The following is a 113,025-nucleotide window of genomic DNA, read 5'->3' as shown; positions in this document are numbered from 1 at the left end:
TTGCGCATGCGGCGGCCAAGGCGGGCAAGCCGATTGCGGCGGTGAATCTCGGACGCACGCGCGCCGATCCGCTGCTCAGCTTGAAAGTGGAGCAGCCGTGCGCGGAGGCGCTGGGCTTTTTGCTTGAAGCCTGAGGTACTGCGCTCCTCACCGTCATTCCGGCCTGCGCCGGAATGACGGTGAGGAGGTTTTGAAGATCAGGGCTGGCGTTGCCGGTTCGATTGGGTAAAAACCCATCTGCCGTTCAAACCTAGCGGCGAGCGCGGAAGAACTCGCGCAACAGCGCGGACGAATCGTCCGCCAGCAAGCCACCCTGCACTTCGATACGGTGGTTGTGCTTGTCGGAGATCAGCGTGTCGAACACGCTGCCGGCAGCGCCCGTCTTCGGATCCGTAGCGGCATACACCACACGCCCGATGCGCGCGTGCACCAAAGCCATCGCACACATGGCGCAGGGCTCCAGCGTCACATACAGCGTGGCGCCGACGATGCGGTAGTTGGCCAGTTTTTCTCCGGCGGCGCGCACGGCCATGATTTCCGCATGCGCGGTGGGATCATGCAGCGTGATATTGCGATTCCAGCCCAGTCCCACGATCTGCCCGTCCTGCACCAGCACCGCGCCCACCGGCACTTCGTTTTCCGCATCGCGGGCGTGCGCCGCCAATTGCAGCGCGCGGCGCATATAGGCCTCGTCCTCGGCGCTGAAGGTGGGCAGGTTCGGGATGCTGTTTGCTTCGTCAGCCATGTCGACAATCAAAGGTATTGCTGGGACAGGCGGAATTTTAGCGGCAATTCGTCGATGGAAGCGCCCTAGCCCGGGCTGCCCCGTTCACGCCCATGCGGCTTGCGCAAGCAAGCCGATGCCTGCCCCCATCGCCGCAATACCGATAAGCCATGCGACCGGCCTGGCCGCCGGCGCCAGGCGTTCGGCGGTAATCGCAGCCGTGACCAGGGCCATCGCGCGCAGGTCCATCACGCCAGCCACCAGCAAGATCGCCGTAAGCCCCGCGCAGCAATGACAGCAGCGAATGCCGTGCTGCACGCCATAGCGCCAGACCGCAGCGGTGTTCGCCCGCAAGCGCTGGCAACAGTCCGGCAGCGCGCGGCAGCCAGCGAGATGATGTGCTTTCCAACGCGTAAACTGCAGCGCGCCTGCGCCAAGCACGATCATGCCGGCCGCCAGGGGAGCGATGCGTGCAAGCATCGGCCAGCGCATCGCGACAGTGGCCAGCGCGATGCCCATGCCATAGATCAACGCACCAAGCACGGCCCAGACCAAGAAATATCCTGCCGCCATCAGCAGGGTTCGCGCACCGGCATGCCGTGCGTCGCCGTGCTGGATCTGCCGGTGATAACGCCGCAACACCGGCAGCAGCGATGGCAGCATCATCGCCGCCATCATCACCAGCCACATGCTCAGGAAAGATGCCGCCGCGCCCGGCCACGTCTGCGTCGGCATGCGCATCCAGATCATCGACATGTGCCATCCGCCGGGCATCGGCATGCTGCCCATCGACGACATGCCGATGCATTCGGCGATCGCCGCCGCCGTACAAGCAGCAACGGCCAGTGCCGAAGCAGCCAGAAAGCATAACCGCGACGTGCGCCCGGACATCAACGGCCACCTCGCTCAGCGCTTGCCGTAGTCGTCATGGTGGCGCCACCACAAGCCTGCTTCCTCGTTGCGTCCCTTGGGCGCGCGATCGAGCCATTGGTACGAGCCCCACAACACGTCCAGTCCGCGCGCATAGGTGGAATAGCTGTGGTACACGGCCCCGTGCTCCTGCACGAAGGCGCTCATGCCCGGACGATCGCGCACATAGGTGGCGCGGTCGGTGCCGCACATGGCGGCAAAGCTGGCCACCGGTCCTTCATCGCTGCTTGCGGCATGCTCGCAACTGCGGGCGGGCTCGTGCCGGTAGTTGTATTCCACGCGGCCGGCGCGCTCTTCTTCCGCGCTGAACCACACGCTGAAATCGGCATTGAAGTCGCTTGCGTTCGATGAAGCCCACGGAAAGCTCCAGCCCATGCGCTGCTTGAACGCCTGCAATGTGGGCAACGGCGCGCGCGAAATCGCCCACAGCATCACATCGTGCTGGGCCAGGTGCGCGGCAAAGCCATTGAAGCCGTCGGCGATCATCGAACAGGACGGGCAGCCGGCCTCGAAATCCGGCCCGAACATGAAGTGGTAAACCAGCAGCTGCGAACGGCCGCGAAACAGCTCCGCCAGCGTGGCACTGCCTTCGTCAGTATCGAAACGGTAAGGCTTGTCGATCCTTACCCATGGCAGTTGCTGCCGCTGCCGGGCCAGCTCGTCGCTGCGCCGGGTCAGGTCCTTTTCGGCCTGCAGCAGGTCCAGCCTGGCGGCCAGCCATTCCTTGCGTGTTCCAACGGTGTGCTTGGTCATCGCTCAGTCCTCTGATGAAAACGACGCTCGGGCGGTTCCCGATTCGACATGAGCTAGATTAGGCAGCCGTTGCCTGGGGCTGGGAGTGACAAGTGTGGCGGGATTCCGATGGATTCGCTGATCACGGCCGCCGCCCGCGCACTGGCCAAGGGTGATCCGCTCGGCGCGCTGAACCGGGTGGCGTTGCGCGAAGATCTGCCGGCCCTGGCACTGCGCGGCATCGCCATGGCGCAGCTCGGCGATCTGCCCCGAGCGCGAGAACTGATCCGTGCCGCAGCGCGTGCCTTCGGCCCCAACGAAGCGCTGGCGCGCGCACGCTGCATCGTCGCCGAAGCGGAAATTGCCTTTGTTTCGCGCGATCTGGGCTGGGCGCCGAAAGCCCTCGATGCCGCGCGCGAAACGCTGCAGGCGCACGGCGACAGCTCCAATGCGGCGCATGCACGCTATCTGGAAGTGCGGCGCCTGCTACTGATCGGCCGGCTCGACGATGCCGAACGCATCCTTGCCGCGCTCGACCCGGCGCCCCTGCCGCCCACGTTGAGAACCACGCATGAGCTGGTCAGCGCCGGCATCGCCATGCGCCGGCTGCACACCAAGGCCGCGGACGAGGCGCTTGCCCGCGCCCGGCGCGCAGCGCGCGAGGCCGGCATTCCGGCCCTCAGCGCCGAAGTGGAAAGCGCTTCCCAATTGCTGCAGACACCCGTCGCACGGCTGATCGCGGCAGGCCAGGTGAGCCCGCAACGACTCGCCGATCTCGAAGCCCTGCAGACCTCGAAAGCGCTGATCGTGGACGCCTGCCGCCATGCCGTGCGCCACGCCCAGGCAAGCGTCTCGCTGGCCAGGCGGCCGGTGCTGTTTTCGCTGGCGCGTGCACTGGCCGAAGCATGGCCGGATGACGTCCCGCGCGATGCGCTGATCAGGTCGGCATTCCGCGCCAGGCAGCTCGATGAAACACACCGCGCCCGCTTGCGCGTGGAAATCGGCCGCCTACGTATTGCCCTGCGCGGATTGGCTGGCGTGCATGCCACCAGCCGAGGTTTCACCATCGCGCCCAGGCATGCGCACGAGGTGATGGTGCTGGCGCGTCCCGTGGAGGAAGCGCACGCCGCCGTGCTGGCGTTTCTGGCCGACGGCGAAACATGGTCCAGCTCCGCCCTGGCCCTGGCGCTCGGCACCAGCCAGCGCTCCGTGCAGCGCGCGCTCGATGCACTGGCCGGCGCCGGCAAGGTGCAATCGTTCGGCCATGGCCGCGCACGCCGCTGGATGACACCGCCCATGCCCGGATTCGCGACGGCCTTGTTACTCACTGCTCCATGGCCGGACGACTAGCATCACGCCGTCCAATCGAGGATCACACCATGAAACGCTCCACCGCTGACATCGTGCAGGAATACGGCCCGTTCCCCGGCATCGACCATATCCACGGCGTCAGCTTCGATGGCCGCCATGTCTGGTTCGCCACCGGCGACTCGCTGCAGCAACTGGACCCCTCCAGTGGTAAAACGGTGCGCGCGATCGATGTCTTCGCCCATGCCGGCACCGCTTTCGACGGCCGGCACCTGTACCAACTCGCCGAAACGCGCATCCAGAAGATCGACCCCGCAACCGGCCAGGTGCTGGCCACCATTCCATCTCCCGGCGGCGGTGCCGATTCGGGCCTGGCCTGGGCCGAAGGTTCGCTATGGGTGGGGCAATACCGGGAGCGCAAGATCCACCAGATCGATCCCGACACCGGCGCGATCCTGCGCACCATCCCATGCAGCCGCTTCGTCACCGGCGTCACCTGGGTCGACGGCGAGCTGTGGCATGGCAGCTGGGAGGGGGACGAAAGCGATTTGCGGCGGGTGGATCCGGAAACCGGAGAAGTGCTGGAACAGCTCGACCTGCCGGCGGGCACCTTCGTGTCCGGCCTGGAGTCCGATGGCGGCGACCGGTTCTTCTGCGGCGGGGGCAGCAGCGGCAAGCTTCGCGCCGTGCGGCGCCCTCGCTGAGAACGGTTCTTTTTATTTCAGTGACTTAGCGCTACTTTCTAAGAAAACTTATCATGTGCTTGGCGCAGCTCATGCGCCAAGCACATGATTTGCTCATTCCCACTCAATCGTGGCCGGCGGCTTGCCACTGATGTCATAGACCACACGAGAAACACCGCGCAACTCATTGATAATACGATTGGAAACCGTGCCAAGGAAATCGTACGGCAGGTGCGCCCAATGGGCGGTCATGAAGTCGATGGTCTCAACGGCGCGCAGGGCGATCACCCACTCATAGGCCCGGGCATCGCCGACCACGCCTACCGACTTCACCGGCAGGAACACGGCGAAGGCTTGGCTGACGCTGTCGTACAGATCGGCTTTGCGCAGCTCCTCGATAAAGATCGCGTCGGCGCGCGCCAGCAGCTCGGCGTATTCGGCCTTCACTTCGCCCAGGATGCGCACGCCCAGGCCGGGGCCGGGGAACGGATGGCGATAGACCATCTCGCGCGGCAGGCCCAGTTCCACGCCGATGCGGCGCACTTCGTCCTTGAACAGCTCGCGCAGCGGCTCGACCAGCTTGAGCTTCATGTGTTCCGGCAGGCCGCCCACGTTGTGGTGGCTTTTGATCACATGCGCCTTGCCGGTCTTGCTGCCGGCCGATTCGATTACGTCCGGATAGATGGTGCCCTGCGCCAGCCACTTCACATGGCCGTTGCCGGCGGCGGTGACCTTGGTCGATTCCTCGTCGAAGATTTCCACGAACAGGCGACCGATGATCTTGCGCTTGGCTTCCGGATCGGCCACGCCTTCGAGCGCCTTGAAATAGCGCTCGGCAGCGTTGACGCGGATCACCTTCACGCCCATGTGCTCGGCCATGGTGGCCATGACCTGGTCGCCTTCCTGCCAGCGCAGCAGGCCGGTGTCGACGAAGACGCAGGTGAGCTGCTTGCCGATCGCACGATGCAGCAGTGCAGCGACCACCGACGAATCCACGCCGCCGGAAAGGCCCAGCAGCACGTGATCCTGGCCGACCTGTTCGCGCACGCGGGCGATCTGGTCGTCGATGATGTGCGCGGCAGTCCACAACGTCTGGCAGCCGCAGATCTCGGCGATGAAGCGCTTGAGCAAGGCATTGCCCTGCTTGGTATGCGTCACTTCCGGATGAAACTGCACGCCGTACCAGCGCTTGGCTTCGTTGGACATGGCGGCCACCGGAATGCGCTCGGTGACGGCGGTGACGGTGAAGCCTGGCGGCGCCTTGGCAACGTGGTCGCCATGACTCATCCAGACATCCAGCGCGTGGCTGGAGGGGTGGTCGCTGAGCCCGGCGAACAGCTTGTCCGATGCGATCACATCGACCTTTGCATGTCCGAACTCGCGTGCATCGGCCGCTTCGGTGGCGCCGCCCAGCTGCGCGGCCAGGGTCTGCATGCCGTAGCAGATGCCCAGGATCGGCAAGCCTGCGTCGAACACTTCCTGCGGTGCCTTGGGCGCGCCGTGCACGGTGGTCGATTCCGGACCGCCGGACAGGATGATGCCCTTGGCGCCAAACGCGGCGATCTCCGCCGGGTTGTGGTCCCAGGCCCAGATTTCGCAGTACACGCCGATCTCGCGGATGCGCCGCGCAATCAACTGGGTGTACTGCGCGCCGAAGTCGAGGATGAGGATCTTGTCGCTATGGATGTTGGTCATGGCGGCCGGGCAAGGAAGAAACGGAAATCGTGGATGGCATCACGCGGAAACGAAGCAGCGGCAGCGTGGCAACGAGAGCGTCGTTGCAACGTGCCGCTGCCGCTTGCGCACGCACCGATCAGGAATTGAGCCGGTAATTCGGCGCTTCCTTGGTGATCTGGATATCGTGCGGATGTGCTTCGGTCACGCCGGCCGAGGTCACCTTCACGAACTGCGCCTTGTTGCGCACGTCGTCGATGGTGGCCGCGCCCAGGTAGCCCATCGAGGCGCGCAGGCCGCCGATCAGCTGATGGATGATGTTGCGCAGCGGACCGCGGTACGGCACGCGGCCTTCGATGCCTTCGGGCACCAGCTTGTCGGCGTCGGCTTCGTCCTGGAAGTAGCGGTCCTTGGAACCCAGCGCCATCGCGCCGATCGAACCCATGCCGCGATAGCTCTTGTAGGAGCGCCCCTGGAACAGCTCCACTTCGCCCGGCGATTCTTCGGTGCCGGCGAACATCGAGCCGAGCATCACGGTGGAAGCACCGGCTGCCAGTGCCTTCGGGATATCGCCCGAATAGCGGATGCCGCCGTCGGCGATCAACGGGATTTCGTCCTTCAGCGCCGTGGCGACCAGGTCGATGGCGGTGATCTGCGGCACGCCGACACCGGCGACGACGCGCGTGGTGCAGATCGAGCCGGGGCCTACGCCCACCTTCACCGCATCGACGCCGGCATGGAGCAAGGCGCGTGCGGCTTCGCCGGTCACGATGTTGCCGGCGATCACCTGCACCTGCGGATAGTGCTTCTTCACCCAGCCGGCGCGTTCGATCACGCCTTGCGAATGGCCGTGCGCGGTATCGACCACGATCACGTCCACGCCCGCATCGACCAGGGCCTGCACGCGGTGTTCGGTATCGCCGCCGACGCCGACGGCCGCGCCGACCAGCAGGCGCTCGTGCGCGTCCTTGGCGGCGTTGGGATTGTCGCGGGCTTTCTGGATGTCCTTGACGGTGATCAGGCCGCGCAGCTGGTACGCGTCGTTCACCACCAGCACTTTTTCGATGCGGTGCTTGTGCAGCAGCTGCAGCACTTCATCCTGGCTGGCGCCTTCGCGCACGGTAACCAGCTTCTCCTGGCGCGTCATGATGTTGCGCACCGGATCGTCGTGCTTGCGCTCGAAGCGCAGGTCGCGGCTGGTGACGATGCCGACCAGCTGCTCGCCTTCCACCACCGGCACGCCGGAGATGTTGTGCGCACTGGTGAGCTTGAGCACGTCGCGGATCGAGGTATGCGGACCGACGGTGATCGGGCTGCGAATCACGCCGGCTTCGAATTTCTTCACCAGGCGCACTTCGGCGGCCTGCTGATCGGCGGTCATGTTCTTGTGGATGATGCCGATGCCGCCGTTCTGCGCCATGGTGATGGCCAAACGTGCTTCGGTAACGGTGTCCATGGCGGCGGACACGATCGGGATATTCAGTCGAAGATTGCGCGTGAGTCGTGTGGATGTATCCACATCGCGCGGCAGAACCTGGGAATGGGCCGGGACGAGGTAGACGTCGTCGTAGGTGAGGGCCTCGGCGAGGATACGCATGCGAAAAGTCTCGCTCCAAAGATGAGATTATACGCGGGAGCGGTCCTTAAGGCGACTGCCGATGATGAATGTCAGGCTGTCCCGCGCGAAGACAACCGGCCAGATACCGGGCGAGCGGGCAAGATGCGGCTTCGCGCCGCACTATCCAAGGGCGGATCAGGCGCGCGCTTCGGCGGCTTCCAAGGTGTTTTCCATCAGCGTGGCCACGGTCATCGGACCCACGCCACCCGGCACCGGCGTAATCCAGCTCGCCTGCTGCGAGGCCACGTCGAAATCCACATCGCCGACCAGTCGCCCGTCGTCCAGACGATTGATGCCTACATCCACCACCACCGCGCCGCGCTTGATCCATTCGCCCTTGACTAGTCCGGGCTTGCCTACTGCAACCACCAGGATATCGGCCTGCCGCACATAGCTTTCCAGGTCGCGGGTAAAACGATGGCAGCACGTGACAGTGCAGCCGGCAATCAGCAATTCCAGCGCCAGCGGCCGGCCCACATGATTGGAAACACCCACTACCACCGCATGCTGGCCGCGCACTGGGCGATCGGTATGGCCAAGCAAGGTCATCACGCCCTTCGGCGTGCACGGACGCAGTCCGAAGCGGCGCAAGGCCAAGCGCCCCACGTTGACGGCCTGGAAGCCGTCCACGTCCTTGTTGGGATCGATGCGGTCGACCAGGGCGTCTTCATTGATATGGTCGGGCAGCGGCGACTGCACCAGGATGCCGTGCACGGCCGGATCGGCATTGAGCCGGTCGATCAGCGCGAACAGTTCGTCCTGGCTGGTGCTGGTGGGCAAGTCGTAATCGAAGGAACGGAAACCCACCTGATGGCAGGCTTTGCGCTTGTTGCGCACATAGACCGACGAGGCCGCATCGTCGCCCACCAGCACTACCGCCAGACCCGGCTCGACCTTGCCCTGCGCCCGGCGCTCGCTGACGCGCTTACCGATCCGCTCCAACAATTCCTGGGCGATGCGTTTACCGTCGAGGATGCGTGCGCTCATGGTGTTTTCCCGTCCCGCGAAGCGCGACATTATCCTGACTCCCTACCGGCCGCACAAACCTTGCAAACATGTCCGTTCAGTACCGCCCCGCGCCATTGACGCTCGACACCCCTCCGCTATCGCTGCGCCCCTGGGCGGCAAGTCATGCGCCCGCGCTGCATCAGGCCGTGCAGGAGTCCGTCGCCGGCGTGGGCCGCTGGCTGCCGTGGTGCCATGCCGGCTACGACCTGCAGGAATCGCTGCAGTGGATCGCCATCTGCCAGCAGGCCTGGCACGAAGGCGAGCACTACGACTTCGCCATCTTCGACACACAAGACCGGCTGCTCGGCGGTGTGGGCCTGAATCAGCTGGATGGACGCGACCTGCGCGCCAATCTCGGCTACTGGCTGCGCACCTCGGCCGTAGGCCAGGGCTACGCAACGCAAGCCGGGCGCACCGCCGCCATGTTCGGTTTCGAAGCATTGGCGTTGCGGCGGGTGGAAATCGTTGCCGCCGTAGGCAACCTCGCCAGCCAGCGCTGCGCCGAACGCATCGGCGCACAGCGCGAGGGCATCGCGCGACAACGCATTCTTTTACACGGCCAGTCGGAAGATGCCGTGGTCTACGGGCTGCTTCCCGGCGATCTCACCTAACCCGCGGCGGCGCACCAGCGCGCGATGTCCTCGTAGCCGTTGAACACGGCCTGCGGCCCGCAGCCGGGGCAACCCGGATCGCGCGGCAGCCGCGTTTCACGGAAATGCATGCCCAGCGCATCGAACGACAGCAAGCGGCCGATCAGCGGTTCGCCGATCCCCAGCACCAGCTTCAGAGCTTCCGTGGCTTGCAGCAAACCTACGATACCCGGCAATACGCCGAGCACTCCGGCTTCGCTGCAATTGGGCGCGTCCGCGGCGTCGGGCGGCTCGGGAAACAGGCAGCGATAGCAGGGAGATTCTTCACGGCGCGGATCGAACAGGCTGACCTGTCCGCTAAACCGTTCGACAGCACCATAAACCATCGGCATACCCAGCCGACGGCTGGCCGCCGCAAGCAGATAGCGGGCCGGAAAATTGTCGGCACCGTCGATCACCAGATCGTGCCCGCGCAACAACTGTTCCACGTTGTCCGCGCGCAGACGCTCGTTGCGCAGCTCCACCTGGATGCGCGGATTGAGCGCAGCCAGCGTCATACGTGCCGACTCGGTCTTGGCCATGCCGACCCGGGCATCGGCATGAATCACTTGCCGGTGCAGATTGGAGCGCTCGACGCGATCGTCATCGATCAGCGTGAGCTGCCCGACGCCGGCCGCAGCAAGATACAAGGCTGCCGGAGCGCCGAGACCGCCGGCACCGAGCAAGACTATCTTTGCGTGACCAAGCTTCAGCTGCCCCGCTTCACCAACCTGCGGCAGGCGCAGTTGGCGTGCGTAGCGTTCGGCGGCATCTGTATCCAGGGCACCGGCAGTGATCGGCAGGCCTTCGCTTTTCCAGCGCTGATAGCCGCCGGCGACGGAGGCAACATGGCGATATCCCATGCGCTGCAGCGCTTCGGCAGCGAGCAGCGAGCGTCGGCCGCTGGCGCAGATGGCCAGGACCGGGCGATCGCGGTCGGGCTCGCTGTCTTCGATACGCAGCTCCAGAAAGCCGCGCGACAAGCCAAGCGCACCGGCAGGCATGCCCCCGGCACGTTCGTTTTCTTCGCGTACGTCGACCAGCAACGCGCCTTGCGCTTGCTGGGCGAAAGCGTCGGCGGGGGAAATTTCAGCCACCTGCTCGCGCAGGGCGGCCAGCCAGGAATCGCGGTCGATGGGGCTGCTCATGCAGGTAGTCTAGCTCGCCGAAAGCGGGCTCTCGAGCAATGCCGTGATGCGTGCCTATGCCCAACGTCATCCCGGCGTAGCCAGGATTCCATCGCGAGTGCGAAGCATGGATCCCGGCCTACGCCGGGATGACCGTGGATGCGAATTAAGGCAGCGAGAGGTTGCTCAGCGCTTGCGGCGCTTCATCTCGCGAATCATGCGCTGGCGCTTGCGCTGCTGCCCTTCGGTCAGCACGTTCTTCTTGCCAGCGTAGGGATTTTCGCCTTCGCGGAACACGATGCGGACCGGCGTGCCTTCCAGCTTGTAGCGCTTGCGGAAGAAGTTTTCCAGATAACGCTGGTAGGCCGGCGCGATGTGCTTGGTACGGCTGCCGTGGATCACGATGGTCGGCGGATTGGTGCCGCCAGGATGCGCAAAACGCAGCTTCGGCGCATGCCCGCGCACCAGCGGCGGCTGATAGCTTTCGTAAGCCTGTTCGAGCGTGCGGGTAAGGTCGGAGGTACCCAGCTCGTGCGTGGCCGCCGTATGCGCACGCACGATGGCGCGCATCAGTTCGCGCAAGCCCGAACCGTGCAGGGCGGAAATAAATACCTGCTTCGCCCAGTCAACAAAAACCAGTCTGCGCTCGAGGGCGCGCTGGCATTGTTCGCGCTGGTACGCATCCATGCCGTCCCACTTGTTGACGGCAATCACCAGCGCCCTGCCCTCGTCGATCGCATGACCGATCAAGGTGAGATCCTGGTCGGCGAGGTTTTCGCGCGCATCAATCATCACCACGACCACCTGGGCCGCGGCCATCGATTGCAGCGTCTTGATCACGCTGAATTTCTCGACGCCCTCTTCGACGCGCGCCTTGCGGCGTACACCGGCGGTGTCGATCAGGGTGTAGCGCTTGCCGTCGCGTTCGAGCGGCACGCGGATCGGGTCGCGCGTGGTGCCTGCCACATCGGAAACGATCAGGCGATCCTCGCCCAGCAGGCGATTGATCAGGGTGGACTTGCCGGCATTCGGGCGACCGACGATGGCGACGCGGATGCTGCCGTCTTCTGCCGGCGCCAGCTCTTCGTGCACATCTTCCGGCAGCAGCGGCAAGGCCGCGGCGATCAGTTCTTCCGTGCCGCGATTGTGTGCCGCCGAAAGCGGCAAGGTGCGGGAAATGCCGAAGGCGGCAAACTCGGCCAGCGCATCCTGCGCGTCCAGGCCGTCGGTCTTGTTGACCGCGGCGATGATCGGCTTGCCGCTGCGGCGCAGCTCGGCAAGGATGCTGCGATCCTGCGGCAGCAGGCCATCGCGTGCATCGAGCACGAACACCAGCGCCTGCGCTTCCTCGATGGCCAGCCGCACCTGCTGCGCGGTGAGTGCGTCGAGACCTTCGTCGACACCGGACAAGCCGCCGGTATCGACTACTACGAAAGGCCGTGCGCCAGTACGGCAGACACCGTAGTGGCGATCACGGGTGACGCCCGGCATGTCAGCCACCAGGGCGTCGCGGCTACGCGTCAGCGCATTGAAAAGGGTCGATTTACCGACGTTGGGACGACCGACCAGGGCGATGACGGGCAGCACGAATCATAGTTCCCGGAATTACTTGGCGCCGAGGCGGTAAGCCGCGATGTGACCCATCACATCTTCGACATACACCAGGTCGCCATCGACCACCGGCTGCGCGCGAATGGCCTTCTTGGAAAGACGCTCACGCCCGGCCAGCGCACCGTCGGCCGCCTGCAGCCAGTGCACATAGCCTTCGATGTCGCCGACCACCACGTAGTTGCCCTGCACGGCCGGCGCGGTCACCCAGCGATACTTCAGGTTGTCGTTCTTCCACATGTCGGCGCCGCTGCTCTTGTCGAACGCCCAGACTTGCGAGTCGGTGTTCGCGCCGAACAGGCTGTTGCCGCTGAGCGCCAGCGAGGTGTAGGTGGAGAACGGACGCGCCCACATCGGACGTCCGCTCGGACCGTCGACGGCGGTGAGGCTGCCGTGATACGCCGCGGCGTACAGCGTGCTGCCATCGAGCAGCACGCCGCCATCGGCGTCGTTCATGCGTTCGATATCGGTGCGGCCTTCACCGCTGGACAGTTTCTGCTCCCACAGCTTGTCGCCGTTATCCAGGCGCAGCGCGGTGAGCTTGCCGTCGTCGCTGCCGAAAAACACCACGCCATTGGCGACCAGCAGCGAGCCATTGCCGCGCAGGCTAAGCAGGGGCACGTTGCCCTGATCGTTCACCCAACGGCGCTCGCCGGTGCTGCTGTCCAGGCCGTACACGCGGCCGTCCTGGGTGCGCACGATGGTGAGCTGGCTGGCAATCGTCGGCGAATCGATCACTTCGGAAGGCAGTGCGCTTACCCAGCGCTGGCTGCCGTCCTTCACGTTCAAACCGTATACGTGGCCATCCAGCGTGCCGATCACCAGCAGGTCGCCAGCCACCGCCGGGCCGCCGGAGTAGAGGGCGTCCTTGCGGTTTTTGTCACCCCAGCCGAGCCCGAACCAGCTCTTGGTGCGCGATTTGTTTTCCCAGATGGTCTTGCCGCTGGCCGCGTCGTACGCGCCGATCGCACCATCGGTGCTGGCCGCATAGAGCACGCCGCCGACCACCGTCGGCTGCATGCGCACGCCGCTCATGCCGGCACCATGGCCGACGCGGGTCTTCCACACCTCGGTCACTTGCACCGTGGGTTTGAAATTCTTGTCCAGCGGCGTCGGCGGCTGGATGTTTTCTTTCTTGAAGGAATGACAGCCCGCGATGGCTACCAGCGAAGCGGTCAATACGATCAGCCCAAAACGTTTCATGCACCCTGCTTCCCGGCCACGGCCAGATCGTCGATTTTCAATTGCACTTCATTGCCCGCCTGCGCGTGCGGCCCCATGGCTTTCACGGCAGCCTCGTAGGCCTTGCGGGCATCGTCGCGCCGACCTAGCTTGACCAGCGCATCTCCGCGTAGTTCCTCGCCATCGATGGCATAGCTGTCGGCCGGCATGCGATCCAGCGCCGCGAGTGCGTTCTGGGCATCGCCCTTGGCCAGTTGCACGTGCGCGATGCGCAGTTCCACCAGCGCCTTCAATTCCGGGCTCGGTGCGTGCTGTTCAGCCCAGGAGAGCGACTCCAGCGCCTTGTCGAATTGCTTGGCCTCGACTTGGCGGCGGGCGCGGTCGCTGACCGCGAACATGGCATAAGGCGTTTCGGCGTAATCGTTCATCAGCTGCTGAATGAACAGATCCGAGGCGGTGGTGTTGCCCGTATCAATCACCGACTGCAGCTGCTGATACAGCGCTGCGGCGGCGAGTTCGTGACCGGCGCGGTGATTGCGCCACTGCTGGTAAGCGAAGATGGCAATCAAACCGATGACGACACCCACGACGATCGACAGGCCGTTCTGCCGCAGCCATTTTTGTACGCGTTCGCTCTGTTCGTAGTCGTCGTATGCATCAAATGCCATGCAATCACCGTATCGCAAGCGACGCCGGAAGGCGCCAAAAGGGTGTTCTTCGAGCCGCCGCAATCCGGCGGCAGCCAGCGCTGCCCGTCCGCGGGACGGACAATGCGCAAGCATAACCGATCAAGGATGAGCGAGGGGACTCGCCGACCGCCCCGTCCCCCGCGCTTCAGGCACCCGTGGGGGCAGCCTTGCCGTCCTGAATATCGACGCGGAAATGCGCCACATTGGAGTGCCGGTAGGGATCCAGCCCCAGCGGTTGGCCGTCGACGTTTACCTGCGCGCCGGTGGCATTGCCAATGCGTACTTCGAGCGGCTGGTCGCTGCGGTAGGTCTTGGACGTGCCGGCCGGCAGCAGGCCATATTCCAGGCGCGAACCATCCTTGCCGATGACTTCCACCCAGCTGCTGTTGGGCAGGCTGAGCGTCAGGCTGTGACTGCCGCTGCCGATCGTGCCCGCATTGGTGGCGCTGGCAGCTGGCGTGATGCTGGTGTCGCTATCCAGGCTCGGCACCGGCACCATCGAGGCAAGCAACGGCTGCTGTTCGAGCACGCGCGGCGCAGAAGCAGCCGGCGCCGGCGTCGACGCCTGGGCCAGCGCGGCAGTGTTGGCCGCCGGTATTTTCACGATGCTGCTGGAACTGGCCGATGCCGGCGGCGGCGCATCCTGTTGCGCTACCGGTGCCGCGTCCAGCGGAGCCAGGTGGCTCATGTCGTGCGTCAGCGTGCCGCGCATGCCCAGCCATACGGTGGGTACGGCGATCACCAGGGTCAGGATTACGTAGGTAGCTGCGGTGGCGTAGCGATCCAGCAGATAGCGCGAATGCGAGACGCCGCCGGTTGCCACCAGCGGCGGCTGGCTCGGCGTGAGGCGGCCGACGGCAGCCTCGGTTTCCGCGTCGTCGATATCGAGATAGCGCGCGTACTTGCGGATGTAACCGCCGAGGTAGACCTGATAATCGATGGCCTGGAACTCGCTGTTCTCGAGTTGGCGCAGCACGCGCACCGGCAGGCGCAGCGCGTGGCCGCAGGCTTCGATGTCCAGGCCGCGGGCCTCACGTACGGCGCGCAGGCGCGAACCGAAACCGGGCGCCTCGTTGAAACGGAATTCGGCAGTGTTCTCTTCCATGTTCACTGCGGTCTTGACGGGTGTGGCGGAGGTTGCTTCCTCCTGCCCGTCCGGATTGGACTGCTCGGAAATCATGGGCGTGCGTTTTGATTGAGGGCCTGCGCCTGTTCCGAATCCGGGAACTGGCTGACTAGCCGTTTGACATAGTTTTGGGCGGAGTCCGTGTTGCCCATGTGCGATTCGATTTCATAGCCAAGCTTCAGCGATTCGGGACTCGCCTGCCCCAGCGCATCGAAGCGCTGCATGAAGGCACTGGCATGGAAGTAGTCGTGATTGAGGTACAGCGCGTTGGTCAGCTGCAACAGGGCCGTGGCGTTGCCCGGATTGCGCTGCGTCGCCTGGCGGAAGCTGCCCAGCGCACTCGCGCGATCGCCCATCTGCAGCTGGCAGATGCCCTGGTTGGTGAGCGCGACGTCCGGCGTCTGGTAGAACGGGTCGGCCACGGCCTTGGCGAAATAGCCCAGCGACTCCTGCGCCTTGCCTTCGTGGCACAGGAACTGGCCCAGGTTGTTGTTGGTATCGCCCTTGTCCGGCTGCAGTTCGACCGCCTTGCGGTAATGGATTTCCGCATTCGGCAGGTCGTTGATGCGCTCGTAGATATAGGCCATCACCGTCTGCGCCGGAACGTAGGTCGGATCCTCGTTGACGGCGAGCTTCACCTTCTCCAGTGCGCCCTGGAGATTGTTGATGTCGATGTAGTGCTGCGCGAGGCGCGTATGCACGTCCGCCGCACTCTGCGCCTTCTGCGCCTTGGTTTCCTGCGGCAGCTTGGGATCGGCCGGTGGCGGCGGAATCACCGGCCCGCGATGGCAGCCGGCAATCAGCAACATCGCGCAAAGGCCCGGCAGGAAACGATCACGCCGCATGTGCTGCATCCTCGGCCAGGCGTTTCTGGAATTCGGCCTGACGACGCGTGCGATCGAGCACCTGGCCTTTCAACTGGCCGCAGGCAGCATCGATATCGTCGCCGCGGGTGCGGCGCAGCATGGTCAGGATGTTGGCGTTGAGCAATTGCGTCTGGAAGGCGCGGATCACATCCGGCTCCGAACGCTCGAAGCGCGTACCCGGGAACGGGTTGAACGGAATCAGATTGACCTTGCAGGTGGGCAGCCGGCGCATGAACTTGATCAGCTGGCGCGCATGTTCGGGCTGGTCGTTCACGCCCTTCATCAGCGTGTACTCGAAGGTGATCGAGGTGCGCGGCTTGCGCGCGATCCAGCGCTGGCAGGCGGCCACCAGTTCGGCGATCGGATAACGCTTGTTGAGCGGCACCAGTTCGGTGCGCAGCTCGTCGTTGGCCGCATGCAGCGACACGGCCAGCGATACGTCGATGGTTTCGGAAAGCTTGTCGATCATCGGCACCAGGCCGGCGGTCGACAGCGTGACGCGCTTGGAGGCGAGGCCGAAACCCAGATCGTCGCGCATCAGGCTCATCGCCTTGACGACGTTGTCGAAATTCAGCAGCGGCTCGCCCATGCCCATCATCACCACGTTGGTGATGCGGCGGTTCTGGTGCGTGATGTTGCCCAGGTATTTGGCGGCAACCCACATCTGGCCGATGATTTCGGAGGTGGCCAGGTTGCGGTTGAAACCCTGCGTGGCGGTGGAGCAGAACTGGCAGTTCAGACCGCAACCCACCTGCGAGGACACGCATAGCGTGCCGCGGGTGGGCTCCGGGATGTAGACCGCTTCGACGGCGTTGCCGCCGTCCATGCCGAGCAGCCACTTATGCGTGCCGTCGGCGGCGCCCTTGTCGAACATCGTCTTGGGCGCACCGACGTAGCACGAGGCCTCGAGCTTGGCGCGCAGCGCCTTGCCCACATCGGTCATGTTTTCGAAGTTGTCTTCCAGATGGTGGTAGATCCACTTCATCACCTGCTCGGCGCGGTACGGCTTCTCGCCGAGCTGCGCGAAAAACTCGCGCAGCCCCTGGCGATCGAAATCGAGCAGATTGACTTTTTCCACCTGGCTCACGGCATCACATCTCAGCGCGGAAACACTTCGGTCGCGGCGAAGAAATAGGCGATTTCGACTGCGGCCGTTTCGGCGGCATCGGAACCGTGCACGGCGTTTGCATCGATCGAATCGGCAAAGTCGGCGCGGATCGTGCCCGGCGCGGCATCCTTCGGATTGGTCGCGCCCATCAGCTCGCGATTCTTCAGGATCGCGTTTTCGCCCTGCAGCGCCTGGATCATGACCGGACCGGAAATCATGAATTCAACCAGCGCGTTGAAGAACGGACGCTCGCTGTGCACCGCGTAAAAGCCTTCCGCTTCTTTGCGCGAAAGATGCTTCATCTTGGCGGCCACGACCTTCAGTCCGGCCTTCTCGAAGCGGGCATAGATTTCACCGACCACGTTCTTGGCGACGGCATCGGGTTTGATGATGGAAAGGGTGCGCTCCAGCGCCATACGGTCTGCTCCGGGTATGCGGATTATTTTTAGTGGGCGGCCCTGGCATGGACGCCAGTGGAATGTAGAACTAAATACGCCGCGAAATGCGGATTTAGCGCACGAAAGTTTGACAGATTCTAGCCCATAAGCAACCCCGCCTGACGGCTTGGCAGCGCCGTTCGCCCCACCTGGACCCCCACCCCCGGCAGGCCGGACAAAACGATCGTTTGACTCGTCCCGATCGCCCCGCGTATGCTCAAACGATCGTTTGATTCGATGGGATGGGCGATACCGTGAACAGCTCCGCATCCACCAAGGAACGCATCCTCACCGCCGCCGAGGCACTGTTCGCCCAGCGCGGTTTCGAAGGTGCCTCGCTGCGCCAGCTGACCGCCGCCGCCGGGGTGAACCTGGCCGCGGTGAACTACCACTTCGGCTCCAAGGACAACCTGGTCGAAGAGGTATTCAAGCGCCGCCTGGACCAGCTCAACGCGCGCCGGCTGGCCGCGCTGAAGCAGGCGTCCGGACAGGCCGAGACGGACCTGGAAGCCGTGCTGGACGCCTTTATCCGCCCCGCCCTGGAGCTCTCCCACGAAGGCGGCGCCGGCCTGTTCATGCGGGTGCTGGCCCGCGCCTTCGCCGAGCATGACGACAGCCTGCGCAAGTTCCTTTCGGACAATTACGGCCATGTGATGCGCCAGTTCACCGCCGAATTCGCCCGCCTGCTGCCCCAGCTCAGCAAAGAGGAGCTGTACTGGCGGATCGACCTGGTCACCGGCGCCCTCACCCACGCCATGTCCGGCTTCGGCATCATCCAGCGCAAGAGCGACGTCAGCGAGACCATCCATCGCGAGCAGACCATTGCCCATCTGGTCCGCTTTTCCGCCGCCGGCCTGCGCGCACCCTGATTTCCTGTCATGGGGCGGCCATGGCCGCCCCTCATCTTTTGTTCCCCCCCTGTTTGCATTCGTACCCACGGAGAAGCCAATGACCGCTCCATCTTCATCGAAGCCAGCGCTACGCATCCGCAAAGCCGCGGTGCTGGGCGCCGGCGTCATGGGCGCGCAGATCGCCGCGCACCTGACCAACGCAAACGTCGAGACCGTGCTGTTCGACCTGCCGGCGAAGGAAGGCCCCAAGAGCGGCATTGCCCTGAAGGCGATCGAGAACCTGAAGAAGCTGTCGCCGGCCCCGCTGGCCGACAGCAGCCGCGCCGCCGCCATCATCCCGGCCAACTACGACGACGATCTGCAGCACCTGCAGGACGTGGACCTGGTGATCGAGGCGATCGCCGAACGCATGGACTGGAAGCTGGATCTGTACAAGAAGATCGCGCCGCATGTGTCCAAGACCGCCGTGCTGGCCAGCAATACCTCGGGCCTGTCGATCAACGGCCTGGCCGAAGCCCTGCCCGAACAGCTGCGCCACCGCTTCACCGGCGTGCATTTCTTCAATCCGCCGCGCTATATGCACCTGGTCGAGCTGATTCCGACCAAGCTGACCGATCCGGGCGTGCTTGAAGGCCTGGAAGCCTTTCTGACCACCACGGTCGGCAAGGGCGTGGTCTATGCCAAGGACACCCCGAACTTCATCGGCAACCGCATCGGCGTGTTCTCGATGCTGGCCACCATGCATCACACCGAGCAGTTCAAGCTCGGCTTCGATACCGTCGACGCCCTGACCGGCCCGGCCGTGGGCCGCCCCAAGAGCGCCACCTACCGCACCGCCGACGTGGTGGGCCTGGACACCATGGCGCACGTGATCAAGACCATGGCCGACACCCTGGCCGACGATCCCTGGCACGCATACTTCAAGGCGCCGGCGTGGCTGAGCGGCCTGATCGAACAGGGCGCACTGGGCCAGAAGACCGGCGCCGGCTTCTATCGCAAGGCCGGCAAGGACATCGTGGTGCTGGACGTGGCCAAGCGCGACTACCGCCCGTCCGAGCAGAAGGCCTCCGATGAGGTGTCCGCGATTCTCGCCATCAAGGACCCGGCCGAGAAGTTCGGCAAGCTGCGCGCCTCCAGCGATCCGCAGGCGCAGTTCCTGTGGGCCACCTTCCGTGACCTGTTCCATTACACCGCCTATCACCTGGCCGATATCGCCGACACCGCCCGCGACGTCGACTTCGCCATCCGCTGGGGCTACGGCTGGAAGCTCGGCCCGTTCGAGACCTGGCAGGCTGCCGGCTGGCAGCAGGTGGCCGGCTGGATCGCCGAAGACATCGCCGCCGGCAAGGCCATGAGCAAGGCGCCGCTGCCGGCGTGGGTTACCGACGGCCGCAACGGCGTGCATGGCAAGAGCGGCTCCTACTCCGCCGCCGACAAGACCGACAAGCCGCGCTCGCAGCACCCGGTCTACCAGCGCCAGCTGTTCCCCGATCCGATCCTGGGCGAGAAGTTCGACCAGGGCAGCACGGTATGGGAAAACGATGGCATCCGCCTGTGGACGCTGGGCGATGACGGCGTCGGCATCATCTCGTTCAAGACCAAGATGCATACGGTCAACGACCAGGTGCTCGACGGCATCCAGCACGCCATCGGCGTGGCCGAGGAGCAACTCAAGGCGGTGGTGATCTGGCAGACCGGCGAACCGTTCTCCGCCGGCGCCGATTTGAAGGGCGCGCTGGGCCTGCTGCAGGCGGGCAAGTTCGACGACTTCCGCGCCATGGTCGCCAACTTCCAGCGCACCAGCATGCGCATCAAGCATGCGCTGGTGCCGGTGGTGTCGGCGGTGCGCGGTCTCGCGCTGGGCGGCGGCTGCGAATTCCAGATGCATTCGGCCCGCACGGTGGCCGCGCTGGAAAGCTATATCGGCCTGGTCGAGGCCGGTGTGGGCCTGCTGCCGGCCGGCGGCGGCCTGCATGAGTTGGCGGTGCGCGCGGCGCAGGCCAATCCGGCCGATCCGTTCGAGGCGTTGAAGAAGGTGTTCGAGACGGTGGCGATGGCCAAGGTTTCCGCCAGCGCGCTGGACGCCAAGCAACTGGGCCTGCTGCGCGACAGCGACGTGGTGGTGTTCAACCCGTACGAACTGCTTTACGTGGCCAAGAAGGTGGCGCTGTCGCTGGCCGATAGCGGTTATCGCCCGCCGCTGTACAACCGCAATGTGCCGGTCGCCGGCGATGTGGGCACGGCCACGTTCAAGGCCTCCCTGGCCAATCTGCAGGCCGGCTATTTCGCCTCCGAGCACGATGTGGCGATCGCCACGCGCATCGCCGACACGCTGTGCGGCGGCGCGATCGAGCGCGGTTCGCTGGTCGACGAAGAGTGGCTGCTGGAACTGGAGCGCAAGCATTTCGTGGAGCTGGCGCAGACCGAAAAGACCCAGGCACGCATCGCGCACACGATGACCACCGGCAAGCCGCTGCGCAATTGATGCCCGCCAGCCGGCCACTGACCTAACCAACATCAAGCGGCGTCGCTGCGCATCGCGCGACGCCACGGAGCCAAGACCATGACCAAGCAAGTGCAAGACGCCTACATCGTCGCCGCCACCCGCACCCCGGTGGGCAAAGCGCCGCGCGGCGTATTCCGCAATACCCGTCCGGACGACCTGCTCGCCCACGTGATCCGCGCCGTGATGGCGCAGGCGCCGGGCATCGACCCGCACCGCATCGGCGACGCCATCATCGGCTGCGCCATGCCCGAGGCCGAGCAAGGCATGAACGTGGCGCGCATCGGCGTGCTGCTGGCCGGCCTGCCCGACACCGTGCCGGGCGTGACCATCAACCGCTTCTGCTCCTCCGGCCTGCAGGCCGTGGCGATGGCGGCCGACCGCATCCGCCTGGGCGAGGCCGACCTGATGCTGGCCGGCGGCACCGAGAGCATGAGCATGGTGCCGATGATGGGCCACAAGGTGGCCATGAACCCGGCCATCTTCGACAACGAACACATCGGCATCGCCTACGGCATGGGCATTACCGCCGAGAACGTGGCCAAGCAGTGGAAGGTGTCGCGCGAAGCACAGGATGCCTTTGCCGCGCAAAGCCACGAGCGCGCCCTCGCCGCGATCAAGGCCGGCGAATTCAAGGATGAAATCAGCCCGTTCAAGCTCGACGACCATTACCCCGACCTCGCCTCGCGCGGCATCAAGACCGACAGCCGCCTGATCGATACCGACGAAGGCCCGCGCGCCGGCAGCACGCCCGACGTACTGGGCAAGCTCAAGACGGTGTTCCGCAACGGCCAGTTCGGCGGCAGCGTCACCGCCGGCAACTCTTCGCAGACCTCCGACGGCGCCGGCGCCGTGCTGCTGGCCAGCGAGCAAGCGATCAAGGATTACGGTCTCACGCCGCTGGCGCGTTTCGTCGGCTATTCGGTGGCCGGAGTGCGTCCGGACATCATGGGCATCGGCCCCAAGGAAGCGATTCCGAAGGTGCTCAAGCAGACCGGCATCACCCAAGATCAACTGGACTGGATCGAACTCAACGAAGCCTTCGCCGCGCAGGCGCTGGCGGTGATCGGCGATCTGGGCCTGGATCCGTCCAAGGTGAATCCGCTGGGCGGCGCCATCGCGCTTGGCCATCCGCTGGGCGCCACCGGCGCGGTTCGCGTCGCCACCCTGCTGCACGGCCTGCGCCGCCGCAAGCAGAAGTACGGCATGGTGACCATGTGCATCGGCACCGGCATGGGCGCGGCAGGTATTTTCGAAGCGCTCTAAGTTCCGCGTCATTGTTCCGCGTGAAAAACGGCGCCTGCCAGCAGGCGCCGTTTTTCGTGCAGCGTTCATCGCCGGAATCGCTACGCATGAATCAACGGGAACAAACGTGACGACTCGCCCTTGTAACAACTTTCTAACAGGCGAATAATAACGTTGCTGCGACGCACAACCCTGGTGCATCGCCGTTTCGAGCGTTCTCGTTGATCCTGGCGTCGGCCCTGACGCAGGCGAAGTTGCGCTCGCCCAGGAAACTTTCGTGTCTGTGCCGATCGAGGAAAAGGTGGACGCTCCGGTGGCATCCCAACCGGCGGCGCCCGATTACCGCACTATTTCCCTGATCGTCGGTTGCGCCATCTTCCTCGAACAGATGGACGGCACCGTGCTGGCCACCGCGCTGCCGACCATGGCCCGCGATTTCGGCGTCACCGCACCGGCGATGAGCGTGGCGGTGACCAGCTACCTGCTCGCGCTGGCGATCCTGATTCCGGTCAGCGGCACCATCTCCGATCGCTTCGGCACCAAACGCGTGTTCAACAGTTCGATGGTGGTGTTCATCATCGGCTCGATCCTGTGCTCGCTCACCCACAGCCTGCCGGCGATGGTCGCCGCACGGCTGTTGCAAGGCACCGGCGGCGCCATGATGGGGCCGGTGGGACGCCTGATCATCTTGCGCACGGTGGAACGCCGCCACCTGGTGTCGTCCATGATGTGGACCCTGATCCCAGCCGTGCTGGGCACCATGGCCGGGCCGCCCCTGGGCGGTTTTATCGTGCAATACCTCGACTGGCGCTGGATCTTCTATATCAACTTGCCGATCGGCGTGATCGGGTACTGGCTGGTACGCAGGTATGTTCCCGTCATCCCGAGTTCGTGCAAGCCCGCGCCGTTCGACTGGCTGGGTTTTGCGTTATGCAGTATCGGCCTGGGCTGCCTGTTGTTCGGGCTGGAAAGCTTTGGCGAAAACACCGATCTGCGTAACGCCTTCCTGCTGGTGGCGGTGGGCGCGGCGGCATGCCTGGCTTACGTCAGGCATGCCAAACGACGCACCCATCCGGCGGTGGACCTGACCCTGCTGCGCATCGACTCGTTTCGCCTGTCGGTGATCTCCGGAGCGCTGATGCGCATCACCCAGGGGGCGCAGCCGTTCCTGCTGCCGCTGCTGCTGCAGATCGGCCTGGGCTTTTCAGCCCTGCATAGCGGACAGCTCATTCTGGCGATCTCGCTTGGCGCGTTGCTGGCCCGCGCGCTTACCACGCGCCTGCTGCGCTGGATCGGCTTTCGTCGAGTCATGGTCTACAACGGCGTGCTGGCCAGCCTGAGCTATGCGGTATGCGCATTTTTCCAGGCGGACTGGCCGTTCTGGCTGATGTTCGGACTGCTGATGGCGTGCGGCATCGTGATGTCGATCCAGTTCACCGCCTACAACACGATTGCCTACGAGGCGGTGCCGACCGATCGGATGAGCGCGGCCAACAGCTTCTATTCCACCTTGCAGCAGCTGATGCTGTCGATAGGCGTGTGCTGCGGGGCCTTGATCCTCAAAGTCGCCATGGCGGCAAGCCACAACAGCGAGCCCAGCCGGCTCAATTTCTCGGCAGCCTTCCTGATCGTTACGCTGATTTCGCTTAGCTCCACCCGCTGGCACCGTGCCTTTGCGCACGATGCGGGGCATGAGATGAGCGGGCACCAGCGCCGCGTCGGCGACCACTGAAGCGAGCGAACCTCAGGGACACACTGTTTCTCTGATGACAGTTCTCTAACCCAGGCAGCGGTCTTATCTTGGGCGCCATCCGAACTTCCCATCAGGTGCTTCCATGATCGAACGGCGTGCTTTCGACAGCTTGGGTGGAGCCGACCACGGCTGGCTCAAGGCCAAGCATCACTTTTCCTTTGCCGGCTACAACGACAGCGGGCGCATGGGCTGGGGCGCGCTGCGCGTGTGGAACGACGACACCATCGCCGCCCAGACCGGTTTCCCGCCGCATCCGCACGCGGATATGGAAATCATCACCTATGTGCGCGAAGGCGCCATCACGCATCGCGACAGCCTTGGCAACCAGGGACGTACCGAAGCGGGCGACGTACAGGTGATGAGCGCAGGCAGCGGCATCACGCATAGCGAATACAACCTCGAAGCGGGCAACACGCGCATCTTCCAGATCTGGATCATTCCCGACGCGCGCGGCGGTGCCCCGTCCTGGGGCGCCAAGCCGTTCCCCGCCGGCGAACGCTCGGGGCGCTTTATCGCACTGGCCAGCGGCTTTCAGGAAGACAGCGATGCCCTGCCCCTGCGCACGAATGCGCGCGTACTGGGCGCCACACTCAAGGCCGGCGAAAGCGCCCGCTACACGATGGAAAAAGATCGCTACGCCTATTTGGTGCCCGCCAAAGGCAGCGTGGAGATCAACGGTGTGCATCTGGATGCGCGCGACGGCGCAGCCATTCGCGACGAGACAGTGCTGGAAGTGAAAGCGCTGGAAGACGCCGAGCTGGTGCTGGTGGACTCTGCACGCTGAGGTAACACGGGAACCGCCAGCATGACCGGCATGCGAGCGATTGAAATCAGTCATCCTGGCGGTCCCGACGTGTTGCGCCTGGTCGAACGCGAGATACCGCAACCAGGGCCGGGCGAAGTGTTGATCAAGGTGGCCGCGTCGGGCGTCAATCGTCCCGACGTGTTCCAGCGCATGGGCAACTACGCACCGCCGCCCGGCGCTTCCGACCTGCCGGGACTGGAGGTGGCGGGCGAACTGGTAGACGGCGATTTCAGCAGCCAGAACCCGCTGGGCCTGCAACGTGGCGGCCAGGTCTGTGCCTTGCTGACCGGCGGCGGCTATGCCGAATACGCGGTAGCGCCGCTATCGCAGTGTCTGCCCGTACCCGAAGGCTTGAGTCTGATCGAAGCCGCTTCGTTGCCGGAAAACTACTTCACCGTGTGGAGCAATGTGTTCGATCGCGGCCGGCTGGGGCAGCACGACGATGGCACGCCGGAAAGCCTGTTGGTGCAAGGCGGCTCCAGCGGCATCGGCGTCACCGCGATCCAGCTGGCGCACGCACTGGGCCATCCCGTGTTCGCCACCGCCGGCAACGATGAAAAATGCCGCGCCTGCGAAGCACTCGGTGCCCGCGCCATCAACTACAGGACGGAAGACTTTGTCGAACGGGCCAAAGCATGGACCGACGGCCGCGGCACCGATGTGATCCTGGATATGGTCGCCGGCGACTATGTGGCGCGCGAACTCGACGCTCTGGCCGAAGATGGACGGCTGGTCATCATCGCCACGCTGGGCGGCAACCAGTCGCGCATCGATGCGCACATGGTGATGCGGCGCCGGCTGCACATCACCGGATCGACCTTGCGCGCCCGCTCCGTGGCATTCAAGGCCGCCATCGCCAGCCAGCTTCATCAGCATGTATGGCCGCTGTTCGCCGAACGTCGCCTGCGGCCGGTAATCCACGAAGTATTTGCGCCAGAAGATGCCGGGCGTGCCCATGCCGTGATGGAAAGCAGCGCGCACGTTGGAAAGCTGGTCCTGTGCTGGTAATACAAGTTCGAATAAATGCCCTTTCGCTGCCAAGGCAGCCACCGCACGTCAATACATACAGACCCTACTGCTTGCGTGGCCGTCCCTTTTTCTTGTTCTGCGCCATGTAGGCCGCGGCCGACTCGGCAACCTGCCGCACGCAAGGATCCGCTGAATCCCGGCATCGCCGCATCAACTCATCAGCAATGCCTTTCTGTCGCTGCGGAGAAACGTAGATGAAGGCGTTGAAGCTTTTCCGGAATGCTTCGCGCTGAGCCTGGTCGAGGGCATTGAAGCGCGACAGCACGGCAAAAGCGCGGTCGTCATATTTGTTGAAGCTATCGATGAAGGCATCGCGCTTCTTCTCGGGCAGCGCGCTGAAATCAAGCAGCGCCGCCGAAACGGCATCGTCGTACGGGTAATCCATAAGGCCCTTGGTGCATGGAAGGCCCGCGAAAATCGGCCTTGAACGAATACAAGGCTACCCGTGGACACCACTCCTAGCTATTCTCGGAATACGCGGATTGGGCACGGCACATGTGCCGATGTTATGTAAGCGAATTCACACATCGCTGTCATCGCGACTGGCATTTCTGCGCGCTATCTGCGATGCCTGCACCAGCCCCTTGGCCTGCGCATAGCGGAAGATATCGGCATCGTGCTTCAAGCCGAGCTTCTTCATCGCCGCCACTTTCTGTGCGCTGATGGTTTTATTGCTGCGCCCGGCGCGGGCGCCGATCTCGGAGATGGTCAAGCCCTCGGCGTACATGCGCAGCACTTCGGCTTCGCGCTTGCTGAGCTTGACCGCTTGCTCGGTGTTTCCCGGTGCTGCCGGCGCCGGCGCGGCCAGTTGGCTGTTCTTCAACGGAGATAGATAGCGACCGCCCAGCTGCGCCATGCGAATGGCGGTTTCAACTTGTCCCAGATCATCCGCCTTGCTGACTACACCGCTGGCACCTACGTCCATGATGCCCTTGATGACTTCACTGTTTTCGATACCGGTGAACACCACCAGCTTGATGTGGGGAAAACGTCGTTTCAGGAAACGCAGCAGGGCCAGGCCATCGCCATAACGCCCTCCCGGCATCGAAAAATCAGTCACGACCACATCGCAGGCCGATTTGCCGAGCAGATCGACCAATTGCGTGGAATCGGTGACCATGCCGACCACCGTGATACCTGCGGCCCTGGATAACAACAGGCCCATCCCCGCCAGCATGGTAGGGTGGTCATCCGCTACGGCTACCCTTATGTTCAATCCAGGCTCCTTGGATCCAAACCCTTTTGCGGTGCTTAAACTAACATAGGCCTCGATATTCGGCCTGAGCGCTGTACTACGATAAACCACCGCTTCCAAGCGTTTCTTCGCCACTTTGTAAACGGGCACGACCAGGATGGACAACCGTATTCGCGTTGCCTTGGCCGATGATCATCCGGTGATCCGGCTGGGCATCGAGGCCACTCTCGACGACACTCCCACCGTGCAGCGGATCGGCTCGGCCGTCGACTCCACCGAGCTGATCGCCCTGCTCGATTCACAAGCCTGTGACATTCTCATCACCGACTACGCCATGCCCGGCGGCCATTACGGCGACGGCCTGGAGCTGATGGGCTTCCTGCGCGAGCGTTATCCGCAGCTGGGCATCATCGTGATCACCGGCATGGACCATACCGTGCTGATCCGCAGCCTGCAGGCCTGCGGCGTCGACGCCATTCTCAGCAAGGGCGATGACATGGCGCATCTGCGCAGCGCCGTGCAGGCGGTGCACAGCAAGCGCAAATACTTCTCGCCGCGCGTGGCCAAGGTGGTGAAGACGCTGTCGTCCACGGGCTCTTCACATCTGTCGCCGCGCGAGCTGGAAGTGATCAAGCTGTATGTCAGCGGCACCCCGATCAACACCATTGCGGAAAAACTCGAGCGCAGCAAACAGACCATCAGCACGCAGAAGGTCAACGCCATGCGCAAGCTCGGCATCGAGACGGATGCGGAGCTGTTCAAGTACGCGCTTGAGCTGGGCCTGATCCACAAGGTGGACTGAGCCCGGCATCAGGCCTGGGCGAACGGAAACGCCAGTACATCGCCGATGCGGTCCGTGCCGGACAGGCACATCAGCAGCCGTTCGATTCCCACCGCCACACCCGCGCAATCGGGCATTTTGCCGAGCACGGCCAGCAGTTGCTCGTCGATGGGCATTTCGCGCAGGCCGCGCTCGCGCCGCCGCGCATTGTCGCGCTCGAAACGGCTGCGCTGTTCCTGCGCGTCATTGAGCTCGTGATAGCCATTGGCCAGCTCGTGCGGACCTAGATAAAGCTCGAAGCGTTCCGCCAGCGGCGGGGCGCCCGGTCGGATCCGCGCCAAGGCAGCCTGACTGGCCGGATAATCATGGATCACGGTAATCCGGTCGCGCGGAAAATTCGGCTGCAGCTTGTGGGTAATCAGCAGATCGAGCCAGTCGTCGCGCGTGAGTCCTACCGGATCGATGTGGTACTGCGCCAGCGGCGCGCGCAAGGCATCGACCGGGGCATGCAGCGGATCGAGGCCCAGTTCATCGAGGAAAAACTGCCGGTAGCCCTCGATCAATACTTCCGCCCGGCGGCTGACCATCGCCAGCGCCGACTCGACCAGCGCAATGGTTTCTTCCATCAGCTGCCGATGGGTCCAGCCGACCCGGTACCACTCCAGCATGGTGAATTCGGGATTGTGCCGCTCCCCTGCTTCGCCATTGCGAAATACGCGCCCAAGCTCGTAGCAATCGCCCACGCCATCGGCCAGCAGGCGCTTGAGCGGATGCTCCGGCGAGGTGCGTAGCCAGCGTTCGCGGGCACCGGCGTCCACGTGCCCATGGAAGGGGGCGCTGAAGCTCTCGATATTCGGATCGGTATTACCGGCCGCGGAGAGGATCGGGGTTTCCACTTCCAGCACGCCACGCTCGGCAAAGAACGCGCGGATCAGCGCATACAGCTGCGCCCTTGCCTGCAGACGCTGACGGAACGGCTTGACGATGCTGTCCATGGCGAATCAGACCCCGTGCCGCTTGAACAGATCGAGCAGGCGCGCTTCATCCCATACCTCAACGCCCAACTCCTGCGCCTTGTCCAGCTTGGAACCCGCCGCTTCGCCGGCCACCACGAAACTGGTTTTCTTGGATACGCTGCCGGCCACTTTGGCGCCCAGCGCTTCGAGCTTTTCCTTCGCTTCGTCGCGTCCCATGCCGGACAAGGTGCCGGTAAGCACCGCGGTTTGGCCGCTCAATGGCAGTGCCTCTTCGGCGCTGGCGTTCGGCGTCGCAGCGAGCAGGCGATGCATGGCGTGCTCGGCCTCCTGCAAGCCGGCGCGGCGCCCATCATCGGCAAGCGCATCGTCCAGGCTGAGCGTGGCGTTCTGCGGCAAACCGGCCGTGACCCAATGCGCACTGCCGGCCGCATGCAGCTTGCTGATGCTGGGAAAGTGCGTCGCCAGCAGTTCCGCATTGCGGCGGCCGATGCCGTTGATACCGGCATCTTCCAGCAGCAAAGCCAAGCTCAACGTCTGATGCAGGCGCGGCGACGGATCGGCCTCGTCGCTCAGCACGATCCCCTCGTCCAGCAAGGCATCCACCACCGCGCAGTTGCCTTCCTGGCGGAAGAAGGCGGCGATCGATCCGGCCACCTCGCCGCCGATATCTGGCAGTTCGCGCAGAATCGCCGCCGGCATGCTGCGCACCCATTCCAGCCGTCCCAGCCAGCTGGCCAGGGTCTTGGCCGTGCTTTCGCCGATATGCACGATGCCCAGCGCATAGAGAAAGCGCGCCAAGGTGGTTTTCTTGCTGGCCTCGATCGCCTCGACCAGGTTTTCCGCCCACTTGGTGGCGATCTTGCCGGCCTTGACCGTTTCCGGCACGGTGCCGTCGCGCTCGTCGGCGCGCTGCTTCATTTCCAGGAAATGTTCGAGCTTGAGCTTGTACAAATCGGCCGGTGTATGCACGTAGCCGAAGTCGACCAGTGCATCGACAAAACGCTCGCCGATGCCTTCGATATCCATCGCGCGGCGCGAGGCGAAGTGGATCACCGCCTCCTTGCGCTGCGCGGGGCAGATCAGGCCGCCCGAACAACGCCAGGCCGCTTCGCCCTCTTCGCGCACCAAAGCGGAATCGCACACCGGGCAATGCGTGGGCATCTGCCACGGATGCGTGGTGGCCGGGCGGCGTTCGAGGATGACACGCACCACTTCCGGAATCACATCGCCTGCTCGGCGCACGATCACGGTATCGCCCACGCGTACATCCAGCCGCGCTACCTGATCGGCATTGTGCAAGGTGGCATTGGTGACGGTGACGCCGGCTACCTGCACCGGTGCCAGCCGCGCCACTGGCGTGGCCGCGCCGGTGCGGCCGATCTGGATCTCGATCGCATCGACCGTCGTGCTCTGCTCCTGCGCCGGGAATTTATGTGCGATGGCCCAGCGCGGTGCGCGCGCCACAAAACCCATGCTGCGCTGGCCGGCGTAGTCGTCCAGCTTGTAGACCACACCATCGATGTCGTAAGGCAGGCGCTCGCGTTTGGCGCCGATGCGCTTGAAATAGTCGATCAGTCCGTCGAATCCCTCGGCCACGTCCACTTCGGCGGAAACCGGAAAACCCCACTCGCGCAATTTCTGCAGCGTCTTTGAATGCGTATCGGGCAGTTCGCCACCTTCCACCGCACCTACGGCATACGCATAGAAGCTGAGCTTGCGCCTGGCGGTGATTGCCGGATCGAGCTGACGCAAGGAACCGGCGGCGCCATTGCGCGGATTGGCCAGCGGTTTTTCGCCATGCTGCAGCGCGTGCGCATTGAACGCTTCGAAATCCTTGCGCAGCATGATCACCTCGCCGCGCACTTCCAGCACGCGCGGCCAACCCTCGCCGCGCAGGCGCAGCGGAATGGCACGCACGGTGCGCAAGTTGGCCGTCACGTCTTCGCCGGTTTCGCCGTCGCCGCGCGTCGCGCCCTGCACAAACACGCCGTTCTCATAGCGCAGGCTGATCGCCAGGCCATCCAGCTTGGGCTCCACCGAGAACACCGGATTGCGGCGCGCCAGCGTCTGCTCGATGCGCCGCTCGAATTCCGCCACTTCGCGGTAACGCTCGCGTTCGTTCTCGCCATCCTGTTCAAAAGCATTGCTCAGCGAGAGCATCGGCAAGGCATGCCGCACTTCGGCAAAACCACCGAGCGCACGCGCGCCGACCCGCCGAGTGGGCGAATCGGGCACGATCAGGTCCGGGTTTGCTGCTTCCAGCGCCTCAAGCTCGCGCATCAAGGCATCGTATTCGGCGTCGGGAATCTCCGGATCGTCGAGCACGTGATAGCGGTAATTCGCGTGCTCGATCTGCTTGTGCAGTACTTGCACACGTTGTGCGGGCGAAGGGGAGGCTGACGGTTTGCTCATGCGGGAAGTGTAACGATTCGTCCATGCGGGTTAAGAGGACAGGTGGCACGGAGACCTGCTCCCACGCCCCACCGTTATTGACGGCCTCGTCTGCGCTGCGTGAAATCGGGCTGACTTGGGCACGGACTGTTCCGGGCAAATAACTGCCATAACAGGTATCATAACGTCATGTCTTCGTCCCCTCCCGTCACCACCGCCGCCGCTGATGCGGCCGTCGCGGCGGGAGGCGGCAGCCCGTCGCGCGTGCGCTTTCGCGGGCTGATCTGGCTGGTTTCAGCGGCCTTTTTCATGCAGTCGCTGGATTCCACCATCGTCAATACGGCGGTGCCGGCGATTGCCTCTGCGCTGGGCGAGACGCCGCTGAACATGCGCAGCGCCTTGACCAGCTATGTGCTCACCCTGGCGATCCTGATCCCGGCCAGCCCCTGGCTGTGCGACCGTTTCGGCACGCGCCGGGTGTTCGGCATGGCGATCAGCGTATTCGCCATCGGCTCCCTGCTCTGCGGCATCTCCCACACGCTGACCGAACTGGTGCTTGCACGCGTGCTGCAGGGCTGCGGCGGCGCGGCGCTGATGCCGGTGGGCCGGTATGTACTCGTGCGCACGATCGACAAGCGCGATTTCGTGCAGGTGATGAGTACGGTGGCCACCTTCGGCCTGCTGGGCTCGGTGCTGGGACCGCTGCTGGGCGGCGCGCTGGTGGAATACACCAATTGGCGGCTGATCTTCCTGCTCAACGTGCCGGTGGGCATCGTGGGGCTCTGGCTCAACCAACGCGAAATGCCCGAATACCGCCTCGCCACCGCCAACCGCTTCGACCTGCTCGGCTTCCTGCTGTTTGCCGCAGCATCGGCACTGCTGCTGGCCGCTTCCGAATTCGCTTCCGACCAGAACATCCGCTGGAGCTGGATGGGTTCGCTGGTGGCGATGGCGCTGGTATTCGGCAGTGCCTATGTGTGGCACAGCCGGCGCACCGCTTATCCGGTGGCCGACCTGAGCCTGCTGCGCGTGCGCAGCGTGTGGGTGGCGCTGTCGGGCAACCTGCTGACGCGGCTGGGCGTGAGCGGCATGTTCCTGCTGATTGTGCTGTTTCTGCAGGTCGGCTGCGGCTGGTCGCCGCTGATGGCCGGCCTGATGATGGTGCCGCAGGCACTGGGCTCGATCAGCGCCAAGTGGCTGGTGAACCGCACGTTGATCCGGCTGGGCTATCGCCGGCTGCTGTTCGGCAACACCTTGATCGTGGCCGTGCTGCTGGCCATGTTCGCCCTGCTCGGTCCGCATACGCCGATGCTGCTGATCGCCCTGCTGGTATTCGTCTACGGCGGCTTCATGGGCATGCAGTACACGGTGATGAACACGCTGGTGTACACCGACCTGGACGTGAAATACGCGTCGATGGCCTCGTCGATGGCATCCACTACGCAGTACCTGTCGATGAGTTTCGGCATCGCCCTGGCCACCCTCCTGATGCAGACCTTGCTGCACGGCCAGGGCAGCGGCGCCTATGTGGTGGCCTTCCGCTGGACCGTGATCGTGCTGGCGGTGATCACCGCGGTGGCCAGCCGCGTGTTCGCGCGACTTGAGAAAATTCCGGCGGCGGTAGCGGTGTCTTCGCCATCCTGAGCAAGTAGCATGGCCGGGCTGCTTATGATCGATGGACGCCGACCATGCACCATGCCAACGACATTCTGCTCTCGCTGTTTATCGTGTTCGTCGCCGCGCAGATCGGCGCGGAGATCGCACAGCGACTGAAGCTGCCCGGCGTGGTCGGCGAGATCGCCGCCGGCTGCGCGATCGGTCCATCGCTGCTCGGCTGGATTACGCCCGAACAGATCGTCACCGGCACGCCGCTCGATGTGCTGGCGGAAATCGGCGTGGTGCTGCTGCTGTTTTCGGTCGGCCTGGAAACACGGCTGGAAGACCTCAAAAAAGTCGGCCGTTCCGCCTTCCTGGTCGGCGTGCTGGGGGTGCTGCTGCCGTTCGCCCTGGGTGCCGCCTGGGCGCATGCGAGCGGCTTCGACTGGAGCAAGTCGCTGTTTGTCGCCGCCGCGTTCGTGGCCACCTCGGCCGGCATCACTGCGCGGGTATTGCAGGAACTGGGTGTGCTGCAGCGGGTGGAAAGCAAGGTGATCCTCGGTGCGGCGGTGATCGACGACATCCTGGCCATGCTGCTGCTCGGCGTGGTGGTATCGCTGCAGGGTGGCGGCGGTTTCAATCTTTCGCATCTGGTGATGGTGCTGGCCGGGGCGATCGGTTTTATCGCGGTCATCGGTTGGGGCGGTACGCGCGTGATGCGCTGGAATTCCAACTGGCTGGAAAAGCCGCGCCATGTGCATTCGCCGCTGCTGATCGTGCTGGCGCTGTGCCTGGGGTTGGCCTATGTGTCGACGCTGTTCGGCCTGGCCGCGATCATCGGCGCCTTCCTGGCCGGCATGATCGCGTCGGAAACACGCCAGCAGCACACGCTGGAGCAGCAGATCCAACCCTTGCTGTCCTTGCTGACGCCGTTCTTCTTCGTGCTTACCGGCAGCAAGATCGACCTGCATCAGCTGGCCAATGGCGATGCGCTGATCATGCTCGGAGTGGTCACCGTGATTGCGATCGTGTCGAAGCTGCTGGGCGGCTTTCTGGGTGCGCTTTCGCTCGGCCGCGCCGGCGCGACCATCGTGGGCTTCGGCATGGTGCCGCGCGGTGAAGTCGGCGTGGTGATTGCCAGCCTGGGCCTGGCTGCCGGGGTGTTCAGCGACCGGATGTACGCAATCATCGTGACGATGTCGCTGCTGACGGCGATGGTGACGCCGCCGATCCTGGCCTGGCTGCTGCGTCGTGGCGCAAGCCACGCCGACGCTTAGCGGCGCATCGCCTGATAGGCCGCCAGTGCGGCCTGGCGCGATTGGCCCAGATCGATCATGGGCGCCGGATACGCGCTGCGCTTGAGCAGGCTCTCATCCTTCCACGGTTCGTGCAGCAAGGCGTCGGGTGCCTTGCTCAGCTCCGGTAGCCAGCGCCGCAGATAAACACCCTTCGGATCGAACTTCTGCGCCTGCGTCACCGGATTGAAAACACGGAAGTATGGCGCCGCATCGGCTCCGCAACCCGCCACCCATTGCCAGCCCAGCGTGTTGTTGGCCAGATCCGCATCCACAAGTGTGTCCCAGAACCAGCGCGCACCGTGCAGCCAGTGCTGGCGCAGATTCTTGGTGAGGAAGCTGGCCACGATCATGCGCACGCGGTTATGCATCCAGCCGGTATGCCACAACTCGCGCATGCCGGCATCGACCAGCGGGATACCCGTGCGGCCCTGCTGCCAGCGCTGCAGCCATGCATCGCTGTCCTTCGACCACTTGAAACCGTCAAAGCGCGGATTGAAGTTGTCGGCAGGCGTTTTGGGAAAGTGATACAGCAAATAATGCGCGAACTCGCGCCAGCCCAGTTCGCGCAGATAGGGCTCCAGATCCGGACGGCGTTTCGCATCGCGTCGGCGCAGTCGTTCGACCAATCCGTGATGAATCTGCCCCGGCGTAATTTCGCCGAAATGAAGATGCGGCGACAGGCGCGAGGTTCCATGCCGGGCTGGCAGATCGCGCGCGGCAGCGTAGTCGCCAAGAGCATCGTCGGCGAACAGATCCAGCATGGCTTCGGCCCCCTGCTCGCCAGGGGTCCAGGCTTCGCGCATGCCGGCATCCCAGGCAATGCGCGGCAGCAGTTGCAGCGTATCCAGCGCAACGCTGCCTGCAGCCGGCAGCAGCGACAAGGCCGGCGTCGCCAGTGGTGGCGCGGCTTCGACCAGCGTGCGCAGTTTGCGCCAATACGGCGTGAACACGCGATACGGCTGCCCTTCCTGGGTGGCCAGCTGCCAGGGCTCCTGCCATAGCGCACCACCGCAGCTGTGCACGGTGATGCCGCGCTCGCGCAGCGCCGCCTTGATCTGCGTATCGCGCGCAATCGCAGCGGGTTCGTAGAGGCGGTTCCAGTAGACGGTATCGGCGCCGCTCTGCTGCAGCACATCGAGCAGTACCGGCAGGCTCTCGCCCTGGCGGATCTGCAGCGCGCCGTGATGCCGCCGCAAGGATTTATCCAGCGCTTGCAGGCTGTGATGCAGCCACCATCGACTGGCCGCACCCGGCGTCCACTCGCCCTCCTCCTGCGGCGCATGGATGTACAACGGCACGATGCCGTGGTGCGCGGCGCTTGCATGATGCAGCGCCGCGTTATCGGCAAGGCGAAGATCTCGGCGAAACCAGACGATGGCGTGACTCATGCCGGCAGTGTGACCGGCTTTGCCGCCCAGGCAAAGCGGATCAGCTGCTGCGCGCGCGCATCAGGCCCGCATACAGCACCGGCATCACCAACAGCACCAGCGGTACCTGCACCAGCAGGCCGGCGATGATCGCCACCGCCAGCGGCTGTTGCATCTGCGAGCCGCTGCCCAGTGCGAGCGCCAGCGGCGACAAGGTCAGGATCGCCGCCAGCGTGGACATCAGGATCGGCCGCGCACGATGCTGCGCTGCCGCCAGCAGGGCCTGATGCAACGGCAATTCGGCCGCCACACCCTCCAGTTCGGAAAAATAGAAGATGGCCACCTCGGTCACGATGCCGACGATCATGGTCATGCCCATCATGGCCGAGATATTCAGCTCGATACCGGTGAGCCACAGGCCGATAAACACCGCCCCCATCGCCAGCAGCGGCATCGCCAGAATGGCCAGCGCCACGCGGAAGCTCTCATACAGGAACAGCAACAAGGCGAAGATCAGGGCGATCGCCGCCAGCAGCACCACGCTAAGGCCGCGGAAAGCCTCCTGCTGCTGCTGATACAAGCCGCCGAGCTGGTAATACATACCCTTGGGCAGCAGCCCAGGCTTGGCCAGCATCGCTTTCACGTCGGCAATGGTGGCGCCCATGCTGCGCCCGCTGATGCGCCCGGTCACCGCCACCATGCGCTTGAGGTTGTTGCGGGTGATTTCCGGCTGGCCCTGTACGATCTGCAGGTTGGCCACTTGCGAAAGCGGCAATAGATGACCGTCCGCCGCGCGGATCGGCAACGCCGCCACCTGCTCCAGCTGCCGATATGAGGAAGCCGGCAAACGTACGCGCACACCGATCACCTTGCCCTGTGCCGGCAGCTGTGCGGCGACCGTGCCGTCGATCGCCGCGGTCACCTGGTCGGTGATACCGGCGGGATCGAGCCCCTGCAGCGCCGCCTTGGCCGGATCCACGCTCATGGTCAGCGCATCGCCGGCAGGATTGATGCCATTGAGCACGCCGTTGACGCCCTTGATCTTGGCCAGTGCATCGGCCACGTTCTGCGCGGTGCTGTTGAGCTGCTCCGCATCGTCGCTGTAGAGCTGGATCTCGATCGGCTGCGGCACCGCCACCAGGTCGCCGATCATGTCTTCCATCAGCTGCGAGACATCCACATCCAGGCCCGGCACCTTGGCCTGCGCCTGCTCGCGGATATCGTTCATCACTTCTTCGGTGGACGGGCGTGCGCCGTTTTTCAGGCGCACGAAGATATCGCCGGTATTTGCTTCGGTAAGACCATCGCCCAATTGCAGGCCGGTACGGCGCGAATAGGTATCCACATAGGGATTGGCGCGGATGATCGCCTCCACCTGATTGAGCAGCCGCCCGGTTTCTTCCAGCGAGGTGCCGGGCTTGGAAATGTAATCGAAAGTAAAACCGCCTTCGTCCATCACCGGCATAAAGCCCGTGCCGACATGGCTGTAGGCCAGCGCGCCCAGCCCGACCAGCGGCAGGACCAGCAGCAACAGCCAGAGCGGACGGCGTAGCCAGCGCTGCAGCACGCTGGCGTAGACGTGCGTAACGCGCTGCGAAAATCGGCCTGGCGTGTGCTCGGTGCGATGCTGCCGATCCAGCAGGCGCTCGGATAACAACGGCACCACAATCCAGGTCAGCAGATAGGAAATCACCAGCGCGCTGGCCATGGTCAGCGACAAGGCCTTGAAGAACGCGCCGGTAACGCCGGTAAGAAAAGCCAGCGGCAGGAAGATCACCACGGTCGCCGCGCTCGAACCGGTCAGCGGCCGGGTAAATTCCCGCGCCGCGCCGGCAATGCGCGCGCTGGCTTCACCCTGCACGCCCTGCACGCGCCGCACGATGTGCTCCAGCATCACGATCACATCGTCGATGATCAGGCCTACGGCGGCAGCCATGCCGCCCAGGGTCATCATGTTGAAACTCATGCCCAGCACGCGCAGCAGCAGCACGGTAATGGCCAGCACCGCCGGCACCACCAGCAAGGCAACCAGGATCACCCGTGTATTGCGCAGAAATACGAACAGCACCAGTCCGGCCAGCACAATACCGACCAGGATCGCATCGCGCACGCTGCCCGCCGCTCCGGTCACCAGTTGCGACTGGTCGTACCAGTTGGCGAGCTTCACCCCGGCCGGCATCTGCGCGGCGTAGTCCTGCAGCCGCTGCTTCACATCGCGCGCAATCTGCACGCTGTTACCGTCGGGCTGCTGGAAAATCTGCATCAGCACCGCGTCCTGGCCATCGGCGGTAACGCGGATCCATTGCGGCACGTGATCGAGCGTCACCGTAGCAATGTCGCCCAGGCGCACCACTCCATGACTGTCGGCACGCAGCACGATATTGCGCAGGGCTGCGACCGTGGCCGGCTGATTGTCGGCCAGCAACAAGTACAGCTTGTAGTGATCGGAAACATGCCCCATCGCCTGGATGGTGGCGGCATGGCTGACGGCCGTGGCCACGTCGACCAGGCTCAGATCCTGCGCGCGCAGGCGCGCTGGGTCGACGTCGGCGTGGAATTCGGCCACTTCACCGCCCTGCACGCCGACATGCGCGATGCCGGGAATGCTGCTGAGCAAGGGGCGCAGCTGATATTGCGCCAGGTCATACAGCGCGCTTGGCGACAAGCTATGCGAGCGCAGGCTGTAAGCCAGCATGGGATAGCTGGTGGGATCCATGCGCCGGCTGGTGAGCTTGGTTTCCGGCGGCAGTTCCGGCAATACCTGGCTCGCTGCGGCATTGATATCGCCCAGGGCGCGGCTCATATCCGTACCCCAATCGAAGCTGACCTCGATATCGGCGCTGCCGCGGCTGGTCGTGGAACGCACCTCGCGCACACCCGGCACGCGGCGCAGTGCATCTTCGATCGGCGTGGTGACGGCAATGGCCATCTGGTCGGCCGGACGATCGCCGGCATCCAGCGCCAGCTGCACACGCGGAAACTGCACATTCGGAAACAACGCCACCGGCATGAATACGGCACTGGCCACACCGCCGAGCGCCAGCATCAACACCAGGAACAACAGCGAGCGCCGATGGCGCTGCATCCATGCGGTGATGCTCACTTGGCCGGCTCCTGCTGCTCGCGCACGGCGTCGCCGTCGTTCAATTCGTAACTGCCGAGCACGATGATGCGCGTCTTGCCGTCGAGCGGACCTTGCACGCCGACCGTATCGCCCTCGGGGTGTTTCAGACTGACCGCGATCCGCCTGGCATGCGCATGATCCACCGCGTATACGTAATCGCCCTGGTCATCGTGCAGCACGGCATCGCGCGGCAACGCCCACGCGGTATAGCCGGCGGTTTCGATGCTGGCCTGCACCGCGGCACCTGCCACCCATGACGCGCTGGCCTGCGGCGGCAACGTCACCTGCACTGGCAGCAAATGCGTTTGCGCATCGACCGCCTGGCCAACCATCTCGACCCGGCCGTCATAGGTCTTGCCATCGCCGTACACGCTTTTCACCTGCACCGGCATGCCGGCCTGCAGACGCGCGGCGTCTTCAGGCTGCGCACCCAGGCGCGCAATCAAGCCGTGCGCCGGGGTAAAGGTCAGCAAAGATGCGGCGGCCTGGAAGCGGTCGCCCAGATTCACGCCGAGTGTGGTGACTACGCCGTCGGCGGGCGCGGCGATGGTTTCCTCGGCATCGCCGCCGCCCAGTGCACGTTGCGCATCCAGTGCGGTGCGCGCATCGTCCAGCGCCTTGCGTGCCGCCGCCAGTTGCGACTGCGTTGCCAGATGCTGCGCAGCCATCTGCTCGGTGCGTTGCAGTTCGCCAGTCGCCAGCGACAACCCGCTTTGCGCTTGCAGGTAGGTGTTGCGCGCCGCCGGATCGGGGGCAATGCGCAGCAGCACCTGTCCGCGTTTCACCACCTGGCCGGCGGCCACGTCGATGCCGGTGACCTGTCCGCCATGGCCCAGGCTGATGACGCTGCTGCGATGCGGATCTCCCACCGCGGCACCCCAGGCCTGCACCGTATCGTGGAAAGTCTGGTTGACGGGCGAGGTCGTGCTCACCAGCACCTGGCCACTCACGTCCGGCTTGTCGTCATCGTCGGCTGCACCGCCAGCGCTGCACCCAGCCAGCAAGGCAAGCAGCGCCATCGACATGGCGCAGGTCAGGAGCAATCGGTTCATGGTGTGGCTGCCGCTACGGAAGACGGTTGAAGATCGGTACTGCCAAGCAGGGTTTCCAGCGCAATCGCTTGCTGCGATTGCTGGTCGCGTGCGGCAATCGCATCCAGATCCGCGTTGAGTGCATTGGCACGGATGGACAGATACGTGGGCCAATCGAGCAAGCCGTGCTGCCATGCGTGTTCGGCTGCATCGCGGGCCTGGTCGAGCCGGGTCGCCTGTTGCTGTTGGCGCTCGCGCTGCTGCGCAAGGGTGTCCTGGTCGAGCAGCAGTTCGCGGATATCGTTGCGCGTGGCGAGCAGCCGATTCTCGTAGTCGTCCTTCAGCTGCTGCCGGGTAGCTTGCTCAATGGCGATATTGCCGCGGTTGCGATCGAACAAGGGCAAGGTCAGGCCGATATTGATGCCGCGCGAGCGCACGCCGGTGTTGTCGGTCTGCCGGTCCAGGCCGAAATTCAGCGCGGGGAACTGGGCGCGGATGGCGCCGCGCAACGTTGCCTCCTGCGCCTTGTAGCCGGCTTGCAGGGCGAGCAGGTCCGGACGTCGCCGCGGCAGCTCGTCCAAGGCGGCCTGTACCTGCCCGGGCGTAGGCGCAACCTCGAATGGCTCGCCAAGCAACGGCAACGGCGCATCGGGAGCAAAACCCAGCAGCACGCGCAGATCGTGTTCGGCCTGGTGCAGTTGAGTGGTGCAGTCGGCCAGGCGTTTGCCGGCATCGGCATAGGCCATCAAACCGGCGCTGGCGCCGTCATAGGTCAGATTGCCTCGCTGCAGCGCCTTGCTTACTTCGCCATCGACCACGGCCAGTGCATTTTGCTCGGCCGCCAGTTCGTGCTGTTGCGCGCGCAGCGAGGTGACCTGGTTGAACAGCAGGCGCGCCTGCGCAATGGTCTGCCACTCGGCCCACAGCAAATCCAGATTGACTTGCTCGGCCTGGCTGTTCGCAGCGGACTTGCGCAACGAGCGCAGCAGCAGGCTGCTGATGTCTTCGCTGATGCCGTAAGCGTAAGAAGTGGTGTATCCGGGCGCGGCATGATCCAGGAATTCCTGGTTGAGCGTGATCTGCGGATCGGGCAGCAGGCCAGCGGCAAACGCTTGCGCCCGGGCAATGCCGAGCTGATCGCGCAGCAGCTTCAGGTCTGGATTGTTGGCCACCGCGACCATCGCCACATCGGTGACATCCAGGCCATGCGAGGGATCGAAACGATGTTCGCGCAGTGCCGGCAGCGGCATCTGCGCGGTGCTGACGGAAAGTTGCGATGCATCGCGCGCACCCTGCCCGTCGCCCAGCGGCAGCGGCGAATACGTCGCACAACCTGCGCACAGCGACAGACATATCCACGCGCCCAGATGCCGCATGCGCATGCCATACCGCATTCCGTCATATGACCGATTTTTGAAAAACCGCACCCGCACGCCTCTGCCCCATGTCCACGAAAGCGTGAGATTAGCGGTTTTGCCTTAGCGGATACTTTGCAGTGCGGCGCTCAGGGATCGCCCGAATGCAGCATCGGCTGCACCCGCCGCCATACCGAGACCGCCACCGTATCGCTGCCCGGCTGGGGCGGCACCTGGTAGCTCAGTTCGTCGCCGGATAGCTGGTAAGGACGTACTTGCACCGCGCCGTCCCAGCGCAGGTTATAGGCCCGCTCGATGCGGAAAGTAACCGTGTGCGCCGACGTATCGAAGCTGACTTCGCCGTAGTGCGTGCTGGCGATCTCAGCCGGCTTGAACTCGTTTCGTCGCCCCTGCGCATCAACCGCATAGGTGGGCTGGTTGCTGCGGTAGATCTGCAACGAATAGCGGCCTTCGTGGTCAACCATCAACAAACCGCCGGGCGCAGGACCAAAGCCGAAGGTCTTGCTGCCATCCTGGTGCAGATCGTAGGCGGATTTCAGCACCCAGGTTCCCTCCAGCGAGGGCGTGCTGTCCGCAACCACCGCCTGGCTGAGAACAAAGGCGGCAAGCAAGGCGAAACCGGCATACAGGGCCGATAACCGAGACATGGCGGAACACCTGGTGGGAGCGGGGATGCAGCAAGCCTAGCCACCGGCCATATATTGGTAAATCGAATTACTATATATTTCAATCATTGCAAATTGACATGATAAGCCTATGAAAGCGCTGGACCTCGACGCCGTCAAAGCCTTCGTCTTCATCGCCGATCTGCAGAGCTTCACCCGCGCAGCGGAGGTATTGGATTCCACGCAATCGGCCATCAGCCTGAAAGTGCGGCGGCTAGAGACCCATCTTGGCCGGCGCCTGCTCGAACGCACGCCACGGCAGGTGCGGCTTTCGGCCGAAGGCGCCGTATTTCTCGAAGCAGCGCGCTCGCTGGTCGGCGCCCATGAGCGTGCGGTGTCCTCCTTCCAGGCCGAGCAACGCCGACTGACGATCGGCATCAGCCACCAACTCGTCGGCAGCGAACTGCCCAGCTTGCTGCGGCGTATGAACGAGCACGATCCGCAGCTCTTGATCGAAATGCGCGTGGCCGGCTCGCGCGAAGTGATGCAGGCCTATGACGAAGGTACGCTGGACGCGGCCCTGGTGCTGCAGCCGGAAAATCGCCGCGGCCAGGGCGACATCGTGTTCACCGAGAACTTCGCCTGGATCGGCGCCGCCCACTGGGAGCTGCGCCCGGGCCAGCCGCTACCGCTATCGACCCAGGGCGAGTCGTGCAGCATTCGCGCTGCCGCCGTGCGTGCGCTGGATCAGGTCGGCATCGCATGGACGGAAGTGTTTATCGGCAAAGGCGCCGCCGTGGTCGGCGCAGCGGCGGCAGCCGGCCTTGCGGTTGCCGTGCTTGCACGGCGCACCGCGCCCAGCGGCACCATCGATATCGGCCCGGCCATGGCGCTGCCGGCGCTGCCCAGCCAGGACGTGGTGCTGTATACCGCCTTGCGCGATCAACGCTCGCGCAACGCCATGCGCACGCTGGCTACGGCATTTAAGAGTCTTACCGGCGCCTGATCAGGCGGCCGCGGCGAGTTCGATCGCCAATTCGGCGAAAGCCTGTTTGATGCTGTCGACATGCACGGCCAGATCCTTCGCCGGATCGAGCGCCACGTGCTGCCGGATCACCTCCTCCGGCAGCGTCAATGCCGGCGCGGTAGCCACCATGCGCATCTTCAATCCGGCGCCCACTTGGCGCAGTTGCTCGGCGCACTTGGTGCCGCCATGGCCGCCATAGCTGATGATTGCCGCCGGCTTGCCGCGCCATTCCTGATAAAGATGATCGATCGCGTTCTTGAGCGGCGCCGGATAGCCCCAGTTGTACTGCGGCGTGACAAATACCACGGCATCGGCGCCAACGATCTTTTCGCTCCAGGCGCGCGTATGCGGCTGGACATACTGGCCGGCATGCGGAAGGCCCGGTTCGTCATCCATCGGCAGCGGCCAATCGGCGAGATCGAGCACTTCGCAAGCCAGTCCGCTGCAGGAGCGCCCTAGCGTGGCAATCCAATCGGCAATCAACAGGCTATTCCGCCCGGGGCGGATACTTCCCATGATCAACAACACGTTCGGCCTGGCGGCAGCGTCCATCGGGCAATCACCATTTGCATGTACCATACATGCAATATACCCAGCACCCGCCCGGAAGTAAAGCATGTACGATACACGCAATATCGATGAGCTAGCGGCCGCCCTGCTCGCCTTGATGAGCTGCATGAACAGCCCGCGCCAGGACGATGTGCTGTTGAAGGAAGCCGGTGTCGCGTTGGATCGCGCGCTGTTTCCCCTGCTGGTCGGGCTTAGCCGCAGCTCCGCGCTGGGCGTGGCGGAACTGGCCGAGTTGGTCGGGCGCGATGCATCGACGGTCAGCCGCCAGATCGCCAGGCTCGAAGAACTCGGCCTGGTAAAGCGCAAATCCAGCAAAGAAGATCTGCGCGTCAAAGCCGCTGCCATCACCAAGGCCGGCAGCCGCACCATCGAGGCCATCGTCCATGCACGCCGCCGATTGCTGGGGCAATTGCTGGAAGACTGGACGGAAGAGGATCGCCGCAACCTGCCCCGGCTGATGCAGAAGCTTGCCGATGCGATGCGGGAAGCCCGCACAACCATCGACCAAGACGCTTAGCCCTGCATCGAAACGCTCAAGATCGAAACCGCACTGCAACCGGCGGCCATCCGCGCGTATCAATACGCAAAGCCAGGCGATCCGATCGCACGTTCGCCTGCTCAATAACGCGGACATGGACTTGACCTATGAGGAGCATCGGCATGGCATCAGCACGAATTCATTCTTGGAGCACCGCGGCCTGCTGGCTGGCGGTCATGGCCAGCGCATTCCTTGCGACGTCGGCTTTTGCGGCTGATGACGACGCGGCATTGACGCGTACCGTCTCGGCGCTGGATACGCAGGTTTTCGACGCCTACAACCGTTGCGACATGGAGAAGTTCAGCACGTTCTTCGCGCCGGACGTGGAGTTCTATCACGACAAAGGCGGCGTGACCAAGGACCGCCAGACGTTGGTGGACACCACTCGCAGAAACATTTGCCACAAACTGCGCCGCGAACTCGTGGCGGGCACGCTCGAGATTTATCCGATCAAGGATTACGGCGCCATTGAGGAAGGCGTGCATCGCTTCTGCGAGCTCGACACCGGCAAGTGCGATGGCATCGCCAAATTCCTGATGATCTGGCAGAACAAGGGCGGAACCTGGCAGTTGACCCGGATAGTCAGCTACGCACATCGCCCCATCCCGCAATGAATACGTGCACGCCGCGCATGGCAGATGCTCTGCACCGGCAAAGAAAAAAGCGCCCTTGAGGCGCTTTTTTTGTATTCGCATTGGAGGCCAGGGTCGGAATCGAACCGGCGTACACGGCTTTGCAGGCCGCTGCATGACCACTCTGCCACCTGGCCAATGCGCCGAACCGCGACATGTTGCATCGAGGCTCGCCTTAAAAAACAAAACCCCGGCTCACCGAGGTTTTGCATGAAACTGGAGCGGGAAACGAGACTCGAACTCGCGACCCCGACCTTGGCAAGGTCGTGCTCTACCAACTGAGCTATTCCCGCATCGGAGCGTGCAACTATAGCAGAATCCGCCTGGATGTGAATAGGCGGCCCCGCTTTTTTTCAGTAATTCAAGCAACTTGCCGCACATGCTTGAAGTACAGATACAACAAGGCCCCGGGCTTTCACCTGGGGCCTGGTCTGGAAACTTGGAGCGGGAAACGAGACTCGAACTCGCGACCCCGACCTTGGCAAGGTCGTGCTCTACCAACTGAGCTATTCCCGCATCGGAGCCGCGCATTTTAGCGGCTGAAACGAAACCGTCAAGGGTTTTTATCCTGCTCGACCGGCAGCAACGGATCGTCGTGCAAGGCGGGCCATGCCGCGCGCAAGTAATACAGGCCGGACCAGATGGTGAGCACGCCGGCGATCACCAGCAGCCCCTCGCCGATGTGGTACAGGCGCAGCGCTTCGGCATCTTTTTCGTGCTGCAGGATCAGTACGATCAGGGCCACGATCTGCATGACGGTTTTCAGCTTGCCCAGGAACGCCACCCGCACCGTGGCGCGCATGCCGATCTCGGCCATCCATTCGCGCAAGGCCGAAATGCTGATCTCGCGTCCCACGATGATCGCCGAGGTCACCGCCATCACGATGCCGGGCCAGCCGCCGCGATGGGTTTCCACCAGCATGAACAGCGTGACCGCCACCATCAGCTTGTCCGCCACCGGATCGAGGAAGGCGCCGAACTTGGAAGCCATGTTGAGCCGGCGAGCCAGATAGCCATCGAGCCAGTCGGTGAGGGCGGCCAGGGCAAAAACTACGGCGGCGGTGAGGTTATGGCCGCGGAAGGGCCAGTAGAACACCAGCACCATGACCGGCAGCAGCGCTACGCGGAACAGCGTGAGCCAGGTCGGCAAATTGATGCGCATCGGTTCTTTCCGTTTTCCTCAGTGTCGCATGCCAGATGGAATGCATCGGATGTTTTTCGCAGAAGCGGCGCTCACCTTAACCGGTTCCCCGCGAGGGTGAGCAGCGGGGCGTGGGGCGAGTGTGCGAGCTTAGGCGTGAAGTGCGTCATAAATGCGTTCGGCCAGGCCGCGATCAATCCCCTTCACCTGCATCAGTTCTTCCACGCCGGCCGCTTCCACCCCGGCCAGTCCGCCAAAAGCCTTGAGCAGCGCAGTGCGCCGACGTGCACCCACTCCCTGGACCTCTTCCAGCACGCTGCGTTCACGCGCCTTCTCGCGCCGCTTGCGATGGCCGCTGATGGCGAAGCGATGGGATTCGTCGCGCACCGCCGCCACCAGATGCAAGGCTGGTGAACTAGGACCAGGATGAATTTCCCGCTGGGAACCGGCCAGGATCAGGGTTTCCTCGCCGGCGCGTCGCCCCGGCCCCTTGGCCACACCGACCACTTCGATGCCGGTCACCCCCAGCTCGGCCAGCACATCCAGGGCCTGGGCCACCTGCCCGCTGCCGCCATCGATCAGCAGCACGTCGGGGCGGACGCCCTCGCCCTCGGCCACCTTGCGGAAGCGCCGGGTAAGCGCCTGATGCATGGCGGCATAGTCGTCGCCCGGCGTAATGCCAGCGATATTGAAGCGGCGGTAGTGCGACTTCTCCGGACCTTCCGGCCCGAACACCACGCATGAGGCCACGGTCGCCTCGCCGCGCGTATGGCTGATATCGAAGCACTCGATACGCCGCGGCGGCTCGTCCAGGCCGAGCAGGTTCTGCAGATCTTCGAACCGCGTGCCCAGCGTTTGCCGGCTGGCAATGCGCGAGGTCAGCGATGCCTGCGCATTGCGCTCGGCCATCTGCAGGAACTGCGCGCGATCGCCGCGTACGCGCGTCTTGATCTCCACCGCGTGGCCGCACTGTTGCGCCAGCATCTCGCTCAGCAACTGTTCGTCGGCAATCGCCTCGCCGAGGATGATCTCGCGCGGCACCGGGCGATCCAGGTAGTACTGGGCGATGAACTGCGCCAGCACGTCGGCCGGCTCAGCATCCAGCGGCAGGCGCGGATAGAAATCGCGCGTGCCCAGGCTGATGCCATTGCGGAAGAACAAGACGCTGACGCAGGCAATGCCGGATTCGATCCGGCATGCGATCACATCCATATCCGCCGTCGCGCCCTGTACATGGTTCTGCGCGTGCAGCTTGCGCAAGGCCGCCACCTGGTCGCGCAAGGCGGCCGCGCGTTCGAAGTTCAAGGCGGCGCTGGCCTGCTCCATCGTGGCGACCAGCTCATCGATCACCGCACTGCTGCGGCCGTCGAGGAACATCTCCACGTGGCGTACGTCACTGCGATAGTCCTCGGGACTGATCAGGCCCACGCACGGCCCCGTGCAGCGGCCGATCTGATATTGCAGGCACGGCCGCGAGCGGTTGCGGAAATAGCTGTCCTCGCACTGGCGCACCTTGAACAGTTTCTGCATCAGGTTGAGGCTTTCGCGTACCGAAAAAGCACTGGGAAACGGACCGAAATAACGCCCCGGCTGATTGCGCGCACCACGGTGGAATGCCAGTCGCGGGTATTCCTCGGCACCGGAGAGATACACGTACGGATAGCTTTTGTCGTCACGCAGCAGAATGTTGTAGCGCGGCTTGAGCGCCTTGATCAGCTGCGATTCGAGTAACAGCGCCTCGGCCTCGGTGCGCGTGACGGTGATCTCGCAGCGCGCGATCTGCGCCACCATCGCGGCAATGCGCGGCTCCATGCGCGGCTTGAGGAAATAGCTACCGACACGCTTCTTGAGGCTGCTGGCCTTGCCCACGTAAAGCAGTTCGCCGTCTTCGTTGAAATACCGATAGACGCCGGGGGACGTGGTGAGCGTGCTGACAAAGGCCTTGCCGTCAAAGGCCTGGGAGGAAGCGGGCTGCATCCGGCGATTTTAGCCGGTTTGAGGTAACGGCCGCGCGTGTAGCGGTGGGCCGGACATGGCGGTATTTAGTTGACTCGCAAGCGCTCGATCAGCCCGCGCACGCCTTGCTCGGCCAGCACGATCGACTGCACGAAGCCGGTCAGTTCCCCATAGTAAGGATCGGGAAATTCGTGCGGCGGCTCCAGTCGCACCCATTCCAGGAACAAGGCGGCGCGCTTGCCGGGTTCGGGGGCGACGATGCGGCGCATTTCGCGCAGGTTGTCGCTATCCATCGCCAGCAGCAGGTCGTAGCGCTCGAAATCGGCCGTGCAAAGCTGGCGGGCGCGATGATTGCCGAGTTCGTAGCCGGCACCGGCCGCGGCCGCGCGCATGCGCGGATCAGCCTGCTCGCCGGCATGCCAGCCGCCGGTACCGCACGAGGCAACTTCAACCTTCACGCCGCTTTCGGCCAAACGCTTGCGCGCCACGGCCTCGACCAGGGGCGAGCGGCAGATGTTGCCCAAGCACACGAACAAAATGCTGCTGACATTCACGACTGGCTACCTAACCATCCTTCGGCGCGCTGGATATCAGCTTCGGTATCGATGCCCGGCGGAAACGGCTCGGGGGTCAGGCGCACGGCGATAGCATAGCCGCATTCCAGCACACGCAACTGTTCCAGCGATTCGGCTTGCTCCAGCGGTGTGCGTGCCAGCCTGGCGTATTGCTGCAGAAAGCCGGCGCGGTAGGCGTAGATGCCGATATGCCGCAAAAACGGCAGATCGCTCGGCAGCACGTCGCGACTGGCGGCGAAGGCATCGCGCGCCCACGGCAGCGGCGCCCGGCTGAAATACAGGGCGCGGCCGTTGGCGGCACGCACCAGTTTCACCACGTTCGGATCGAACAATTCATGCGCATCGCCGATCGGCGTGGCCAAGGTCGCCATCGGCGCATCGTCTTCAGCCAAGGCCAGCGCCACTTCACAGATGCCCGTAGCCGGCGCGAACGGCTCGTCGCCCTGCAGATTCACCACAATGGCATCGTCGGCCCAGCCGTAATGGGCGGCGCATTCGGCCAGGCGGTCGCTGCCGGAGGCGTGATCGGCGCGGGTCATGCAGACCTCCACGCCCTGCCCCGACAAGGCCGCCGCGATGCGCGAATCGTCCGTGGCCACCACCACTTGCGCCGCCCCCGCTTGCAGCGCGCGCTGCGCCACGCGTACCACCATGGGCACGCCGCCAATCTCGCGCAGCGGCTTGCCCGGCAGGCGGGTCGATCCGTAGCGGGCGGGAATGGCAACGATGAAAGGTGGCATGGACGGCATCGGAAAACCCTGGCTTACGCGCGCTCGCCGGCAACAGGCCGATCTGGCAGTGCTGCCGATTGTTGCGGAGTGGCCGGGAAAATGAAAACGGCGCAGGCCCGAGCGGCAGCGCCTTGATATGCAGCCCGGCGGCGGTCGCCGGGCTGGCTGAAGCGCCTCAGCGCAAGGCAAATCCGCAGCTGTTGGCCAATTCGATAAAGCCGGGGAACGAGGTGGCGACATTGGCGCAATCGCGAATCGTCACCGCGCCTTTGGCTACCAGGCCGGCCACCGTGAAACTCATCGCGATGCGATGGTCGCCATGGCTGTCCACCGTACCGGAACCGATCGCACCGCCATCGATGATGGCGCCATCCGGCGTTTCCTCGATGCGTACGCCCAGCGCGCGCATGCCCGCGGCCATGCTGGCGATGCGGTCCGACTCTTTCACGCGCAGTTCGGCCGCGCCGCGTACTACCGTGCGTCCCTGCGCCACGGATGCGGCGATAAACAAGGCCGGGAATTCATCGATCATGTCCGGCACCAAGGCTTCCGGCAGCTCCACGCCATGCAGCGGCGCATGACGGATGACCAGATCGCCGATCGCCTCTCCGCCGCTTTCGGCCTGATTTTCGATGCGAATGTCCGCGCCCATCAGGCGCAAGGCTTCCAGCAAGCCGGTGCGGCGCGGATTGAGGCCTACCGCCGGCAAGCGCAGCATCGAACCGGGCACGATGCTGGCTGCCACCAGGAAAAAGGCAGCCGAGGAAAAATCGGCCGGCACCACTACATCCGTAGCCTGCAGGCGATGGCCGCCTTCGAGTTTTGCATAGCCCGGCGAAAAATCGATCGGCCAGCCGAAGGCGGCAAGCATGCGCTCGGTGTAGTCGCGCGTGGGATGCGGCTCGATCACTTCGGTGCTGCCCGTCGCATACAAACCGGCGAGCAGCAGCGCGGACTTCACCTGCGCGCTGGCCACCGGCAGTTCGTAGCGAATGCCATGCAAGGCGCGGCCGCCACGCACGCGCAGCGGCGGCAGGCCGTCCTGGCTATCGATCTGCGCGCCCATGCCGGCCAGCGGATCGGTCACGCGGCGCATCGGGCGCTTGGAGAGCGACTCGTCGCCCACCAGCGTGCTGTCGAAGGATTGCCCCGCCAGCAGACCGGTCAGCAGGCGCATGCCGGTGCCGGCATTGCCGCAATCGAGCGGCTGGCTGGAGCCGCGCAGACCATGCAGGCCGACTCCGCGCACGATGCGTTCGCCAGGCGTCGGCGCCTCGATCGATACGCCCAGCTGGGCCAGCACCGCCGCAGTGGCGCGGGTGTCCTCCCCCTCCAGAAAACCGCGGATATGCGAGGTGCCTTCGGCAATCGCCGACAGCATCATCGAGCGATGCGACACCGATTTGTCGCCCGGCACCACCACATCGCCGTGCAGGGACGCCACCGGCCCGCTGGTCCAATCCAGACGCTGCACTCCGCTCATGGCAAGGCCACCGGGTAGGAACCGAGCACACGCACTTGCGTGGCCACCGGGCCCATGTCCTTGAGCGCGTCTTGCAGCGACGCATCGTCGATATGGCCGGAGACGTCGATAAAGAAGGCGTATTGCCATTTGCCGGTATGCGCCGGTCGCGATTCGATGCGGTTCATGCTCACGCCGTGTTTGGCGAACGGGCTCAGCACGTCATAGAGTGCGCCCGGCTTGTCGTTGACGGTAATCAGCAGCGACGTGCGATCGTTGCCCGAGGCGGGAAACAGCGAGCGGCCGATCACCAGAAAGCGGGTGGTGTTGTCGGCGCGGTCCTCGATCGCTCCGGCCACCATTTTCAGGCCGTAGATCTTGCCGGCGGTTTCGCCCGCGATCGCCGCGGCGTCATCCGCGTGGCGCGCCAGGCGTGCGCCCTCGGCATTGCTGTGTACGGCAATGCATTCGGCATCCGGCAAATTCACGCGCAGCCAGGTCTTGCACTGCTGCAGCGATTGCGCGTGCCCGTAGACACGCCGGATGCCGGCCAGCGACTCGCGCTGCGACAACAGGCACTGGTGCACGCGCAGCTCCACTTCGCCACAGATGCGTGCTTCGGAGGTGAGGAACATGTCCAGCGTGACCTGGATCATGCCCTGTCCGGAATTTTCCACCGGCACGATGCCGAAATCCGCGTGGCCGGCTGCGACCTCCTGGAACACCTCTTCGATGCTGCCCAGCGGCAGGCCATAGGCGGCATGCCCGAAGTGCTTGCGCACGGCCTGCTCGCTGAAGGTGCCCTCGGGGCCGAGATAGCCGACCTTGAGCGGATCCTCCTGGGCCAGGCAGGAAGACATGATTTCGCGGAACAAACGCACCATCTCAGCATCGGAGAGCGGGCCGTGGTTGCGATCCACCACCATGCGAAGCACATGCGCTTCGCGTTCAGGGCGGTAATAGTCGATGGCGGAAAGGCCTTCGCCTTTGACGCGAGCCACTTCGCGCGCCCAGTTTGCCCGTTCGGAGATCAGTTCCTGGATCTGCCGGTCGATGCTGTCGATGCGTTCGCGCACCTGCCCCAGCGATGGCTTGGGATCGTTCATGCGTTGGATGTCCAGGCGTAAAGATGTCCGAATCGAAGGCACATAGTGCCCGAAACCCGGCAGAATGTCCGTATCCGGCGCAGCGGCAGATCAGCCATGCCGGCGGCTGAAGTCATGCATGAAAGCAACCAGCGCCTGCACGGCTTCGACGGGTACGGCGTTGTACAGCGACGCACGCATGCCGCCGAGTGCCTTGTGCCCTTTCAGCGCCAGCAGGCCCGCCGCTTCCGATTCCTGCAGAAAGGCGGCATCGAGCGCGCTGTCATGCAAGGTGAAAGGCACATTCATGCGCGAGCGCACCGGCACATCGATGGGATTGCGATAAAAGCCGCCCGACCCATCGATCGTTGCATAGAGCAGTTCGGCCTTCTGGCGATTGCGCTCGGCCATGGCGCCGAGGCCGCCGTTGTCCTTCAGCCACTGAAAGGTCAGGCCGGCCAGATACCAGCCCCAGGTATTGGGCGTGTTGAGCATGGAATCGTGGGTGGCGTGCTCGGCATAGCGGAATATCTTGGCCATCTTGCGCCCTGGCCGCGCCAGCAGATCGCGGCGCACGATCATCAGCACCAGGCCCGAAGGCCCGATATTTTTCTGCGCGCCGGCATAGATCAGGCCGTAGCGGCTGACCTCGACCGGGCCGGACAGAATGTCCGACGACATATCGGCCACCAGCGGCACGTCGCCCACGTCGGGAACATCGTGGAACTCCACGCCATGGATCGTTTCGTTGGTGGCGATATGGACGTAGGCCGCCGTCGGATCGAGCTGCCAGCTATCGCGGGCGGGCATGCGCAGGTAGTCATAGGCCTTGCTGCTTGCAGCCACGTTCACGCGCACATAGGGCGCCGCTTCGTTGGCTGCCTTTTCGCTCCAGTGACCGGTAACGATGTAGTCGGCGCTATCGCCTTCGGCCGCCAGATTCATCGGGATCTGCGCAAAGTGCTGGGTTGCCCCGCCCTGCTCGAACAGCACCGCGTAATCGGCAGGGATGCCCATCAGCTCGCGCAGATCGGCTTCGACCTGCTCGGCCATGGCGATAAAGCGCTTGCCGCGATGGGACTGCTCCATCACCGAGGCACCACTGCCATTCCAGTCCAGCAGCTCGCGCTGCGCGCGTTCGAGCACCGGCAGCGGCAGCGCCGCCGGACCTGCACTGAAATTCCATAACCTGCTCACGCATCGATTCCCGTCATGAATGATCGATGCATTATGCCGCACCGCAGCAACGCGCCGTCAACGGGATGTGCGCAATCAGGAGTGCATCAGCAACATCAGGGCAATCCCCAAGGCCAGCACGGCCGCCGTGGCGATCAGCCACCACACCTCGCCACGCGGGCCGGCGGTGTCTTCCGGCAACGACTCGGGCGGCGGCTCGGGCATCACGATTTCCGGCTCGGGTTCCAGTCCCGGGGCGTCGATCAGGAAACGGTGCATGCCGATGCCGATCTGGTCACCGGGCAGCAGTACCGTCTGCGTCACCGTGGCGCCGTTGACCCGGACCGGATAGCGGGATTCGGACGCCTGGCTGGTCTCCAGGCAGAGCCGCCCGTCGCGCCAGAAAATCAGCAAACTGGCGGCTTCGCCCTGCGGCAGATCCAGCGGCATCCGCCCGGACGGCCCCAGCTCCAGCCGCTCGTCCAAGCTCAGCACCTGGCCCGAAAGCGGACCTGCCACCGCACGCAAGGCGACCGTGCAACGCTCCCGCTCTGGCGTCTGCGGGCCTGCGCGCTCGGCAGGCGCTTCGTCCGCGCACAACAACATGCGGCAATCGCCTGCGCTCAATATATCGCCCGGCCGCAGGAGCGCCCGTTCGCGCACCGGCCGTGCATTGACGTAAATGCGGGTGGTATCCGGCAATACCTCCAGTACCCAGCCGCGGCGGTCAAGGCGTACCTGCAGATGATGCGGTGCAGCCTGGCTGGTCCCCAGGATCAGATCGTTGCCGGTATCGCTGCCGATGCGCAGCAGCGCCTGGTTCCATTGGAAACCTGTCCGAGTGGAATGGGGAAACTCAATGCGCATGTATGGCCCGACGGCGTGACGGCGCGACTCTAACAGATGCGTAGGAATTATCGTCAGTAATTACGCTTTATGATGTGCGGTTCACTCCCAAGAGCTTCGCCATGGCCAGCATCGATATCCGCCGCCCTCATCGCCTTTCCCCGTCCGACGCCCATGCCGTGATCGATCAGGTCGCCGCACGTATGCGCGAGAAGTTCGAGGTGAAGACGCAATGGCAGGGTGAAGTGCTGGCCTTCGAGCGCACCGGCATCAGCGGCAAGATTGCGATCGGCACCGATGAAATCCACGTGAGCGCCCAGCTCGGCATGCTGTTTTCCCCGCTCAAGGGCATGATCGAACAGGAAATCCGCCGGAAGCTGGACGAACACTTCGCCTGAATCTCCTTTGACCATGCGCCGATCCGTGGCATACTCGACGGCTTACGCGGCCATGGTGGCCCGCGCGAATCCGGAACGCATGGCCAAAGACGACGTCATTGAAATGGAAGGCACGGTGGTGGAAACCCTGCCCAACACCATGTTTCGCGTGCAGCTGGAAAACGGCCACATCGTGATCGCCCATATTTCGGGCCGCATGCGCAAGCACTACATCCGTATCCTTACGGGTGACAAGGTCAAGGTGGAAATGACGCCTTATGACCTGACCAAGGGTCGTATCACCTACCGTATGAAGTAATCCGGGCTTTCGGCGCAGCTACCCGCGCCGCCCATGAAAAAGCCGCGCATTGCGCGGCTTTTTCGTTACCTCGGTGACGAGGACCGGCCTCAGGACACCGTTGCCGGCATCGGCTCGGCGGCCTCGGTATCCACCTTCAGCTCGCCTTCCCGCACGCTGAGCAGGACCTTGCCGCCTTCGGCCAGCTTGCCGAACAGCAGTTCGTCGGCCAGCACCCGCTTCACCTTCTCCTGGATCACGCGGGCCATCGGACGAGCGCCCATCTGCGGATCGAAGCCGTGCTCGGCCAGCCAGCGGCGGGCGTCGGCATCGACGTCCAGGCTGACATGCTTCTCGCTCAGCTGCGATTCCAGCTCGATCAGGAACTTGTCGACCACGCGCAGGATGTGGTCGAAGTCCAGCGCATTGAACTGGATGATCGCGTCCAGGCGATTGCGGAACTCCGGCGTGAAGCTGCGGCGGATCACTTCCATCGCGTCCATCGAGTGGTTCTGCTTGACGAAGCCGATGCCACGGCGCGAGGCCTGCTGTGCCCCGGCATTGGTGGTCATCACCACGATCACGTTCTTGAAATTGGCTTCGCGACCGTTGGTATCGGTGAGCACGCCGCGGTCCATCACCTGCAGCAGGATGTTGAACACATCCGGATGCGCCTTCTCGATTTCGTCCAGCAGCAGCACGGCATGCGGATGCTTGGTAACCGCCTCGGTGAGCAAGCCGCCCTGGTCGAAACCGACATAGCCCGGAGGTGCGCCGACCAAGCGCGAGACCGAATGCGCTTCCATGTACTCGGACATGTCGAAGCGGATCATCTCGATACCCAGCTGCATCGCCAGCTGCTTGGTGACCTCGGTCTTGCCCACGCCGGTGGGACCGGCCAGCAGGAAACAGCCGATCGGCTTGGACGGATCGGCCAGGCCGGAGCGCGCCATCTTGATCGAAGCAGCCAGCGCTTCGATGGCCGGATCCTGACCGAACACCACCATCTTGAGGTTGCGTTCCAGGTTCTTCAGCACGTCGCGGTCGGAGGCCGAAACCTGCTTGGCCGGGATGCGCGCCATCTTGGCGACGATGTATTCCACTTCCGGCACATCGACCTTGCCTGTGCGTTGCTCGACCGGCAGCAGGCGCTGGCGGGCGCCGGCCTCGTCGATCACGTCGATGGCCTTGTCCGGCAGCAGGCGGTCCGGAATGTGCTTCACGGACAGATCCACCGCCGCCTTCAGCGCTTCCACCGTATAGGTGACACTGTGATGTTCTTCGAAGCGCGACCTCAGACCCTTCAGGATCTCGAAGCTCTCGGCCACGCTGGGTTCGACCACGTCGATCTTCTGGAAGCGGCGGGCCAGCGCGCGGTCTTTTTCGAAGATGCCGCGGAATTCCTGGAAGGTGGTCGAGCCGATGCAACGCAGCTCGCCCGAAGCCAGCATCGGCTTGATCAGGTTGCTGGCGTCCATGGTGCCGCCCGAAGCCGAGCCGGCGCCGATGATGGTGTGAATCTCATCGATAAAGAGAATGGCCCCGGGTTGCTTCTTGAGCTGGCCGATGACCGCCTTCAGGCGCTTCTCGAAATCGCCGCGATACTTGGTGCCGGCCACCAGCGCGCCCAGGTCCAGCGCCCAGATGGTGGCGCTTTCCAGCACCTCCGGCACCTCGCCGTCGACGATGCGCTTGGCCAGGCCTTCGGCCAGGGCCGTCTTGCCCACGCCGGCTTCGCCGACATAGAGCGGGTTGTTCTTGCGGCGACGGCAGAGCACCTGGATGGTGCGCTCGATCTCGTCCTGGCGGCCGATCAGCGGATCGATCTTGCCCTCGAGCGCCAGCTCATTGAGGTTGGAGGCGTATTCGCTGAGCGGATTGCCCTTGCTCTCGCCGCCTTCCTCGGCATCGCGATCGGCGCCGGACATGCCCGCGGACGGCTCGTCGCCGATCTTGGCGATGCCGTGCGAAATGTAGTTGACCACGTCCAGGCGGGTGATTTCCTGCTGGTGCAGGAAGTACACCGCATGCGAGTCCTTTTCGCCGAAGATCGCCACCAGCACATTGGCGCCGGTGACCTCTTTTCGACCGGAAGACTGCACGTGGTAGACCGCGCGCTGGAGCACGCGCTGGAAGCCCAGCGTGGGCTGGGTATCCCGCTCGTCACCCTGCGGCAGTACCGGCACGGTTTCGGCGATGATCTTTTCCAGTTCGTGGGTAAGTCGCGGAAGATCCGCGCCGCAGGCTCGCAGGGCGCCCAATGCCGACTGGTTCTCGGTGAGGGCGAGCAACAGGTGCTCGACCGTCATGAACTCATGGCGTTGTTCGCGGGCCTGCTTGTAGCACTGGCCGATGGTGACTTCGAGATCCTTGCTGAACATCCGGACCTTCTCCGCTGCGATGATGGGGCGGCTCTACCGCGTTGGATGCAAGATGGGGGCCAAAAACGCCTGATCAATACACTGCATAACGGCCGTCATGCAGAAACGTTGAGCAGCATTCAAACCTTTTCCATCGTGCATAACAGAGGATGCTGGTTGGCACGTGAATACTCGTTCACCTGCGTGACCTTGGTTTCGGCCACTTCGCGGGTGAACACCCCGCACACGCCCTTCCCGCGGGTGTGTACGTGCAACATGATCTGTACGGCTTTTTCCTGATCCATCCCGAAGAAACTGCGCAGTACCTCGACTACAAAATCCATCGGTGTGAAATCGTCGTTCAGCAGCAGCACCTGAAACAGCGGGGGACGCGCCACTTCAGGCTTGGATACTTCAACGGCGAGACCATGTCCACCGTTGTGTTGTTCTTGTTCGGGTTCGTTCGCCATGCTTTGGGTTCGCGTTTGTTCGTATGCAGTATACGCCCAGGCGAAGGGGGCTCCTCCGCGGCCGTGCTTGAGGTAATGGCACAATGTCGCTATTTCCAGTGTCCGTTTTGGTCCAGTGACCCTTGATGACAGAAGTTGACAGTTCCAGTAACGAGGTATGGCGCCCCCACGTCACCGTTGCCTGCGTTGTCGCCGACGGCGACCGCTACCTCATGGTTGAAGAGGAGGTAAGCGGGCGCATCGCCTATAACCAGCCGGCCGGCCACCTGGACGACCTGGAGAGCCTGCAGCAGGCCGCCGTGCGCGAGACTCGCGAGGAAACCGGCTGGACGGTCGCCCTCACCCACCTGATCGGCGTGCACCAGTGGCGGAGCAAGGAGCATGGCGACGTGGTGGTGCGTTTCAGCTTTGCCGCCAAGCCCTTAAGCCATGATCCTCAGCAACCGCTGGATACCGGGATCCGCCGCGCCCTGTGGCTCACCCGCGGCGAGATCGCTGCCCTTGGCGAGCGCCTGCGCAGCCCGATGGTGCTGATGAGCATCGATGACTGGCTGGCCGGCCAACGCCTGCCCTTGTCGATCGTGGCCAGCCTGATGCCGGGCGGTAGCCGCCCATGAAGGTGATGCTGGGCATTTCCGGGGGCGTGGACTCGTCCGTCGCCGCCCTGCTGCTGCAACAGGCGGGCTACGACGTGCAAGGCCTGTTCATGCAGAACTGGGAAGAGGACGACCGCAGCGGCCCCTGCACCGCCGATGCCGACCGCAAGGACGCCGTAGCCGTGTGCGGGCGCCTGGGTATCCCCTTCCATGCCCGGAACTTCGCCGCGGAGTACTGGGATGGAGTGTTCGAGCACTTCCTGGCCGAGTATCGCGCCGGCCGCACGCCCAATCCGGACGTGCTGTGCAACCGCGAGATCAAGTTCAAGACCTTCCTGGACGAGGCCCGCGGCCTGGGCGCCGAGAAAATCGCCACCGGCCACTATGCCCGGGTGGACTGCCAGGACGGCCGCCATCGCCTGCTGCGCGCGGTCGACGCCGGCAAAGACCAGACTTATTTCCTGCACGCCCTGGGGCAGCAGCAACTGGCGGCAACCCTGTTCCCGGTGGGCGAGATCGAAAAATCCCGCGTCCGCGAGCTGGCCCGCGAGGCGGCGCTGCCCACGCATGCCAAGAAGGATTCCACCGGCATCTGCTTTATCGGCGAGCGCGATTTTCGCCAGTTCCTGAGCCAATACATTCCGGCCCGGCCCGGCGAGATGCGCAGTCCGGACGGGCAGCTTATCGGCGAGCATCAAGGGGTGATGTATTACACCCTGGGCCAGCGCAATGGGCTGGGCATCGGCGGTCGCCAGAATGCGGGCGGCGAAGCATGGTATGTGGTCGGCAAGGATGTCGCGGCCAACGTGCTGTGGGTGGCGCAGGGCGGCGAGAACGAATGGCTGCATTCGCGGCGACTGGTGGCCGAGGCGCCGACCTGGACCGCCGGCACCCCGCCCGCGGCGCAATTTCGCTGCACTGCCAAGACCCGTTACCGCCAGCACGACCAGGCCTGTGAGGTATCTGTCCAGGCCGGCCGGGTGGACGTGTATTTCGACGAACCGCAGCGCGCCGTAACCCCCGGCCAGTCGGTGGTGTTCTATGCCGGCGAGGAATGCCTCGGCGGCGCGGTGATCGCCGCCACCGATGCGGCCTATGGCGGCCTGCCACACGACGCAACAACAAGAGTGCTCCAGCGTGTTTGAAGTTTTTGCCATCAATGAGGAACGAGTGCTGGCCTTGGCCGGATTGTTCCAGGCCTCGGCCATCGCCCAGCAGCTGGCGAACGAAGGACGCTGCGACGAGCTGGCGCTGGATGCCAGCCTGGCCAGTGTGTTCCGCATCGACGCGCCCTCGGTGATCGGCGTGTATGGCAACGTGTCCGGCCTGCGCCTAGGCTTGCGTACCTTGATCGGGCAGCTCGACGAAAGCAGCCGCGATATGGCGGTGACCCGCATGGTGGTGACGGTGATGCGCCTGGAACGCGCCCTCGCTCATCGCAAGGATCTGCTCGAAGACCTGCAGCAGGGCATCGTCTCGGCCAAACGCCAGGTCGATCACTTCGGCCTCAACTCGCCACAAGTGTTCAGCCGGCTGGCCGAGCTTTACGCCGGCACCCTGTCCACGCTGCGTCCGCGCGTCATGGTCACTGGCAATCCGCAATGGCTGCAGCAGCCGATCCTGGTGGAGCGTGTGCGCGGCAGCCTGCTCGCGGCCGTACGCTCGGCGGTGTTGTGGCGGCAGGTCGGCGGGCGGCAATGGCAGCTGCTGTTTCATCGCCGCCAGTGCAGCATGCTGGCGCGGGGGCTGCTTACCGGTACTACGCTCGACAATCGCTGATTGCTGGCACGCGCTGGTTTGTTTCGGGCTTGATCTGGGGTGAGCCAGCGATCTTGGCTATGGGAAGTTTTGTTGGGTTACGCTGCGCTAACCCAACCTGCCTTGCAGCGCTGCCGCTTGCATCAATGCAGCTTGAGCAGCGGGCGTGTGTTCTTGGCGATAAAGCCGCCGATCATCAGCCGCGTGGTGCGCCAATGGCCGTAGAGTGCCGATTGGTGCATGCGATAGAGCGATGCATAAAAGAAATGCGCCACCCAGCCTTCGATCATGCGATTGCCGAGCAGATTGCCGAAGGTGTTGTAGGAGGCCAGCGATACCAGCGAGCCATGGTCGTGATACTGAAAATCCAGTAGCGGCTTGCCCTGCAGGCGCAGGCAAAGGTTTTTTGCCAACCATTCCGCTTGCTGGTGCGCGGCCTGGGCCCGCGGCGGCGTATGGCCGGTCGCATCGCCGCCGAGTGGGCACGAGGCGCAATCGCCGAAGGCGAACACATCTTCATCGCGGGTGGTCTGCAGCGAGGATTGCACCAGCAGCTGGTTGAGGTGGTTGCTTTCCAGCCCATCCAGCTGGCGCAGAAATTCCGGCGCGCGGATGCCGGCCGCCCATACCATCATGTCCGCCTCGATCCGGTTGCCCTGCGCATCGAACAGCGCGTCGGTGTCGGCGCGCTTGATGGCAGTACCGGTCAATACGCGGATGCCCAGCTTGTTGCGCAACTCCTTTTCCACCGACACGCCGATCTGCTCCGGCAGTGCCGGCAGCAAGCGCGGGCCGGCTTCGATCAAGGTGATGTCGAGATCTTCCTGCGGACCGCGCTGGCGCTGATATTGCGCAAGTTTGCGATTGGCATCGCACAGCTCCGCACTGAGCTCGACGCCGGTAGCGCCGCCGCCGATCACCGCCACCCGCAGGCGGTGCGCGCGCCCTTCCGCCACCGCGGCCAGCCGGCGCTCGAGCATTTCGCGACGCAGCCGTTCGGCATCCTGGCGCGAATCAAGAAAGATGCAGTGTTCGCGCACGCCCGGGGTGCCGAAGTCGTTGCACACGCTGCCGACCGCCAGCACCAGTGTGTCGTAGCGCAATTCCGTAGGAGGTACGTCATCCGGCGCGTAGATGCCTTTCCAGCCGGCCAGCTGGATCACATGCCGACGGCGGTCCAGCCCTGTCATGCGCCCATAGATAAACTCGAAGTGATTCCATTTCGCCTGCGCGAGATAGCTGAGCTCATCGTTGGCCGCATCCAGCGAACCGGCTGCCACTTCGTGCAGCAGGGGTTTCCAGATATGAGTGAGATTGGCGTCGACCAGGGTGATCCTGGCGCGCTCGCTGCGGCCGAGCGTCTTGCCCAGGCGGGTGGCCAGTTCAAGGCCGCCGGCGCCACCTCCGACAATAACCACGCGATGCATCGGGAACGGTTTCCTTGGGGAGAGGAACGATCACGGCAACGTGCGGATGCAAGCGAACGCCTGCATCAAGCATGCTGCGTTGCAATAACCATGATACGAAACTCCCCGTGGATCAGCCAGCATCGATCGGCTTGAGCCCTGCCCGCTGCCTGGCCAGCTTGCGCAATAGATCGGCAAACGTCTTCAGATCACTGTGCCAGGGCGATGCTTCGCGCCAATACAAGGCGATTTCGCGACCGGGCAACTGTTGTCCCTTGATCTTCGCCAGCACGATATCCGGCATCGACGCCAGCCGGTCATGCGCCAGCGCGGGCACCAGCGCATGGCCGCCACGCAAGGTGACCAGGGCGGCGAGGCTTTCCAGGCTGACGTCCTGCACATAGCCCTCATCGTCGGCGTGGCTTTCCGCCATCAGGATGGCTTCGTCCGCCTGCAGTTGCTCCAGCGCAATCGTGCGCTTGCCGGCCAGGGCGTGATCGGCGCGCAGCAACACCTCCCACGGTTCGAAGAACAGGCGCTGCATGGTGATGCCGCTGACCGCAGCCACCGGCGGCGCCAGCACCGCATCCAGTTCGCCTTCGTGCAGGCGACGCAGCAAGCCGCGCGGCTTGCCTTCCGACAGGCTCAGCCGCGCGCCGGGAAAATGCTGCGGAAACGGCGCGATCAAATGCGGCAGCAGATACGGCCCCAAGGTGGCCAGCACACCCAGGCGCAACTCGCCGCCGAATGCCGTTTCGCCGGCCCGTGCTGTCTGCTGCAGATGTTCTGCCGCCAGCAGCACGGCATCGATCTGCTCCAGCAGGCGCTCGCCGCCGGCAGTAGGTACCACGCGGCGGCCGCCGCGTTCGAACAAGGGCGCACCCAGCGCCTGCTCCACTTTCTGCACCTGGTGCGACAGACCCGACGGACTGATGTGCATCGCCCGCGCCGCACTGTTGAAACTGCCATGGCGGCGTACGGCCTGAACCAGGATGAGGTCGCGCAGGGAAACTGCCGATAAGTGGGTGGAGATCATCCGTGTGCCTGTGGCTGCCGCTGTGCGCGCAGCATAAACGACGAAGCCCGGCACGAGGCCGGGCTTGCGTGGGCAGCTCTTTCCATAAGCCCATCTTGCGCCGCTGAGTCAGGCCGCAAGATGGCGCAAGCCCTCCCCTGCACGCAGGGGAGGGCCAAGCAGCGCTCAGGCTTCGACCGTGTCGGCCACGTCCTTGAAGTCCTTGATCTGATCGAAGTTCATGTAGCGATAGATCTTGTCGCCATTGGCGTTGATCACGCCAATGTCGGCCATGTACTCCTGCTTGGTCGGAATGCGGCCAAGACGCGAGCAAATGGCGGCCAGCTCGGCCGAGCCCAGGTACACATTGGTGTTCTTGCCCAAGCGGTTGGGGAAGTTGCGGGTGCTGGTGGACATCACCGTCGCGCCTTCGCGCACCTGCGCCTGGTTGCCCATGCACAGCGAGCAGCCCGGCATTTCCATGCGCGCACCAGCCGTGCCGAGTACGCCGTAATGACCTTCCTCGGTGAGCTGCTGCTGGTCCATCTTGGTCGGCGGTGCCACCCACAAGCGGGTCGGGATATCGCGCTTGCCTTCCAGCAGCTTCGACGCCGCGCGGAAGTGGCCGATGTTGGTCATGCACGAACCGATGAACACTTCGTCGATCTTGGCGCCGGCCACGTCGGACAGGGTCTTCACGTCGTCCGGGTCGTTCGGGCAGGCCACGATCGGCTCGTGCACGTCGGCCAGGTCGATCTCGATCACGGCGGCGTATTCGGCATCGGCATCCGGCTCCAGCAACTGCGGATTGGCCAGCCACTCTTCCATCTTCTTGATGCGGCGCTGCAGGCTGCGCGCATCCTGGTAGCCCTGGGCGATCATGTACTTCAGCAGCGTGATGTTGCTGGTGAGGTATTCGATGATCGGCGCCTTGTCCAGGCGCACGCTGCAGCCGGCAGCGGAGCGTTCGGCCGATGCATCGGACAGCTCGAACGCCTGCTCCACCTTGAGGTTCGGCAAACCTTCGATTTCCAGGATGCGGCCGGAGAAGATGTTCTTCTTGCCCTGCTTGGCCACGGTGAGCAGACCCTGCTTGATTGCGTACAGCGGGATCGCGTTGACCAGGTCACGCAGGGTGACGCCCGGCTGCAGTTCGCCCTTGAAGCGCACCAGCACCGATTCGGGCATATCCAGCGGCATCACGCCGGTAGCCGCCGCAAAGGCCACCAGGCCGGAGCCGGCCGGGAAGGAAATGCCGATCGGGAAGCGCGTATGGCTGTCGCCGCCGGTGCCGACGGTGTCGGGCAACAGCATGCGGTTGAGCCAGCTGTGGATCACGCCATCGCCCGGGCGCAGGCTGATGCCGCCGCGGGTGGAGATAAACGCGGGCAGCTCGTGATGGGTCTTCACGTCCACCGGCTTGGGATAGGCGGCGGTATGGCAGAACGACTGCATCACCAGGTCGGCCGAGAAGCCCAGGCAGGCCAGGTCCTTCAGTTCGTCGCGGGTCATCGGACCGGTGGTGTCCTGCGAACCCACCGAGGTCATCTTCGGTTCGCAATAGGTACCCGGACGCACACCTGTGCCTTCCGCCAGACCGCAGGCGCGGCCCACCATCTTCTGCGCCAGGCTGTAGCCCTTGCCGCTATCGACCGGGCTCTGCGGCAGGCGGAACAGCGTGGACGGTGCCAGGCCCAGCGCCTCGCGCGCCTTGGCGGTCAAGCCGCGGCCGATGATCAGCGGAATGCGGCCGCCGGCGCGCACTTCGTCGAACAGCACGTCCGACTTCACCTGGAATTCGGCGATCACTTCGCCGTTCTTCAGCGCCTTGCCGTCATACGGGCGCAGCTCGACCACATCGCCCATCTCCATCTTGGAGACATCGAGTTCGATCGGCAGCGCGCCGGCATCTTCCATCGTGTTGTAGAAGATCGGCGCGATCTTGCTGCCCAGGCACACGCCGCCGAAGCGCTTGTTGGGGATGAAGGGAATATCTTCGCCGGTCCACCACAGCACCGAGTTGGTGGCGGACTTGCGGCTGGAACCGGTGCCGACCACGTCGCCGACGTAGGCCACCAGGTGACCCTGCTTGGCCAGGTCCTGGATCTGCTGGATCGGACCGCGCTTGCCGTCTTCTTCCGGCTGGAACGGAGCGCCTTCGCGCTTGTTCTTCAGCATGGCCAGCGCGTGCAGCGGAATGTCAGGGCGGGTGGTCGCATCCGGGGCCGGCGACAGGTCGTCGGTATTGGTTTCGCCCGGCACCTTGAACACGGTGATGGTCATGCTCTGCGGCACTTCCGGGCGGCTGGTGAACCATTCGGCATCGGCCCAGCTCTGCAGCACGGCCTTGGCGTTGGCATTGCCCTTGTCGGCCTTGTCCTTCACGTCGTGGAAGGAGTCGAACATCAGCAGGGTTTTCTTCAGCGCCTCGGCGGCAATGCCACCGACCTGCGCATCGTCCAGCAGCTCGATCAGCGGGTGGATGTTGTAGCCGCCCAGCATGGTGCCCAGCAGTTCGGTAGCCCGCTCGCGGCTGATCAGCTTGCACTGCTCGCTGCCGAAGGCCACCGCGGCCAGATAGGACGCCTTGACCTTGGCCGCATCGTCCACGCCAGCCGGCACGCGGTTGGTGATCAGGTCGACCAGGAATGCGTCCTCGCCTGCCGGCGGGTTCTTCAGCAGTTCGACCAGGTCGGCAGTCTGCTGGGCCGACAGCGGCAGCGGGGGAATTCCCAGCGCGGCGCGCTCGGCAACATGTTGGCGATAGGCGTTGAGCATGTGATCTCGTCCTGTGGCTGGCAAAAGGGAAGCCTCCGCCATGGGGGCGGAAGAATCCCGGTCGGTTCGATTCGGCACGGCCGCCGCCTGGGCCGGACAGGTGGGAAGGCCTGTCCCCATGCCGCTTTCGGGCTTTATTTCATTGCGTATTTTGCCAGCCGCTGCGCAATCGCCGCAATCCAAGACGGCATTTCCGCCAGCGTTCGAAATCTTGCAATGCAAGCATGGCGAAATAGCCAGCCAGCGCCTTGCGCGCCTTTTTATTTGTCCCAAACTTTGCGCCTGCCCCAGACCGGACCCGAGCTTCCTTGCAATTCCCCTAACGTTCGTTGCACTAGCATTCGCCTGCTATGCCTCGTGCGTCCGCCAGATTTCAAGCAACAGGAGTTATCCCCATGCTGGATTCATTCGCCACCCGCGACACCCTCAACGTCAAAGGCAGCTCCTACCAGATCGCCAGCCTGACCAAGCTAGGCCAGCACTTCGACATCAAGCGCCTGCCCTACTCGATGAAGATCCTGCTGGAAAACCTGTTGCGCCACGAAGATGGCGTGAACGTCACCAAGAAAGAAATCGAAGCCGTGGCCAAATGGAACGCCAAGGCCGAACCGGATACCGAAATTTCCTTCATGCCGGCGCGCGTGGTGCTGCAGGATTTCACCGGCGTGCCTTGCGTGGTCGACCTGGCCGCGATGCGCGACGCGGTGGTGAAGCTGGGCGGCGACGCCAAGCAGATCAATCCGCTGGCGCCGGCCGAACTGGTGATCGACCATTCCGTACAGGTCGATGTATACGGTTCCGAATCGGCGCTGGAGAAAAACGTCGAGATCGAGTTCCAGCGCAACCAGGAACGCTATTCGTTCCTGCGTTGGGGCCAGAAGGCATTCAACAATTTCAAAGTGGTGCCTCCGCGCACCGGCATCGTGCACCAGGTGAATCTTGAACATCTGGCCCGCGTGGTGTTTGCGCGCGAACAGGACGGCCAGCAATGGCTGTATCCGGATACCGTGTTCGGCACCGACTCGCACACCACCATGATCAACGGTATCGGCGTGCTCGGCTGGGGCGTCGGCGGCATCGAAGCGGAAGCGGCGATGCTGGGCCAGCCTTCCTCGATGCTGATCCCCCAGGTGGTGGGCTTCAAGCTCAGCGGCAAGCTCCCCGAGGGCGTCACCGCCACCGACCTGGTGCTGACCGTGACGCAGATGCTGCGCAAGCTCGGCGTGGTGGGCAAGTTCGTGGAATTCTTCGGCGACGGCCTCAAGCATCTGCCGCTGGCCGACCGCGCCACCATTGGCAACATGGCGCCGGAATACGGCGCCACCTGCGGCATCTTCCCGATCGACCAGGAAGCGCTGAACTACCTGCATCTGTCCGGCCGCAGCGACGACCACATCAAGCTGGTCGAAACCTATGCGAAGGCGCAGGGCCTGTGGCACGACGAACATACGCCGCATGCCGAATTCACCACCACGCTGGAACTCGACCTGGCCGACGTGAAGCCGTCGATGGCCGGCCCGAAGCGCCCGCAAGACCGCGTGCTGCTGGGCGATGTGAAAAAGAGTTTCCACGATAGCCTGGGCGCGCTCACCGCCAACCGCAACGGCAGCGAAGCACGCTTCGCCAACGAAGGCGGCGGCACGGCCGTGGGCCATGACGCCAGCGCGCTGGCCAAGGGGCCGCGCGTATCCATGAACGGCGAGGAGTTCCATCTGCAGGACGGCGCGGTGGTAATCGCAGCCATCACCTCCTGCACCAACACCTCCAACCCGGCGGTGATGCTTGGCGCCGGCCTGCTGGCCAAGAAAGCGGCAGCAAAGGGGCTGAAGGCCAAGCCGTGGGTAAAGACCTCGATCGGCCCGGGCTCGCTGGTGGTCACCGATTATCTGGAAAAGACCGGCCTGCTGAAGGAGCTGGAAAAAGTCGGCTTCTACATCGTCGGCTACGGCTGCACCACCTGCATCGGCAACTCCGGTCCGCTGCCGCAGGAAATCAGCAAGGGCATTACCGAAGGCGATCTTGCGGTGGCCTCCGTGCTGTCGGGCAACCGCAACTTTGAAGGCCGTGTGCATCCGGAAGTGAAGATGAACTATCTCGCTTCGCCGCCGCTGGTGGTGGCCTATGCGCTGGCCGGCAGCCTCGACCTGGATCTCAGCAAGGATCCGCTGGGCCAGGGCAGCGATGGCAAGCCGGTGTATCTGAAAGACATCTGGCCGAGCAGCCAGGAGATCTCCGACGTCATCGCCGGCGCGATCAATCCGCAGATGTTCGAGAAGAATTACGCCGACGTGTTCAAGGGCGACAGCCGCTGGAACCACATCGCCTCGCCGGATGGCTCGGTCTACCAGTGGAGCGATTCCACCTACATCAAGAATCCGCCCTACTTCGACGGCATGACCATGGAGACGGGCAAGATCGAGGACATCCACGGCGCGCGCGTACTGGGCCTGTTCGGCGACTCGATCACCACCGACCACATCTCCCCCGCCGGTTCGATCAAGAAGGACAGCCCGGCTGGCCGCTTCCTGATATCCAAAGGGGTGGAACCGAAGGATTTCAATTCCTACGGCTCACGCCGCGGCAACGACGACGTGATGGTGCGCGGCACCTTCGCCAACATCCGCATCAAGAACCTGATGCTGGACGGTGTGGAAGGCGGCTATACGCTCTACGTGCCCAACGGCGAACAGATGGCCATCTACGATGCCGCCATGAAGTACAAAGACGACAAGACTCCGCTGATCGTCCTTGCCGGCAAGGAATACGGCACCGGCTCCTCGCGCGACTGGGCGGCCAAGGGCACCCTGCTGCTGGGTGTGAAGGCCGTGATCGCCGAAAGCTTCGAGCGCATCCACCGCTCCAACCTGGTGGGCATGGGCGTGCTGCCGCTGCAGTTCAAGGATGGCGAGAACGCCAAGTCGCTGGGCCTCACCGGCAAGGAAATCTTCGAGATCACCGGACTGAAGGACGGCGAATCGAAAGAAGCCACGGTAGTGGCCAAGGGTGACGGCGGCGAGAAGACGTTTACGGTGAAGGTATTGCTGCTGACGCCGAAGGAACGCGAGTTCTTCCGCCACGGCGGCATTCTGCAATACGTATTGCGTCAGCTGGCGAAGAAGAAGGCGGCCTGATGTAAGGCCTAATGTGCGAACAGCAGCGGTAGGTTGGGTTAGCGGAGCCTAGCCCAACCCACCCGCTTCGTAGCGACATCGTTGGGTTAGGCTTCGCTAACCCAACCTACAGCTGCTGGGTCCACGTCGCCTCGTAGCACCGCCAGTCGTGCCCTTCCCTGCGCCAGGCCGTTTCCACCTTGTACACACCCAGTTGCGACGGAAACACCTTGCCGCCGCTGGTCAGCGTGATGGTGAAATCGGCCACATAGCGCTCTCCACGCGGCTCGATATCCACCGGCCCAAGTACCGCATGCAAAGTCTCGCCACGAAAGCTCGCCATGCGCAGCAGATTGCCGATGTCCTGGCCCCGCATCGCACCGCCGTTGCCGTCGAAATCGTCGGTAAGCTGGCCGAGCAGCGCCGCGGCATCCACGCGCTCGGTCGCCTGCACGGACGCATCGATGGACTGCCGGATCAGCACCTCGTCCGGCTTGCGATGACAGGCGGCCAGTACCAGCACCGAGAGGGCCGCCAGGTACACAAATCGGAGCATCCGCGTCATGGTCATCCCCCTGGAAATATCGTTGCAGCGCGGCTTGCCGCTATACGCGGGCGTATGCTCCAATGCCTCGCCCGCATGATGCCCGATAGCCATCGACGTCACCATCGGCATGTCACTACTGGAGGTTGGGATAGAACATGAGCAATGAGCGTCCTTGGCTGAATCACTACCCGCCTGGCGTACCGGCAGAGATCGACATCCATCAATACGCGTCGATTGCCGCCGTACTGGACGAAGCTTTTGAACGCTATCGGTCATGTGCGGCCTTCAGTAATTTCGGCAAAAGCATGACGTACGGCGAGATCGACACGCTCAGCCGCCAATTCGCCGGCTACCTCACCGGCGAGCTCAAGCTCAAGCGCGGCGACCGCATCGCGATCATGTTGCCCAACGTATTGCAGTACCCCATCGCCTTGTTCGGTGCCCTGCGCGCCGGGCTGGTGGTGGTGAACACCAATCCCATGTATACCGCCCGCGAGCTCAAGCATCAGCTGACCGATGCCGGCGCGCAGGCCATCGTGGTGCTCGACAACTTCGCCTCGACCCTGCAGAGCATCGTCAGCGAAACAGGCGTCAAGCACATCGTCACTACCGGCATCGGCGACCTGCTCGGCGCCAAGGGCGTGCTGGTCAATTTCGTGCTCAAGCACGTCAAGAAGATGGTGCCCGCCTATCAGCTGCCGCACGCGGTGCGCTTCGCCGAGGCACTGGCACGCGGTGGCCGCCACGAACTGGTCAGGCCAGTGCTTGGACACAACGACATCGCCTTCCTGCAATACACCGGCGGCACCACCGGCGTAGCCAAGGGCGCGATGCTGACGCACGGCAATATGATTGCGAACATGCTGCAGGCCGGTGCCTGGTTCGGCGCGCAGATCAGGCCGGGCGAGGAAACCATCATTACGGCGCTGCCGCTGTATCACATCTTCGCGCTCACCTGTAATTGCTTCATCTTCCTGCGCTTCGGCGGCCGCAGCATTCTGATCACCAACCCGCGCGACATGCCGGGCTTTGTGAAGGAGCTGGGCAAGATCCGCTTCACCGCCATTACCGGCGTCAACACCTTGTTCAACGGCCTGCTCAATACTCCGGGCTTCGACCAGATCGATTTCTCCAGCCTGCGCATGAGCTTCGGCGGCGGCATGGCGGTGCAGCGCGCAGTGGCGGAAAAGTGGGAGAAGACCACCGGCTGCGTGCTGATCGAAGGCTACGGCATGACCGAAAGCTCGCCGGTCGCCACCATCAATCCACTGGTGGAAGGCGCGCGCTTCAATGGCTCCATCGGCCTGCCCATTCCGTCGACCTCGATCAGCATCCAGGACGAGGATGGTCGCCACCTGGGCATCGGCGAAATCGGCGAAATCTGCATCTACGGGCCGCAGGTGATGAAGGGCTACTGGAACCAGACCGAAGAAACCAGCAAGGTGCTCAGCCCTGATGGCTGGCTGCGCACCGGCGATATCGGCCGCATGGACGAGTCCGGCTACATCTATATCGTCGACCGCAAGAAAGACATGATCCTGGTCTCCGGCTTCAACGTGTACCCGAACGAGATCGAGGACACCGTAATGAAGCATCCGGGCGTGGCCGAGGTCGCCGCGATCGGCATCAGCGACGAGCATTCCGGCGAGGCGGTGAAGCTGTTCGTGGTGCGCAAGGATCCGAAGCTGACGGTGGAGCAGCTCAAGGAGTTCTGCCGCGAGAACCTCACCGGCTACAAGCGTCCGAAGGTGATCGAATTCCGCGATGCGCTGCCCAAGAGCAACGTGGGCAAGATCCTGCGCCGCGAACTCAGGGACGAGAAAAAAGCCGTTCCTGCCGGCTGATCGCACTTGTCGATGAAACGGGGACACCCTGCGCGATGCAGGGTGTCATGGCACGCTCACTCGTCGTGCCACATCTCCAGGATGTCGGCGTAGCCGCCCAGCAGGTTCCACAGCGGCACCTGCTTGTCTTCCGGAATGCGCGTGTAGGCGAAGCCGATGTGCCTTTCCGATACGCGCGCCACCTTCGCCTCCAGGTGGATGTGCAGGTCGCTGCCGAAGATCATGTCCAGCACCCAGCTCTCGCCGGCCTTGCCGTTCCATTCGCGCGGGCGGCGCAACAACACGCCGGTGGCCGAGATGTCGATCAGGTCGGTCGGATGCGACTCGTCGCCATGACTCATCAGCACCGTGGTCTTGATGCGCATACGCGCCGGACGCAGATGCTCTTTGTCGTCCATGGCGTCGTCACCCATTGTGGTCATGCTTTGTGTTCTCCCGCACAGCGTCCGCTACACGCCCAATCCGACCTGCTGGCGGCGGCGCGCCTTTCCCGGCACAGCCCGCAGCCCTACAGCATCGGCCCTCGTGCGCCGATGTCCCCCGGATAGCTGCCTATCATGAAGCAAGCCACATGCCACTGCTACAACCACGTTGCAGCCATGCATGCCGCGCATGTCAAACCATCCCGGCCAAGCTTGGAGGGACGCAATAGGTCACATGCTGCCGCAGCCGTACCAGCAAGGCTCGCCGCGCGGCCGCAGGCCTTTCACAAGCCCCTACGCCAGCTGAAGCCCTTGCTGGACATGCCGCCGGACTGCAGTTAATCTGTAACCCGCGTGTGGAGCCATACATGGATGGCCGCCGGGAGCCCCGGTAGGGATGGCCTCCACCCGATGTATCCAGCCGACCTTTTACGAATCGCGGGCGACGCCAGCGGCGTCACGCATGGTTCCGGCCTGATCGTTTTCAGCGATATCGCCCGGCATCCAGCGACCGCCACCTGACCGAACCGCATCGCGTGGCTTCATCAGGATTCTGTTTTTTGGCGGGGGACCGCACGTTCCGGCTGGACATCGCGCAAGATTGATCGGCTTCACGTTGGGTGCCTTGCAAGCGAAAAGGCAACCAGGCACGAATCTTGGTTCGATCAGGCATCGGACAAAGATTTTGATCGTCAACAGAACACATGCCGGCCCCTTCCGGGCGGCCCAATGACATGCATTGATGAGCACTGAGCCAAGCGAGTCTCAGCCGGTACCCGCAACGCATGATGCGTTTGCAGGAGTTCCGCAGCAGCAGGAAATGCCGCTAGCCATCGTGCGCGGCGAGCCGATCTTGCAGATGCCGCAGGATCTCTACATTCCGCCGGATGCGCTGGAAGTCATCCTGGAAGCCTTCGAAGGGCCGCTGGATCTGCTGCTGTATCTGATTCGCCGGCAGAACCTGGACATTCTCGATATCCCGATTGCCGAAATCACCCGGCAATACATGGAATATATCGACATGATGCGCGACGTGATGCGCCTGGAGCTGGCGGCGGAATACCTGCTGATGGCTGCGATCCTGGCCGAGATCAAATCGCGCCTGCTGCTGCCCAGGCCGCCTACGGCGGAAGGGCTGGAAGAGGATCCTCGCGCCGAACTGGTGCGCCGCCTGCAGGAGTATGAGCGCTTCAAGAAGGCAGCCGAGGATATCGACGCCCTGCCCCGCCTGGAGCGCGACACGGTAGTGGTGCAGGCAGAAGTGGGCGAGCGCAACGTAATCAAGCTGCCGCCGCCGCTGGACCTGAAGGAAATGCTGCTGGCCCTCAAGGATGTGCTGCACCGGGCCGAACTGTTCGGGCATCACGCGATCAAGCGCGAGGCGCTGAGTGTGCGCCAGCGCATGGGCGAATTGCTCAGCCGCCTGGACAACGATCAGTTCCACCGCTTTGAAAGCCTGTTCGATGTCAGCGAAGGACGGCTCGGCGTGGTGGTGACCTTCCTGGCCATGCTGGAGCTGGCCAAGGAATTCCTGGTCAACATCGTGCAGGAAGAACCGTTGGCGCCGATCTATGTGAAGGCCAATGCCGGTTCGGCCAGGGAAGAAGCCGAGGTCGCCGCTGGCGACGATGCTTTTGAAGAACAGAACGCCGCCTCCGGTACCGAGTAAGCAGTACCCGCAGGGGCGACCACCGTTGGATATCCGATCCTGACCCGATCCCAAGGCTATGCAGATCGAGCAACTGAAACCGATTATTGAAGCCGCCTTGCTTGCCGCCAGCCAGCCGTTGAGCGTGGCGCAGCTGGGCGAGCTGTTCGTCGAGGAAGATGAAGTCGATCGGGCGCAGATCGCGATGGCGCTCGAGATGCTGGCCGACGACTGCCAGGGCCGCGGCGTCGAACTGAAGGAAGTCGGCAGCGGGTTCCGCTACCAGGTCTGCCAGGAGGTTCACCCCTGGGTCTCGCGCATGTGGAGCGAAAAGCCCAGTCGCTATTCGCGCGCCCTGCTCGAAACGCTGGCGCTGATCGCCTACCGCCAGCCGATCACGCGACCGGAAATTGAGCAGATTCGCGGCGTCGTGGTCTCCTCCAACATCGTCAAGACGCTGGAAGAGCGCGAGTGGGTCCGCGTAGTCGGTCACCGCGACGTACCGGGCAAACCTGCCCTGTATGCCACCACCCGCGGCTTTCTCGACTACTTCAACCTCAAATCGCTGGACGAATTGCCCACGCTTGCAGAAATCCGCGACATGGAAGATCCCCAGCTGCGGCTGGACAACGATCCGCTGCCGCCGCGCGTGATCAAGGATCTGCCGATCGATCCGGATGGCGACGACGCAGACGCCGGCAGCGAAGAGCTCGAAGAACGCACCCTCGAAGAACGCGCCGAACAAGCGCACACCGAAGAAGAACACGCTAAAGAAGAACAGACCGAAGCAGCAACGGCAGAGGAAGCAGGTTCCAGCGACACCGATTCGCAGGAGCACACACCTCACGCCACAGCTGCTACGGAAACGGCCGCCAGCGAAGCACCGGCGGATGCAACACACCACAGCGAGCCACCGCCGCATCACGCGGAAGACCTCGCACCCCACCACGGCGAACCCGCTGCCGAAGCGGACGCCGTCAACGAAACCTCTTCCACTGCCGACGAGGCAGCGGACCACGCGGACGCCGATGACGGCTCCGCCAAGCAAGACACCGAGGAGTACCGCGCATGAATGCGCCACAGAAATCCGTATTGAGCCTCAAGCGCGCCGCGCCCACCGAGAACCTCCCCCAGATCGAAGAACGCCTGCACAAGGTGCTCGCCAATGCCGGACTCGGCTCGCGACGCATGCTGGAGCAGCGCATCCAGGCCGGCGAAGTCGAAGTGAACGGCGCTGCCGCCAACATCGGCGCCAGTGTGCGTGCCGGCGACCGCGTGTCGCTTGACAGCAAGCAGTTCGTGGTCGCCACCGACAGCCGCGACGATGCCGAAGTGCTGGTCTACCACAAGCCCGAGGGCGTGGTGACCACGCGCGAAGATCCCGAAGGCCGCCCCACCGTGTTCGAACAGCTGCCGCGACTGAAGGGCGCGCGCTGGGTCGCCGTGGGCCGCCTGGATATCAACACCACCGGCCTGCTGCTGCTGACCACTGACGGCGAGCTGGCCAACGCGCTGATGCATCCGCGCAGCGGCCTGGAGCGCGAATACCTCTGCCGTGTCCACGGCGAAGTGCCGGACGAAATCATCGAAAAGCTCAAGGCCGGCGTGGAGCTGGAAGACGGCCCCGCCCGCTTCGACGAAATCGCCATCATCAGCCGTGGCGGCAGCCATAGCTGGTTCCGCGTGGTGATCCGCGAAGGCCGCAACCGCGAAGTGCGCCGGCTGTGGGATTCGCAAGGCTTTCTGGTCAGCCGCCTGAAGCGTATCCGCTACGGCAATATCGAACTGCCGCGCATGCTGCGCCGTGGCGACTGCGAAGCGCTCAACGAAGAGCTGGTAAAAGAGTTGCGCAAGGTAGCCGGCCTCGGCGCACCGCAGCCGGTACTGACCCTCAGCCCCGTACTGCATCAGCGCCGCGCACCGCGCAATGTCACCGAATACCGCCCCGAAAAGGGCGCCGGCTCCGCCTGGAGCGGCGGCTATCACGATGAAGCGCGCGAACTGCGTGCGTTCGACCGCATTCGCGAAGAACCCGTGCGCGGCAAGCAACAGCGCCGTCGCCCCAAGGGCGATGTCAACGGCAACATCGCCAAGCCGGAACGTCCGGCCGGCGCCGGCGGCAAGTTGCACAAGAAGAAGCGCGGCATCGGCCCGGGCCAGGAGCTGCCGCCGGCACGCACCTGGTTTGCAGGTGAAAGCCGCGAAGGTGGTGGCGGTGGTGGCGCCCGCAGCAGCGGTGGCGCCAATCCCTACGGCAATCGCCGTGGTGGTGGCGGTGGCGGCGGCAGCAGTGGCGCCGGCGGCTTCGGCGGCGGCAATGCACGCGGTGGTCGTAGCGGCGGTGGTGGTGGTGGTCGTAGCGGTGGTGGTGGTCGTCCCGGCGGCAGCCAGGGTGGGCGCCCGCAAGGCCGCGGCAATCGCCCGCAGGGACACGGCGGTGGCCGTCCTCAAGGCGGCGGCAATCGCTCCGGCAATCGCTGAGCGATCGCCACGCGCCTGGCATGATCCGCATCTATCACAACAACCGTTGCTCCAAGTCACGCAGCGCCCTGGCGCTGCTTGAGCAACACGGCCAGCCGTTCGAGGTGATCAACTACCTCGATACGCCGCCGAGCACGCACGAACTGAAGACGCTACTGGTGCAACTCGGCATCAGCGCGCGCGAGCTGTTGCGCAGCGGCGAAGATATCTACCGCGAACTGCATCTGGACGATGCCGCGCTCGACGACGCCGCACTGCTTGCCGCCATGGCCGCGCATCCGCAGCTGATCGAACGGCCGATCGTAGTAGCCCATGGCAAAGCAGTGATTGGCCGTCCGCCGGAAAAGCTGCTCGCGATCCTGTGAGCTCGCGCAAGCGCAGCTAGCTATTCGATCTCGATCGCCGACAACGGCAGCAGCCTGGAATCTTCCAGCGCTGCCGCGCGGTGGCCCATGCCAGCCAGATACGCCTCGTGCGAGGCAAACGCCAGAAACGATTCGACACTGCGTTGCCGCACCAGCATCGCCATATCCCAGCGTTCATTCGCGGGGCCGATCAGAAACGTGCCGCCCTCGCCAAGAAATAACAGCTCGCCGCCGGACTCGTGCAGATAAGGCAGGCTGTGCTCGATGTAGCGATAGAACGCAGCGGCACCGCTGATGGGTATGGCCGGCGCCAATTCAGGCGCCGCGGAATAGTCGGCCACGGCGCGGAAGCGCAGCAGATTGAGCATTACGATCGGCCCCGACATGCCGCGCATGACGAATGCGCGGCCCGATACCTGGGTAGGTTCGAGATAGCGTTGCATCAGCTCCTGCTCCATTACGCACCCTCGCCTTTGGTTCGTTCGCCAAAAGCGAGCCACACAGCGTGCGTGCGTACGTCGGCCGGCCATGCGGCCACCAGCGCATCGAACGCCTGGCGATCGTTGGCAAACAAGGCGCGGCTGGCTTCTTCAAAGCCCGGCATATCGCCGGCCATGGCAGACATGAAGTGATAGGCACGCTCCTGATCCGCGCGTGTCCGGTCGCGTTCGCTAAAGCGATGCCGCGCATCCTCGACCAGTTTTCTCAAGGCCACCGACGGACCGCCGGGCTGGGATGCAAGCCACTCCCAATGCCGCGGCAACAGCGTCACCTCGCGGGCGACAACGCCTAATCTGGGTCGCCCTCTTCCACGCGGCGCTTCGGCCGGCTCGTCAGCCTGCGCATGAGTCTGGGCGGGATCAGCCAGGTACCTGGCGAGAATGTCCTCGTCGGAACCGCGCGTATCGATATCGATGGAGCGGCCGGTGCTGTCGTCGAAGATCAAAACCGGCTTGGTGCCGCCCTGATCAGCCGCCAGCCTGGTAGCCAGGGCGACGACGTGCAGCGGTCCCGATGCCAGGCGCCGATGGCCCTGGAAGCTGGTGTAAGAGCGGGATGAGGATGGATTGGGCATGGCGGACTCCATTCGAGGCCGCGAATAATACCCGGGTAAAATTTAGTAAGCAATATCATCCGGGTAAAATTATCGCCCGCACCATGCGCCATAAAAAAAAAGCCGCCCGGAGGCGGCTCTTTCTGATCGGCAGGCAGCTTAGATTCTGCTCTGCGTGGCCGGATCGCCGACCTTTGCCCCCGCATCCCCGCGCGGCGGCGGAGGCGGCGGTACCGACGAACCCGGCGAGGAGGTCTTGGACCAGTCCGCCGGCGGACCCGGCACGCGGCCGGCCATGATGTCGTCGATCTGGCGCGCATCGATGGTTTCGTACTGCAGCAGCGCGTCCGACATCACATGCAGCTTCTCGATGTTGTCAGTGAGGATCTGCTTGGTACGGGCGTAGGCGCGGTCGAGGATCTCGCGCACCACTTCGTCGATCTTGCGCGCGGTCTCGTTGGAGACGTTCTTGTGCTGGGTCACCGAACGGCCCAGGAACACTTCATCCTCTTCCTCGCCGTAAGTCACCGGGCCGAGCTCATCGGAGAGGCCCCACTTGGTGGCCATGTTGCGCGCCATCTTGGTGGCCCGCTCGATGTCGTTGGAGGCGCCGGTAGTGACCTTGTCGGCACCGAAGATCAGCTCTTCCGCCACGCGGCCGCCATACAGCGAGCAAAGCTGCGATTCGATCGCAATCTTGTTCATGCTGTACTTGTCGCCTTCCGGCAGATACATGGTGACGCCCAAGGCGCGGCCACGCGGAATGATGGTGACCTTGTAGACCGGGTCGTGCTCGGGCACCACGCGGCCGACGATCGCATGACCGGCTTCGTGGTAGGCCGTGAGCTTCTTCTCGTCTTCGCTCATCGCCATCGAGCGGCGCTCGGTACCCATCAGGATCTTGTCGCGCGCCTTGTCCATGTGGCCCATGCGCACTTCGCGAGCATTCTCGCGTGCTGCAAACAACGCGGCCTCGTTGACCAGGTTGGCCAGGTCCGCGCCGGAGAAACCCGGGGTGCCGCGCGCGATTACCATCGCGTCGACGTCGCTGGCGGTCGGCACTTTGCGCAGGTGCACCTTCAGGATCTGCTCGCGGCCCTTCACGTCCGGCAGGCCGACCACCACCTGGCGGTCGAAGCGGCCCGGGCGCAGCAGCGCCGGATCGAGCACGTCCGGACGGTTGGTGGCAGCGATGACGATGATGCCTTCGGTGCCTTCGAAACCGTCCATCTCGACCAGCAGCTGGTTGAGGGTCTGTTCGCGTTCGTCGTGACCGCCGCCCAGGCCGGCGCCGCGATGGCGGCCGACCGCGTCGATTTCATCGATAAAGATGATGCACGGCGCGTGCTTCTTGGCCTGATCGAACATGTCGCGCACGCGCGAAGCGCCCACGCCGACAAACATTTCGACGAAGTCGGAACCGGAGATCGAGAAGAACGGTACCTTGGCCTCGCCGGCAATCGCCTTGGCGAGCAGGGTCTTGCCGGTGCCGGGCGGGCCGACCATCAGCACGCCGCGCGGAATCTTGCCGCCCAGGCGCTGGAACTTGCCCGGGTCGCGCAGGAACTCGACCAGTTCGCCGACCTCCTCCTTCGCTTCGTCGCAACCGGCCACGTCGCTGAAATTGACCTTGACCTGGTCTTCGCCCTGCAGCTTGGCACGCGAACGGCCGAAGCTCATCGCGCCGCGTCCGCCGCCCCCCTGCTGCATCTGGCGCATGAACCAGATGAACACGCCGACGATCAGGATCACCGGCAGCCAATTCACCAGCAGCCCGATCAGCGAGAAACCGGTGCCGGAATCCTGCGTGACGGTGACGTTCTTGTCCTGCATCTGCTTGACCACCGTGCTGGTGGAGAAGCCGAGTACCGGCGCGACGGTGCGGTAGTTGCTGCCGTCCTTCAGCTTGCCGCTGATGGTGGCGGGATTTTCGGCACTGATCGTGGCGGTAGCGACGTTGCCGCTATCCACACTCTGCACGAAGCTGCTGTAAGGCAGGTCCGAGGAGGCGCCACCGTGCGGGTTGAAGCTCTGGAATACGGTGATCAGCACCACCGCTATCACCAGCCAGAGCAACAGGGTTTTCACAGTCTCGTTCATGCGCGGTTCTCGCCAGTTTGCCGGCCCTCCGGTCTGAATCCGGTAGCCAGCGCATACACCTCACGCGAACGCGCGCGGGAGGCCTTAGGTTTACGCATACTTACGCGCGAAAACTCCGCGCGCAAGCTACGTAGGTAATCATCGAAGCCCGTTCCCTGGAACAGCTTGATTAGAAACGCCCCGCCCGGTTTGAGCCAGTGCCTTGAGAAATCAAGCGCCAGTTCGGCCAGATCCATTGCCCGGATCTGGTCGGCCAGTGCCACACCACTCATATTGGGGGCCATGTCCGACAGCACAAGATCGAGCTTTTGGCCGTCCAGGCGCGACTCCAGCTCGCGCAGCACGCTTTCTTCACGGAAGTCGCCCTGCAGGAAATCCACCCCGGCAATGCCTTGCATGGGCAGGATGTCCAGCGCCACCACCGTACCATTATCCCCCAGGCGCTGCCGGACCAGCTGCGACCAGCCCCCGGGCGCGGCGCCCAGATCCACCACGCGCATGCCCGGCTTGAGCAGGCGATCGCGCTCGATCAGCTCTTCCAGCTTGAATACGGCACGCGAACGCAGCCCCTCGGCCTGAGCTTTCTTTACGTAGACATCGTCGAAGTGTTCCCGCAGCCAGCGGGAACTGCTCTTGCTGCGAGGCATGGGGCAAGGGCCGGGAATAAGGGCTGCCATGATACCCTTAACAATCCCCTTACCGCGAATATCAAACTGAACACATGGCCATTTCCCCCTCCCAACGACGCTATCTGCGCAGCCTGGCCCATGATCTGCATCCGGTCATCCTGCTGGGCGCCAAGGGTGCGACCGAAGCGGTGGTGAAGGAGCTCGACCTTGCGCTCGCTCATCACGAGCTGGTCAAGGTGAAGCTTTCCGGCGGCGACAAGGAAGAACGCGAAGCGCAGATCGGTACCTTGATCGACGGCACCGGCGCGGAAAGCGTGCAGCAGATCGGCCACATCGTGGTGCTGTTCCGCCGCAACGAAGACGATCCGCGCCTGGCGCTGCCGCGCTGAGCCATCGCCATGGACCTGTCACTGGACCGCCCCGGCGATTTCCTGTTCGTGCGCCGCGTTGCCCCGCACGCCATCACCGTGGTCGATCGCGAGCTGACTGCCAGTTTCCTGCTGGCGCCGGAACGCGCCGTCGAACAGTGGCCGGTAACCAGTGCCACGCAGCTGGATGAAAGCCATGTCGAGAGCATTCTCGAACTGAAGCCCGAAGTGGTGCTGCTGGGCACCGGCACGCGACAGCAATTTCCCGCGGCGGCCTTCATGGCCGGCTTCCTGCGCCGCGGGGTTGGCATTGAAGTGATGGACAACGCCGCTGCCGCACGCACCTACGGCCTGCTGGCCGCCGAAGGGCGGCGCGTGGTGGTCGCCTTTATCCTGCCGCCGGCCTGAATCAGCGCGACGGCAGGTAGCCGAGCGGATCGACCGGCGTGCCGTCCTTGCGAATCTGGAACTGCAGCTCGTCGCGCGTGCTGCCGCTTGAGCCCATCTCCGCAATCTGCTGCCCCGCCTTGACCTGCTGGCCTTCGGTGACCAAGCGCTTGCGGTTGTGGCCGTAGGCCGAGAGAAAACTGTCGTTGTGCTTGATGATGACCAGCTCGCCATAGCCCACCAGGCCGTTGCCGCTGTACACCACCACACCATCGGCCGCGGCCACCACCGGATCACCGGCCTTGCCGGCAATATCGATACCCGGAATCGCTGCGCTTGCCTGGAAACGGCCGACCACCGAACCGGTTGCCGGCCAGCGCCACTTCACTCCACCAGCCGTGCGCGAGCCGCCCGTCGCCACCACCGGCGTAGCCGCCGGGGCAGCGGGCGCTGCCGCACTGGTCGGTGCGGCCGGTGGCGGATTGACGCCTGCCACCGGTACCACGGTGGTCGGCATGGGAGCCGGTGGCGTGGTTCCCGCTGCAGCGGGAACCGTCTGGAATCCCTGTCCGGGCGGCGGCGCGGTCGGCTTGACCGGTACAGGCGCCTTGGCGATCACGACCGGCGGCGGTGCGTGCACCGGTGCCGGTACCGCAGCGCCATGTCCTGGCAATTGCAGCACCTGCCCTGGCCAGATCGTGTAGGGCTCGGCAATGCCGTTCTGCCGCGCGAGCGCACGAAAGTCGGTGCCATTGCGGAATGCGATGGAATACAGCGTGTCGCCCTTGGCGACGGTGTACGTACCCGGCCTGTTAGCGGCCTGCACCGGCTGCACGACAGCCTCTCCCTGGGGAGGCTGTTGAACCACGACCGTGCGAGCGCAGGCGGTCATGAGCAGGGCTGTGGTGATAAGTGCTGACCATCGCATCAATCCATTCATGCGCGTGAGCATAACGGGGTCGCCTGGAGTTTTCATGCGACCCGCGCGGAAAAGACTGCTGCCCGTTAATGCACTACTGGAAAAGCATGGACGGCTGTCTGCCGAACGCATTGCCTAGTGCTTGAGCACCCACCATCCGGCCAGCACCGCCAGCACCGCAATCGCCGCCCAGCCGATCCACTCGACATATTTGTGCAGAATGCGTTCGGCCCGTTCGCCGAACAGACGGATCAGCAAGGCCAGCAGCCATACGCGCTTGCCACGCCCCAGCAGCACGCATACCAGGAAGGGCAGCACCGGCACACCGACGATGCCCGCCGCCCAGGTGACGAACTTCATCGGCACCACCGGCTGCAACGCTGCCAGCATCAACACCAGCAGCAACTGCAGGAAATGCTGGTTCATCTGCGTACGCAGATTGTCCACGCCCTTCTGGATCGGGTCGTACAAATGCAGCGACTGCAGCAGCGGCGTCAGCGCATGAAAGGCCCAATGACCCAGCGCATAACCCACCAGCGAGCCGAGCAGGGAAAACAGCAGGCTGATATTGGCGTAGAAAAAAGCCCGGTTGCGCTTGCCCAGCATCATCGGCGCCAGCATCACTTCCGGCATGATCGGAAAGATGAAGGCTTCCACGAAGCTCAAGCCGCACAGGTAATAGACCGCCCGACGATCGCGCGCCCATACCAGTACGCGCGCATAGAGACTTCCGAACAGGCGCATCAGCCGATACCGCCCAGCAAGGGCACGAAGCTCACTGCGGCCAATTCTTCCTGCACAAAATCTCCTTTGCCGTCGCCGCGCATGCGGATCAGGGTCTGACTGCTGGGGGAACCGACCGGCGCAACCAACACACCGTCCGGACTCAGTTGATCGAGTACCTGGGTCGGGATCGCATCGCCGGCAGCGGTAAGCATGATGGCGTCGAAGGGCGCTTCGACCGCCCAACCCAGCTTGCCGTCGTCGTGCCGCGAACGGATGTTCTCGATGCCCAGCTGGCGGAAGCGCCGACGCGCCTGGCGCAGCAATTCCTCGATGCGTTCCACCGTATAAACCTGCGGCACCAGGCTGGCCAGCACCACGGCCTGATAGCCGGAGCCGGTGCCGATTTCCAGCACCTTTTGCGGACGTCCCGATTTCACCTCGAACGGCTCGAGCAAGGCCTCGGTCATGCGCGCGACCACCCACGGCTGCGAAATGGTCTGGCCGTGGCCGATCGGCAGCGCAGTGTTTTCATAGGCGCGCGAATGCATCGCCTGGTCGATGAAATGATGGCGCGGCAGATTGCGCAGCACATCGATCACGCGCTGGTCGCGGATACCCTCTTCCTTCAACTTGGCAACCAGCCGGTCGCGGGCGCGCTGCGAGGTCATGCCCTCGCCTTTCAATGCGGATGGCGGCAACGGATGCACGGTCATGCCGCCTTGCCGTCGGCGTTGTCGGCCATGCCATGGCTGAGCGCCTGCGCCCAACTGCTGACTTTTTCCAGTGCCTGGAAGCGGGTCAGATCCACATGAATCGGCGTGACAGAAACATAGCCGCGCCGCACGGCATCGAAATCGGTGCCGGGACCGGCATCGTCCACATCGCCGGCCGGACCGATCCACCAGATGGTCTTGCCGCGCGGATCGGTCTGCTTGATGCACGGCGCCGAACGATGGCGCTTACCCAGGCGGGTGACTTCGAAACCCTGGATCGCTTCCCAGGGCAGGTCCGGCACGTTGACGTTGAGAATGGTATCGGCCGGCAACGGATCGACCAGCAGGCGCTCCATCAGCAGCAGCACGGCCCTGGCGGCGGAATCGTAGTGCTCGCCCTTGTGGTCCTTGCTGACCAGCGATACGGCAATCGCCGGCAGGCCGAGAAAACGTCCTTCCATCGCGGCGGACACCGTGCCGGAATAGATCACATCGTCGCCCAGGTTGGCCGAATTGTTGATGCCGGACACCACGATATCCGGCTCTTCCTCCAGCATGCCGGCCAGCGCGAGGTGCACGCAGTCGGTGGGCGTGCCGGCCACGCGGTAATAGCCGTTGTCCATGCGCAAGGCACGGATCGGTGCATCGAGGGTGAGTGAATTGCTTGCGCCGGAGCGGTCGCGGTCGGGCGCCACTACCGTTACTTGGCCGACCGCGCCGAGGCGTTCGGCGAGCACGCGGATGCCGGGAGCGTCCACGCCGTCGTCGTTGGAAACCAGAACTCGCATCATGATCCGTTCAAAGCCGATTGCCAGCGCACGTTCCACCATCGTCGACGCGCGCCCCTGGATAGCTGAGTCTAACCGAGCGGACCGGCGCTTTCACGCGTGTTTGCCCTCACGCAACCCTCACCGGATTGCTACGATGGCCGTCATGAAGCGCCGCGCGCCCGCTACCGTCGACGAAGAGGACAGCCGCCTGTTCCGCGATGCGATTGGCGAGGTACGCGTGCTTGATCCAGTCGCACCGCCGCCGGCGACGCCCAAGCCCGAGCCGCATCCGCACATGCTGGAGGCGGACGAAGCGGCGGTACCGGGCGAACTGCTCGATATGGCCTTCGACCCTGGGTTGATGGAGGTCGGCGAAGAACTCAGCTATTTGCGCGACGGCTACCCGCCCAAGCTGTTGCGCCAGCTCAAGCGCGGCCAATACAGCGTGCAGGATGAAATCGATCTGCATCAGATGAATGCGGCGGCGGCGCAGGCGACCATTTCGGCGTTTCTGGCCGAAGCTGCCGAGAGCGGCTGGCGCTGCGTGCGGATCGTGCACGGCAAGGGACTGCGCTCGAAGGCCGGCGGCCCGGTGCTGAAGGTGCTTACCGACCGCTTGTTGCGCCGCCGGGACGATGTGATCGCGTTCGCCTCGGCACGGCCGATGCAGGGCGGCACCGGGGCGGTAGTTGTGCTGTTGAAGCCCCGATCCGCCAGACATGCGTGAAATCGCTTCGCCGGCATGCCGGGCTGGACGAAGACGACCAATACACAGCAAGCTATTTAAACACTGACGATATGATCGACAGCTGGAAGCAACGGCTGCACAAGGAAAGCATATGGATATCCGGATTGCGGTATTTGCCGTGGCGCTGACGCTTGCGGCCCAAGCATCGGCCCAGCAAACCATCCAGCCATCTATATGGCATGCCGCGGCCACGCCAGCGACGGCGCCCTCCACCTATATCCCCATGCTTGCCGGCCAAGCGCTGGAAGACAGGCTTAGCGGAAGTTCGCTTCGAGCCGGCGACGGGGAAAGCACTGCCCCGGCAAATCGCAATGTGCCGCACATCGCGTTCAAAGCACAGTCGGATACCGCTGCGCTCACCAGGCAACTGCTGTATACGACTTCCCCGCTGTGGCTACACCACAGCCGACCATTCCCCAGCGACAGCCATGTATCGCAATCTGGCGAGCCACTGCTCAACCAGGCTGCTGCGATGGCCTGGTCGTCATCAACACAGTAAGGCTGCGCCTTAGTCAGGCGATCAGTTCGCGCGCCACTACCGTTGCATAGGCGCCGGCCGGCAATTCGAAACTCAGCTCCAGGCTTTCGTCGTCCAGCCAGCGCCAGCGCAACGCGTTCGGCAACAAGCGCAGCGGGCGCCGCTCCTGCTCCATGCGGGCGGCGGCCAGCCCCTCGGCCAAATCGCCATGCGTTGCCGCGACCGCACGTTCCAGCTCGCCGGCCTCGGCGCCGGCAGGCGGTTCGCCCTGTCCCCATAGCGGGCCGGACGGATGGATATCGCCCTGCGCCAGGCGTGCGGCTAGCGTCGCGTCGAACGGCTCCGGCCCGAACCAGGAACGCGAACCGGCCAACGACCAGATTTCGCCGTCGAGCGGCTGGTCCCAGGCATCGCGCTCGACGCGGGCGGCGAGCACACTGTTGAAAATATGCGAGCGCGCGGCGGACAGCAGAATCGAGCGCTTCTCGCGATCCACCCGGCGACCGCCGAACATGGCACGTGCCTGGGCGACATTGCCGCCTTCGCGGCCAAAGCGCTGTTCGCCGAAATAATTGGGCACGCCGCGCGTGGCGATCGCCTGCAATACCGCTTCCGCCTGTTCGCGGTCGCCGTGCGCATCGCGCAGCACCAGCACAAAGCGATTGCCGCGCAGGGCGCCACGCTTGAGTTTGCGTTTGTGCCGCGTACTGGCCAGTACCTTGACATCCTCGTGCGGAAACGCCGACCAATCCGGATCGGGCTTGCCGGCCAGTTGCACCGTGAATGCCTGGCGCGTGACGGCGTGGCGGTCCTTCAGGCCCGCATAGCCGACATTGAGCGGCGGCACGCTGGCAAAGCGGGCGAGTTCGCGCGCAACCCAATCGGTATTGGCGCCGCGTTTTTCCACCCACAGCAAGGCGTGCTCGCCTTCACCGTCAGCGTCGTAGCCAAGGATTTCGTCGACGCGGAAGTCTTCGGGAGTGCGGCGCAATTCGGCGGTCAACGGGGGAAGACCGTAAGCGCGGGGCAGCTCGGTTTCAGGGGCGGTCATAAAAACCTCAGCGTGATTCCGGCGAAAGCCGGAATCCATCTCGCCTGTGACGCCTGGATTCCGGCCTTTGCCGGAATGACGGCTTAGCAAGATGGAGTTTGCTCAATTACCAACGCTCGTACCCGATGCCGCCGGATCGGGCGCGCTGGAACCCGATTTCGGCACGACCTGATAAAACGTCTCGCCCGGCTTGATCAGCCCAAGCTCGCCACGCGCACGCGCTTCCACCGCCTGCTCGCCATGCTTGAGATCGCTGACGTCCGCCGCCAGCGCCTGATTGCGCTGGGTCAGCTTGTCGTTCTCGTCGCCTTGCTTCTTGACCGCCGCCCGCAGGCTGGTCACCTCGGACATGCCGCCGTGATCGGACCACAGTTTGAACTGCAGTCCGATCAGCAATAACAGCAGGATCAAGGCGACCCATCGCAGCATGGATAAGCGCTACCTCAGCCGGGCAGATGAGCGAGGCTCGGGAACGCGTGGCGGCCGGCATAACGCGCCGCCGCGCCCAGCTGTTCCTCGATACGCAGCAGCTGGTTGTACTTGGCCACGCGGTCGGTGCGGCACAGCGAACCGGTCTTGATCTGGGTGGCGGTGGTGGCCACGGCGATATCGGAGATGGTGGTGTCTTCGGTTTCGCCCGAACGGTGCGAGACGATGGCGGCGTACTTGGCCGCATCGGCCATGGCGATGGCTTCCAGCGTTTCCGACAGCGTGCCGATCTGGTTCACCTTGATCAGGATAGCGTTGGCGATCTTCTTGTCGATGCCTTCGCGGAAGATCGCCGGATTGGTGACGAACAGATCGTCGCCCACCAGCTGCACCTTGTTGCCGATCTTGTCGGTGAGCAGCTTCCAGCCGTCCCAGTCGCCTTCGGCCATGCCGTCTTCGATGGTGACGATCGGATACTGCTGCGCCCAGCTGGCCAGCAGGTCGACGAACTGCGCCGGCGTGTACACCTTGCCCTCGCCTTCCAGGTCGTACTTGCCGTCCTTGAAGAATTCGGAGCTGGCCACGTCCAGGCCCAGCAGGATGTCGCTGCCGATCTTGTAGCCGCTCTTGTTCACCGCTTCGAGAATGGTATCGAGCGCTTCGATATTGGAGCGCAGGTTCGGCGCAAAGCCGCCTTCGTCGCCCACGGCCGTGTTCAGGCCCTTGCCCTTCAGCACGCTCTTGAGTGCGTGGAAGATTTCGGTGCCGGCGCGCAGCGCTTCGGAGAAGTTCGGCAGGCCGACCGGCAGCACCATGAATTCCTGCACGTCGACGTTGTTGTCGGCATGCGCACCGCCGTTGATGATGTTCATCATCGGCACCGGCAGCACGCCGGGCTTGCCGTTGGACAGGTACTTCCACAGCGGCTCGCCGCGCGAGGCAGCGACTGCATGCGCGGCGGCCATCGAAACGCCCAGCAGCGCATTGGCACCGAGGCGGCCCTTGTTCGGCGTGCCGTCGAGTTCGATCAGCTTGGCGTCCAGCCCCTTCTGGTCGGCGGCGTCATAACCCTTCAGCGTATTGAAGATTTCGCCGTTGACGTTACCCACGGCCTTCTGCACGCCCTTGCCCAGATAGCGCGACTTGTCGCCATCGCGCAATTCCACCGCTTCGCGCGTACCGGTCGAGGCGCCACTGGGGACGGCTGCACGGCCGAAAGCACCACCTACCAGCGTTACTTCCGCTTCAAGCGTGGGGTTGCCGCGGGAGTCGAGAATTTCACGGGCATGAATGCGGGTGATTTGGGTGCTCATTACCAATCCAGTTCAGGGGTGAAAGGAAGGAGACGCTGCGCGCTCGGCACGCAGCGATCAAACGGACTGCTCAAGGAAGCCGTGGCGCTTGGTCACGGCATCCAGCTCCAGCAGAGTGTGCAGCAAGGCTTCCATCTTGCCGAGCGGCCATGCGTTGGGTCCATCGCTGAGCGCCTTGGACGGATCCGGATGAGTCTCCGCAAACAGGCCGGCGACGCCCACGGCCACCGCCGCACGCGCCAGCACCGGCACGAATTCGCGCTGGCCGCCCGAGCTGGTGCCCTGCCCGCCCGGCAACTGCACGGAATGGGTGGCGTCGAACACCACCGGACAGCCGGTTTCGCGCATCACGCTCAGCGAACGCATATCCGACACGAGATTGTTGTAGCCGAAGCTGGCGCCGCGCTCGCAGACCAGGATGTCGTCATTGCCGACCGCCTTGGCCTTGTCCACCACGTTCTTCATATCCCAGGGCGCGAGGAACTGGCCCTTCTTGATATTCACCGGCTTGCCGGCGCGAGCCACGTTCTGGATGAAGTTGGTCTGGCGGCAGAGGAACGCCGGCGTCTGCAGCACGTCCACCACCGCGGCCACTTCATCCATCGGCGTGTATTCGTGCACGTCGGTAAGCACCGGCACGCCAAGCTGGCGCTTCACTTCCGCCAGCACGCGCAGGCCTTCTTCCATGCCGGGACCGCGGAAGCTGTTGCCGGAAGAGCGATTAGCCTTGTCGAAGCTGGACTTGAAGATGAAGTTGATGCCGAGCTTGCCGGTGATTTCCTTCAACGTGCCGGCGGTATCGATCTGCAGCTGTTCGGATTCCACCACGCAAGGGCCGGCAATCAGGAACAGGGGCTGGTTGAGGCCGACCTCGAAACCGCACAGCTTCATGCCACCGACTCCTTGGCCAGCTGCTGGCCGTCGCGCACCGCCTTGAACTCGCGCGCGGCGCGCACGAAGCCGATAAACAGCGGATGCCCGTCGCGCGGCGTGGAGGTGAACTCCGGATGCGCCTGGCAGCCCAGGAACCACGGGTGCTGCTGCAGCGGCAGCTCGACGATTTCCACCAGCAGGTCGTCCATCGACTTGCCGGAGATCACCATGCCGAGGTCTTCGAACGGCTGGCGATAGCGGTTGTTGAATTCATAGCGATGGCGGTGGCGCTCACGCACCACGTCCTGGCCGTACAGCTGGCGAGCCAGGGTGCCGGCCTTGAGGCGGCATTCCTGCGCGCCCAGGCGCATGGTGCCGCCCAGGTCGGAACGTTCGGTGCGGGTTTCCACTTCGCCGGACGAGGTGGTCCACTCGGTGATCAGGGCGATCACCGGGTTGGCGGTGTGGCGGTCGTTCTCGCTGGAATCGGCATCGGCGAAACCGGCCACATTGCGGGCGAAATCCACCACCGCCGCATGCATGCCGTAGCAAATGCCGAAATACGGCACGCCGTGCTCGCGGGCGTACTTGGCCGCCAGCACCTTACCCTCGAAGCCGCGCTTGCCGAAGCCGCCGGGCACCAGGATCGCGTCGACGCTGCCCAGCACCTTGCCGGCGCCTTCGGCCTCGATCTGCTCGGAATCGATCCACTGCAGGTTCACGCGGGTCTGCTGCTTGATGCCGCCGTGGCGCAGGGCTTCGCCCAGCGACTTGTAGGCATCCTTGTGTTCCACGTACTTGCCCACGATGGCCACGGTGATTTCATCCTTGGGATGCTCCACCGCCTCGACCGTGCGCTGCCAGCCGGACAGGTCGGCCGGCTTGGCATCCAGGCCCATCTTCTTGACCACGATGTCATCCAGGCCCTGCTGGTGCAGCCACAGCGGCTGCTTGTAGATGATGTCCACGTCGGCCGCGCTGATCACCGCCGGTTCCGGCACATTGGTGAAGAGGGCGATCTTGCGACGCTCGCCGTCCGGCAACGGCTGCTCGCAGCGGCACAGCAGGATGTCCGGCTGAATGCCGATCGAGCGCAGCTCCTTCACCGAATGCTGGGTCGGCTTGGTTTTGATCTCGCCGGCAGCCTTGATGTAGGGCACCAGGGTCAGGTGCATGAACAGGCACTTTTCCGGGCCGTGCTCGATGCGCAGCTGGCGGATCGCCTCCAGGAACGGCTGGGATTCGATATCGCCCACCGTGCCGCCGATCTCGACCAGGGCCACGTCGAAGCCGCGGGTGGCCTCGTGGATGCAGTGCTTGATCTCGTCGGTGATGTGCGGGATGACCTGCACGGTGGCGCCCAGGTAGTCGCCGCGGCGCTCCTTGCGGATCACCGATTCGTAGATCTTGCCGGTGGTGATGGAATTCTTGCCGGTGAGGCGGGTATGGACGAAGCGCTCGTAGTGGCCCAGGTCCAGGTCGGTCTCGGCGCCGTCGTCGGTCACATAGACCTCGCCGTGCTGGAAGGGACTCATCGTGCCCGGATCCACATTGATGTAGGGATCGAGCTTCATCATGGTGACCGAGAGGCCGCGCGCCTCAAGAATGGACGCGAGCGAGGCCGCTGCGATGCCCTTGCCAAGCGAGGACACCACACCGCCAGTGACGAAAATCAGGGGGGTCATGGAAAGCAGCCAGTGCTGGAAATCGGCATTTTAGCGGCAGATGGGCTCTGCCGCGAGATGGCTGCGCCGTGATTGGCTGAAAAAATTCAGCCACCACCGCGCCAGGCGCGGCCACCGGCATGGAGCGGCTCCTGCGCGGAGCCAGGCCCCGCCCCGGAGGGCGGGACCGCAAACAGGCGTTTCAGCCGATGCTGGAGGACATGGACTGCATCGCCGGATGCATCATGTACAGGTTCATGTTGTGCATCACCCAGACCGAACCCACCACCACGATGGCGATGATCAGCAGCGAGAACACGCCGATGGAGAGGTTGTCGCGCTGCTCCGGGGCGGTGCCCATGTGCAGGAAGAACACCAGCTGCACCAGCAGCTGGATGACGCAGAACGCCACGATGCCCGGCACCACCAGGTGCTGCGGCACGGCGCCGCTCATCACGCAGCCGAACGACAGCACGGTGAGGATCAGCGAAAGCGCGAAACCGACCGTATACGACTTCAGGCTGCCGTGCAGCTTGGACTTGTGGGCGGCCGAGTGACCATGTTGGCTCGACATCTCAGAGCACTCCCATCAGATAGACAAAGCTGAACACGCAGATCCACACCAGGTCCAGGAAGTGCCAGAACAGGCTCAGGCAGGACAGGCGGCGTTCCACGGCATCGTTGAGACCGAACTTGCTCACCATATGCATCATCACCAGCAGCCAGATCAGGCCGGAGGTGACGTGCAGGCCGTGCGTGCCGACCAGGCCGAAGTAGGCCGACAGGAATGCGCTATGGCTGGGGCCGGCGTGCTCGACCGTGATCAGGTGATGGAACTCATACACTTCCATGCCCACGAAGCCCGCACCGAACAAAAAGGTGACGAACAGCCAGGCGATCACCTTGTTGCGCTTGCCGGCATGCATGTTCAGCATGGCCAGGCCGAAGGTGAAACTGCTGATCAGCAGCAGCATGGTTTCGCCGAACACGTATTTCAGGTCGAACAGCTCCTTCCCGCCCGGGCCGCCCGCGGTGGCGTGGCCCAGCACGGCGAAGGTGGCGAACAGGCCCGAGAAGATCAGGCAGTCGCTCATCAGGTAGATCCAGAACCCCAGCAGGGTCTTGGCGCCGTCGTCGTGATGTTCGTGCTCGTGGGCGCCGCCGTGTGCGAGGGCGCCGTGATTAGCGGTAATTGCGGTCATGGATTAAGCCACCTTCTCGCCGGCCGAGGCCGGGCCCACGTTTTCGATCAGCTTGTGCAGCGGCACCAGGCGTGCGCGCTCGATCTTCTCGACCTCGGCACCCGGCACGTAGTAATCCACGTCGGTGTCGTAGGCACGGCTGATGAAGCTGCCGATCATGCCGGCCAGGCCGACGATGGCCAGCCACCAGATGTGCCACACCATCGCAAAGCCCAGCACCGTGCCGAACGCGGCCATGATCAGGCCCACGCCGGTGTTGCGCGGCATATGGATGTCGGCGTAGTGCTCGTGCTGCGGGTAGGCGCGCTTGTGTTCCTTGTCGGCCCAGAACTGGTCGAGCTCCTCCACCTTGGGCAGCACGGCGAAGTTGTAGAACGGCGCCGGTGAGCTGGTCGCCCACTCCAGCGTACGGGCGCCCCAGGGATCGCCGGTGAGATCGCGGTTCTCGGCACGGTTGCGGATGCTCACCACGAACTGCAGCAGCATGAAGCCGATGCCCAGCGCGATGACGCCCGCGCCCACGGCGGCCACGATCAGGTACGGCTGCCAGGCCGGGTTGGCGTAGTGGTTCATGCGGCGGGTCATGCCCATCAGGCCCAGCACGTACAGCGGCATGAAGGCCATGTAGAAGCCCACCACCCAGCACCAGAACGAAGCCTTGCCCCAGCGCTCCTCCAGCTTGAAGCCGAAGGCCTTCGGGAACCAGTAATTGATCGCGGCGAAGCAGCCGAACAGCACGCCGCCGATGATCACGTTATGGAAGTGCGCGATCAGGAACAGGCTGTTGTGCAGCACGAAGTCCGCGCCAGGCACCGCCATCAGCACGCCGGTCATGCCGCCGATGGTGAAGGTGATCATGAACGCCACCGTCCACATCATCGGCAAGGTGAAGCGGATGCGGCCGCGGTACATGGTGAACAGCCAGTTGAACAGCTTCACGCCGGTGGGGATCGAGATGATCATCGTGGTGATGCCGAAGAAGGCATTCACGTCGGCGCCCGAGCCCATCGTAAAGAAGTGGTGCAACCAGACCAGGAAGGACAACACGCCGATGCCGGCCGTGGCGTACACCATCGACTTGTAGCCGAACAGCGGCTTGCCCGAGAACGTGGCCACCACTTCAGAAAACACGCCGAAGCACGGCAGCACCAGGATGTACACCTCCGGGTGGCCCCAGATCCAGATCAGGTTGATGTACAGCATGGCGTTGCCGCCAAGCTCGTTGGTGAAGAAGTGCATGTCCAGGTAGCGGTCGGCCGCCAGCAGCGCCAGCGCCACCGTCAGCACCGGGAAGGCCGCCACGATCAGGATGTTGGTGACCAGCGCAGTCCAGGTGAACACCGGCATCTGCATCAGCTGCATGCCTGGGGTGCGCATGCGCAGGATGGTCACGATGAAGTTGATGCCGCTAAGCGTGGTGCCCAGGCCGGATAGCTGCAGCGCCCAGATGTAGTAATCCACGCCCACGGTGGGACTGAATTTCAACTCCGACAGCGGCGGATACGCCAGCCAGCCGGTGGCGGCGAAATCGCCCACGAACATCGACAGCATCACCAGCACCACGCCCGAGGCGGTGAGCCAGTAGCTGAGCGAGTTCAGGAACGGATAGGCCACGTCGCGCGCACCGATCTGCAGCGGCACGACCAGGTTCATCAGGCCGACCACGAAAGGCATCGCCACGAAGAAGATCATGATCACGCCGTGGGCGGTGAAGATCTGGTCGTAGTGATGCGGCGGCAGGTAGCCGGCCGCATCCGCCGAGGCCAGCGCCTGCTGGGCGCGCATCATGATGGCGTCGGCGAAGCCGCGCAGCAGCATCACCAGCGCCAGGATGATGTACATGATGCCAATGCGCTTGTGGTCCACGGTGGTGAACCATTCGCTCCACAGATAGCCCCACTTGCGCTGGAGGGTGATCCAGCCGAGCACTGCCGCACCGCCCAGGCACACCATCAGCAGGGTGCCCATGATGATCGGCTCATGGAAAGGAATGGCCGATAGAGAAAGTTTTCCGAACATGGCCCTACTCCGCCGCCTTGGCGTGATCGTTATGCGAAGGAATGGCGCTGGCCTGCGCAGGCTCGGAGCCGATCTTGTCCATCTTCATGTCGCCCATGTACTGGGCGATGATGCTGTTGAACAGCCCCGGCTTGACGTTGGCGTAATACGTCACCGGCATTTTTTCGCTGGGCTGGGTCAACGCGTGATAGGTGGTGTCGTCCAGGTTGAGCTGGCTGGCCTTGGCCTTGTTGAGCCAATCCTGGAAACCCTGCTGCGAGGTCGCGACCGCGGTGAAATGCATGTCGGAGAAACCCGCGCCGCTGTAGTTGCTGGACAGGCCGGCATAGCTGCCCGGCTCGTTGGCGATCAGGTGCAGCTTGGTTTCCATGCCGGCCATCGCGTAGATCTGGCTGCCGAGCTGCGGGATGAAGAAGGCATTCATCACCGAATCGGAAGTGATCTCGAAATTCACCGGCACATTGGTCGGGAAGGCGAGCTCGTTGACGCTGGCTACGCCGTAGTCCGGGTAGATGAATACCCACTTCCAGTCCATCGACACGGCCTGGATGGTGATCGGCTTTACATCGCTCGCCAGCGGCTTGTACGGATCGAGCGCGTGCGTGCTGCGCCAGGTGATCGTCGCCAGGATCGCGATGATGATGCACGGGACGGTCCACACCACCACTTCGATCGCGGTGGAATGCGACCACTTCGGCGCATACGTAGCTTTGGTATTGGAAGCGCGATAGCTCCAGGCGAAAGCCAGGATCATCGCGATGACCGGGATCACGACCAGCAACATCAAGCCGGTGGCGATCAGGATCAACGATTTTTCCTGCATGCCCACGTCACCCTTGGGTGACAGGACTTCCAAATTGCAGCCGCTGAGAAACACAGCCAGACCTGCGCACGGCCAGCGCAAGGCGGAGACGAGGGAACGCTTGTTCACAAACGACTCTTAAGAAGAAGGCTAAATTGGGATTTGTCGCGGGGACGACCTGCAAAGGATATCGCGCCGCAGCAAGGCCTGACTAGCCCGAGACATAATGCCGCGCCAGAAATACGCACGTCATATTCCGTGCTTGACATACGCGACGACTTGTCTGCATGCGCCAAAAAATTGTCGCATCGAATCGCGGCAAACCCCTTGAAATCCAGTATCGACATAGTGCACGCGCGAGTACTGCTACCATGCGCGCATGACGCATCCCATTCCTGCCCGAATTGCCGCCCTGCGCGAAGCCATGGTCCTGCATGGCGTCGCTGCATGCCTGGTTCCCACCGCCGATCCGCATCTCTCCGAATACCTGCCGGAACACTGGCAGGCGCGCGAATGGCTGTCCGGCTTCACCGGCTCGGCCGGCAGTCTGCTGGTCACCGCCGGTGACGCCGGGGTGTGGACCGATTCGCGCTACTTCTCGCAAGCCGAGCAGCAGCTCGCTGGTAGCGGCGTGGTGCTGATGAAGCAGCGGATCGCGCATGCGCCGGAGCACCTCACCTGGCTGCAACAGCATCTGCACAGCGGCGATGTGCTCGCTATCGCCGGCGACAGCTTGTCGGTGGCCACCCAGCGGCAGATCGAACGCCAGCTTGGCCAGGCCGGCATCAGCCTGCGCGTGGATCTGGATCTGCCTGGGGCGATCTGGCCCGAGCGCCCCGCCCTGCCCAAGGCGCCGGTCACCGAGCACGCACTGAGCTATGCCGGCAGCTCGCGCGCCGAAAAATTCGAGAAGCTGCGCAACGCCATGCGCAAGCAGCACGCCACGCATCACCTGGTATCCAGCCTGGACGACGTCGCATGGCTGACCAACCTGCGCGGCAGCGATGTGGAATGCAATCCGGTATTCCTGGCCCACTTGCTGGTGGAAGCGACCGGCATGGCTACGCTGTTCGTCGATCGCAGCAAGCTGAGTGATCAACTGGTGGCCACGCTGGCCGAAGACGGGATCCGGATTGCCGGCTACGGCACGCTCAACGATGCACTGAGCGAGCTCGGCACCAAGGATGCACTGCTGTTCGATCCAGGCCGCGTGGTGAGTGCCGTGCTGCAAGCGGTCAAGCAGGACGTCAAGCGCATCGAGGCAACCAACCCTTCCACCGTCTTCAAGGCCAGCAAGAGCACGGCCGAGCTCGGCCATATCCGCGAAGTGATGCGCCGCGACGGCGCCGCCCTGGTGCGCGCGTTCCGTCGACTGGAAGAACGGCTTGCCGCCGGCATGGCCCAGACCGAGCTGGACGTGGACAGCCTGCTGCGCGAGGAACGCTCGGCGCAGCCCAACTTCGTTGGCGAAAGTTTCGCCACCATTGCCGGCTATATGGAAAACGGCGCCCTGCCGCACTACCGCGCCACGCCGGAATCGCACAACACCTTGCAGCGGCACGGCCTGCTGCTGGTCGACTCCGGCGGCCAGTACCTGGGCGGCACCACCGATATCACCCGCGTGCTGGCACTGGGCCCGACCACCGCCGAGCAGCGGCGCGACGCCACCTTGGTCATGAAAGGCATGATCGGCCTGTCGCGCGCCCGCTTCCCCAAGGGCGCCAGCGGTCCGCAGCTCGATGCCCTGGCGCGTGCGCCGCTATGGGCCGCCGGCATGGACTACGGCCACGGCACCGGCCATGGCGTGGGCTACTTTCTTAATGTGCACGAGGGCCCGCAGAGCATCCGCCCGCCGGTTGCCGGTGGCGCCCTGGTGGCACTGGAGCCCGGCATGATCAGTTCGATCGAGCCCGGCCTGTATAAACCTGCCCGCCATGGCATCCGCCACGAAAATCTGGCGGTGGTGGTCGAGGCCGACCGGACCGAATTCGGCGAGTTCTACGCCTTCGAGACGCTGACCTTGTGCCCGTTCGACCGGCGCGCGCTGGAACCGGCGCTACTCAGCCCGGACGAGCGCGCGTGGCTCGACGATTACCACGCCACCGTGCGCGCGGCGCTGGCGCCGCTGCTGGAAGATGCGGATCTGGCCTGGCTGGAAAAGCATTGCGCGCCGCTGTAACCCGCCCGGCACGTAGGTTGGGTTAGCGCAGCGCAACCCAACGATCTATCTTCGTAGCGACATCGTTGGGTTACGCTGCGCTAGCCCAACCTACCGGGCCCGGCTGGTGCAGCTTGACCTTCCTGCTCCGGCAACCCATTCTCCCGCGCCTAACCTTCCAGCCAAAGCACGCATGAGCAGTCGCTACAACGCCGCCGATATCGAAGTCCTCTCCGGCCTTGACCCGGTCAAGCGCCGCCCAGGCATGTACACCGACACCACGCGCCCGAACCACCTGGCGCAGGAAGTGATCGACAACTCGGTCGACGAGGCGCTGGCCGGCCACGCCAAGTCGATTGAAGTGATCGTGCACACCGACGGCTCGGTGGAAGTCAGCGACGACGGCCGCGGCATGCCGGTGGACATCCATCCGGAAGAAGGCATTCCCGGCGTCGAGCTGATCCTTACCCGCCTGCATGCCGGCGGCAAGTTCTCCGGCAAGAACTACAACTTCTCCGGCGGCCTGCACGGCGTGGGCGTGTCGGTGGTGAATGCGCTGTCGAACAAGGTGGAAGTGACCATCCGCCGCGACGGCAACGAATACCGCATGATCTTTGCCGACGGCGACCGCATCAGCCCGCTGGAAACGATCGGCACGGTGCCGAAGAAGAAAACCGGCACCACCGTACGCTTCTGGGCCGATCCGAAATACTTCGACACGCCGAAGATTTCCCTGTCCAAGCTCAAGCATCTGCTGCGCGCCAAGGCCGTGCTGTGCGCAGGCCTCAGCGTCAAGCTCACCGACGAAGCCAGCGGCGAAGTCAGCGAGTGGTATTACGAGGACGGCCTGCGCGATTACCTGCGCGGCGAACTCGACGGCGCCGAATGCCTGCCGGCCGACCTGTTCGTGCACCACGTGCAGCGCGAGACCGAAGGCCTGGATGTCGCCCTCACCTGGCTGCCGGAAGGCGAGCTGGTGCAGGAAAGCTACGTCAACCTGATTCCCACCGTGCAGGGCGGCACGCATGTCAACGGTCTGCGCACCGGCCTTACCAATGCCGTGCGCGAGTTCTGCGATATCCGCAACCTGCTGCCGCGCGGCGTGAAGCTGGCACCGGAAGATGTGTGGGAGCGCCTGGCCTTCGTGCTGTCGGCCAAGCTGCAGGATCCGCAGTTTGCCGGCCAGACCAAGGAACGCCTGTCATCACGCAATGCTGCCGCGCTGGTGGAAAGCGTGGTCCACGATGCTTTCAGCCTGTGGCTCAACCAGCACGTGGATCTGGGCGAGCGCATCGCCCAGCTGGCGATCGAGCGCGCCAGCGCGCGCCTGAAGGCCGCCAAGCAAGTGGTGCGCAAAAAGATTACCCAGGGCCCCGCCCTGCCCGGCAAGCTGGCCGACTGCACCGCCACCGATCTCACCCGCACCGAGCTATTCCTGGTCGAGGGCGATTCGGCCGGCGGCAGCGCCAAACAGGCGCGCGACAAGGATTTCCAGGCGATCCTGCCGCTGCGCGGCAAGATCCTCAACACCTGGGAAGTGGAATCCACCTCGGTGCTCGCCTCCGAGGAAGTGCATAACCTGGCGGTGGCGATCGGCTGCGACCCGGGCAAGGACGATCTCAGCGGGCTGCGCTACGGCAAGGTGGTGATCCTGGCCGACGCCGATTCCGACGGCCTGCACATCGCCACCCTGCTCAGCGCGCTGTTCCTGCGCCACTTCCCGGCGCTGGTGCGCGAGGGCCATGTGTTCGTGGCAATGCCGCCGCTGTTCCGCGTCGACGTGGGCAAGCAGGTGTTCTATTGCCTGGATGAAAACGAGAAGGCGGCGATGCTCCAGCGCATCGAGCGTGAAAAAATGAAGGGCCAGGTCACCGTCACCCGCTTCAAGGGCCTGGGTGAAATGAACCCGTCGCAGCTACGCGAATCCACCATCTTTCCCGACACGCGCCGCCTGGTGCAGCTCACAGTGGAGGACGACGATGGCACCGCCAAGCTGATGGACATGCTGCTGGCCAAGAAGCGCTCCAGTGACCGCAAGAGCTGGCTGGAAGAAAAAGGCGACCTCGCCACGCTGGAAGTCTGAGCACGTGCGCGGCCGCCGCTGCCGGCGGCCGCGCCCCAGCTTTGCCCTGATGCATCAACGGCGCTATGGTGGCGCCCTCGTTCCGACGGACCTGCCGCATGTCCCTGCTGCCGCCCTTCGATCTGCAACGCTGGATTGACGAACACCGCCACCTGCTCAAGCCGCCGGTAGGCAACAAATGCATCGTCGACGGCGACTTCATCATCATGATCGTCGGCGGCCCGAATGCGCGCACCGACTATCACCACGACGAAGGCCCGGAATTTTTCTACCAGCTCGAAGGCGAGATGGTGCTCAAGGTGCAGGACAACGGCATAGCGCGCGACATCCCGATCCGCGCCGGCGAGATCTTCTATCTGCCGCCGCGCGTGCCGCATTCGCCGCAACGCATGCCCAACTCCATCGGCATGGTGATCGAACGCCGCCGCCTGCCGCACGAAAAAGACGGCTTGCTGTGGTTTTGCGAACAGTGCAACCACAAGCTCTACGAAGAATATTTCATCCTGCAAAGCATCGAAGCCGATTTCCCGCCCGTGTTCGACCGCTTCTACGCCTCGCACGACAAGCGCACCTGCAGCGCCTGCGGCCACCTGAACCCAGCCCCCGCCCGCTACACATGACCGCGCAATGCGTAGGCTGGGTTAGCGCAGCGTAACCCGACAGATCTCCATCGAGCCGCTGAAACATCGTTGAGTTACCCCCGATCAATCCGGGGCAACCCACCCTACCGCTACCTCGTCAACCACTTCGTCGCCATGCGACGCAACGACTCGTCCGTATCCTGCGCCTGCACCAACGCGCGAATCGACACCCACGCCAACTCCAGCGACTCGTCGCTGAGCACAAACGCATCGTCCGCACCGACCCGTACCACATAGCGCACGTCGTAATGCCAATGCCCCGGCTCCTGCTTGCGCTCGGGAATCCAGTGCCGGTCCACATCGAAGATTTCCGGCTCGACATGTAAACCGGTGAGCCCGGATTCTTCGTGCGCTTCGCGCAAAGCCACCGCCGCCAGGTCGCTGTCGCCATCCGCATGGCCACCCAGCTGCAACCACCGGTTCAATTTGCGGTGATGCGTAAGCAGCACCTTTTCGCCATCCGCACTGACCAGCCAGGCCGATCCGGTGAAATGCCCCGCCAGATGCTCGCGATGAAAGGGACGATCCGCTTCCTGCAAAAACGCCAGGCAGGCGGCCACGTGCGGATCGCCCGCGTTTGCATCGGCATAGCCGCGCAATGATTCATGCAAATTCACGAAGAACTCCTTGGAACCGCTTAAACACCAACCCATGAACCTTATGCAAGGTCACCACGAAAATTCAAATAAATCATTGACGCCTGAAAAGAAACTGCACGAATAATTCCAGCGTTTTTAAGATACATACGATAGTTCAAGCCCAGCGTAATCATTAGCTTGAGTCGCACCTGCCGACTCGCGCCGATCGAGTCGGACTCCCTTTCACGACACGATCAGGGCGCGCCTCGATGACACGCTTCAACCGACGATTTGGCTCTTGTGCCTTTCTGTTTGCCACCGCACTGAGCGGTGGCCACGCCATGGCCGACGATGCCTCCGCCAATTTTACCGGACCGCTGCTGACGCCCAACCCGGTGAGCATCCCCAAGGGCATGCTGGTGGTCGAGCCTTATTTGATGCAATACCGGAGCGACTCCGGCTACGACAGCCACGGACAGGAGCAGGCATCCAGCGCGCGCGTACGTCAGTGGCAGATGCTGGTGCCATTCTTCTACGGCGTAACCGATCGCCTGATGGTGCAGACCTCGATCGGCGCGGCACACGCCATGTCCGGCGGCGCGAGCACGCGCGGCTGGGGCGTCACCGACACCAGTGTCGGCGTCCAGTACATGCTGCTCAAGCCCGGCAACGGCTACCAAGGCCCGGCCGTCTCCGTGAACTACTCGCATCGCTTTCCCACCGGCACCTACGACCGGCTCAACGAAAATCCGCTGGACGGCATCGGCAACGGCGCCCAGGTCGACACCTTGTCGCTGATGGCGCAACAGAATGTGTCGCTGCCGAACGGACGCCCGCTGCGCCTGCGCGCAGTGGCCTCCTACAGCCTACCGCCAGGCCGTGTCGGCCTGAAGGGTGCCAACGCGTACGCCTCCGGTGTTTCGCAAGATTTTCGCGGCAGCGTACGCCTGGGCAAGGCCATCGGCATTTCCACCTCGGCCGAATACAGCATCGATTCGCACTGGGTGCTGGCGCTGGATCTCACCTACAACCGCACGGGCTCCTCCATCCTCAAAGGAAGCTCGGCCAGCGGCGTGCTGGAGAAGCGCAGTTCGCCACGCAGCGTCTACAGCCTTGCACCGGCGGTGGAATACAACTTCAACGATCGCTTCGGCCTGATCGCCGGCGCGCAATTGAGCTTCGCCGGGCGCAACAACGACGCCTTCGTCACCCCCATGGCTGCCTTCGACATGGTGTTCTGAGCCAACGCCAAGGAAAACCCGTTCCTTTGCAAGTGCCATCGGCGCCATACAAAAAACCGTCTTTTTCGCCAACGTTCCCGGCTCGCCATCGAGCCGGCCGTTTAACCGCAATGCAGCTTGTCCCCTCGGCCATCGCTGGGCTATGGTTGGCGGATGCCTCCGCTCATCGCGATTCGTCTACCGCAGCAACGATGAGCGAAGGGTCAGCCTTCCCGGAGAGCACTCAATGCTATTTAAACGCGTCAAGCCACTCGACCAGATCCTGGCCACTGCCGAGAAAAAGGCACTCACTCGACAGCTTGGCGCGTTCCAGCTAACGATGCTGGGCATCGGTGCCATCATCGGTACCGGTATTTTCGTGCTCACCGCCGAAGCCGGGCAGAAAGCCGGCCCAGGCATGATGATTTCCTTCGTGATCGCGGCGATTGTCTGCACGCTGGCAGCGCTGGCCTACGCGGAACTTGCGTCGATGATTCCGGTGGCCGGCTCCGCCTACACCTACACCTATGGCGTACTCGGCGAAGGCCTGGCCTGGGTGGTCGGCTGGGCGCTGGTGCTTGAATACACCATTGCCGCCAGCACCGTATGCGTCGGCTGGGCCGGCTACGTCAACGGCCTGCTGGCGCACGCAGGTTTTGGCTTGCCGGATTTCCTGCGCTCCGGCCCGATGGATGGCGGCACCTTCAACCTGCTTGCTTTCATGATCGGCGTGGCGATCACCTTCCTGCTGGTCATCGGCACCTCGAAGTCGGCCAAGGTCAACACCGTCCTGGTGATCGTCAAGGTGCTCGCGCTGACGGCTTTCATTTTCGTCGCACTGCCGGCGGTGAAGGATCCGAACTTCAAGCCGTTCGTGCCGAACGGCTGGGGCAGCCCGATGGGGGGCATCGGCGTGCTGGGTGCGGCCGCTTCCATCTTCTTCGCCTACGTCGGCTTCGATGCAGTCTCCACCGCCGCCGAAGAAACCAAGAATCCGAACCGCAATATTCCGATCGGCCTGATCGGCTCGCTTGGCGTGTGCACGGTCTACTACTTGCTGGTGAGCTACAGCGCGATCGGCTCGATCGGCGCGCAGCCGGTGATGGGCCCCGACGGTCTCGCGCTGCAGCCGGGCACGCCTGAAATGGCTGCCGCCTGCAAAGCCTCCGAAGCACTGGTGTGCAGCAAGGAAGCGCTGGCCCACGTGCTGCGCGTGCTCAATCACAACCAGATGGGCAACCTGATCGGTTTTGCCGCCGGCATCGCGCTGCCGTCGGTGATCCTCACCATGACCTACGGCCAGACCCGCATCTTCTTCACCATGGCACGCGACGGCCTGCTGCCGAGCGGCCTCGCCAAGATCCATCCGCGCTTCCACACGCCGCATGTGATTACCATGATCACCGGTATCTTCGTGTCCATCTTCGGCGCGATCTATCCGGTGGGCCAGCTGGCCGACATCACCAATTCCGGCACCCTGTTCGCCTTCATGATGGTGGCCATCGGCGTGATGGTGCTGCGCCGGACGCAGCCGGATCGCAAGCGCCCGTTCCGTACGCCGATGGTGTGGGTGGTCTGCCCGCTGGCCGTGGTCGGCTGCCTGCTGCTGTTCATCAACCTGCCGCTGAAGACGCTGGAAGTATTCTTCGGCTGGGGTATCGTCGGCCTGGTCATCTACTACATTTACGGCCACCGCAAGAGCCACCTGGCCAACGGCACCGAGCCGGTCTGATCTTCGGCGCCTTATTGATCGCGTGAGTCCTGTCCGGCACGGTGCTCTCACCGTGCCGGCTTTATATCCGGGAGCCCTATGCTCAAACAGCTATTCGCCCGCAAGACCGATTTCTCCGACAGCGACGACGGCTCTCACGGCCCCAGCCTGCGGCGATCGCTGGGCCCCTGGGGCATTACGGCGCTGGGTATCGGTGCGGTAATCGGCACCGGCATCTTCGTGGTCACCGGCCAGGCGGCAGCGGACCACGCCGGCCCCGCGGTGCTGATCTCGTTCATTCTTGCGGCGATCTGCAGCGGCTTTACCGCGCTGTGCTATTCGGAATTCGCCACCCTGATTCCGATTTCCGGCAGCTCCTACTCCTACGCCTACGCCACGCTCGGCGAACTGGTGGCGTGGTTTATCGGCTGGAACATGGTGCTGGAATACGGCATCTCCGCCTCGGCGGTCGCCGCCAGCTGGACTGGCTACTTCACCAGCCTGCTCGATCACATGGGCATCGAACTGCCGATCAGCCTCACCGATGCGCCGTTCGCCTACACCAACGGCACCCTGGTTGCGACCGGACACCTGATCAACCTGCCCGCGGTCGCCATCGTGCTGGCGCTTACCTGGCTGTGCTACATCGGCATTCGCGAATCGGCCGGCATCAATTTCCTGATGGTGCTGCTGAAGGTGGGTCTGATCGTGGTGGTGGTAGTGGCCGGTTATCGCTACATAAATCCGGCCAATTGGCATCCGTTCATTCCGCCCGCGCAGGGCGATCACAAATACGGCTGGGACGGCATCATGCGCGGTGCCGCCATGGTGTTCTTCGCCTACATCGGCTTTGAAGCGACATCCACCGCAGCGCAGGAATGCAAGAACCCGCAGCGCGATCTGCCCTTCGGCACGCTGGTATCGCTGGTGATCTGCACCGTGCTTTACCTGGCGATGGCCGCGGTGCTGACCGGCCTGATCCCGTACAACCAGCTGGGCACGGACGAGCCGGTGGTCACCGCCATCAAGGCGCATCCGGAACTGGGCTGGCTGCGCCTGATCGTGGAGATCGGCGCGATGATCGGCCTGTCGTCGGTAATCCTGGTGATGATCATCGCGCAGCCGCGCATCTTCATGATCATGGCGCGCGACGGCCTGCTGCCGAAGGTGTTCAACCGCATTCACCCCAAGCACCGCACGCCGCATCTGAATACCATCATCACCGGTATCGGTATCGCCGTGCTCGCCGCGATCTTCCCGCTCGACCTGCTCGCCAACCTCACCTCGATGGGCACGCTGATCGCGTTCGTGGCCGTCTGTGCCGGCGTGCTGATCCTGCGCTACACCTCGCCGGAATTGCCGCGCACCTTCCGCGTGCCGTGGGCACCGGTGATCTGCACCACCGGCGTACTGAGCTGCCTGGCCCTGCTGGCGACCATGGACTGGTTCAACTGGGCCCTGATGGGCGCCTGGACCGTGGTCGGCTTCGCGATTTATTTCACCTATGGGCTACGCCATAGTCGCCTGCATCTTGCCAATGGCTCGGCAAAGCGGTGATCTTCGTCGATCTCCGTCAAAAGGCCGACAACAGCTGCCAAGTGTCAATAACTTGCCGCGAACAGTCTTTTAATGATTCGAATGAATCACTTCGGATTGCTCGCGTAAGTTATTGATTAAAAAGGCCAAATAAGCCGCGGATCACAAAATTTTCGTGGCGGTTCGCCCCACTTCGGCCAACCGGAGTATCATCATCAGCCCGTGGGTTGATCACTTGGCAGTGGGCCCCGGATCGCGACCCGGCACGTCAGGCGAGTCAGCTCCTCAGCCTGGCGTGTCCGGGTAGCACTTTTCAGCAATACCCCTTCGTTCTCATCAAGCGCCTGCCCAGTGCAGGCGTTTTTTTATCCGGCGCACAGCAAAAAGGCCGGCATGGCGCCGGCCTTTTCACGCACGTGTCACTGCAATCGGTCAGGCTTGCTTGGCGGTGTGCGAAATGCACCAGCCCTTCGCTGCTACCGCCTTGCCCGGGAACAACTGGCACGGACCAAAGCCGGTCGCGCCGCCGGAATAGAACTGGCAGTTGGCGCAGGTATCGCCGGCCTTGTGCTTGGCATCCTTGGTGGTCGACGCATCTTCCACATAACCCAGCGCCTTGGCGGTGGGGTCGGCGTCGGAAACATGTGGCAGATCATCAGCGCGTGCGACGCGCGACAATCCGCCGGAGAACATCGCGGCAGCGGCAGTACCGGCAGCCAGCTTCAGGAAACGGCGACGTGACCCACTATCTTCATGCCCAGACATAATCATCCCTACTTCAGATCGTTCGCCGCGGGATACGACGAATCCCCGGCATGGTAACCCCGATGCCTTGCACAAGGCCTTCTCGCGAATAACTCGCATTTGGCCGCAAGCGCCCCCATGCTATAGTCAGCATTCATTTAGACGTCCATTTGCCATGAGCCAAGAACTGCCCGCCTCCATCCCCGCAGCGCTGTTTTACGCCCGCGCAGACGCCATCGCCGATGCGGCGCGCGAACTTGCGCAACACGGCTGGACGCCTGCCACCAGCAGCAATTTCTCCATGCGTGTGGACGCCGATCACGCTGCCATCACGATTTCTGGACGCGACAAAGGCAAACTCGGCCGCGACGACATCATGCTGGTGGACATGCACGGCAAGGCAGTGGGCACGCAAGCGCGCCCCAGCGCCGAAACCGAATTGCATACGCAGGCCTATCGCCGCTGGGCGGACGCCAACGTCGTACTGCACACGCACTCGCGCACGCAAAGCGTGGCGTCGCGACTGTTCGCCAAAGACGGCGTGATTCGTCTGGAAGGCTGGGAGTTGCAGAAAGCGATTCGCGGCCATACCACGCACGAAACGGCGCTCGACATTCCGGTGTTCCCCAATACCCAGCACATGCCTGAGCTGGTGGCGCAGGTCGATGCATGGATCGATGCCGGCAAGCCGCTGCACGCGTACTTGATCAACGGCCACGGCATCTATACCTGGGGACAAGACATGGCCGAAGCCCGACGCCATCTGGAGGCGCTGGAATTCCTGCTCGGCTGCGAACTCGATCTGAGGAGACTGAACGCATGAGCCGCTTGCGCATTTTCGACGCGGAACAGCCGCAGACCCTGCCCTCGATCCACGAGGATCACCCCGCCATCGCCCGCGAACTGGCCAAGGTCGGCGTGCGCTTCGAGCAATGGGAAGCGAACCAGCCGGTAGCACCGGGCGCCAGCCAGGACGAGGTGATTGCCGCCTACCGCAGCGACATCGATCGCCTGATGCGCGAGCAAGGCTATCAAGCGGTCGACGTGATCAGCCTGAAGCCGGATCACCCGGAGCGCGCGGCCCTGCGCCAGAAATTCCTCAGCGAGCACACCCATAGCGAGGACGAAGTGCGCTTCTTCGTGGCCGGCGCCGGCCAGTTCACCCTGCACATCAACGGCAAGGTCTACGACGTGCTGTGCGAACAGGGCGACCTGATCGGCGTACCCGACGGCACCCGCCACTGGTTCGACATGAGCGAGGCGCCCTACTTCGTGGCGATCCGCCTGTTCACCAACAAGGAAGGCTGGGTGGCCAACTTCACCGGCTCCGACATCGCCGAGCGCTTCCCCCGCATGCAGCCGCTGGCCGCCGCCACGGCCTGAACCGGCAGCGCCAATCCCTGCCGCCGGCACGCACCCGGACCAGCCCTCCGGGTGCGCAGCTTTTCACACATTTCAAGCACTTGGGCGCTTGCGCACGCCCGGGCTCAGGTTAAGCTTGGGGGCCCCGAATTTGCCCCGGCTCCCCATGACCGCCATTCGCGCCATCGTCACCGACATCGAAGGAACCACCAGTTCCATCAGCTTCGTCAAGGACGTGCTGTTCCCGTACGCGCGCAAACGCCTGCCCGCCTACGTCGAGACGCACGGCGACCAGCCGGCGCTGCAGCACTGGCTGCACGAAGCGGCCAAGGAAGCCGGCCTGATCGAGGCGACCCGCCAGGAAGTGGTCGAGCTGCTGCTGCGCTGGATCGACGAGGATCGCAAATCCACCGCCCTCAAGGCCTTGCAGGGCATGATCTGGAAAGACGGCTACGAGCAGGGCGAATACCGCGCCCACATGTATCCGGAAGTGGCCGGCCGCCTGCAGGCATGGCGCGGCGAGGGGCTGCATCTGTACGTGTATTCCTCCGGCTCGGTGCCGGCGCAGAAGCTGTTTTTCGGCTATAGCGAAGCCGGCGACCTCTCGCCCTTGTTCGCCGGCTATTTCGATACCGAGACCGGCCCCAAGCGCGAGGCCGAATCCTACCGCCGCATCGCCGAGGCGATCGGCGAGCGTCCGGAGCACGTGCTGTTCCTCTCCGACGTGGTGGAAGAACTCGATGCCGCGCGCACGGCCGGCCTGCAGACTGCCTGGCTGCTGCGGCCGCCGCTGGAGCTGCCGGCCGCACCACGCCATCCGGCCCACGCCAGTTTCGACACCATCCAGCCCTGAGCCCGAGCCGCACGCATGCGTACCGCACTCACCGCCCTGCTCGCCTTCGCCGCCGGCGTGTTGCTGATGCTGTTGGTCAGTGGCCATCCGGCCGCGCCGGCCCCGCAGCCCGCACCCAGCGTGGCATCCAGCAGCAGTGCCGCAGCGCCCGCCAGCGCCAGCAGCAGCGATTCGGATGACAGCGACGACAACGACAACTGGCCCAGCCAGGGACCGTCGCCGGAACAAGTGGTCTATTCCCAGCCGGGCATGGTGCGCCAGGCCATGGCGCAACTGACCCCGCGGGTGCCCGACAAGACCAACCTGTACCTGCTGACCTTTGCCGGCGATGGCGGCGAAGACGTATTCCGCAACGAAGCCGAATACGCCGCGCAGCTGTTCACCAAGCGCTTCGGACCCACCGCGCATGCGCTGGTGCTGGAAAACAATCCCAGCACCTTGCAGGCACATCCGCTGGCCAACTGGAGCAACCTCGAAGATACGCTGGACAAGCTCAGCCAGGTGATGAAGCCGGATCAGGACGTCCTGGTGCTCTACATGACCTCGCACGGCGACGAAGACCACAACCTGCTGGTCGACATGGATCCGCTGCCGCTGGACCAGATCGGCGCGCCCGATCTGGCCGGCATTCTGAAGAAGCGTCCGTTCAAGTGGAAAGTGGTGGTGGTCAACGCCTGCTATTCCGGCGGCTTCGTGCCGGATCTCAAAGGCCCCGGCACCCTGGTGCTCACCGCGGCGCGCACCGATCGCAGCTCGTTCGGCTGCGGCAGCGATTCCAACATCACCTATTTCGGCAAGGCCTGGCTGGTCGACGCGCTGAACAAGACCGACAACTTCGTCGACGCCTTCCAGTTCGCCAAGAACGATATTGCCGGCTGGGAAAAGGATCAGAAGCTCACGCCGTCGGAACCGCAGATGGATGTCGGCAGCGGCATTGCGCAACAGCTGGCCACCTGGCGCAAAGACGTGACCCCCGGCGCCACGGTACCTTTTGCACCGCCGCCGCCATCGACCAATACCCCACCAGCCAGCGCGCAATAACCGAATATGTGATCAACGCGGCGTAACTGCGCGTCGAAAATCGCCACACGTAGGTTGGGTTAGCGCAGCGTAACCCAACGCTGCCGCCACGGAAGCCGCAGACAACCCAACCTACGCATGCCGCTCCAGCAACACCCGCGTTACATCGGCAAGCCCCATCCCGCGCGCGCGCAACAACACGGTGAGATGGAAAATCAGATCCGCCGCCTCGCCCAGCAATTCGTCATCGCCCTGCGCCACTGCGGCAAGCGCCGTCTCCACCCCTTCCTCGCCCACCTTCTGCGCAATCCGCCGCGTACCGTCCTTGAATAACCGCGTGGTGTAACTGCCTGCCGGCAATACTTGCCTGCGCTGTTCCACCAGCGCATCCAGCTCGGCCAGAAAGCCCAGCGGCGGACGCACCGCATCGCCAAAGCAGCTGCTGGTGCCCAGATGGCAGGTCGGCCCTTGCGGATCGGCCAGCACCAGCAGCGTGTCGCCATCGCAATCCACGCGTACCGACTTCACATCCAGCGTGTGACCGGAGCTTTCGCCCTTCATCCACAAGCGCTGCTTGCTGCGGCTGTAGAAGGTCACCTTGCCGATCGCCTGCGTCTCCGCCAGCGCCTCGGCATTCATGTAGCCCAGCATCAACACTTCGCCGGTCAGCCAGTGCTGCACGACTGCGGGCAACAGGCCATCGGATTTTTGCCAGTCGAGGCGGCTCAGATCGGTCATCGCGTTATTCATCGGCGGCCTCCTGCAAACGAATCACCACGCCCTGCTGCTGCAGGTAACGTTTCAGATCGGGTACGGCGATAGCGCCGCTGTGAAACACGCTGGCCGCGAGTGCGCCGTCGACCTGCGCCTGGGTAAATGCCGCCAGAAAATGCGGCATCTCGCCGGCGCCGCCCGAGGCAATCAGCGGCACGCGGCATACTGCGCGCGCCGCTGTCAGCTGGGTCAGATCGTAGCCCTTGCGCACGCCGTCACTGTCCATGCAATTGAGCACGATCTCGCCGGCGCCGCGCTGCTGTGCTTCGATCATCCAGTCCAGCGTGCGCCGCGGCAACGAACGGGTTTTGGACGGATCGCCGGTGTACTGGCGCACGCGCCATTCGCCATCGTCATCGCGCAGGGAATCGATGCCGACTACCACGCACTGCACACCGAACGCCGCAGCCAGCTCGTCGACCAGTTCCGGCCGCTCCAATGCCGGCGAATTCACCGAAATCTTGTCGGCTCCCGCATACAGCACCTGGCGCGCCTCCTCCACGGAGCGAATACCGCCTGCCACGCAGAACGGAATATCGATCACGCGCGCCACGCGCTCCACCCAGCCCCGGTCCACACTGCGCCCTTCCGGACTGGCCGTGATGTCATAGAACACCAGCTCGTCGGCCCCTTCATCGCGATAGCGCAGGGCAAGATCCACGATCTCGCCCATCACCACGTGATCGCGAAAGCGCACCCCCTTCACCACCTTGCCGTCGCGTACATCCAGGCAGGGAATAATGCGGCGGCTCAGCATGCCAGCGCCTCCTCCAGCGTAAAACGTCCTTCCAGCAGCGCGCGGCCCAGAATCACGCCACGCGCACCGGCCGCGCCCGCGGCGCGAATATCGTCCAGCGATCGCACACCGCCGGACGCCTGCACCGCCAGCTGCGGCACGACCCGCGCCAAATGGCGGTACAAATCCAGATTGAAGCCGGCCAGCATGCCGTCGCGCTCGATATCGGTGCACAGCAAATGGCGCGCACCGTGCGCGGCATACCACGGTGCCAGCTCGTCCAGCGTGCGCGCCTCCTCTTCGATCCAGCCGGCACTGGGCAGGCTCCAGCGTTGATCGCGCCAACGCGTATCGAGCGCGATAGTGATGTGTTCGGCACCATGCGTCTGCAACCATGCCGCCACCTGTTCCGGCGCGCGAATCGCCACGCTGCCCACCACCACCCGCGTCACCCCGGCGGCAAGCAGGCGCCGTACGTCCTCTTCGCTGCGCACCCCGCCGCCGGCCTGCACCTGCATGCCGGCTTTCGCCAAGGCCTCGATCACGGCCAGATTGGCCAGATCGCCGGCACGGGCACCGTCCAGGTCCACCACATGCAGCCAGCGCGCACCGGCTTGCGCATAGCGCCCCGCCACGCTACGCGGGTCGCTGGCGTAGCGCGTTTCCTGGGCGTAGTCGCCCTGTTTCAGGCGGACCACCTGGCCGCCGCGCAGGTCGATGGCGGGGATCACTTCAATGCTCATGCTGCTTGATTCCAAAACTAGCTACCTGACGTAGGGCGCCACCCCGACTCCGCCGTCACTCCCGCGCAAGCGGGAATGACGACGCGTAGTGAGTACCTTTCTCGAAGCAATCAAAGCGCCAGAAAGTTCTTCAACAACGTCGCGCCGACACCCGCCGAACGCTCCGGATGAAACTGCATGCCGTGAAAATTGCCGCTGGCGATTACTGCGGAAAAACCGTCGCCGTATTCACTGCCAACTAAGGTGTACGAACCAAGCGGCACCGCATAGCTGTGCACGAAATACGCCCAATCACCCTCATCGAGGTCACGCAGCAAGGGATGCGCCGCACGCGGCGACAACCGGTTCCAGCCCATATGCGGCACACACAGACCGGGCGCCTCGGCAAAGCGCCGCACCTGCGCAGGAACCACGCCCAGGCACTGGGTATCGCCTTCTTCAGAGTGCGCACACAGCAATTGCATGCCCAGGCACACCCCCAACACTGGCTGGGTCAGGCCGCGGATCACATCGACCAGTCCCAGCTCGCGCAAGCGCGCCATGCCCGGACCGGCTGCACCCACGCCCGGCAGGATCACCTTGTCGGCCGCGCGGATCTGCGCCGCATCGGAAGTCAGCGCCGCATCCACGCCCAGGCGCTGCAAGGCATAGCGCACGGAACCGATATTGGTGCCGCCGGCATCGACCAGTACCACGCTCACTACAAGGCTCCCTTGGTGCTGGGCAGCTCGTCGCCTTCGCGACGAATCGCCTGCCGCAACACGCGTGCCGTCACCTTGAAGCAGGCTTCCACCATGTGATGTGCGTTCTCGCCTCGCACCGCCAGATGCAAGTTGGCACCCAGCGTGTCGCACAGGGAGCGGAAGAAGTGCGGCACCAATTCGGTCGGCACTTCGCCGACACGCTCGCGCGGAAACTGGCCTTCGAACACAAAGTACGGGCGGCCGGATAGATCCAGCGCCGCGCTGGCCTGCGCCTCATCCATCGGCAGGGTAAAGCCATAGCGTCCGATGCCGCGCTTGTCGCCCAGCGCATCGCGCAAGGCCTGCCCCAACGCCAGCGCGCAGTCTTCGATGGTGTGGTGCTCATCGACCTTGGTATCGCCATCGCATTCGATCTGCAGCGCAAAACCGCCGTGCTTGCCGATCTGCTCCAGCATATGGTCGAAAAAGCCAAGCCCGGTATGCGCCACCGGCTCGGCCGGCCGATCCAGATCCACGCGTACCGTGATGCGCGTTTCCTTGGTATGGCGCTGCACTTGGGCGGTGCGCGGGCGATCGAGCAGCTGATGCGCGATCTGCTCCCAGCTCAGGCCCTGCGCACCTACGCGGAAACCGCGTACGCCCATGTTCGCGGCGAATTGCAGATCTGTCTCGCGGTCGCCGACCATCGCCGACTCGCCACGTTTCCAGCTGTCATCCGCCAGGTACTGGCGCATCAGGCCCACGCCGGGCTTGCGCGTGTCCAGGCCGTCGTGCGGAAAACTGCGATCGATCAGCACTTCGCGAAAGCGCACGCCCTGCGAAGCGAAGATGCGCATCAGCAGCGCATGTGGGCCGTCGAAATGCGCCTGCGGAAAACGCTCCGTACCCAGGCCATCCTGGTTGGTCACCATCACCAGTTCGTAACCCGCGCCGACCACGCGCTGCAGCGCGGCCACTACACCCGGCAGCAGGTCGAGCTTTTCGTAGCTGTCGATCTGCTCGTCGGCCGGCTCGTGAATCAGGCAGCCGTCACGGTCGACAAAAAGAATCTTGCGGCTCATGCATGTCACCTCAGGCCGATCCATCGGCGAAATCCAGGCCTTCCAAGGCCGGATTTTTCAACACCGCCAGCACTCTGGCGTTCTCGGAAGGGGTACCGATGGTGATGCGCAAGGCATCGTGCAGCAGCGGATAGCGTCGGATATCGCGCACCACAATGTCGGCCTGCAGCAGCTGCCGGTACACCGTGCCGGCATCGTCAAAGCGCACAGCCAGGAAGTTGGCGTCCGACGGCAACACTTCGCGCACACCCGGCAACTGGCTCAGCGCCGCGCGCATCATGCTGCGCTGTTCGCGCACGATGGCCATGTTCTCGCGCGCCTCGGCCTGGCCCGACGGCGACAGCTCCGCCAGAGCCGCCGCCACGCAGGGCGACGGCAGCGGATACGGCGGCATGATCCGGCGCACCAGCGCAATCACCTCCGGATGCGCCAGCAAGCTGCCGATGCGCGCGCCCGCCAGGGCCCAGGCCTTGGACAAGGTGCGCAACACCGCCAGGTTTTCATGGCGATCGAGCAGATCCGCCACGCTGCGCTGCTCGGAAAACTCCACGTACGCCTCGTCCACCACCAGCAAGGCCTTGCCGGCCAGCGCCTGCACTACGCGCTCGATATCCGCGCGCGCAATCGACCTGCCGCTGGGATTATTCGGCGTGCACAGGAATACCAGCTTCACCGTGGGCGTTACCGCCGCCAGCAAGCCTGCGACATCGAGGCTGAAATCCTGCCGCAGTGGCACTTCCAGCACCGCCGCGTTCTGGATGCGTGCACTCACCGCATACATGCCGAAGGTGGGTGGCTGGATCAGGATTGCGTCTTCGCCGGCCCGACAGAACGCGCGCACCAGCAGATCGATCGCTTCGTCGCTGCCGCGTCCGACCAATAGCTGTTCGCGGCGCACGCCATACAACGTGGCCAGCGCCTGCAGCAGCGCGTCCGGCTGCGGCTCGGGATAACGGTGGCAGCTCAGGCCGCCATCGCCGTTCGGCGCCCATGCCGATTCGTTGGCATTGAGCATGATCTGGCCGCCGCCCGCCTCCATGCGCGCGGAGGAATACGGCTGCAAGCTGCGGATTTCCGGCCGGGCGAGATCGAGCACGCTCATAGGCGGGTACCCAGCGCTTCCAGGCGCACGGTCACCGCACGGCGATGCGCTTCCAGTTGCTCGGCGGCAGCCAGCGTAGCCGTGCATGGGCCAATCGCGCGCAAGCCGTTGGGATCCAGTTCCTGCACGGTGATCTGCTTCTGGTAACTGGCTACCGACACGCCGCTGTAGCTGCGCGCATAGCCATACGTAGGCAGTACATGGTTGCTGCCGCTGCAGTAGTCACCCACCGATTCGGGCGTCCACGCACCGACAAACACGGAGCCGGCGCTTTCTACGCCATCGAGCAGATCGCGCGCGCCGTTCACCTGCAGAATCAAATGCTCGGGCGCATAGCGATTGCTCACCTGCACCGCCTGGGTCAGCGATTGCACCTGGATCAGCCGGCTCTGCGCCAGCGCCTGTTCGGCAATCGCACCACGCGGCAATTCCGCGCACTGTCGATCCACTTCCGCGGCAACCGTGTCCAGCAACGCTGCCGAAGGGCTCACCAGGATCACCTGCGAATCGGGCCCATGCTCGGCCTGCGAGAGCAGATCCGCGGCGACGAACACCGGATTGGCATCGGCATCGGCGATCACCAGCACTTCGGACGGGCCGGCCGGCATATCGATCGCGGCACCATCCGGATCGCCGGATACCTGCAGCTTGGCTTCGGTCACCCACGCATTGCCGGGGCCGAACAGCTTGTCGCAGCGCGGCACACTTTCCGTGCCATACGCCATGGCGGCAATCGCCTGCGCACCGCCCAGCTTGAACACGCGATGCACGCCAACCGTGCGCGCGGTAAACAGCACCGCATCGTCGCAATGGCCATCGGCACGTGCCGGCGAGCACAGCACCACCTCGCGGCAGCCGGCGATGTGCGCCGGCACGCCCAGCATCAACGCGGTCGACGGCAACGGCGCCGTACCGGCAGGCACATACAAGCCTACGCGATGAATCGGACGCAGCACGCGCTCCACCCGCACGCCCACTGCGGTATTCACGCCCACCGGCTGCGGCGCGGCCGCGCGGTGGAAGGCCTCGATGCGCGCAGCCGCTTCGCGGATCGCCGCCTTCAGTTCCGGCGCGAGCCTGGCTTCGGCAGCGGCAAATTCCGCATCGTTCACTTCAATCGCATCCAGCGCGCAGTGGTCGTAGCGGGCGGAGAGTTCGCGCAGG

General features: G+C 64.0%; 107 protein-coding genes and 3 tRNA genes (2 of these 110 cut by a window edge). 42 read left to right on the top strand and 68 right to left on the bottom strand.

Annotated features, from left to right (window positions below):
• A protein-coding gene (locus IGX34_RS11700) for an NAD-dependent protein deacetylase (protein WP_338015459.1) crosses the window boundary here: on the top strand, positions 1-134 show its 3' portion. The gene continues 721 nt to the left of window position 1, outside the view; only the last 134 of its 855 coding nucleotides appear in the window; the start codon falls outside the window, past its left edge; it ends in the stop codon at positions 132-134.
• Between the two features lie 116 nt (positions 135-250).
• Here IGX34_RS11700 and tadA read toward each other — a convergent pair whose 3' ends face one another.
• Positions 251-745 carry a tRNA adenosine(34) deaminase TadA gene (tadA, locus tag IGX34_RS11695; protein ID WP_192555904.1) on the bottom strand — a complete coding sequence of 165 codons (495 nt, stop codon included), beginning with the start codon at positions 743-745 and terminating at the stop codon, positions 251-253.
• Positions 746-829: 84 nt separating this feature from the next.
• The gene (locus IGX34_RS11690) at positions 830-1,459 is read right to left on the bottom strand and encodes a DUF2182 domain-containing protein (RefSeq protein WP_225737403.1); all 630 of its coding nucleotides are present in this window, start codon (positions 1,457-1,459) and stop codon (positions 830-832) included.
• Here IGX34_RS11690 and IGX34_RS22075 point away from each other — a divergent pair.
• Positions 1,458-1,646, top strand: coding sequence for a hypothetical protein (locus IGX34_RS22075; protein WP_225737402.1), 189 nt, complete (start codon positions 1,458-1,460; stop codon positions 1,644-1,646). The two genes, IGX34_RS11690 and IGX34_RS22075, sit on opposite strands and share 2 nt — an antisense overlap.
• On the opposite strand, the gene IGX34_RS11685 is transcribed toward IGX34_RS22075, so the two are convergent.
• Positions 1,631-2,407, bottom strand: a complete 777-nt coding sequence (locus IGX34_RS11685) for a DUF899 domain-containing protein (RefSeq protein WP_192555902.1) — start codon at positions 2,405-2,407, stop codon at positions 1,631-1,633. The two genes, IGX34_RS22075 and IGX34_RS11685, sit on opposite strands and share 16 nt — an antisense overlap.
• 108 nt (positions 2,408-2,515) lie before the next feature.
• On the opposite strand from IGX34_RS11685, the gene IGX34_RS11680 reads away from it, so the two are divergent.
• Together IGX34_RS11680 and IGX34_RS11675 are read left to right on the top strand one after the other, a co-directional pair.
• Entirely contained in the window at positions 2,516-3,736 is a 1,221-nt protein-coding gene (locus IGX34_RS11680) for a helix-turn-helix domain-containing protein (RefSeq protein WP_192555901.1), read from the top strand.
• A 29-nt stretch (positions 3,737-3,765) separates the two neighbouring features.
• Positions 3,766-4,398 (top strand): Vgb family protein, encoded by a 633-nt coding sequence (locus IGX34_RS11675; RefSeq protein ID WP_192555900.1) that lies wholly within the window; start codon positions 3,766-3,768, stop codon positions 4,396-4,398.
• Positions 4,399-4,491: 93 nt separating this feature from the next.
• Here IGX34_RS11675 and guaA read toward each other — a convergent pair whose 3' ends face one another.
• From guaA to folD, 3 genes are all read right to left on the bottom strand, one after another.
• Entirely contained in the window at positions 4,492-6,072 is a 1,581-nt protein-coding gene (guaA, locus tag IGX34_RS11670) for a glutamine-hydrolyzing GMP synthase (protein ID WP_192555899.1), read from the bottom strand.
• A 118-nt stretch (positions 6,073-6,190) separates the two neighbouring features.
• The gene (gene guaB / locus IGX34_RS11665) at positions 6,191-7,648 is read right to left on the bottom strand and encodes an IMP dehydrogenase (RefSeq protein ID WP_192555898.1); all 1,458 of its coding nucleotides are present in this window, start codon (positions 7,646-7,648) and stop codon (positions 6,191-6,193) included.
• A gap of 156 nt (positions 7,649-7,804) precedes the next feature.
• The gene (gene folD, locus IGX34_RS11660) at positions 7,805-8,656 is read right to left on the bottom strand and encodes a bifunctional methylenetetrahydrofolate dehydrogenase/methenyltetrahydrofolate cyclohydrolase FolD (RefSeq protein ID WP_192555897.1); all 852 of its coding nucleotides are present in this window, start codon (positions 8,654-8,656) and stop codon (positions 7,805-7,807) included.
• A gap of 68 nt (positions 8,657-8,724) precedes the next feature.
• Between folD and IGX34_RS11655 the strand changes: the two genes are divergently transcribed.
• Positions 8,725-9,288 (top strand): GNAT family N-acetyltransferase, encoded by a 564-nt coding sequence (locus tag IGX34_RS11655; RefSeq protein ID WP_192555896.1) that lies wholly within the window; start codon positions 8,725-8,727, stop codon positions 9,286-9,288.
• Here IGX34_RS11655 and moeB read toward each other — a convergent pair.
• The 8 genes from moeB to ndk all read right to left on the bottom strand — a co-directional run bounded on the left by moeB (position 9,285) and on the right by ndk (position 17,428).
• Positions 9,285-10,454, bottom strand: coding sequence for a molybdopterin-synthase adenylyltransferase MoeB (gene moeB, locus IGX34_RS11650; protein WP_192555895.1), 1,170 nt, complete (start codon positions 10,452-10,454; stop codon positions 9,285-9,287). The genes IGX34_RS11655 and moeB overlap by 4 nt on opposite strands.
• Positions 10,455-10,619: 165 nt before the next feature.
• Positions 10,620-12,020: a ribosome biogenesis GTPase Der gene (der, locus tag IGX34_RS11645; protein ID WP_192555894.1), complete on the bottom strand. Its 1,401-nt coding sequence runs from the start codon at positions 12,018-12,020 to the stop codon at positions 10,620-10,622.
• A gap of 18 nt (positions 12,021-12,038) precedes the next feature.
• Positions 12,039-13,244 carry an outer membrane protein assembly factor BamB gene (gene bamB, locus IGX34_RS11640; protein WP_192555893.1) on the bottom strand — a complete coding sequence of 402 codons (1,206 nt, stop codon included), beginning with the start codon at positions 13,242-13,244 and terminating at the stop codon, positions 12,039-12,041.
• The gene (locus IGX34_RS11635; protein WP_338015458.1) at positions 13,241-13,954 is read right to left on the bottom strand and encodes a YfgM family protein; all 714 of its coding nucleotides are present in this window, start codon (positions 13,952-13,954) and stop codon (positions 13,241-13,243) included. The genes bamB and IGX34_RS11635 overlap by 4 nt, the downstream gene beginning before the upstream one ends.
• 103 nt (positions 13,955-14,057) lie before the next feature.
• Positions 14,058-15,092, bottom strand: coding sequence for a helix-turn-helix domain-containing protein (locus IGX34_RS11630; protein WP_225737401.1), 1,035 nt, complete (start codon positions 15,090-15,092; stop codon positions 14,058-14,060).
• Entirely contained in the window at positions 15,089-15,883 is a 795-nt protein-coding gene (pilW, locus tag IGX34_RS11625) for a type IV pilus biogenesis/stability protein PilW (protein WP_192555892.1), read from the bottom strand. Before pilW ends, IGX34_RS11630 begins: the two co-directional genes overlap by 4 nt.
• The gene (gene rlmN / locus IGX34_RS11620; protein WP_192555891.1) at positions 15,873-16,991 is read right to left on the bottom strand and encodes a dual-specificity RNA methyltransferase RlmN; all 1,119 of its coding nucleotides are present in this window, start codon (positions 16,989-16,991) and stop codon (positions 15,873-15,875) included. The genes pilW and rlmN overlap by 11 nt, the downstream gene beginning before the upstream one ends.
• 11 nt (positions 16,992-17,002) lie before the next feature.
• Complete coding sequence (gene ndk / locus IGX34_RS11615; protein ID WP_192555890.1) at positions 17,003-17,428, bottom strand: nucleoside-diphosphate kinase; 426 nt, start codon at positions 17,426-17,428, stop codon at positions 17,003-17,005.
• A 263-nt stretch (positions 17,429-17,691) separates the two neighbouring features.
• Here ndk and IGX34_RS11610 point away from each other — a divergent pair, with 263 nt between their 5' ends.
• The 6 genes from IGX34_RS11610 (at position 17,692) to IGX34_RS11585 (ending at position 25,614) form a co-directional block, all read left to right on the top strand.
• The gene (locus tag IGX34_RS11610; RefSeq protein ID WP_192555889.1) at positions 17,692-18,318 is read left to right on the top strand and encodes a TetR/AcrR family transcriptional regulator; all 627 of its coding nucleotides are present in this window, start codon (positions 17,692-17,694) and stop codon (positions 18,316-18,318) included.
• A gap of 79 nt (positions 18,319-18,397) precedes the next feature.
• Positions 18,398-20,785 (top strand): 3-hydroxyacyl-CoA dehydrogenase/enoyl-CoA hydratase family protein, encoded by a 2,388-nt coding sequence (locus IGX34_RS11605; protein WP_192555888.1) that lies wholly within the window; start codon positions 18,398-18,400, stop codon positions 20,783-20,785.
• A gap of 78 nt (positions 20,786-20,863) precedes the next feature.
• Positions 20,864-22,069: an acetyl-CoA C-acyltransferase gene (locus tag IGX34_RS11600; protein WP_192555887.1), complete on the top strand. Its 1,206-nt coding sequence runs from the start codon at positions 20,864-20,866 to the stop codon at positions 22,067-22,069.
• Between the two features lie 268 nt (positions 22,070-22,337).
• The gene (locus IGX34_RS11595; protein WP_338015461.1) at positions 22,338-23,780 is read left to right on the top strand and encodes a DHA2 family efflux MFS transporter permease subunit; all 1,443 of its coding nucleotides are present in this window, start codon (positions 22,338-22,340) and stop codon (positions 23,778-23,780) included.
• 103 nt (positions 23,781-23,883) lie between these two features.
• Positions 23,884-24,585 (top strand): pirin family protein, encoded by a 702-nt coding sequence (locus IGX34_RS11590; protein ID WP_192555885.1) that lies wholly within the window; start codon positions 23,884-23,886, stop codon positions 24,583-24,585.
• A 21-nt stretch (positions 24,586-24,606) separates the two neighbouring features.
• Positions 24,607-25,614: an NAD(P)H-quinone oxidoreductase gene (locus IGX34_RS11585; protein WP_425598786.1), complete on the top strand. Its 1,008-nt coding sequence runs from the start codon at positions 24,607-24,609 to the stop codon at positions 25,612-25,614.
• A gap of 64 nt (positions 25,615-25,678) precedes the next feature.
• Here IGX34_RS11585 and IGX34_RS11580 read toward each other — a convergent pair whose 3' ends face one another.
• Together IGX34_RS11580 and IGX34_RS11575 are read right to left on the bottom strand one after the other, a co-directional pair.
• Positions 25,679-26,020 (bottom strand): hypothetical protein, encoded by a 342-nt coding sequence (locus tag IGX34_RS11580; RefSeq protein ID WP_192555884.1) that lies wholly within the window; start codon positions 26,018-26,020, stop codon positions 25,679-25,681.
• Between the two features lie 135 nt (positions 26,021-26,155).
• Positions 26,156-26,995 (bottom strand): response regulator, encoded by an 840-nt coding sequence (locus tag IGX34_RS11575; protein ID WP_225737400.1) that lies wholly within the window; start codon positions 26,993-26,995, stop codon positions 26,156-26,158.
• On the opposite strand from IGX34_RS11575, the gene IGX34_RS11570 reads away from it, so the two are divergent.
• Positions 26,988-27,632 carry a response regulator gene (locus IGX34_RS11570; protein ID WP_192555883.1) on the top strand — a complete coding sequence of 215 codons (645 nt, stop codon included), beginning with the start codon at positions 26,988-26,990 and terminating at the stop codon, positions 27,630-27,632. The genes IGX34_RS11575 and IGX34_RS11570 overlap by 8 nt on opposite strands.
• An 8-nt stretch (positions 27,633-27,640) precedes the next feature.
• Here IGX34_RS11570 and epmA read toward each other — a convergent pair whose 3' ends face one another.
• Both epmA and ligA read right to left on the bottom strand, forming a co-directional pair.
• The gene (epmA, locus tag IGX34_RS11565; protein ID WP_192555882.1) at positions 27,641-28,606 is read right to left on the bottom strand and encodes an EF-P lysine aminoacylase EpmA; all 966 of its coding nucleotides are present in this window, start codon (positions 28,604-28,606) and stop codon (positions 27,641-27,643) included.
• Between the two features lie 6 nt (positions 28,607-28,612).
• Complete coding sequence (ligA, locus tag IGX34_RS11560; protein WP_192555881.1) at positions 28,613-31,000, bottom strand: NAD-dependent DNA ligase LigA; 2,388 nt, start codon at positions 30,998-31,000, stop codon at positions 28,613-28,615.
• 168 nt (positions 31,001-31,168) lie between these two features.
• Here ligA and IGX34_RS11555 point away from each other — a divergent pair, with 168 nt between their 5' ends.
• Positions 31,169-32,623 carry an MFS transporter gene (locus IGX34_RS11555; protein WP_192555880.1) on the top strand — a complete coding sequence of 485 codons (1,455 nt, stop codon included), beginning with the start codon at positions 31,169-31,171 and terminating at the stop codon, positions 32,621-32,623.
• Between the two features lie 44 nt (positions 32,624-32,667).
• Positions 32,668-33,852: a cation:proton antiporter gene (locus tag IGX34_RS11550; protein ID WP_192555879.1), complete on the top strand. Its 1,185-nt coding sequence runs from the start codon at positions 32,668-32,670 to the stop codon at positions 33,850-33,852.
• On the opposite strand, the gene IGX34_RS11545 is transcribed toward IGX34_RS11550, so the two are convergent.
• The 5 genes from IGX34_RS11545 to IGX34_RS11525 all read right to left on the bottom strand — a co-directional run bounded on the left by IGX34_RS11545 (position 33,849) and on the right by IGX34_RS11525 (position 41,418).
• Positions 33,849-35,261 (bottom strand): cryptochrome/photolyase family protein, encoded by a 1,413-nt coding sequence (locus IGX34_RS11545; RefSeq protein WP_192555878.1) that lies wholly within the window; start codon positions 35,259-35,261, stop codon positions 33,849-33,851. The genes IGX34_RS11550 and IGX34_RS11545 overlap by 4 nt on opposite strands.
• Before the next feature lie 40 nt (positions 35,262-35,301).
• On the bottom strand, positions 35,302-38,343 hold the full coding sequence (locus IGX34_RS11540) for an efflux RND transporter permease subunit (protein ID WP_192555877.1): 3,042 nt from the start codon (positions 38,341-38,343) through the stop codon (positions 35,302-35,304).
• Entirely contained in the window at positions 38,340-39,416 is a 1,077-nt protein-coding gene (locus tag IGX34_RS11535; RefSeq protein WP_192555876.1) for an efflux RND transporter periplasmic adaptor subunit, read from the bottom strand. The genes IGX34_RS11540 and IGX34_RS11535 overlap by 4 nt, the downstream gene beginning before the upstream one ends.
• Positions 39,413-40,777 carry a TolC family protein gene (locus IGX34_RS11530; protein ID WP_338015457.1) on the bottom strand — a complete coding sequence of 455 codons (1,365 nt, stop codon included), beginning with the start codon at positions 40,775-40,777 and terminating at the stop codon, positions 39,413-39,415. The genes IGX34_RS11535 and IGX34_RS11530 overlap by 4 nt, the downstream gene beginning before the upstream one ends.
• 122 nt (positions 40,778-40,899) lie before the next feature.
• On the bottom strand, positions 40,900-41,418 hold the full coding sequence (locus tag IGX34_RS11525; RefSeq protein WP_192555875.1) for a lipocalin-like domain-containing protein: 519 nt from the start codon (positions 41,416-41,418) through the stop codon (positions 40,900-40,902).
• 109 nt (positions 41,419-41,527) lie between these two features.
• Here IGX34_RS11525 and IGX34_RS11520 point away from each other — a divergent pair, with 109 nt between their 5' ends.
• Positions 41,528-42,382: a LysR family transcriptional regulator gene (locus IGX34_RS11520; protein ID WP_192555874.1), complete on the top strand. Its 855-nt coding sequence runs from the start codon at positions 41,528-41,530 to the stop codon at positions 42,380-42,382.
• Here IGX34_RS11520 and IGX34_RS11515 read toward each other — a convergent pair whose 3' ends face one another.
• Positions 42,383-42,955 carry an NADPH-dependent FMN reductase gene (locus IGX34_RS11515; RefSeq protein ID WP_274380826.1) on the bottom strand — a complete coding sequence of 191 codons (573 nt, stop codon included), beginning with the start codon at positions 42,953-42,955 and terminating at the stop codon, positions 42,383-42,385.
• Positions 42,956-43,019: 64 nt separating this feature from the next.
• On the opposite strand from IGX34_RS11515, the gene IGX34_RS11510 reads away from it, so the two are divergent.
• Positions 43,020-43,490, top strand: coding sequence for a MarR family winged helix-turn-helix transcriptional regulator (locus IGX34_RS11510; RefSeq protein WP_192555872.1), 471 nt, complete (start codon positions 43,020-43,022; stop codon positions 43,488-43,490).
• Between the two features lie 143 nt (positions 43,491-43,633).
• A complete protein-coding gene (locus tag IGX34_RS11505) occupies positions 43,634-44,125 on the top strand; it encodes a nuclear transport factor 2 family protein (RefSeq protein ID WP_225737399.1) in 492 nt (163 codons plus the stop codon).
• An 81-nt stretch (positions 44,126-44,206) separates the two neighbouring features.
• On the opposite strand, the gene IGX34_RS11500 is transcribed toward IGX34_RS11505, so the two are convergent.
• The 11 genes from IGX34_RS11500 to IGX34_RS11450 form a co-directional block, all read right to left on the bottom strand.
• Positions 44,207-44,280: transfer RNA gene (locus IGX34_RS11500), tRNA-Cys, on the bottom strand.
• 80 nt (positions 44,281-44,360) lie between these two features.
• A tRNA-Gly gene (locus tag IGX34_RS11495) sits at positions 44,361-44,436 on the bottom strand.
• A gap of 147 nt (positions 44,437-44,583) precedes the next feature.
• Positions 44,584-44,659, bottom strand: a tRNA-Gly gene (locus IGX34_RS11490).
• Between the two features lie 37 nt (positions 44,660-44,696).
• A complete protein-coding gene (gene pgsA / locus IGX34_RS11485) occupies positions 44,697-45,305 on the bottom strand; it encodes a CDP-diacylglycerol--glycerol-3-phosphate 3-phosphatidyltransferase (RefSeq protein ID WP_192555871.1) in 609 nt (202 codons plus the stop codon).
• Positions 45,306-45,434: 129 nt separating this feature from the next.
• Complete coding sequence (gene uvrC, locus IGX34_RS11480) at positions 45,435-47,261, bottom strand: excinuclease ABC subunit UvrC (protein WP_192555870.1); 1,827 nt, start codon at positions 47,259-47,261, stop codon at positions 45,435-45,437.
• Between the two features lie 65 nt (positions 47,262-47,326).
• Positions 47,327-47,794 (bottom strand): arsenate reductase/protein-tyrosine-phosphatase family protein, encoded by a 468-nt coding sequence (locus IGX34_RS11475; RefSeq protein WP_192555869.1) that lies wholly within the window; start codon positions 47,792-47,794, stop codon positions 47,327-47,329.
• Positions 47,791-48,564 carry a 3-deoxy-manno-octulosonate cytidylyltransferase gene (gene kdsB / locus IGX34_RS11470; protein WP_192555868.1) on the bottom strand — a complete coding sequence of 258 codons (774 nt, stop codon included), beginning with the start codon at positions 48,562-48,564 and terminating at the stop codon, positions 47,791-47,793. Before kdsB ends, IGX34_RS11475 begins: the two co-directional genes overlap by 4 nt.
• A 157-nt stretch (positions 48,565-48,721) precedes the next feature.
• A complete protein-coding gene (gene aroA, locus IGX34_RS11465) occupies positions 48,722-50,029 on the bottom strand; it encodes a 3-phosphoshikimate 1-carboxyvinyltransferase (protein WP_192555867.1) in 1,308 nt (435 codons plus the stop codon).
• Positions 50,026-51,114 carry a prephenate dehydratase gene (pheA, locus tag IGX34_RS11460; protein ID WP_192555866.1) on the bottom strand — a complete coding sequence of 363 codons (1,089 nt, stop codon included), beginning with the start codon at positions 51,112-51,114 and terminating at the stop codon, positions 50,026-50,028. The genes aroA and pheA overlap by 4 nt, the downstream gene beginning before the upstream one ends.
• Before the next feature lie 90 nt (positions 51,115-51,204).
• Positions 51,205-52,290, bottom strand: coding sequence for a 3-phosphoserine/phosphohydroxythreonine transaminase (serC, locus tag IGX34_RS11455; RefSeq protein ID WP_192555865.1), 1,086 nt, complete (start codon positions 52,288-52,290; stop codon positions 51,205-51,207).
• Positions 52,291-52,365: 75 nt separating this feature from the next.
• Positions 52,366-53,136, bottom strand: a complete 771-nt coding sequence (locus tag IGX34_RS11450) for an FHA domain-containing protein (RefSeq protein ID WP_192555864.1) — start codon at positions 53,134-53,136, stop codon at positions 52,366-52,368.
• A gap of 101 nt (positions 53,137-53,237) precedes the next feature.
• Between IGX34_RS11450 and IGX34_RS11445 the strand changes: the two genes are divergently transcribed.
• Complete coding sequence (locus tag IGX34_RS11445; RefSeq protein WP_192555863.1) at positions 53,238-53,513, top strand: polyhydroxyalkanoic acid system family protein; 276 nt, start codon at positions 53,238-53,240, stop codon at positions 53,511-53,513.
• 79 nt (positions 53,514-53,592) lie between these two features.
• Positions 53,593-53,811: a translation initiation factor IF-1 gene (gene infA, locus IGX34_RS11440; protein WP_115476254.1), complete on the top strand. Its 219-nt coding sequence runs from the start codon at positions 53,593-53,595 to the stop codon at positions 53,809-53,811.
• A gap of 89 nt (positions 53,812-53,900) precedes the next feature.
• On the opposite strand, the gene clpA is transcribed toward infA, so the two are convergent.
• Complete coding sequence (clpA, locus tag IGX34_RS11435) at positions 53,901-56,171, bottom strand: ATP-dependent Clp protease ATP-binding subunit ClpA (protein WP_192555862.1); 2,271 nt, start codon at positions 56,169-56,171, stop codon at positions 53,901-53,903.
• Between the two features lie 119 nt (positions 56,172-56,290).
• On the bottom strand, positions 56,291-56,620 hold the full coding sequence (clpS, locus tag IGX34_RS11430; RefSeq protein ID WP_192555861.1) for an ATP-dependent Clp protease adapter ClpS: 330 nt from the start codon (positions 56,618-56,620) through the stop codon (positions 56,291-56,293).
• A gap of 125 nt (positions 56,621-56,745) precedes the next feature.
• Between clpS and IGX34_RS11425 the strand changes: the two genes are divergently transcribed.
• From IGX34_RS11425 to hflD, 3 genes are read left to right on the top strand one after another with little or no spacing between them, the layout of a single operon-like run.
• Positions 56,746-57,237: an NUDIX hydrolase gene (locus IGX34_RS11425; protein ID WP_192555860.1), complete on the top strand. Its 492-nt coding sequence runs from the start codon at positions 56,746-56,748 to the stop codon at positions 57,235-57,237.
• Positions 57,234-58,361, top strand: a complete 1,128-nt coding sequence (gene mnmA / locus IGX34_RS11420) for a tRNA 2-thiouridine(34) synthase MnmA (RefSeq protein WP_192555859.1) — start codon at positions 57,234-57,236, stop codon at positions 58,359-58,361. The genes IGX34_RS11425 and mnmA overlap by 4 nt, the downstream gene beginning before the upstream one ends.
• 10 nt (positions 58,362-58,371) lie before the next feature.
• Positions 58,372-58,995: a high frequency lysogenization protein HflD gene (gene hflD, locus IGX34_RS11415; RefSeq protein ID WP_192555959.1), complete on the top strand. Its 624-nt coding sequence runs from the start codon at positions 58,372-58,374 to the stop codon at positions 58,993-58,995.
• A gap of 122 nt (positions 58,996-59,117) precedes the next feature.
• Here the strand turns inward: hflD and IGX34_RS11410 are convergent, their stop codons facing one another.
• The 3 genes from IGX34_RS11410 to IGX34_RS11400 form a co-directional block, all read right to left on the bottom strand.
• Positions 59,118-60,401: an NAD(P)/FAD-dependent oxidoreductase gene (locus IGX34_RS11410; RefSeq protein ID WP_192555858.1), complete on the bottom strand. Its 1,284-nt coding sequence runs from the start codon at positions 60,399-60,401 to the stop codon at positions 59,118-59,120.
• Positions 60,402-60,513: 112 nt separating this feature from the next.
• The gene (locus IGX34_RS11405) at positions 60,514-61,416 is read right to left on the bottom strand and encodes a LysR family transcriptional regulator (RefSeq protein ID WP_192555857.1); all 903 of its coding nucleotides are present in this window, start codon (positions 61,414-61,416) and stop codon (positions 60,514-60,516) included.
• A gap of 165 nt (positions 61,417-61,581) precedes the next feature.
• Positions 61,582-64,173, bottom strand: coding sequence for a bifunctional aconitate hydratase 2/2-methylisocitrate dehydratase (locus IGX34_RS11400; RefSeq protein WP_192555856.1), 2,592 nt, complete (start codon positions 64,171-64,173; stop codon positions 61,582-61,584).
• Positions 64,174-64,568: 395 nt separating this feature from the next.
• Here IGX34_RS11400 and acnA point away from each other — a divergent pair, with 395 nt between their 5' ends.
• The gene (gene acnA, locus IGX34_RS11395) at positions 64,569-67,304 is read left to right on the top strand and encodes an aconitate hydratase AcnA (protein ID WP_192555855.1); all 2,736 of its coding nucleotides are present in this window, start codon (positions 64,569-64,571) and stop codon (positions 67,302-67,304) included.
• A gap of 106 nt (positions 67,305-67,410) precedes the next feature.
• Here acnA and IGX34_RS11390 read toward each other — a convergent pair whose 3' ends face one another.
• Positions 67,411-67,848 (bottom strand): hypothetical protein, encoded by a 438-nt coding sequence (locus IGX34_RS11390; RefSeq protein WP_192555854.1) that lies wholly within the window; start codon positions 67,846-67,848, stop codon positions 67,411-67,413.
• Between the two features lie 137 nt (positions 67,849-67,985).
• On the opposite strand from IGX34_RS11390, the gene IGX34_RS11385 reads away from it, so the two are divergent.
• A complete protein-coding gene (locus IGX34_RS11385) occupies positions 67,986-69,674 on the top strand; it encodes a long-chain-fatty-acid--CoA ligase (protein ID WP_192555853.1) in 1,689 nt (562 codons plus the stop codon).
• Positions 69,675-69,730: 56 nt separating this feature from the next.
• Here the strand turns inward: IGX34_RS11385 and IGX34_RS11380 are convergent, their stop codons facing one another.
• A complete protein-coding gene (locus tag IGX34_RS11380) occupies positions 69,731-70,096 on the bottom strand; it encodes a PilZ domain-containing protein (protein WP_192555852.1) in 366 nt (121 codons plus the stop codon).
• Positions 70,097-70,838: 742 nt separating this feature from the next.
• On the opposite strand from IGX34_RS11380, the gene IGX34_RS11375 reads away from it, so the two are divergent.
• From IGX34_RS11375 to arsC, 4 genes are read left to right on the top strand one after another with little or no spacing between them, the layout of a single operon-like run.
• Positions 70,839-71,765: a segregation and condensation protein A gene (locus tag IGX34_RS11375; RefSeq protein ID WP_425598784.1), complete on the top strand. Its 927-nt coding sequence runs from the start codon at positions 70,839-70,841 to the stop codon at positions 71,763-71,765.
• Between the two features lie 58 nt (positions 71,766-71,823).
• The gene (scpB, locus tag IGX34_RS11370; protein WP_192555851.1) at positions 71,824-72,816 is read left to right on the top strand and encodes an SMC-Scp complex subunit ScpB; all 993 of its coding nucleotides are present in this window, start codon (positions 71,824-71,826) and stop codon (positions 72,814-72,816) included.
• Entirely contained in the window at positions 72,813-74,225 is a 1,413-nt protein-coding gene (locus tag IGX34_RS11365; RefSeq protein ID WP_192555850.1) for a pseudouridine synthase, read from the top strand. The genes scpB and IGX34_RS11365 overlap by 4 nt, the downstream gene beginning before the upstream one ends.
• A gap of 20 nt (positions 74,226-74,245) precedes the next feature.
• The gene (arsC, locus tag IGX34_RS11360; protein ID WP_192555849.1) at positions 74,246-74,590 is read left to right on the top strand and encodes an arsenate reductase (glutaredoxin); all 345 of its coding nucleotides are present in this window, start codon (positions 74,246-74,248) and stop codon (positions 74,588-74,590) included.
• Between the two features lie 20 nt (positions 74,591-74,610).
• Here the strand turns inward: arsC and IGX34_RS11355 are convergent, their stop codons facing one another.
• The 4 genes from IGX34_RS11355 to rlmE form a co-directional block, all read right to left on the bottom strand.
• Positions 74,611-75,033, bottom strand: a complete 423-nt coding sequence (locus IGX34_RS11355) for a DUF1330 domain-containing protein (RefSeq protein WP_225737398.1) — start codon at positions 75,031-75,033, stop codon at positions 74,611-74,613.
• 14 nt (positions 75,034-75,047) lie between these two features.
• Entirely contained in the window at positions 75,048-75,665 is a 618-nt protein-coding gene (locus IGX34_RS11350) for a DUF2239 family protein (protein WP_192555847.1), read from the bottom strand.
• Between the two features lie 138 nt (positions 75,666-75,803).
• Positions 75,804-77,744, bottom strand: coding sequence for an ATP-dependent zinc metalloprotease FtsH (gene ftsH / locus IGX34_RS11345; protein ID WP_192555846.1), 1,941 nt, complete (start codon positions 77,742-77,744; stop codon positions 75,804-75,806).
• Positions 77,741-78,391 carry a 23S rRNA (uridine(2552)-2'-O)-methyltransferase RlmE gene (rlmE, locus tag IGX34_RS11340; protein WP_192555845.1) on the bottom strand — a complete coding sequence of 217 codons (651 nt, stop codon included), beginning with the start codon at positions 78,389-78,391 and terminating at the stop codon, positions 77,741-77,743. The genes ftsH and rlmE overlap by 4 nt, the downstream gene beginning before the upstream one ends.
• 74 nt (positions 78,392-78,465) lie before the next feature.
• On the opposite strand from rlmE, the gene yhbY reads away from it, so the two are divergent.
• On the top strand, positions 78,466-78,762 hold the full coding sequence (gene yhbY, locus IGX34_RS11335) for a ribosome assembly RNA-binding protein YhbY (protein ID WP_192555844.1): 297 nt from the start codon (positions 78,466-78,468) through the stop codon (positions 78,760-78,762).
• 9 nt (positions 78,763-78,771) lie between these two features.
• A complete protein-coding gene (locus IGX34_RS11330) occupies positions 78,772-79,149 on the top strand; it encodes an Mth938-like domain-containing protein (protein WP_192555843.1) in 378 nt (125 codons plus the stop codon).
• 1 nt (position 79,150) lies between these two features.
• Here IGX34_RS11330 and IGX34_RS11325 read toward each other — a convergent pair whose 3' ends face one another.
• The 4 genes from IGX34_RS11325 to surE all read right to left on the bottom strand — a co-directional run bounded on the left by IGX34_RS11325 (position 79,151) and on the right by surE (position 82,274).
• On the bottom strand, positions 79,151-80,080 hold the full coding sequence (locus IGX34_RS11325) for a peptidoglycan DD-metalloendopeptidase family protein (RefSeq protein WP_192555842.1): 930 nt from the start codon (positions 80,078-80,080) through the stop codon (positions 79,151-79,153).
• A 102-nt stretch (positions 80,081-80,182) separates the two neighbouring features.
• Positions 80,183-80,791, bottom strand: coding sequence for a YqaA family protein (locus tag IGX34_RS11320; RefSeq protein ID WP_192555841.1), 609 nt, complete (start codon positions 80,789-80,791; stop codon positions 80,183-80,185).
• Positions 80,791-81,486 (bottom strand): protein-L-isoaspartate(D-aspartate) O-methyltransferase, encoded by a 696-nt coding sequence (locus IGX34_RS11315; protein WP_192555840.1) that lies wholly within the window; start codon positions 81,484-81,486, stop codon positions 80,791-80,793. The genes IGX34_RS11320 and IGX34_RS11315 overlap by 1 nt, the downstream gene beginning before the upstream one ends.
• The gene (gene surE / locus IGX34_RS11310) at positions 81,483-82,274 is read right to left on the bottom strand and encodes a 5'/3'-nucleotidase SurE (RefSeq protein WP_192555957.1); all 792 of its coding nucleotides are present in this window, start codon (positions 82,272-82,274) and stop codon (positions 81,483-81,485) included. The genes IGX34_RS11315 and surE overlap by 4 nt, the downstream gene beginning before the upstream one ends.
• A 145-nt stretch (positions 82,275-82,419) precedes the next feature.
• Here surE and IGX34_RS11305 point away from each other — a divergent pair, with 145 nt between their 5' ends.
• Positions 82,420-82,983 (top strand): Smr/MutS family protein, encoded by a 564-nt coding sequence (locus IGX34_RS11305; RefSeq protein WP_192555956.1) that lies wholly within the window; start codon positions 82,420-82,422, stop codon positions 82,981-82,983.
• A gap of 112 nt (positions 82,984-83,095) precedes the next feature.
• A complete protein-coding gene (locus IGX34_RS11300; protein ID WP_192555839.1) occupies positions 83,096-83,503 on the top strand; it encodes a hypothetical protein in 408 nt (135 codons plus the stop codon).
• Between the two features lie 13 nt (positions 83,504-83,516).
• Here IGX34_RS11300 and truD read toward each other — a convergent pair whose 3' ends face one another.
• The 9 genes from truD to cyoA all read right to left on the bottom strand — a co-directional run bounded on the left by truD (position 83,517) and on the right by cyoA (position 92,964).
• Entirely contained in the window at positions 83,517-84,533 is a 1,017-nt protein-coding gene (gene truD, locus IGX34_RS11295; protein ID WP_192555838.1) for a tRNA pseudouridine(13) synthase TruD, read from the bottom strand.
• Positions 84,534-84,635: 102 nt separating this feature from the next.
• Positions 84,636-84,962, bottom strand: a complete 327-nt coding sequence (gene ftsB, locus IGX34_RS11290) for a cell division protein FtsB (RefSeq protein WP_192555837.1) — start codon at positions 84,960-84,962, stop codon at positions 84,636-84,638.
• A gap of 14 nt (positions 84,963-84,976) precedes the next feature.
• The gene (gene eno, locus IGX34_RS11285; protein ID WP_192555836.1) at positions 84,977-86,275 is read right to left on the bottom strand and encodes a phosphopyruvate hydratase; all 1,299 of its coding nucleotides are present in this window, start codon (positions 86,273-86,275) and stop codon (positions 84,977-84,979) included.
• Positions 86,276-86,332: 57 nt separating this feature from the next.
• Positions 86,333-87,166, bottom strand: coding sequence for a 3-deoxy-8-phosphooctulonate synthase (kdsA, locus tag IGX34_RS11280; RefSeq protein ID WP_192555835.1), 834 nt, complete (start codon positions 87,164-87,166; stop codon positions 86,333-86,335).
• Positions 87,163-88,833: a CTP synthase gene (gene pyrG, locus IGX34_RS11275; RefSeq protein WP_192555834.1), complete on the bottom strand. Its 1,671-nt coding sequence runs from the start codon at positions 88,831-88,833 to the stop codon at positions 87,163-87,165. Before pyrG ends, kdsA begins: the two co-directional genes overlap by 4 nt.
• Positions 88,834-89,014: 181 nt before the next feature.
• The gene (gene cyoD, locus IGX34_RS11270; protein WP_192555833.1) at positions 89,015-89,386 is read right to left on the bottom strand and encodes a cytochrome o ubiquinol oxidase subunit IV; all 372 of its coding nucleotides are present in this window, start codon (positions 89,384-89,386) and stop codon (positions 89,015-89,017) included.
• A 1-nt stretch (position 89,387) separates the two neighbouring features.
• Positions 89,388-90,014, bottom strand: a complete 627-nt coding sequence (gene cyoC, locus IGX34_RS11265; RefSeq protein ID WP_192555832.1) for a cytochrome o ubiquinol oxidase subunit III — start codon at positions 90,012-90,014, stop codon at positions 89,388-89,390.
• 3 nt (positions 90,015-90,017) lie between these two features.
• A complete protein-coding gene (gene cyoB, locus IGX34_RS11260) occupies positions 90,018-92,033 on the bottom strand; it encodes a cytochrome o ubiquinol oxidase subunit I (RefSeq protein ID WP_192555831.1) in 2,016 nt (671 codons plus the stop codon).
• Between the two features lie 4 nt (positions 92,034-92,037).
• Positions 92,038-92,964, bottom strand: a complete 927-nt coding sequence (gene cyoA / locus IGX34_RS11255) for a ubiquinol oxidase subunit II (protein WP_192555830.1) — start codon at positions 92,962-92,964, stop codon at positions 92,038-92,040.
• Positions 92,965-93,214: 250 nt separating this feature from the next.
• Here cyoA and IGX34_RS11250 point away from each other — a divergent pair, with 250 nt between their 5' ends.
• The 3 genes from IGX34_RS11250 to IGX34_RS11240 all read left to right on the top strand — a co-directional run bounded on the left by IGX34_RS11250 (position 93,215) and on the right by IGX34_RS11240 (position 97,696).
• Positions 93,215-95,014: an aminopeptidase P family protein gene (locus IGX34_RS11250; RefSeq protein ID WP_192555829.1), complete on the top strand. Its 1,800-nt coding sequence runs from the start codon at positions 93,215-93,217 to the stop codon at positions 95,012-95,014.
• A gap of 172 nt (positions 95,015-95,186) precedes the next feature.
• Positions 95,187-97,076, top strand: coding sequence for a DNA topoisomerase IV subunit B (gene parE, locus IGX34_RS11245; RefSeq protein WP_192555828.1), 1,890 nt, complete (start codon positions 95,187-95,189; stop codon positions 97,074-97,076).
• Positions 97,077-97,174: 98 nt separating this feature from the next.
• Entirely contained in the window at positions 97,175-97,696 is a 522-nt protein-coding gene (locus IGX34_RS11240; protein WP_192555827.1) for a 3-hydroxyanthranilate 3,4-dioxygenase, read from the top strand.
• A 110-nt stretch (positions 97,697-97,806) separates the two neighbouring features.
• Here IGX34_RS11240 and IGX34_RS11235 read toward each other — a convergent pair whose 3' ends face one another.
• Complete coding sequence (locus tag IGX34_RS11235; protein ID WP_192555826.1) at positions 97,807-98,370, bottom strand: NUDIX hydrolase; 564 nt, start codon at positions 98,368-98,370, stop codon at positions 97,807-97,809.
• 194 nt (positions 98,371-98,564) lie between these two features.
• On the opposite strand from IGX34_RS11235, the gene IGX34_RS11230 reads away from it, so the two are divergent.
• The 3 genes from IGX34_RS11230 (at position 98,565) to IGX34_RS11220 (ending at position 102,783) form a co-directional block, all read left to right on the top strand.
• Positions 98,565-99,536, top strand: a complete 972-nt coding sequence (locus tag IGX34_RS11230; RefSeq protein WP_192555825.1) for a transporter family protein — start codon at positions 98,565-98,567, stop codon at positions 99,534-99,536.
• 226 nt (positions 99,537-99,762) lie between these two features.
• The gene (locus IGX34_RS11225) at positions 99,763-101,247 is read left to right on the top strand and encodes an amino acid permease (RefSeq protein WP_192555824.1); all 1,485 of its coding nucleotides are present in this window, start codon (positions 99,763-99,765) and stop codon (positions 101,245-101,247) included.
• A 78-nt stretch (positions 101,248-101,325) separates the two neighbouring features.
• On the top strand, positions 101,326-102,783 hold the full coding sequence (locus IGX34_RS11220) for an amino acid permease (protein ID WP_192555823.1): 1,458 nt from the start codon (positions 101,326-101,328) through the stop codon (positions 102,781-102,783).
• A 411-nt stretch (positions 102,784-103,194) separates the two neighbouring features.
• Here IGX34_RS11220 and IGX34_RS11215 read toward each other — a convergent pair whose 3' ends face one another.
• Positions 103,195-103,527: a high-potential iron-sulfur protein gene (locus IGX34_RS11215; RefSeq protein WP_192555822.1), complete on the bottom strand. Its 333-nt coding sequence runs from the start codon at positions 103,525-103,527 to the stop codon at positions 103,195-103,197.
• A gap of 154 nt (positions 103,528-103,681) precedes the next feature.
• On the opposite strand from IGX34_RS11215, the gene IGX34_RS11210 reads away from it, so the two are divergent.
• From IGX34_RS11210 to IGX34_RS11195, 4 genes are all read left to right on the top strand, one after another.
• Entirely contained in the window at positions 103,682-104,329 is a 648-nt protein-coding gene (locus IGX34_RS11210; protein WP_192555821.1) for a methylthioribulose 1-phosphate dehydratase, read from the top strand.
• On the top strand, positions 104,326-104,889 hold the full coding sequence (locus tag IGX34_RS11205; protein WP_192555820.1) for a 1,2-dihydroxy-3-keto-5-methylthiopentene dioxygenase: 564 nt from the start codon (positions 104,326-104,328) through the stop codon (positions 104,887-104,889). The genes IGX34_RS11210 and IGX34_RS11205 overlap by 4 nt, the downstream gene beginning before the upstream one ends.
• Positions 104,890-105,034: 145 nt before the next feature.
• Complete coding sequence (gene mtnC / locus IGX34_RS11200) at positions 105,035-105,721, top strand: acireductone synthase (RefSeq protein WP_192555819.1); 687 nt, start codon at positions 105,035-105,037, stop codon at positions 105,719-105,721.
• A gap of 15 nt (positions 105,722-105,736) precedes the next feature.
• Positions 105,737-106,762 (top strand): C13 family peptidase, encoded by a 1,026-nt coding sequence (locus tag IGX34_RS11195; RefSeq protein WP_192555818.1) that lies wholly within the window; start codon positions 105,737-105,739, stop codon positions 106,760-106,762.
• A gap of 111 nt (positions 106,763-106,873) precedes the next feature.
• Here the strand turns inward: IGX34_RS11195 and hisIE are convergent, their stop codons facing one another.
• The 7 genes from hisIE to hisD all read right to left on the bottom strand — a co-directional run.
• A complete protein-coding gene (hisIE, locus tag IGX34_RS11190) occupies positions 106,874-107,491 on the bottom strand; it encodes a bifunctional phosphoribosyl-AMP cyclohydrolase/phosphoribosyl-ATP diphosphatase HisIE (protein WP_192555817.1) in 618 nt (205 codons plus the stop codon).
• Positions 107,484-108,272: an imidazole glycerol phosphate synthase subunit HisF gene (gene hisF, locus IGX34_RS11185; protein WP_192555816.1), complete on the bottom strand. Its 789-nt coding sequence runs from the start codon at positions 108,270-108,272 to the stop codon at positions 107,484-107,486. Before hisF ends, hisIE begins: the two co-directional genes overlap by 8 nt.
• Positions 108,266-108,994, bottom strand: a complete 729-nt coding sequence (hisA, locus tag IGX34_RS11180; RefSeq protein ID WP_192555815.1) for a 1-(5-phosphoribosyl)-5-[(5-phosphoribosylamino)methylideneamino]imidazole-4-carboxamide isomerase — start codon at positions 108,992-108,994, stop codon at positions 108,266-108,268. The genes hisF and hisA overlap by 7 nt, the downstream gene beginning before the upstream one ends.
• 110 nt (positions 108,995-109,104) lie before the next feature.
• On the bottom strand, positions 109,105-109,695 hold the full coding sequence (gene hisH / locus IGX34_RS11175) for an imidazole glycerol phosphate synthase subunit HisH (RefSeq protein ID WP_192555814.1): 591 nt from the start codon (positions 109,693-109,695) through the stop codon (positions 109,105-109,107).
• Positions 109,695-110,759: a bifunctional histidinol-phosphatase/imidazoleglycerol-phosphate dehydratase HisB gene (gene hisB, locus IGX34_RS11170; protein WP_192555813.1), complete on the bottom strand. Its 1,065-nt coding sequence runs from the start codon at positions 110,757-110,759 to the stop codon at positions 109,695-109,697. Before hisB ends, hisH begins: the two co-directional genes overlap by 1 nt.
• A gap of 10 nt (positions 110,760-110,769) precedes the next feature.
• Positions 110,770-111,861 (bottom strand): histidinol-phosphate transaminase, encoded by a 1,092-nt coding sequence (hisC, locus tag IGX34_RS11165; protein WP_192555812.1) that lies wholly within the window; start codon positions 111,859-111,861, stop codon positions 110,770-110,772.
• Positions 111,858-113,025 carry the 3' portion of a histidinol dehydrogenase gene (gene hisD, locus IGX34_RS11160; RefSeq protein ID WP_192555811.1) on the bottom strand. The gene runs 140 nt beyond the window's last position, so the window shows 1,168 of its 1,308 coding nt (coding positions 141-1,308); its start codon lies beyond the right edge, outside the window — the gene reads right to left on this strand; the stop codon is at positions 111,858-111,860. Before hisD ends, hisC begins: the two co-directional genes overlap by 4 nt.

It is taken from the genome of Dyella acidiphila (assembly GCF_014863405.1).
Taxonomy (GTDB): Bacteria; Pseudomonadota; Gammaproteobacteria; order Xanthomonadales; family Rhodanobacteraceae; genus Dyella_B; species Dyella_B acidiphila.
Note: the sequence above shows the minus strand (reverse complement) of the source record. Positions and strands in the feature narration are given on the sequence as shown.

Excerpts from the sequence above, each read along its gene's own strand:
- IGX34_RS11320 (WP_192555841.1), bottom strand. The coding sequence starts at position 80,791 with ATGCGCCTGTTCGGAAGTCTCTATGCGCGCGTACTGGTATGGGCGCGC.
- IGX34_RS11240 (WP_192555827.1), top strand. The coding sequence starts at position 97,175 with ATGTCCCTGCTGCCGCCCTTCGATCTGCAACGCTGGATTGACGAACAC.
- IGX34_RS11520 (WP_192555874.1), top strand. The coding sequence starts at position 41,528 with ATGAAAGCGCTGGACCTCGACGCCGTCAAAGCCTTCGTCTTCATCGCC.
- hisA (WP_192555815.1), bottom strand. The coding sequence starts at position 108,994 with ATGAGCATTGAAGTGATCCCCGCCATCGACCTGCGCGGCGGCCAGGTG.
- guaA (WP_192555899.1), bottom strand. The coding sequence starts at position 6,072 with ATGACCAACATCCATAGCGACAAGATCCTCATCCTCGACTTCGGCGCG.
- IGX34_RS11230 (WP_192555825.1), top strand. The coding sequence starts at position 98,565 with ATGACACGCTTCAACCGACGATTTGGCTCTTGTGCCTTTCTGTTTGCC.
- guaB (WP_192555898.1), bottom strand. The coding sequence starts at position 7,648 with ATGCGTATCCTCGCCGAGGCCCTCACCTACGACGACGTCTACCTCGTC.
- pyrG (WP_192555834.1), bottom strand. The coding sequence starts at position 88,833 with ATGACCCCCCTGATTTTCGTCACTGGCGGTGTGGTGTCCTCGCTTGGC.
- arsC (WP_192555849.1), top strand. The coding sequence starts at position 74,246 with ATGATCCGCATCTATCACAACAACCGTTGCTCCAAGTCACGCAGCGCC.
- IGX34_RS11585 (WP_425598786.1), top strand. The coding sequence starts at position 24,607 with ATGACCGGCATGCGAGCGATTGAAATCAGTCATCCTGGCGGTCCCGAC.
- IGX34_RS11300 (WP_192555839.1), top strand. The coding sequence starts at position 83,096 with ATGGATATCCGGATTGCGGTATTTGCCGTGGCGCTGACGCTTGCGGCC.
- IGX34_RS11550 (WP_192555879.1), top strand. The coding sequence starts at position 32,668 with ATGCACCATGCCAACGACATTCTGCTCTCGCTGTTTATCGTGTTCGTC.
- IGX34_RS11220 (WP_192555823.1), top strand. The coding sequence starts at position 101,326 with ATGCTCAAACAGCTATTCGCCCGCAAGACCGATTTCTCCGACAGCGAC.
- clpA (WP_192555862.1), bottom strand. The coding sequence starts at position 56,171 with ATGTTCAGCAAGGATCTCGAAGTCACCATCGGCCAGTGCTACAAGCAG.
- pilW (WP_192555892.1), bottom strand. The coding sequence starts at position 15,883 with ATGCGGCGTGATCGTTTCCTGCCGGGCCTTTGCGCGATGTTGCTGATT.
- cyoD (WP_192555833.1), bottom strand. The coding sequence starts at position 89,386 with ATGTCGAGCCAACATGGTCACTCGGCCGCCCACAAGTCCAAGCTGCAC.
- parE (WP_192555828.1), top strand. The coding sequence starts at position 95,187 with ATGAGCAGTCGCTACAACGCCGCCGATATCGAAGTCCTCTCCGGCCTT.
- IGX34_RS11510 (WP_192555872.1), top strand. The coding sequence starts at position 43,020 with ATGTACGATACACGCAATATCGATGAGCTAGCGGCCGCCCTGCTCGCC.
- eno (WP_192555836.1), bottom strand. The coding sequence starts at position 86,275 with ATGAGCACCCAAATCACCCGCATTCATGCCCGTGAAATTCTCGACTCC.
- IGX34_RS11545 (WP_192555878.1), bottom strand. The coding sequence starts at position 35,261 with ATGAGTCACGCCATCGTCTGGTTTCGCCGAGATCTTCGCCTTGCCGAT.
- acnA (WP_192555855.1), top strand. The coding sequence starts at position 64,569 with ATGCTGGATTCATTCGCCACCCGCGACACCCTCAACGTCAAAGGCAGC.
- tadA (WP_192555904.1), bottom strand. The coding sequence starts at position 745 with ATGGCTGACGAAGCAAACAGCATCCCGAACCTGCCCACCTTCAGCGCC.
- IGX34_RS11425 (WP_192555860.1), top strand. The coding sequence starts at position 56,746 with ATGACAGAAGTTGACAGTTCCAGTAACGAGGTATGGCGCCCCCACGTC.
- IGX34_RS11505 (WP_225737399.1), top strand. The coding sequence starts at position 43,634 with ATGGCATCAGCACGAATTCATTCTTGGAGCACCGCGGCCTGCTGGCTG.
- IGX34_RS11315 (WP_192555840.1), bottom strand. The coding sequence starts at position 81,486 with ATGACCGTGCATCCGTTGCCGCCATCCGCATTGAAAGGCGAGGGCATG.
- IGX34_RS11365 (WP_192555850.1), top strand. The coding sequence starts at position 72,813 with ATGAATGCGCCACAGAAATCCGTATTGAGCCTCAAGCGCGCCGCGCCC.
- IGX34_RS11590 (WP_192555885.1), top strand. The coding sequence starts at position 23,884 with ATGATCGAACGGCGTGCTTTCGACAGCTTGGGTGGAGCCGACCACGGC.
- IGX34_RS11330 (WP_192555843.1), top strand. The coding sequence starts at position 78,772 with ATGGACCTGTCACTGGACCGCCCCGGCGATTTCCTGTTCGTGCGCCGC.
- hisIE (WP_192555817.1), bottom strand. The coding sequence starts at position 107,491 with ATGAATAACGCGATGACCGATCTGAGCCGCCTCGACTGGCAAAAATCC.
- IGX34_RS11410 (WP_192555858.1), bottom strand. The coding sequence starts at position 60,401 with ATGCATCGCGTGGTTATTGTCGGAGGTGGCGCCGGCGGCCTTGAACTG.
- IGX34_RS11380 (WP_192555852.1), bottom strand. The coding sequence starts at position 70,096 with ATGACCACAATGGGTGACGACGCCATGGACGACAAAGAGCATCTGCGT.
- ndk (WP_192555890.1), bottom strand. The coding sequence starts at position 17,428 with ATGGCGCTGGAGCGCACCCTTTCCATCATCAAACCCGATGCCGTCGCC.
- IGX34_RS11570 (WP_192555883.1), top strand. The coding sequence starts at position 26,988 with ATGGACAACCGTATTCGCGTTGCCTTGGCCGATGATCATCCGGTGATC.
- IGX34_RS11525 (WP_192555875.1), bottom strand. The coding sequence starts at position 41,418 with ATGTCTCGGTTATCGGCCCTGTATGCCGGTTTCGCCTTGCTTGCCGCC.
- IGX34_RS11690 (WP_225737403.1), bottom strand. The coding sequence starts at position 1,459 with ATGCCGACGCAGACGTGGCCGGGCGCGGCGGCATCTTTCCTGAGCATG.
- IGX34_RS11600 (WP_192555887.1), top strand. The coding sequence starts at position 20,864 with ATGACCAAGCAAGTGCAAGACGCCTACATCGTCGCCGCCACCCGCACC.
- kdsB (WP_192555868.1), bottom strand. The coding sequence starts at position 48,564 with ATGCCGTCCATGCCACCTTTCATCGTTGCCATTCCCGCCCGCTACGGA.
- clpS (WP_192555861.1), bottom strand. The coding sequence starts at position 56,620 with ATGGCGAACGAACCCGAACAAGAACAACACAACGGTGGACATGGTCTC.
- surE (WP_192555957.1), bottom strand. The coding sequence starts at position 82,274 with ATGCGAGTTCTGGTTTCCAACGACGACGGCGTGGACGCTCCCGGCATC.
- IGX34_RS11675 (WP_192555900.1), top strand. The coding sequence starts at position 3,766 with ATGAAACGCTCCACCGCTGACATCGTGCAGGAATACGGCCCGTTCCCC.
- IGX34_RS11375 (WP_425598784.1), top strand. The coding sequence starts at position 70,839 with ATGAGCACTGAGCCAAGCGAGTCTCAGCCGGTACCCGCAACGCATGAT.
- IGX34_RS11605 (WP_192555888.1), top strand. The coding sequence starts at position 18,398 with ATGACCGCTCCATCTTCATCGAAGCCAGCGCTACGCATCCGCAAAGCC.
- mtnC (WP_192555819.1), top strand. The coding sequence starts at position 105,035 with ATGACCGCCATTCGCGCCATCGTCACCGACATCGAAGGAACCACCAGT.
- IGX34_RS11225 (WP_192555824.1), top strand. The coding sequence starts at position 99,763 with ATGCTATTTAAACGCGTCAAGCCACTCGACCAGATCCTGGCCACTGCC.
- yhbY (WP_192555844.1), top strand. The coding sequence starts at position 78,466 with ATGGCCATTTCCCCCTCCCAACGACGCTATCTGCGCAGCCTGGCCCAT.
- IGX34_RS11580 (WP_192555884.1), bottom strand. The coding sequence starts at position 26,020 with ATGGATTACCCGTACGACGATGCCGTTTCGGCGGCGCTGCTTGATTTC.
- IGX34_RS11445 (WP_192555863.1), top strand. The coding sequence starts at position 53,238 with ATGGCCAGCATCGATATCCGCCGCCCTCATCGCCTTTCCCCGTCCGAC.
- ftsB (WP_192555837.1), bottom strand. The coding sequence starts at position 84,962 with ATGCTGCGATGGGTCGCCTTGATCCTGCTGTTATTGCTGATCGGACTG.
- IGX34_RS11215 (WP_192555822.1), bottom strand. The coding sequence starts at position 103,527 with ATGTCTGGGCATGAAGATAGTGGGTCACGTCGCCGTTTCCTGAAGCTG.
- ftsH (WP_192555846.1), bottom strand. The coding sequence starts at position 77,744 with ATGAACGAGACTGTGAAAACCCTGTTGCTCTGGCTGGTGATAGCGGTG.
- rlmE (WP_192555845.1), bottom strand. The coding sequence starts at position 78,391 with ATGCCTCGCAGCAAGAGCAGTTCCCGCTGGCTGCGGGAACACTTCGAC.
- IGX34_RS11385 (WP_192555853.1), top strand. The coding sequence starts at position 67,986 with ATGAGCAATGAGCGTCCTTGGCTGAATCACTACCCGCCTGGCGTACCG.
- cyoB (WP_192555831.1), bottom strand. The coding sequence starts at position 92,033 with ATGTTCGGAAAACTTTCTCTATCGGCCATTCCTTTCCATGAGCCGATC.
- hisB (WP_192555813.1), bottom strand. The coding sequence starts at position 110,759 with ATGAGCCGCAAGATTCTTTTTGTCGACCGTGACGGCTGCCTGATTCAC.
- IGX34_RS11630 (WP_225737401.1), bottom strand. The coding sequence starts at position 15,092 with ATGATTTCCGAGCAGTCCAATCCGGACGGGCAGGAGGAAGCAACCTCC.
- epmA (WP_192555882.1), bottom strand. The coding sequence starts at position 28,606 with ATGGACAGCATCGTCAAGCCGTTCCGTCAGCGTCTGCAGGCAAGGGCG.
- scpB (WP_192555851.1), top strand. The coding sequence starts at position 71,824 with ATGCAGATCGAGCAACTGAAACCGATTATTGAAGCCGCCTTGCTTGCC.
- IGX34_RS22075 (WP_225737402.1), top strand. The coding sequence starts at position 1,458 with ATGCGCATCCAGATCATCGACATGTGCCATCCGCCGGGCATCGGCATG.
- kdsA (WP_192555835.1), bottom strand. The coding sequence starts at position 87,166 with ATGAAGCTGTGCGGTTTCGAGGTCGGCCTCAACCAGCCCCTGTTCCTG.
- IGX34_RS11610 (WP_192555889.1), top strand. The coding sequence starts at position 17,692 with ATGGGCGATACCGTGAACAGCTCCGCATCCACCAAGGAACGCATCCTC.
- IGX34_RS11205 (WP_192555820.1), top strand. The coding sequence starts at position 104,326 with ATGAGCCGCTTGCGCATTTTCGACGCGGAACAGCCGCAGACCCTGCCC.
- IGX34_RS11235 (WP_192555826.1), bottom strand. The coding sequence starts at position 98,370 with ATGGGTTGGTGTTTAAGCGGTTCCAAGGAGTTCTTCGTGAATTTGCAT.
- bamB (WP_192555893.1), bottom strand. The coding sequence starts at position 13,244 with ATGAAACGTTTTGGGCTGATCGTATTGACCGCTTCGCTGGTAGCCATC.
- IGX34_RS11250 (WP_192555829.1), top strand. The coding sequence starts at position 93,215 with ATGACGCATCCCATTCCTGCCCGAATTGCCGCCCTGCGCGAAGCCATG.
- hisF (WP_192555816.1), bottom strand. The coding sequence starts at position 108,272 with ATGCTGAGCCGCCGCATTATTCCCTGCCTGGATGTACGCGACGGCAAG.
- IGX34_RS11400 (WP_192555856.1), bottom strand. The coding sequence starts at position 64,173 with ATGCTCAACGCCTATCGCCAACATGTTGCCGAGCGCGCCGCGCTGGGA.
- truD (WP_192555838.1), bottom strand. The coding sequence starts at position 84,533 with ATGACCGCCCCTGAAACCGAGCTGCCCCGCGCTTACGGTCTTCCCCCG.
- IGX34_RS11555 (WP_192555880.1), top strand. The coding sequence starts at position 31,169 with ATGTCTTCGTCCCCTCCCGTCACCACCGCCGCCGCTGATGCGGCCGTC.
- IGX34_RS11680 (WP_192555901.1), top strand. The coding sequence starts at position 2,516 with ATGGATTCGCTGATCACGGCCGCCGCCCGCGCACTGGCCAAGGGTGAT.
- IGX34_RS11305 (WP_192555956.1), top strand. The coding sequence starts at position 82,420 with ATGAAGCGCCGCGCGCCCGCTACCGTCGACGAAGAGGACAGCCGCCTG.
- IGX34_RS11325 (WP_192555842.1), bottom strand. The coding sequence starts at position 80,080 with ATGCTCACGCGCATGAATGGATTGATGCGATGGTCAGCACTTATCACC.
- aroA (WP_192555867.1), bottom strand. The coding sequence starts at position 50,029 with ATGAGCGGAGTGCAGCGTCTGGATTGGACCAGCGGGCCGGTGGCGTCC.
- IGX34_RS11535 (WP_192555876.1), bottom strand. The coding sequence starts at position 39,416 with ATGAACCGATTGCTCCTGACCTGCGCCATGTCGATGGCGCTGCTTGCC.
- IGX34_RS11195 (WP_192555818.1), top strand. The coding sequence starts at position 105,737 with ATGCGTACCGCACTCACCGCCCTGCTCGCCTTCGCCGCCGGCGTGTTG.
- pgsA (WP_192555871.1), bottom strand. The coding sequence starts at position 45,305 with ATGCGCATCAATTTGCCGACCTGGCTCACGCTGTTCCGCGTAGCGCTG.
- IGX34_RS11405 (WP_192555857.1), bottom strand. The coding sequence starts at position 61,416 with ATGATCTCCACCCACTTATCGGCAGTTTCCCTGCGCGACCTCATCCTG.
- IGX34_RS11685 (WP_192555902.1), bottom strand. The coding sequence starts at position 2,407 with ATGACCAAGCACACCGTTGGAACACGCAAGGAATGGCTGGCCGCCAGG.
- hisC (WP_192555812.1), bottom strand. The coding sequence starts at position 111,861 with ATGAGCGTGCTCGATCTCGCCCGGCCGGAAATCCGCAGCTTGCAGCCG.
- pheA (WP_192555866.1), bottom strand. The coding sequence starts at position 51,114 with ATGAACGATCCCAAGCCATCGCTGGGGCAGGTGCGCGAACGCATCGAC.
- moeB (WP_192555895.1), bottom strand. The coding sequence starts at position 10,454 with ATGAGCAGCCCCATCGACCGCGATTCCTGGCTGGCCGCCCTGCGCGAG.
- IGX34_RS11390 (WP_192555854.1), bottom strand. The coding sequence starts at position 67,848 with ATGACGCGGATGCTCCGATTTGTGTACCTGGCGGCCCTCTCGGTGCTG.
- mnmA (WP_192555859.1), top strand. The coding sequence starts at position 57,234 with ATGAAGGTGATGCTGGGCATTTCCGGGGGCGTGGACTCGTCCGTCGCC.
- cyoC (WP_192555832.1), bottom strand. The coding sequence starts at position 90,014 with ATGACCGCAATTACCGCTAATCACGGCGCCCTCGCACACGGCGGCGCC.
- ligA (WP_192555881.1), bottom strand. The coding sequence starts at position 31,000 with ATGAGCAAACCGTCAGCCTCCCCTTCGCCCGCACAACGTGTGCAAGTA.
- IGX34_RS11450 (WP_192555864.1), bottom strand. The coding sequence starts at position 53,136 with ATGCGCATTGAGTTTCCCCATTCCACTCGGACAGGTTTCCAATGGAAC.
- IGX34_RS11350 (WP_192555847.1), bottom strand. The coding sequence starts at position 75,665 with ATGCCCAATCCATCCTCATCCCGCTCTTACACCAGCTTCCAGGGCCAT.
- IGX34_RS11515 (WP_274380826.1), bottom strand. The coding sequence starts at position 42,955 with ATGGACGCTGCCGCCAGGCCGAACGTGTTGTTGATCATGGGAAGTATC.
- IGX34_RS11530 (WP_338015457.1), bottom strand. The coding sequence starts at position 40,777 with ATGCGCATGCGGCATCTGGGCGCGTGGATATGTCTGTCGCTGTGCGCA.
- infA (WP_115476254.1), top strand. The coding sequence starts at position 53,593 with ATGGCCAAAGACGACGTCATTGAAATGGAAGGCACGGTGGTGGAAACC.
- IGX34_RS11355 (WP_225737398.1), bottom strand. The coding sequence starts at position 75,033 with ATGCAACGCTATCTCGAACCTACCCAGGTATCGGGCCGCGCATTCGTC.
- uvrC (WP_192555870.1), bottom strand. The coding sequence starts at position 47,261 with ATGCAGCCCGCTTCCTCCCAGGCCTTTGACGGCAAGGCCTTTGTCAGC.
- folD (WP_192555897.1), bottom strand. The coding sequence starts at position 8,656 with ATGAGCGCACGCATCCTCGACGGTAAACGCATCGCCCAGGAATTGTTG.
- IGX34_RS11655 (WP_192555896.1), top strand. The coding sequence starts at position 8,725 with ATGTCCGTTCAGTACCGCCCCGCGCCATTGACGCTCGACACCCCTCCG.
- IGX34_RS11210 (WP_192555821.1), top strand. The coding sequence starts at position 103,682 with ATGAGCCAAGAACTGCCCGCCTCCATCCCCGCAGCGCTGTTTTACGCC.